The organism is Paenibacillus sp. FSL H7-0703, assembly GCF_038003485.1.
Taxonomy (GTDB): Bacteria; Bacillota; Bacilli; order Paenibacillales; family Paenibacillaceae; genus Paenibacillus; species Paenibacillus polymyxa_B.
This window is the reverse complement of the sequence record NZ_JBBOPF010000001.1, coordinates 1,844,460-1,959,802: the sequence shown is the minus strand read 5'-3', so window position 1 is coordinate 1,959,802 and position 115,343 is coordinate 1,844,460. Positions and strand designations below refer to the sequence as shown.

The following is a 115,343-nucleotide window of genomic DNA, read 5'->3' as shown; positions in this document are numbered from 1 at the left end:
ACCAGCGGGTAGCTGAACTGGAGGCGCGTCAGGCTATGCCTGTACCGGCCTGGGCGAAGGAAGCGATGGCTGCCGCTGTTGCAGTTAATCCGGCAAGCCCGATTGTGGATGCGAAACTGCCAAGCAGTTACGATTTTTATCGCTTACTGGTCGTACTGAACCGTCTGGATGTGTTTAAAAAAAATAAATGACCTTTTGCAAATCATATGCCCGGAAAGGATTATTTTCATGTGAACCAAGCCATACACCTGAAACGTAAATTGACAGGCGGTTCAAAGGCAACCGCCTGCACTTATTGTAAAGTAATGTTCTTCATGATTTCTACATAAGCTGAACTCGAACGCTTTAAAAGTGTGAATCATTGGGTGAAAATGCAGCATGTCTACCAGCCCGATCGAGCTGTAAAGGCCCCTGTCTGTTTGTTTATTTCAGAACATACCTGGGAATTAGGATATAAAGGATGGGAATTGTATTGTAAGGGGGAAATGTTCACGCATAAAGTGCCTGGCGACCATTTCTCTATCGTAAAAGGAGCCCAAGCCGTGTCTGTAGGTTTGTAATATTAATTGACATGATGTATAAAAACATATGGTAATGTATGAAAAACCCCCTTGTCTGCTTCCAGATTTTATAGTAAAGTATCCAATAATCAACTTTGTTTGAGCATAATATTCACTGTTTGTGAGTATATATCACACTTTCACCACGACCTGACATACTCCTCTTTCTATTTATTACATCACATCTATTCATTACCCTATATCATCTCTTACACCACTAGATTATGAACACTTCTGTCCTACTACACCTATTTGATGAACTCGGAATTTGGGACCACAGCTTGAGGACAAGCTTGTCATGTCAATCTAAAGGAATTGGCATTCATCCGGTATCAACGAATTAACAATATATAAGGTGTGAAAGGGGTTTGCTGCATGAGCAAAAAGTATGCGAAACACAAAATCTGGACCGTTCTGCTGGTGCTTGCGCTAGGAGCTGTTTTGGCGCTTTCCGGTTGTGGGGGATCAGGTGAAGGAGCAAAGCCAGAGGCAGGGAAAACACCAAGCGGAGCAGGAGAGGGCGTGCAGGACACGCTCATTTATGGACGCGGCGGAGATTCCGTGGCGCTAGATCCTGCCATTGTGACTGAAAGCGAGTCGCTAAAAATCGGATTGCAAGTGTTCGACACACTGCTGGAATATAAGGAAAATACAACGGAGATCCAACCGGGGCTTGCAGAGAGCTGGGAAGTATCACCGGATGGACTGGTCTATACGTTCAAGCTGCGTCAGGGTGTGAAATTCCATGACGGAAGTGACTTTAACGCAGAAGCGGTTGTGTTTAACTTTGACCGCTGGGCTGATCCGAAAAGTCCATACAAATTTGAAGGTGACTCGTTTGACTATTATGATTCTATGTTCGGTCCTGAAGGAAGTAGGGTGATTAAGGAGGTTAAAGCGGTAGATGCGAACAGTGTCCAATTTACACTAAACAAGCCGCAGGCGCCGTTTTTACAAAATATCGCTATGCCATCCTTTAGTATTTCAAGTCCCAAGGCTATTCAGGAGAAAAAGGCTGCTTTTAAGAGTAATCCGGTCGGCACGGGGCCTTTTGTATTTAAGGAATGGAAACGGAACGATACCATCACGCTGGAGAAAAATCCAAACTATTGGAAAGAGGGGCAGCCGAAGCTGGCTAAGATCATTGTTCGTTCCATACCCGACAATACCGCACGATTTAATGCTCTGCAAAACGGGGAAATTGATCTGATGGAGGATTTGAACCCGGATGATGCAAAGCAGTTAGACGGCAATAGCGAATTGGTGAAAATTGAACGTCCCTCCTTTAATGTGGCGTACATTGGCTTTAATTTAAAGAAAAAAACATTCAATAATCCCAAGGTGCGGCAGGCACTGAATCACGCAGTGAACAAGCAGGCTATTATTGATGCATTGTTTGCAGGGCAGGCTAAGCCTGCGGTCAATCCGATGCCACCTACGTTATGGGGGTACAACGATAGTATTCAGGACTACGCCTATGATCTGGATAAGGCTAAATCTTTGTTGGCGGAAGCGGGCTTTCCTAACGGGCTTCCCGAGCCTTTAACCTTCTATGCAATGCCGGTATCTCGTCCTTATATGCCTGATGGCAAAAAGGTGGCAGAGGCTATTCAAGCTGACTTTGAAAAAATAGGCGTCAAAGTAAACATTCAATCCCCGGAATGGGCTACGTATCTGGATGATGTTAAGGCGGGGAAAAAGGATGATCTGTACATGCTGGGTTGGAACGGGGACAATGGCGACCCGGATAATTTCCTTTACACATTGCTGGACAAGGATACGATCCCAGGCAATAACCGTAGTTTTTATGTGAATGAGGAACTCCACAAAATATTGGTGAAGGCGCAGGTTGAGGTCGATCAGGACAAGCGTGCGGAACTGTATAAACAAGCACAAGTGATTATTAAACAGGATGCCCCGTGGATTCCATTGGTTCATAGCACCCCGCTGATGGCAGGTAAAGCGAACCTCAAGGGTTTTGTACCTTCTCCGGCAGGTATGGAAGCGTACGGAAATATTTATTTTGAATAGCCCAAACGCAAGTAGGCGGTGAATCTGATATGAACTCATATATTGTGAAAAGACTGGCTATATTGATTCCTGTATTACTGGGCATGACGCTCATCGTTTTTTCCATTATTCATGCCATTCCGGGAGATCCCGCGGAAACCATACTGGGAGATAAGGCTACGGAACAGTCCAAGCAGGCGCTACGTGAGCAATTGGGGCTGAATAAGCCGTGGTTACAGCAATATGGGACCTATTTAGGTGAGTTGGCACAAGGGGACTTGGGCGATTCCATTCGCACCAAGCAGCCGATTGCCCGGGAAATGGTCCCTTATCTGGCGGCTACGCTGGAGTTGACAGTAGCAAGCATGTTTTTTGCCGTTGTAGTCGGAATGAATGCCGGCATCGTGAGTGCCTGGAAGCGAAATTCCTGGTTTGACTATGTCAGCATGGTCATTGCACTGGTCGGAGTATCGATGCCGATTTTTTGGCTGGGCTTGATGGAGCAGTGGATCTTTGCAAATAAACTGCATTGGCTTCCTTCTATCGGACGCATGAATTCCCGTGATCCGGTGGAAGCTGTGACACATTTAGCCGTGATTGATGCGTTCATAGGTGGGCGTATGGATCAGGTGTGGACCGTCATCAAGCATTTGATCCTGCCCAGTATCGCACTTGGAACGATTCCAATGGCGGTCATTGCGCGCATTACTCGTTCCAGCATGCTGGAGGTTATGGATGCGGACTATATCCGTACGGCTCGGGCGAAGGGGCTGGCATCTTTTCAAGTTGTGTACAAACATGCGCTTAAAAATGCTGCGATCCCTGTACTTACTGTCATCGGTCTTCAGACTGGATCACTACTGGGAGGCGCGGTACTGACAGAAACCATTTTTGCCTGGCCTGGCATCGGACGGTACATTTTTGAAGCGATCAGCTCGCGTGACTATCCGGTTATTCAAAGCGGAATTCTGATCATAGCGTTCCTGTTCGTCATCATTAATCTGATTGTCGATTTGCTGTACGCGGTGCTCGACCGGCGTATCCGTTATCAGTAATCAAGTCGTCAATTGTTCAAGGGGGAGCTTGTCCGATGTCACAATTTTCAATGGAACCCAACAACATACCGACGACACGCAGCACATTGGTGCATTTGCCTGTCGTGACTGGCCCTTGGAGAGACGCATGGAGGGCTTTCCGTCACAATAAAATGGCGTTCGTCGGCCTGAGCATTATTATCTTCTTTGTCATCATTGCTTTGATCGCGTCGTGGATTGCTCCTTTTGACTATAAAGAGCAAAACTTGGTAAGCCGTTTGCAGCCTCCTTCTGCGGAGCATTGGTTCGGTACGGATGATCTCGGTCGAGATTTACTGACTCGCACGCTGTATGGAGCCAGAATCTCGTTGTGGGTCGGTTTCTTGTCTGTTATTGGTTCAATGATTGTAGGAACAGCCTTAGGTTTAATCGCAGGATTTTACGGAAAATGGGCAGATATGGCCATTTCGCGACTATTCGACATTTTACTGGCATTTCCGGGGATTTTGCTGGCCATTGCTATTGTGGCCATTTTAGGGCCTTCATTGGAAAATGCGTTGTACGCCATTGCCATTGTCAATGTGCCAACGTATGGGCGGTTAGTTCGCTCTAAGGTGCTGAGTGTCAAAACGGAGGAGTATATCACTTCTGCCAGAGCGCTTGGAGCCAATAATACACGAATCATCCTCCGTTATATTTTGCCTAACAGCCTGACACCGATCATCGTACAGGGAACGTTGGGGATCGGAACGGCCATCATTGAAGCGGCAGCGCTTGGATTTCTGGGCTTGGGTGCACAACCTCCTGAGCCAGAGTGGGGTAAAATGTTGTCCGATTCGCGGCAATATATCCAGAACGCGCCGTGGACAGTTATTTTTCCGGGGGTATCTATCATGCTGACCGTATTGGGCTTTAACCTAATGGGGGACGGCCTGCGGGATGTGCTTGACCCGAGGGCGAAGCGTTAGAGCAAAAGTGGTGAGGTATATAAAGTTGAGTAAAAGGTGTTCTCTGGCCTGAAGCAAATGGCTGGGGACCACCTTTTTTATATGACATTTTTTGTATTGGAATAGAAAGCACCATCCGACCGCGTAGTGGCGCTAAAAGTAACTTTTACAGCTGAAAGTCATGTGAGCTTTCCTGAGGCGCGAAAAAAATGTATAATCACTCCAATTGAGTACGTAGGGAGTGGGCTTTATGACATGGCAGGACAAGAGAGAGCATCGGCAATTTGCGGAACAGACACGAAGCGACGCTTCACGGGCCGCATATGAACGGGACTACTCCCGTTTGATCCATTCACCGACTTTCCGGCGGTTGCAGGGTAAATCACAGGTGTTTGGCGCAGGCACGGGCGATTATTACCGCACACGACTGACGCATTCTTTGGAGGTAGCGCAAATTGCGCGTGAAGCATCACGAAGCTTGCTGCGCCGCCATCCCGAAGTAGAGCTGGAACAGGCAGATAACGCAGGACTGATCATTGACCCTGAGGTGGTAGAATGTGCTTCCATTGCACATGACTTTGGGCATCCACCGTTCGGACACAAGGGAGAAGAGGTGCTGGACGGGATTTTGGATCAACTGATTGAAACAAAGGTAGAAAAGATATCCTCCGCCGGAGGCTTCACACCGGAGTCCAAGCGTGGACAGGAGGCCTATGCGCGTGAGCGACAAATTTATGAGCATTTTGAAGGGAACGCGCACAATTTCCGACTGATTATGTTTTTGGAGAAGCGTGAGAACGTGGATGGTTTGAATTTGTCGGACGCTGTGTTACTGGGGATCAACAAATACCCATACCCGGGGATTCTGAACAAAAAAGGGTTGTACCTGCATGAGTGGGAATACATACGTTCTATCCGCGAGGATTGGGGTATCCCTGATGGTAAAAAGACGCTAGAAGCCCAGCTTATGGACCTGTGCGACGATATCGCTTATTCTGCGCATGATCTGGAGGATGGGATTAAAGCTGGGAAAATCGAGGTGCACGAGCATTTCTTGTATGATCCGTATTTAATTCGTCTGATTACGGAGAAAATCACCACGTTGGAGGATAGCTTCTGGCAAGGCTGGCAACTGGCTCAGATTGAGCAGAAGGTAGCGGCTGTGCTGAGCGAATTTTTGAAGGTGTGGAATGGCAAGATGCCGATGTGTGAACACGATTATTCCCGTACCCGCCGTGAAGTGAAGGCATACTGGGTCAGCCTGTTTGTCAGCAGCTTGGGTGTAATTGATGATGGAAATTGGAAAAAGGTGACCTTCGTACGGGATGGAAGCGAAGATTTGGATATGCTGCGCACTGTAAGTGTGTTGAAAAGCTTTGCTTGGGTTACGATGATCCGCGATCTGCGCGTACAGCGACTGCAAAAACGGAGTGAGTGGATGCTCAGACGGCTGTGGCTGGCTTTTCTGGACCCAGAAACGTCCAAATCTATTATTCCAAGCGACTGGCTCCAGCGCTATGAGCGCGACCAAGCCAAGGCGAAACCGATCTGGACATGGGAGCATATGGTCATAGACTATATTGCAGGCATGACCGATGCTTTTGCTGAAAAAATCTATAATGAGTTATACGGCCTGAAGGTGGGTTCCATTTATGATCTGGACTGACCTTTAATTTACCCCTATATAGTAGAAGGAACTGGTTTGTAATGGATAGCAGGAGGGAGGAATGTGCCTATGCAATCTCGGCCTTTATCTATAAAAAGGTTGAATCTCGGTGTGCTCGATATGGTACCGTTGCTGCCCGGTAACCGCCCGGAGCAGGCGGTTCGACGAGCTGGTGAACTAGCGAGACAGGCAGAAGCATGGGGATATACACGCTACTGGACCTCGGAGCACCATGATATGGAGGGGCTGGCTTCCTCCAGCCCGGAAGTGCTACTGTCTCATATCGGGGCGGTGACGAAGACAATCAAACTGGGTGCGGGTGCTATTTTGCTTCCGCATTATAGTCCAGTCAAGGTCGCGGAATGGTTTCATCTGCTGGCCGCTCTATATCCTGGCAGAGTGGAATTGGGCCTGGGGAGAGCACCTGGTGGGGGACCTCATGCTTCGATGGCACTGAGCGGTAATTTTCTTCAACATGTGGCGGAGCTGCCACAGACGATGGAAGCTCTATTGGCTTTGCTGGAAGGTACTTACGAATATGAACAGGTGCCTGTGTTTGCCCGGCCGATGCCTGAACAGCCGCCAGCAGTGTGGATGCTAGGTACAAACCGAAAAAGTGCCGAATATGCCGCCCAGTATTCAACAGGCTATGTATTCGGTCAGTTTATGAGTGAACAGCAAACGGAAGAAATGCTAAGCATTTACCGCTCCAGCTTTCAGCCATCCAACCGGATGGACAAGCCACGTACCATGGTGGCTGTAGGAGCAGTATGTGCCTTGACGAATGAACTGGCGCAGCAATGGGCTGCTCAGATTTCATTGGGCGACCCGGCAATGCGAGCCAGCTGGCTAGTGGGAACGCCGTCGGATATTGCCGAACGGTTACGCGGCTTGCAGATTAAATATGATAATGATGAGTTTCTGTTGGTCACACCGATTCCCGATTATGAGCAGCGGCTTCACTCCTACCGTCTAATAGCGGAGGCTGTAAATTCTAGCCTTGATTCCAAATGAAAAGAGATATGACATGAATAAACAGAAAACGAATATCGAAGAAATGAAACCAAGCTACATATATACCTATGCGTGTCATGAAACAGAGCGTGAGTTGTGTCTTATGGAATTGAAATGCTTGTTCGGTCAGCCGCCCGTACAGGATTCCATCCTGTTGTCCCATCGGCGGCTGGAGCCGGGTACCAGCCCGTTTATTCATCTTCGGCTGGATGTAATGACAGATGCGGGAACACTGGAAGAGCTATGCGAAGCAGCCTCTATGTTACAACTTGAGGAAGGAAAGACTTTCAAGGTGTTGTGCCTTAAAGAAGGTGACCATGAGGCCGACTACGACGAGCGGCGCGGGATCGAACGGCGAATTGGTGCACGCATTCATGGCCAGGCGCAAATGAAGACACCGGATATCACCCTTGGTGTTATTCGGATAGGAGAACGGTGGCTACTGGGCACGTGTCAGTATAGCGACAGATCGTGGCAGGAGCGTCGTCAGAAGCCGCAAAATTATTCTACTGGACTACCCGTTCTGGTAGCTAGGGCACTTGTGAATTTGGCAGCAACTGATCTAACAGCCGCAAAGGGAGAGTCAGGCTCATTGAAACTGCTAGACCCGTGTTGTGGTATGGGCAATGTAATGATTGAGGCATTGAACATGGGGAAGGATATTCGCGGTTGTGACATCAACCCGTTGGCGGTGCGTGGGGCACGAGTGAATTTGCGTCATTTTGGATATGAAGAAGATCTAGTGAAGCTCGGGGATATGAATATGCTCGAAGGCACATACGATGCGGCCATATTGGATATGCCCTATAACCTGTGCTCCGTGCTCCCGGCTGATGAACAAAAGAAGATGCTGCGCAGTCTGAGACGCTTGGCCGCGCGGGCAGTGGTCGTGAGCACGGAGCCGATGGAAACATTGTTATCCGAGTCAGGCTGGACCCTTACGGAGCAATGCCGCATACATAAGACAGGTATGAGTCGGGAAATCTGGATCTGTAAGTAGTGTATTAATACTGAGTTTTGTAGTTAACCAAATTCAGCGGTAACTCCTGATCAGCGGCATAGGCATTCAAATTAGTAAGAAAAATATCCACCGCCCGTTCGGCATATCGGTCCGTATCGCCTGCAATATGCGGTGTGATCAAGACATGGTCCAGACTCCATAGCGGATGTGAAGCAGGTAGCGGTTCTTCCTCGAATACATCCAGTCCGGCAAAGGCAATATGCTTTTGTTCCAAAGAGCGTACAAGCGCATCCGTATGAACAGTGCCACCGCGACCTACATTAATGAAGAAGGCACCCTTACGCATAGCTGCAAATGCTTTTTCGTCAAAGAAGTGATGGGTTTCCTCGGTGAATGGCAATATATTTACCACGATATCCGCTGCTCCCAATGCTTCGTGTAGTTGTTCGTTAGTATACATGTGCTCTACATGGGGAGCTTCCTTGCCAGAACGGCGGACTCCGATCACCCGCATGCCAAAGGCTTCTGCAAGCCGCGCTGTTTCACGGCCAATTTCGCCAACGCCTGTAATCAACAGCGTTTTGCCACGTAATTCCGTCAGTTGGCCTTTCGGTGGCTGCCATGTTTTCTGACGTTGCAAGAGAGCTGCTTGCTGTAAATAACGTGTATGCGATAGCAGCATTCCAAAGACCTGCTCTGTAATTGGAATTGCATGCACACCACTTGTATTCGTTAGTAAAATGTTACGCTTCTCCAATTCGGTAAGCGGGAGCTTATCAATCCCAGCCGACCAGGTTTGTATCCACTTCAGTTTGCTGTCTGGGTGTAACGCCTCTTCGGCAATATGCTTTGACCAGCCTAGAATAACCTCGGCCTCCCGAATTTGTTTAGACTCCAATTCCTGAGCTTTGCCAATAATCAACTCGTAGCCCGGAGCCGTTGCACGAACTTGTTTTTTTTGCTCTTCCGTAAGTTGATGTAAGCTTAAAATGTTTCCCATAGTTCATAGCCTCCTCGATTTTCGATTCCTTGGAGTTTCCAATATATTCTGGCGAACCATCCTTTCAAGGATAACAGATTGCCGAAAAAATTGCATAAGGAGGGTAAAAACGAGCTCGCAGTGTCACTATATATAACAACAAATGGCTTTACCCTGATCAGGGACAATCCAAACAGCTACTTTTTGAGATATCCACAAATATCTATTAGGAAAGGAGGTATAGGTTGATGAAAAATGAATCGCAAAGACTTTTTACAGCTATTGCTCTCCCGAATGAGCATAAGAAGAAGCTACATTATTGGGTGGAGCAGGATTTAAAAGACCTGACTTTCCGCAAATGGAGTGATTTCAGAGATTACCACGTGACACTTCAGTTTTTGGGTGCTGTGGAGACCTCGGTTATACCGAAACTTGAGCAGGTTTTAGTTCAAGCTGCAGCTGAGCATGACCCGTTCACACTCGGCATTGGAGAAGCAGGTTTTTTTGGCCGTGAAGAATTTCCGCGTGTACTGTGGAGGGGAGTGACCGGGCAGCGTGATTCACTGGATCAACTGTACCAGTCCATAGTCCAGGCTACCGAACCGCTGGGTTTTAAACCCGAGGAACGACCTTATCGACCTCATATCACCCTAGCACGTTCGTACACAGGAGAACAGCCTATTCCACCGTCTATTTGGCAGCCAAATGACCGATGCAGCGAGCCATGGGAAGTGGGAGAATTTGTTTTATATGCAACCCGAATGGGTCAAAAACCAATGTACCAAATAATTCAAACATTCCCATTAATGAGGTGAAAGCCTTGATCTATCAGCGAATTTAGTGATATAGTGTTTCAGCGTTATTCAAAAAGCGCATTTTAGGTTACATATCTGAGGAATGTGCTTATAGTTAACGGGAGGAACATTATGGAAATCGTTAAAGAACATCGTTGGTTTGCACCTCTATTGAGTGTGCTGCTTGTTTGTATATTGGGGATAGGCCTCTACGCTGAGGTTCAGCAAACACAGAAAAATCATAAAAATACACCTATGCAATCTCTGAGCTGGTCAGGGAACTCTTCGTCTCCTACATATGGCGACAGGATGGGGACCCATAACGGGTCAAACAGGACAAGCCCCATCTTTGTCGCTACTCATGGGCAGTCAAGCTGGAAAGAAATCATGCCGACTCCGTTACCCGCTTCCCAGATGAAGCAGGCGGAACAAGCTCGGAATAACGTTGCTACAGGCAAGAAAAAGCCTGAGGTCCAGCATAGCAAGTCCGCAATCCTAACCCCTCCTACAACCATCTACTTTACGAAGACAAAAATGCTCACGCAGGATGACAAGGCGTTGTCTACCTGGAGCTATCCTGTCTCCGCTAAAGAACTGCTCCTGCTGCAAAAAATAGTGATGGCAGAAGCAGAAGGCGAACCGTACGAAGGCAAAGTGGCAGTTGCCAACGTTGTCTTAAACCGGCTGCGGTCAGCCCCATTTCCCGATACGATTCAGGCAGTGATTTATCAAAAAGCGCAATTTAGTCCGGTCGCGAACGGGCGTCTTCGTCGTGTTCAGCCCAACCAGGACAGCATCCGTGCGGTTACTGCTGCTTTGAACGGCCATAAAGCCGTGCCTGATAACACCTGTTTTTTCCTGTCGCTTACGTTGGCCCAGGACCTTACGGTTCATCATTCGCGTACGAAGGTGAAAACTATCGGTCATCATACTTTCTACAAATAACAGCCCTTTCTAAACAATAGGGTTCAGCTTTGTGAACGAATTTTAGGGTACAGGTGAAGCCAGTATGCAAAAGAGGTATAATAGGTAAAGGAAAGTAACCAAAATAATGAAAGTGACAAAGGAGGCGTAGATGATATGAAAATCACATATTATGGACATTCAGTTGTACTGGTAGAGGCAGAGGGGAAACGGATTATTATTGATCCTTTTTTGACGGGAAATCCTAAAGCAACCGTACAGGCGGAGGATATTCAGGTGGATGCCGTGTTGTTGACACACGGTCATGCCGATCATTTTGGAGATGCTGTTGAAATTGCCAAGCGCAATGATTGTCCAGTAATCGCGGTCGCGGAACTGGCCGAATATTGTTCATCCTTGGGGGCCAAAGCTCATGGTATGAATCTGGGTGGAGGTCACCACTTTGACGGTTTCCATGTGAAATTCACGCTTGCATTCCACAGCTCATCTTTGACGGTGGACGGGCAAACCATTTACATGGGAGAGCCGGCAGGGATCTTATTGACCATGGGAGGCCAAACCTTTTTCCATGCAGGGGATACTGGCCTGTTTGGCGATATGCGTCTCATTGGCGAAACTAACTCCATCGATGCTGCGGTATTGCCTATCGGAGATGGTTATACGATGGGACCGGAGGATGCACTGCTGGCAGCAAAGTGGCTGCGTGCAAGCCGCGTAATACCGGTGCATTACAATACGTTCCCGGGTATTGAGCAGGACGGAGACGGCTTCTGTGATCGTCTGCACAAAGAAGGTATTGAAGGGAAAGCATTGAAGCCCGGCGAAAGTCTCGAATTTTAATACGGATATCTAATTTACGGGAATATACTTGATGGTCTATAAACTCATCAAATCTCCTTTGTCAGCCTTTTCTGTTCCTTAGAGGAATAGGAAAGGCTGTTTTTTAAAAGTGAATATTTATACATAAAAATGAGATATTTTTGCATTGATACGTTGAAGCTGTAATGTAAAAGATTTATTATCACAATCATAAAAACTTTGAATTGCTAACATGATAGGTCAATGATAAAATGATAGAACTAATTAGATTCATCAGTGGAATCGACGTATTTTTCAAGTCAAGCCATTGCATAATTATTGAAAAACATACGCATTCGGCGGACCGTACCGCCTTGAATACGTCACATGTTTTGTCCCCCATTCCTCGTAGTTGTTCTTTGAGTTACCTCTTGTCGCCACTGTCTTCTATTCGGCCGCCTGTATTTCAGGCCAGCATGACTTTATAACAGAAAGGTTGCGTTCCATGAGACAGACAGGTTTACCACCCAAACAGGGACTATATGATCCCCAATTCGAAAAAGACGCCTGCGGCATGGGCTTTGTTGCCCACATCAAGGGAAAACCATCGCACGATATTGTAAGTCAGGCTTTGACCATGCTCGTGAATATGGAGCATCGGGGCGGTCAGGGAAGTGAACCAAACTCCGGTGACGGAGCAGGGATTATGATTCAGGTCCCTCATCTGTTTTTTCAAGAGGAAGCGGAGCGATTGGGCTTTAAATTGCCAAAGGCCGGACATTATGGCGTGGGTATGCTTTTTGTATCCAATGATCCAAAAGTTCGTGAAGTGCATGAGCAGAAGCTAAGAGATATCATCGTGGACGAAGGTCAAAATTGTTTGGGTTTTCGCGATGTTCCAACTTATGACGAAATGCTGGGTAAATCGGCAAAAGCAGCTAAACCAGGCGTGCGTCAGGTATTCATCGGTCGCAGTAGCGATTTGAAGGAAGAGCTGGACTTCGAACGGAAACTGTATGTCATTCGCAAACGTGCAGAGCTTGCTATTCGCTATAACCAAGAGGATGAGAACGGTGAGTCGTTCTATATTCCAAGTTTGTCATGTCGCAAGGTTGTATACAAAGGAATGCTCACAACCGAGCAGGTAGGCAAATTTTATCTGGATTTGCAGGATGAGCGGGTGACATCGGCGATCGCGCTGGTCCATTCCCGTTTTAGCACGAATACGTTCCCGAGCTGGGACCGTGCGCATCCTTATCGTTTTATGATTCACAACGGCGAAATTAATACTATGCGCGGCAACGTGAACTGGATGCATGCTCGCCAGGCGCAGTTTGAAAGCGAAGCGTTTGGCGGAGATATCAAGAAGGTAAAACCAGTCATTAACCCAGATGGCTCAGATACAGCCATGTTTGATAATACGCTGGAGTTTCTGTATCTGAGCGGACGATCCCTTCCTCATGTAGCCATGATGATGGTGCCGGAGCCTTGGAATAAGCATGAAACCATGGACCCGAAGAAGCGGGCATTTTATGAATATCACAGCACCATGATGGAGCCGTGGGACGGACCTGCTGCGATGGCGTTTACAGATGGTATCCAAATCGGGGCGATTCTCGACCGTAACGGTCTGCGTCCTGCACGTTACTATGTGACCAAGGACGATCTGATCGCACTGTCTTCAGAGGCGGGCGTATTGGATATTGCTCCTGAAAATGTGCTCTATAAGGATCGTCTCCGTCCGGGTCGTATGCTGCTGGTTGATACTCAAGAAGGCCGTATCGTTTCTGACGAAGAGTTAAAGGAACGTATTGCTTCCGAGGAACCTTATCAGCAATGGCTGGATGAGCACTTGGTTGATCTGGATGAGCTGCCGGAAGCACTGGAACAGCCGGAGCCTAAACATGAAAATGTAAATCAGCTTCAGCTCGCTTTTGGATATACGTTTGAAGAACTGCGCAAAATTCTAGAGCCGATGGCACTTACAGGTGCAGAACCGATTGGCTCAATGGGGTACGATGCACCATTGGCGGTGCTGTCTGACCGTCCGCAACGTTTGTACAATTACTTTAAACAAATGTTTGCCCAAGTCACGAACCCACCGATTGACGCCATTCGTGAGGAGATTGTAACGTCAACCGCAACTACGATTGGGCCAGAGCGCAATTTACTGCATCCAGAACCGGAAAGCTGTCGTCAGATTCGTTTGGATTCGCCGGTGCTGTCGAATGAGGAGTTTGCTAAAATTCGCCACGTACACCGTCCTGGCTTCAAATCGATGACAATTCCGATCTTCTTTGAAGCGAAGGAAGGCGCTGAGGGCTTACGCAAGGCGCTGGAAGGATTGTTTGAGGCGGCTGACCGTGTCATTGACAAAGGTCATAACATCCTGATTTTGTCCGACCGTGGAGTGGATGCGGAAAATGCGGCCATTCCGGCGTTGCTAGCTGTTTCCAGCCTGCATCACCATCTGATTAAGCAGGGTACACGCACACGTGTGAGCATTTTGCTGGAGTCCGGGGAGCCAAGGGATATTCACCATTATGCGGTGCTGCTTGGCTACGGTGTGAGCGCGGTTAATCCGTATCTGGCTTTTGAAACGCTGGATGTCATGATTCAGCAGGGCTTGTTGCGCGGCATCTCGCACGAAAAGGCAGTTAAAAATTATATTAAAGCGGCAACGAAGGGTGTCGTTAAAATATTGTCCAAAATGGGTATTTCCACGATTCAGTCGTACCGTGGAGCACAAATTTTTGAGGCTGTAGGTCTGAAGCAGGATTTTGTTGACCGTTATTTCACCTGGACACCTTCCCGCATTGGCGGTATTGGTCTGGAGGAAGTGACTACGGAAGCGCTGGTTCATCATAACCGTGCTTTCACTGACAAGGACGGCAACGACAAAGTGCTGGATTCGGGCGGCGACTATCAATGGCGTAACGATGGGGAAGAGCATTTGTTTAACCCGCAAACGGTGCATTTGCTCCAGCAGTCGGTACGCTCGGGAGACTACGAGCTTTACAAGAAGTACGCCAAGCTGGTACAGGGTGAATCTGAACAGTATTTGACGATTCGCTCCATGCTTCAATTGAAGCCTGCTGGTGAGCCTGTGCCGCTGGATGAAGTGGAATCCGCTGCATCCATTATGCGTCGCTTCAAGACAGGAGCCATGTCCTTTGGTTCGATCAGTCAGGAAGCGCATGAAGATATGGCGATTGCGATGAATCGGATCGGGGGCAAGAGCAATACGGGTGAAGGTGGGGAGAACCCAGCACGTTTCATACCGGATGCCAATGGCGATTCTCGCCGCAGTTCGATTAAGCAGGTAGCGTCGGGCCGATTCGGTGTAACATCGAATTACTTGGTGAATGCCGACGAAATTCAGATCAAAATGGCGCAAGGCGCTAAGCCGGGCGAAGGTGGACAACTGCCAGGACGGAAGGTATACCCTTGGGTCGCTGAGGTACGTGGTTCTACGCCAGGAGTAGGTTTGATTTCACCACCGCCGCATCACGATATTTATTCTATCGAGGATTTGGCAGAGCTCATCTATGATCTCAAAAACGCCAATCCGCGTGCTGACATTAACGTGAAACTGGTGTCAGAAGTAGGCGTAGGCACGATTGCTACAGGGGTAGCAAAAGGCCGTGCTGACATTATTCTGGTCAGCGGTTACGACGGTGGTACAGGCGCTTCCCCGCAAGGCTCCATCCGCCATGCGGGTATGCCCTGGGAGCTGGGCCTGGCGGAGACGCATCAGACGCTGATGCTAAACAACCTGCGCGACCGCGTAGTATTGGAGACAGACGGCAAGATGCTGTCTGGCCGCGATTTGGTAGTAGCTGCCCTGTTGGGCGCGGAAGAATACGGCTTCTCTACAGCGCCGCTCGTAGCGTTGGGCTGTATTATGATGCGGGTATGCCAAATGGATACATGTCCGGTTGGTGTGGCTACGCAGAATCCGGAGCTACGCAAAAATTATATGGGCGATCCTGCCCATGTGGTGAATTTTATGCGTTTCATCGCAGAAGATGTCCGTGAAATTATGGCGGAATTGGGCTTCCGTACGATTCAGGAAATGATTGGACGTACGGATTGTCTGGATACCGTGAACGCCGATTCGCACTGGAAGAAGAAGGGCGTAGACCTGAGCTTGCTGTTGCATGTTCCTGAGTTGGAAGAAGGTAGTGTACGTTACCGCGTACAACGCCAAAATCACGGTCTGGAAGAAACACTCGACATGCAACAGCTCGTACCGATGGCTGCGGAAGCGCTGGAGAACGGAACGCCTGTTGAGGGTACCTTACCTATTACAAACGTGAATCGGGCGGTAGGAACGATTCTGGGCAGCGAGGTCACCCGTAAGTATGGAGCGGCGGGTCTGCCTGAGGATACGATTCGCTTTAACTTTATTGGATCGGCAGGTCAGAGCTTCGGGGCATTTATTCCGAAAGGCATCACGCTGAGCGTGGAAGGCGATAGCAATGACTATGTCGGTAAAGGGCTATCTGGCGGTAAGGTTATTGTGAAAAAGTCTCACAAAGCGACCTTTAAGGCAGAAGAAAACATTATTATCGGAAATACAGCCTTGTATGGAGCGACCAGCGGTGAAGCTTACATTAGCGGAATCGCAGGCGAGCGCTTTGCCGTTCGGAACTCCGGCGCACGTATTGTAGTTGAGGGCGTTGGTGATCATGGTTGCGAATATATGACGGGCGGACGTGTAGCTGTATTGGGTGGAACCGGACGGAATTTTGGAGCCGGAATGTCCGGTGGTATTGCCTATGTCTATGACCCTGAGGGGACGTTCCTGAGCCGTTGTAATCTGGAAATGGTGTTGCTGGAAGGTGTGGAAGATCCTGCAGAAGCAGCGGATTTGCGCGGCTTGATTCAACGCCATGTCACTTACACGGGTAGTGAAGCGGGACAACGTATTTTGGATGATTGGCAGACTGCGATTCAGCAGTTTGTACGAGTGATTCCAAAGGATTACAAGCGTATGGTTGAACAGATCCAAAAAGAAGAGGCAACTGGTTTGAGCGGAGATGAAGCTCTGTTGGCAGCATTTGAAGCCAATATGCGTGAATTGGCGCGTGCCGGGGGTTAAAATGTAGACTACCAAATTTACTAAAAAAGGACTCGCTGAATACCGCTGTTATAATCACGGTGGTACCAGCAAGTCTTTTTTAGGTTACTAAAATGTGATTTATTTCCTTGACAAACGTCATAAATTCTGACATTACCCCCAAAATGTTTTCCTGAAACGGTAAATATGTTATAAAAAGTACCAAATTTTTTGGAATGTAACCGTTTACGTAAGAGTTTATGTCTTGTTATTTATTTTTGGATTGGTTATGATTTTTTTAGAGTACACAAACAAACCTAATATGCCCATCGTCCCTTCAAAACACAGAATAGGGTGACAGGATGAAGTTGAAGAAGTCAGCAGAAGACAAAATGATTTTTTTATACCGTTATGTATCACTATCTTTAACGTCACTTGTTTTTCTGTTCGAATCATCGAGATTAATCGTGTGGCAGAAGCTATTACTGATTGGCTTTCTATTTTTATCCGTTACAGCATTTACTTGGATTTACCGCAAGTACAGACTTCATGATATGGTATTGAAATGCAGCATTGCGCTTGAAACCGCAGGGATCATCTTGTTGTTATTACCGACCGGAGGAATGGATAGCCCGTTCAAATGGTATGTGATTACCCCCATGTTGGTGGCTTGTGCTCATCTATCTATGAGGTACAGTTGGACGCTCCTCCTTTCTTATATCGGCTTGGTGCTTACAATTTGTTATATCTTTTTTACACCAGGTCAATATTTTTTGTGGGATCTTATATTGCAGAACATCAATTTGTTTCTGGTACTGATCGTAACTATGATGGCAATGCAGGTTATCGGCGTCATGAAGGACGAACTGAGGGTGGCTAAAGAGCAAGCCAATGAGACGATGGATCATATCAAGTCGATTTACCACATCATGGAGACGACCAGCCACAATGAGGCCTTAAATCTCGGTCAGGTCATCTCGGACTATACGGTCAAGCTAACAAAGCAGAGCCGTGCATTTTTCTGGCTGGATAGTCAGGAGGAGGATGCACCGGAAAGTAGCCAGACAGGCTGGACGGTAGAGGAGGAGGAACAGCTATTCGAGGAGCTGGGGAATTATCGGGAGGAATTCAGGGAAGAGCGTGAACCATTTTTCAGACATCTGCCAGAATGGGGCGATTTCCTCATGATTACAGTACCGATGACGACCCGTTTTGTAGCGACGATTGGCCTCAAGCTGGGCCCGGATCAAAGTCTGACAGGAAGACGCTGGCTCGTGCAACAACTGATATTCTTGGCTGAGCTGAGCGCTGTGTTCTTGGAGCGCTATGAGCTGGAGCGTATTGAAAATCAGCTGATTGTGACGAATGAGCAGAACCGGATTGCAAATGAAATGCATGACAATGTTTCTCAAAGTCTTTTTGGTATTGTGTACGCGACGCATTCTCTCCGGCAAACTTGGTGTCATCAGCCAAAGGAGCAGGTGGAGGAGCAAATTGATCTAATTCAGCAATCTGCCAACCAAGCGGTTAGAGAGCTGAAAGGGGCGATTCATAGTTTAAGTTCGAAAAAAAGCGGAGGCTCAACTTGGTTAGGGACGGTGAAAAGTCATCTGCATACACTCTCCAAGCTGAACCATGTACAAATTGATTTTGACATTCATGGTGATCATTATTCACTTCCGTATTTGTACCAAAAGGCTTTGTTCCGCATCATTTCCGAAGCGGCGGGGAACGCAATCCGTCATGGATTGGCCAAGCGAATTGATGTGAAGTTAAAATTGACGCCCCAAGTGATTAGACTGTCTATTCATGACGACGGAGTAGGGTTTGAGACGGCGAGAATGGTAGCAGGAGGTGAGGCGGTCAGTGCAGGCGGGGGCCTGGGCATGATGAATATGGAATATTTAGCTCAATCGATGGGAGGCGAATTTGATATTTCAAGTCGAATCGGAGAGGGAACACAGATCCGATTGTCCATTCCGGTAAATGCTTATGAATGAGGATTTTGCAAAATCCTCGAATAAAATGTGTGAACATTCTGCAATACAAAATCTGCGGTAACAATCGGATACATAGGGATTATGCAAATCCTGAACTGTAGACAGGAGGCCGAATCATGAAAATTGTCATTGTCGATGATCATCCTTTAGTACGGAAAGGACTCGCTGCGGTTATATCCATGCAGCCCAATGTTCAGTTTGCGGGAGAGGCCCAGAATCAACAGGAAGCACTTGTGGTGATCGAGGAAACAGATCCGGATCTGGTGCTGCTGGATTTGAAACTAGCTGATGAATCGGGGCTGGATATTATCAAGATAGCGCGCGGACGCGGTTTCAGAAGCAAATTTATTTTGCTGACTTCTTCCGCAACACGTGAAGATTTTCTAAAAGCAGAGGAAGCTTCCGTGGACGGTTATGTGCTTAAGGAAGCATTGCCTGAGGAACTAATTTACGCGATTCATCTTGTCAACAAAGGACGCAAATATTATGATCCGGCTATTCTCGAAAACAAGCTGCGTGAAGATGCGGGCAATCTGACCGACGACCTGACGCCCAAGGAAAAGGAAGTGCTGGTCGAGCTGGGACAAGGAGCTTGCAATCGTGAAATTGCATCCCGGTTATTTATCAGTGAGTTCACAGTCAAAAAGCATGTCAGTCAGATCTTGGCCAAGCTGCGGCTAGCGGATCGTACGCAGGCAGCATTGTATGCCAATGCCATCGGTCTGGCGAAGTACGAGCCAACAATGATGCGCTGACTCTATAAGCTGCGCTGCACTTTCATATGCGAGTAGAAAGAAAAGCCTCAAAATCACCAAGCTTTGTGATTTTGAGGCTTTTTTCGATTTCTTTTTCCATAATCGACAAAGCATGGTACAAAAGTATACCATGCCGTATCCGAAAGTATACATTCCCCTCCCCCCGTAGTGAGGGAGAAAGTGCCATTCGGTTCCATGTCGTTCACACAACGGATTGTTACAATTAGATCATACTTAAAATAAGAAGAGAAAATGTATAGGAGGGAGGATTTTTGTGGAGAAAACCATTTTGGATTATCTAGTCCTGATCAAAAGAAGATTGTGGCTGATCGCAATTTTTGTCATTCTCTCATGTGTAACAACATACTTTGTGAGCGACAATGTTGTGAAGCCAGTCTATTCCGCTTCAAGCCAACTGCTGGTTAATCATATTTCCGCCAAGCAGGGGAGTAACAATCTGAACGACGTCAACACAAGTCTTAATTTGGTGGAAAGCTACAAGCAAATTCTCACTTCACCTAAAATTATGGACGCTGTTGTAGCGGCTCATCCCGAGTTCGGTTTGACGCAGCAGAAGTTGGCAGAGAAGCTGCAGATTAAATCCTCGGATAAAAGTCAGGTTATCGGTTTGACGTTTGAGGCAGGGAGCTATCCACAGGCCGCAGCGGTTGTAAACGCGGTAACCCAGAAATTCGTACAGACAGTTCCGGGATTGATGGAATTGAATAATGTGAAAATTTTAAATGAAGCGGACCCTCAGGCCAATCCTGACCCGATTAATGGGAACCCGCTCATGAATATTGCGATTAGTTTTCTCGTATCGCTGATGATTGCATTGGGCACGATTGTGTTCCTGGAAAGCATTAACGGTACGTTGCGCTCGGAGAAAGAAGCGGACGCGGACATCGGTATTCCGGTAATTGCATCGATTCCAGTCATTCGCAAGAAGGACGTCGATGGAGCAGCCGGAAATTCCAAAGAACGGGTAGGGGAGCGTAAATATGCTGCGATTGAATGACATGTTGATTACAGAAAGTAATCCATCATCGTATATCTCGGAATCATTTCGATCCCTCCGTACATACATCCGGCAACAGGTGATTGGGCAAAAGGACCGTGGCACGGTTCTATTGTTGACCTCGCCGGAAAGCGGAGCGGGTAAAACAACACTGCTCGCCAACATCGGAGTTTCCTTTGCGCAAGAAGGCAAGAAGGTAGCTCTGGTGGATTGCAATCTGCATAAACCAGCGCTGCACGAGATATTCGGAATGGAGAATACCGGAGGTCTATCGGCTTATTTGCGCGGCGGGGCTTCTTCCAAGTCTATCGTTAGGCATGGTGGGCTGGAGCTATCGGTTGTTCCCGGTGGAGACACCCTGTACAACGCAGCAGATCTGCTCGGTAGCGAACGTATGGCTGAGCTGCTGGAAGAGCTCAAACGTGAATATGACATCATCCTGCTCGATTCGGCTCCGGCGCTGAATTATACGGATGCTCGCCTGATTGCAGGCTTGACGGATGGTGTGATTCTCGTTGCTAGACATGGTCGTACCAAACGGGAAGATCTACGCAAAACAAAGCAACTCATGGAGCAGGCCAGTGCGACGCTGGTTGGAATTGTGATGAATCAGGTGAAGTAAGCAACACCAAAATTCGATGAAGCAAGGAGAATGAGTGCGATGACGAAAAGAGTGAAAAAGGCCATTATTCCAGCAGCAGGGTTAGGTACGCGCTTCCTCCCTGCCACAAAAGCGATGCCTAAGGAAATGCTTCCAATTATCAATAAGCCTACGATTCAATATATCGTGGAAGAAGCGATTGCTTCTGGTATTGAGGACATTATTATCGTTACGGGTAAAGGCAAACGTGCCATTGAGGACCACTTTGACAACGCATTTGAGCTGGAATCTAAACTGCTCGAGGACGGTAAGCTGAAGCTTCTGGAGGAAGTGCAGCGTTCTTCGGGAGTGGAAATTCACTACATTCGCCAAAAAGAACCCAAAGGTCTTGGACATGCGGTATGGTGCGCAAGACGCTTTATCGGGGACGAGCCGTTTGGTGTGCTGCTGGGCGATGATATCGTAACAGGTCAGAAGCCTTGCCTGCGCCAGCTGATGGATCAGTATGAGGAAACTCAAAATTCGGTTATCGGTGTGCAGCGGGTACCGCAGGAATTTACGAACCGGTACGGCATCATTGAACCGGATCAGCAGGACGGACGCTTGTACCGAGTGAATAATTTTATAGAAAAACCGGCTCCAGGCACAGCGCCATCCGATTTGGCTATTATGGGTCGCTACGTGTTCTCACCGAAAATTTTCAAGTATCTTGATCTTCAAGAAAAAGGAGCTGGCGGCGAAATTCAGTTGACGGATGCGATCCAAAAGCTGAATCAGAGTGAGCGTGTGTACGCCTATGATTTTGAAGGCACACGTTATGACGTAGGTGAACGTCTTGGATATATTCTAACCACACTTGAATTTGCACTTGCCAGCGATGATTTGAAGTATCCGGTTATGGAGGCCATGAATGAATGGTTGAAAAAGACCGAGAAAGCAACCACGGCAGGTTGAGAGGGGGTACGTCAGCATGAGCATGGAAAATTTACCGGAGGACGGCGAGGCTGTCATGTCAGGTAAAGCGTTTTACATGCCATACGGAAATACACAAATTCAGGATAAAACGTCCTACCTGGTCACAAAACGCCTCCTTGATATGCTGCTGTCGTTCGTGGGCTTGATCGTCTTGCTTCCGCTTTTTGTAGTGGTAGGCGTTTTGATTAAGCTCGAAGACCCAAAGGGAAGCGTGTTTTTCAAGCAAACTCGGGTGGGCAAGAATGAGAAGTTATTCGATATGTATAAATTCCGTTCAATGGTGTCCAATGCTGAGGAACTGAAAAAGGACTTGATGGAGCTGAATGAAGTGAGCGGCGCCATGTTCAAAATTAAAAACGATCCTCGGATCACGAAAATTGGCAGTTTTCTGCGCAAGACGAGTATTGATGAGATTCCGCAGCTGTGGAACGTGTTGGTCGGCGACATGACTTTAGTCGGTCCGCGTCCGCCGTTGCCCAGCGAGGTCGAGCAATATTCCGATTATGATAAGCAACGCCTGATTGTAACACCGGGATGTACGGGTTACTGGCAGGTGAGCGCACGTAACAGTGTAGGCTTCGAAGAAATGGTGCAAATGGATTTGAAGTATATTCATGTTCGCAATACGTGGCTCGATTTGAAAATCATCATGAAAACAGGCGTTAAAATGCTGTTCTCCAAGGATGCTTACTGATGGATGCATTCAAGCGATGTCCCGCAGTGTCCGTCGTTATTTGCACCTATAACCGGGCGGACCTGCTGGAGAAAACGTTAATGTCCCTGCTGGAGCTGGAAGACCTAGCACTGGCTGAGATCATTGTGGTCGATAACCGATCCACCGATCATACAGCAGCGACGATCAAAAGGTTCACCGTCGCCCATGGTCAGAATATCCATCTCCGATATCATTATGAGCGCGAACAAGGACTGTCTGCTGCTCGTAATGCAGGCATTACGTTATCAAGAGCGGAAGTCATTGCTTTTCTCGATGATGATGCAATTCCGTGTGTTACATGGTTGCAAACGATTATGTCAGCATTCGGGAACAATCCTGAGCTGACGGCTATGGGTGGGAAAATTAACCCTATGTTTGAGACGGAACGACCGGGTTGGCTGACAGGCCCGCTTGAACTGCCTTACACGATTATTGATCTGGGCAAAGCCGTTCGTGAATATCCGTCGGGACTGAATCCATTTGGAGCGAATATGGCGATGCGCAAAACGGCTTTTGCCGCCGTTATGTTCCCGCTTCATCTAGGCAGAAAGGGAGATATCCTTCTATCAGGTGAAGAATCGTGGGTATTCGAGCAAATCCGTAAAAATGGTGGAACGATTATGTATCATCCACACATGTCTGTGGAACATTTTGTGCCGGCTTCACGGTTAACGAAAGAATGGATCATGAACCGCTACTATTGTCAGGGCATGTCTAACGCTGCTCAGGCCGTAGGTCTGCGCGGCAACGCGATGCTGATGGCGAAGACAGCAGCCAAAGTGTTATACATCACTGTGGATTCCCTGCTGGCGCGTAGTGAGGGCAGGAAGCTGTTGAACCGATGCAGGCTTGAAAGTATCCGTGGGACGCTGGATACACTGCGCAACCGGAAAAGCGAGTCAGCTGCGGGGTGAAAGATGGAACATGAGTAACTATCCTTGGACTACTAGAATAAACACCATACAGCATGTTTTTATTTTTCTACTGGGCGCTCTTGCTGTAGGAATTGCGGCTACCTATCAGCCGGTGGTCAGTATTGCGGCGGTATGTTTACTGCTCTTGCTGGCTGTTTCCATACATCATCCAGAGCGCATCAGCTACGCTGTTTTGCTAAGTACAGCAGTCTCAGTCGATTCTCTGTATCAGGGTGGCGTGTTCGGTATTGAGATTTTGTCATTGTACAAATTGGGCATTTTGGCTCTGCTGGTGCCGTGTATGCTCGTGTATGGCATACGTCTCAAGTTCAGCTATCCGGTCTGGGCATTGGTGATCATGCTGGGGATCACATTTGGATTTTCAGCATGGCTGCCTTTGTTAACGACCTCGATTGCCGTCAAGGCGTTCGTCGGTTTATCACTCCCTTTCTTTTTTTTACTGATCCAGTGGAAAAAGGATGTGGCAGAAAAGCATATCCGATTGATCAGTTTGTTGCCCATTATTAGTGTGGTCATTGGACTGGGTTTGCAGGTTCTAGGGCTGCATTCGTTTACGGATGTAGAATTTACGGGCGCAGTCAGAGTACAAGGAGCGAATATACCGCCGCATCTGGCAATGCTCTCCTTTCTCGGAATTGCTGTCTCTCTAATTGAGGTCAAGCGTAAACCCAAGCAAGCCGCTTTTTATTACACTGTGTTGGCACTGAACTTTCTGATTCTGATCGCCACCGGTACACGTGGACCGATTCTGGCATTGTTATTAATGTTTGCTGTGTATCTGTTTGATATTGCCCGTCAGTACCTCAAGGGGAAAGTCAATTATTTGCTACCGCTGGCCGGATCGTTTTTGGTTGCTCTGGGGGCGGTGGCCCTGCAATGGAACAATTTAAAAAAACGCTCCTTCGAACGGGAGACCGATACAGGCATTGACCTGTCGGGACGCTCGGAGGCATGGGAATATTTTTTGAACAGAGTACATGATTACCCTTGGTCAGGGAGAGGTCTTGGCGCGGTAACGGTCGCGAACGATGGGACATTATTCAATGGCTTTGTTGTACCGCATAACGAGTATATACGCTTTTATTTTGACACGGGATATATCGGTTGCGGGCTATTAATGCTTTCATTGCTGATCGTGTTCGCTCTCATTTACCGGTCGCTTGCCAAGTCTATCAAACCTTATTTTGCAAGCTTAATTGCAGGCTTTCTGATCTACTCGTTTTCAGATAATACGTTGTCGACGGTTCAGATGATTATTCCATTTTGCTGGTATTTGAACGCGTTATACCAGACATCTACTCAAACCGATTTTCGCAAAGAGAAGTGATACGATGAGCAGAGTGAACATGTTCGATGTCAACTTTGATAATTACGATTTTAATGATCTACTCGAATTTATAGATACTTCTATTGAACATCAGCGTCATTCCTACATTTTGACCTGTAATGTCGATCATGTGATCAAGCTTCGCAAGGATGATGAATTCCGCAAGGTGTATTCGGATGCCGGAGCTGTAGTGGCCGATGGGATGCCTATCATATGGGCGTCCAAGTTACTGAAAAAACCCCTCAAACAAAAGGTGTCCGGGTCAGATTTGTTCACTCGGCTGGGAGAGGCTTTTGAGGATCGAGGCTATCGTTTATTTTTTCTGGGTGCAGCTGACGGTATTCCTGAGAAGGCTATGCTCAATCTCCAGGAATCTTATCCGAACATGAATGTGGTGGGCTGTTACTCTCCTTCTTATGGCTTTGAGAAAAACGAGGAGGAGAATAGGCACATTATCCAACTGCTTCAAGAGGCTCGCCCGGACATCGTTTTTGTAGGTGTAGGTGCACCTAAACAGGAAAAATGGATCTACAGATATTATGAGACTTACCGTGCTCCGATTTCGATTGGGGTGGGAGCGACCTTTGATTTCCTGTCGGGAAATGTGAAAAGAGCACCGGAGCTGATGCAGAAGACGGGATTTGAATGGTTCTGGAGGTTGTCTCAGGAGCCTAAACGATTGTGGAAAAGATATTTGATTGAGGATTCCCAATTTCTCGTTCTGCTGTTTAAGGAGATGTTCAAGCGGAAGCGGATGAAGGGAGGTCAGGGGTGAGAAACATGAGTCGGTTGGCAGATCAGCAGATTTCCGTTTGGCTAGGAAATCGGCGTGGAATCAGCATGATCGGCATGGGATTGCTGGCTTGTATACTGCCACTCGCCATCGGATTTGTCAGCGCCAAGATGAATCCCACCATGAGCCAGCAGGGAGCCATATTGCTGGCGCTCGTTTTTCCGGCCTTCCTGCTGGCGATCCTGCAATCGCGGCTACTGATTCCTTACACACTGGCAGTTTGGGCAGTAGGCCCGGAAATCCGCCGCATTGCGGATTGGATGGAGGGAACATATCACTCGGTTTCCTTGTTGAGCGTGGCACCGCTGCTGGTAAGCAGTATGTTGATTATTCCTGTGTTGCGAGGCATTCATCAGGCGGAAAAACCCTTGACCCGAATTGCTGTATTTTTCGGCATAGAATTGGCCTACGGAAGTGTGGTCGGGTTATTCAAAAATGGTATTGTTTTTGCTTATGATTTAGCCAATTATGTGGTTCCTTTGATCCTGTTGCCTTATCTTGCGATTAAGCCCATGAAGGCGAAGGAGCTTGACCGACTGCTGTATTCATATGCCAACATTGCTGTTCTTGTGGCAATTTACGGCATTATCCAGTACTTGACGGTGCCTCCGTGGGATGCATTTTGGATGAATCATGTAGAAATGAATTCCATTGGTGTTCCAGAACCACTTCAAATCAGAGTATTTTCTTCCATGAACTCGCCCGGTCCCTGCGCTATTTTCCTGGCGATGGCACTTGTACCCATGCTAATGGAAAAACGTTGGCGTGGCACTTTGGGATGGATCGGAATCCTGCTGACGGTCGTTTGTCTCTTAATCACGCTGGTACGTTCAGCCTGGCTAATTGCCTTCGTCATGTTACTGGCTTACATTCTCAGTTCATCTTCCAAGGGAAAGTGGAAAACCTTGTTTCAACTAGCTATAGTTGGCCTTCTTCTCTACATCATTGTTCCAAAACTTCCAGGGGCAGAAGGTTTGGTGGCTCGCATGCAGACGCTGACGGATATTCAGCAGGATCATTCGTACAATGAACGTTTGGATTTACTGCATACGATGCTTCCGGCGATTGCTGGCAATCCGGTCGGGCAGGGGATCGGGAGTGTAGGAATCGGAACCAAGCTTGATAACGGCGGCGATCTCGGCGAACTTGGGATTATGGATAATGGATATATCGCCATTTTCCTCACCTTCGGTATTTTCGGGGCATTCTTTTTCTTCGGTGGTCTGTTCGTTATCATCAAGCGCCTTCTCGCTCGTATTGCCGAACGAGATGCCAGTCAGCCTTATATCAGACTGGCGTTGGCTACGTGGGCCGGAGCTGTAGCCAGTCTCATATCAGATAATGGTTTCCCCGGTATGCGCGGCTATCTGATCTGGATGATGATCGGAATAGGACTATGGGCAAAAGATGTCATCGCGGAAAGAAGGTAAAGGCTGTGCAAAACTTACAAGCATTATCCGCACCTGTCCGGACACTATGGTCCACAGTGATTCGGTTTGCCAAAAGCAAGGATAACAGCTCTGCAGCAGTAAAAACGATGATATTCAGTATGCTGATTCTCGTCGTGAATATGCTGACTGGTGTGCTAACGGCACGATTCCTGGGTCCTACTGGACGCGGGGAACAGACAGCGATGGTGAACTGGTCCCAATTTCTCGCCTTCTGCATGAGCTTCGGTGTCCCGTCTGCATTGATTTACAATGCAAAAAGGAAACCGGAGGAAACGGGCAAGCTGTATGGTCTGGCCTTGCTGCTGGCTACCATGTTCGGGGGCTTGGCGACACTCGTCGGAGTTTTTCTAATTCCTTATTGGCTGCGCTCTTTTTCTTCATCGGTCATACTTTTCGCGCAGTGCTCCATGATGATGTGTCCGCTCATAGCGATTTCACAGATCAATAATGCATTGCTTCAAGTTCGCTCGGAATATAAGCAGTACAATTTATTCCGGTATCTGGTACCGCTGAGTACACTGCTGGGTCTGGCGATTCTGATCCTAACCGGAAATATGAATCCGTACACCTCGGCATTGGCCTATCTACTGCCAGGCTTGCCGATTTATATCGGTGTCACGATACGAATGATTCGGCTGTACAAACCAAAGGTAAAGAACAGCTGGACGCAATTTAAAAATCTCTTTACCTACGGTATGGGTTCATACGGAAATGATCTCATGGGGCAGGTTTCCACTTATATTGATCAGATTTTGATTGCGGGTCTGCTCAGACCCGCTGATCTCGGTTTATATGCAGTAGCGGTCAGCTTGGCCAGGATGGTGAATGTATTTTCTACCTCGATCATTGTCGTGCTGTTTCCCAAAGCCTCCGGTCTGAATAAGGAAGAGGCGGTGGCCATAACATTTCGGGCATTTCGAGTGACATCAACGGCAACCTTTCTGGCTGCGGTGATGCTGATGCTGATTGCTCCGTTCGTATTTACATTGTTATATGGTCAAGAGTTTAAACAAGCACTCACGGTATTCCGGTTCTTGGTGCTTGAGGTTGCTATCAGTGGAGGGACCATGGTGCTGGCACAACAATTTATGGCGTTGGGTAAGCCCAAACTGGTTACCATTCTACAGGGTGTCGGATTGGCGCTCGTCATTCCATTGCTGTCCATACTCGTGCCGAGATATGGATTGACGGGTGCAGGGATAGCAATGCTGTCTTCGGGGATTCTACGGTTCATTTTCATTTTATGTAATGTTAAATTCGTTCTAAAAATGAAGATTCCAAGACTGCTTATTTCCAAACAAGATTTTCAATGGCTCCGATCAACGATGTCGCACTACATCCGGAAAAAGCCAGTTAACGGTTAGATAAAGAAGGAGGCACCCGCTAATGAACCACATGTCTAGCGTTCCCGCGGACAACCGGATATCCGTAGTTATTATCGCTCAGGATGATGGCACTCGAATCACAGCCGCCATTAAATCCTGCAAGCCCTTTGCGGACGATATCGTCGTCATTGACGGAGGGAGCAAGGACAATACGATTCAGGTAGCTGAATCCTTGGGCTGTCGGGTGTTTTCTAACCCGTGGCCTGGTTATGCCAAGCAGCGCATGTTTGGTGTTGAAAGAGCGGAATTTGATTGGATATTCCTGATTGATACGGACGAAGTAGTGGATGCAGAGTTGCTTGGAGACTTGTTGAAAGTAAAGGAAACGCTCCACGATCCGGCCAAAGCATATTCCGTATTCCGGATTGGAGATTTTCTTGGCAAATGGATGAACAAAGGTGAATACCTGGTTCGTTTGTACAATCGGCGTATTTATGGCATTACGAATAGTCTTGTTCATGAAATGCCGGATGTAGCCTCTTCCCAGATTGTCAATCTGGAGGGCGTGTTATGGCACTACGGCTTCCGCAGCATCAGTGATCATATGACCCGTTTTAACAAATATACAGATCTGGAAGCAGAGACGGCATTTAACAAAGGAAGATCCTTTCGGATTACCAGACTGTTGTGGCGGCCTCCTGCCCGCTTTGTGCAGAAGTATTTTGTCCAAGGCTTATACCGCAAGGGATTGGCGGGTTTTGCCGTAGCAGTATTCTGGGTGATGTATGAGTTTCTCGTCTGCTTCAAGCATTATGAGCTAACCAAGCGGAGAAAAAAGATAGAAATCGTGGATGACGGACATACCGAGCAGAAAGGAGAAACCAGCTATGTCGTACAATAACGGATTTCGTATTGCGGCAACGGGGCTGAGCTGGCCGTCCTTGCAGCCAGGAGGCCTCAACACATATTTTAAATCGATCTGTGAGCAGCTTACGTTAGAGCGCAATACGTTGGATGCTCTAATCTGTAGTGACGAGCAGCCGCAAGCGCCCGACCGTATTCGGATTCATACGATTGGCAGCAAGCAGCAATCCATCTGGAAGCGCCGGGAGCTAATGCAAAAATATGCAGCAGAGCTGTTCGACAAGCAACCGATGGATATATTGTATTCCCATTTTGCTCCCTATAGTGTCGGGCCAGCGCTGGAGGCGAAAAAAAGAGGAATCCCGGTAGTTACCACCTTTCACGGACCGTGGACGGAGGAAATGAAGATTGAAGGACAGGGCATCAAGCATTTTCTAAAAACGACGTTGGCTAAATCCATTGAAATGAAGGCCTACGGTCTGTCGGATAAATTTATAGTGCTAAGCGAGACTTTTCGGGATATTTTGCATGAGCACTATAAGGTTCCACTCAGCAAAATTCATATTATTCCTGGTGCTGCGAATGTAGAAAGGTTCCACCCGGCAGAGGATCAAGAAGCGGTGCGGAAGCACCTGAATTTGCCGCAAAATGCGACGATTGTGCTAACCGTTCGTCGTCTTGTTAATCGAATGGGACTACTACAGCTACTGGAAGCATGGCGACGAGTAACCGAGCGTCATCCTGATCATGTGTTGCTGATTGGAGGGAAGGGCCCCTTGATGGAGGAATTGGCTTCCAAGGTGGCGGAATACAATCTTCATAACCATGTAAGGCTGCTCGGTTATGTGTCGGATGAGGAGCTTCCACTGTACCACCAAGCATCGAATTTGTTCGTTGTACCCACACAGGCACTGGAAGGTTTCGGTCTGATCACAGTGGAGGCGATGGCCTCGGGACTGCCGGTGCTGGCGACTCCTGTGGGTGGCAACAAGGAGATTTTAAGAGGATTCCGTCCCGAGCTTTTGTTCAAGGGAACGGATAGTGAAGCCATTGCTGAAGGGTTGCTACGTGTGCTGGATCATCGTGAACTTCTACCGAATGCAAGGGAATGCCGGGACCATGTCCTGAGCAGATATACATGGGGACATGTAGCGGAGCAGGTGGAAGAGGTGTTCCGACAGGTCCTTGATAGAAAGGCGGCGGCGAAATGATGAGAGTAGCTTATATTGACCATACGGCAAGATGGAGCGGCGGCGAAGTCGCTTTGTACAACATACTGACGAATATCGGGGAACATATCGACCCGCTCGTTATTTTGGCAGAGGAGGGCGATTTGGCAGATCGGCTTCGGCAGCGTGATATTGATGTGCGCATCGTTCCATTGGACGATTCGATTCGCAATCGGGGACGGAATGCCGTGAATCTAGGTGCGCCTGCAGCAGCTTTTCGTTTGCTGGCTTACGGTAGAAAACTTGCGCCCTTGCTGCGTGAGGAAAAGGTCGTGTGCGTTCACACGAACTCGCTCAAGTCTGCACTGTATGGTACAGTAGCCGCCAAATCGGCGAAGCTGCCCTTGATCTGGCATATCCGTGACCACATCGGTCCGCCGTATCTGAAGCCGATTGTGGCCAAAGGGATTCGGCTGATGTCCCGCTTTTTGCCCAACGGAGTGATTGCTAATTCCAAGTCCACGCTGAGTGCGTTGGAGTTACCCCCGGACAAAAAGACGCTTGTCGTTTATTCCGCTTTTGCCAAAGCAATTACAGCACGTGACACGGCTTCACATTTACGTGGTGATGACTCGTTTAACGTCGTATTGGTCGGCAGATTGGCGGAATGGAAGGGACAGCATATTTTACTGGAAGCAGCACGCTCCTTTTTACCGGATCAGCGCGTGAAATTCTGGCTGGCTGGAGATGCGTTGTTCGGAGAAGAGGAATACAAGCAACGATTAGAGTCCACGATGCGCGAATACGGATTGGCTAACGTCAATCTACTGGGACACGTCGATGACATTCAAGGCCTGATGCAGCGTTGTGATTTGCTGATTCATACCTCTATTACACCAGAACCATTCGGTCAGGTCATTATTGAAGGCATGGCTGCGGGTCTCCCCGTGATTGCTTCCAATGAGGGGGGACCCAAGGAAACGGTGGTACCCCATGAAACCGGGCTGCTTATTGAACCGGGTGATCCGGCTAAGCTGGAAGAAGCCATCCGCTGGATGTTGGAGCATCCACAAGAACGTCAGCAGATGGGTGAGAGAGGGATGGAACGGGTCAAGAAGCATTTTGTCATCGAGAACACAGTTAAGGATATAGTTCATTACTATAAGGGTTTGTTGGCAGGAGTCTGACCGACATTCGCGTTAAAGGATGATTCAGATGAAAATAGCGATAGCACACGATTACTTAATCCAAATGGGCGGAGCGGAAAGGGTAGTAGAGGTATTCCACGATATGTATCCGGATGCTCCTATCTTCACAACGGTGTTCAGCGACGACCGCCTGTCGCGTAACTTGAAGGATGCGGATATTAGAGCCACTTGGCTACAAAAAGTCCCAGGAGTGAAGGACAACTTCAAAGGAGTGCTGCCGCTGTATCCCATTGCTATCCGTGATTTTGATTTTAGGGATTTCGACATTGTTTTAAGCTCCAGCAGTGCATTTATGAAAAGCATCCAGGTACCCAAACATACGTTTCACATTTGTTATTGTCACACACCGATGCGGTTTGCCTGGGATTACGATACATATATGGCCCGGCAGTCCAAATCCAACCTGCTCAAAAACATGCTCAAGCTGTACATGAACCGGTTGAAAACATGGGATGCCAAAACTTCTCGCAACGTAGACCAGTTTGTCGCCAACTCTTCGGTTGTAAAACGAAGAATTTTGCACTATTACCAAAGGGATTCGGATGTGATTTTCCCACCTATTAATACATCCCGTTTTAAACGCGCTACAAACATCGGTGACTATTACCTGATCGTATCCCGATTGGTGTCCTACAAGCGCATTGATCTCGCGATCGAAGCATTCAAACGTAACGGTCTCAAGCTGCGCATTGTGGGTGAAGGACCGGACCGTAAACGACTCGAAGGTATGGCTGCCCCGAACATTGAGTTCCTCGGCAGGCTTGAGGATGAAGAGGTTAACAAGCTGATGGCAGAATGCCGAGCGCTCGTTTTTCCGGGTGAAGAGGACTTCGGTATTACGCCTTTGGAGGCGAATGCGGCTGGACGGCCTGTCATAGCTTTTCAGGGTGGGGGAGCGCTGGATACGATTGTTCCTCATGTGAACGGCGTATTTTTCCGCAAGCATCAAGTAGAGGATGTGCTGGAGGCCGTCGAAAAGGTTGAGCAACATGCGTGGAATGTGGACGATATCATTACCCATGCGCGCAAATTTGATGAAGAAAACTTCAAGGATCAATTAAAAAAGTATGTAGAACAAGCCTATGTGAACTTTCTAAAAGGAGGATGAACGGAATGAAGCTGGCTGTAATCGGTACTGGATACGTTGGGCTCGTCTCGGGTGTATGTTTTGCGCAAAAAGGTAATGAGGTGATTTGTGTCGATCTGGAGCAGCACAAAATCGACATGTTGAACCGGGCAGAATCTCCGATTTATGAACCGGGTATTGAGGAATTGATCGCGTTGAATCTGGAAGCGGGTCGGTTGGAGTTCACCTCGGATTTGGCCGATGCGGTACGCCGCTCGGATATCGTAATTTTGGCGGTAGGTACACCTTCTCTGGCTAACGGTGAGGCGAATTTGTCGTACATTGAACAGGCGGCCGCTGATGTTGGGAAAGCCATGAACGGGTATAAGATTATTATGACCAAGAGTACTGTACCTGTCGGAACGAACGAAAAAATTAAGGACGTGTTGGCTCGTCACACGAGTTTGTCTTTCGATATCGTCTCCGCGCCGGAGTTCCTGAGAGAAGGCTCAGCCATCAATGATACGCTTTATCCGGATCGCATCATTATTGGTTTGGACAATACAGGATTGCGTGAAACCATGGTCACTCTGCATCAGGTGTTCACGGATAAAATCTATGTGACGGATATCCGTAGTGCTGAAATGATCAAATACGCGTCCAATGCGTTTCTGGCAACTAAAATTTCGTTCATTAACGAAATCGCTAATATTTGCGAAAAGGTTGGCGCCGATGTCACCTGTGTGGCTGACGGTATGGGTATGGACAAACGGATTGGCTCCTCTTTCCTACAAGCAGGGATCGGGTATGGTGGCTCTTGCTTTCCAAAAGACACAAATGCGCTTATCCAAATTGCAGGTAATGTAGACTATGAATTTAAGTTATTGAAATCGGTGGTCGAGGTGAATACCGACCAGCGCTTTATGATTGTATCCAAGCTGCGCGAATCGCTGGGTCAACTGAACGGTGTGTCCATTGGCATTTGGGGCCTCGCCTTCAAGCCAAATACAGATGACATCCGCGAAGCTCCAGCACTGGAAATCGTAGAAACGCTCATTCAGGCAGGCGCTATTGTCAAACTGTATGATCCCATTGCGATGGATAAATTCAAGGAGCGCGTGGATCACCCGAATATTATGTGGTGCTCATCCCCACAGCAAGCCGCTGAAGGTAGCGACGCTGTGTGCCTGTTGACCGATTGGGAAGAGTTCAAAAAAGTCGATCTCGTACAACTGGCCTCCATTTTGCGCAAGCCGGTTCTCATTGACGGTCGTAACGTATTCGCTGAGGAACAGATCCAAGGCTCCGGGCTGGAATACTACTCCGTGGGTCGTCCGCGGATGAGTGGGTGGAATCGGGATAAAGTGGAAGTTTAAAAGTGACAGATTAAAAAGTGACTGTGGCGGTGTTGGAGGCGCTGAAGGCGCTGCGCGTGCAGATTGTTCTTCCGATTGCTGTTACCCCCGGATTTTCTGGATTATATAAAACATTCAAAGGTTAAAATCCGGGGATAAAGGCAAACGCTGACGCTTCTTCAGAACAATTCTGCCCGCTCCGCTGCTTTTAGCCGTGGAGTCACAATTTTTAAACTCCCACCTTATGGGAGGAGTAGAAGGGCAGATCAGAAGGAGCGGCGCGGTTGATGCCGCTCCTTCCGATCAAAGCTCCATGCGGCTGTACCGCGGCGCCGCTCCTGTGAAGCAAGGCAGGTAAACGCCAAGCGTGAGATTTTACAGGCTGACCGGACTTAATAATGTCCGGTCGTGCCTTTTGCAATAAACGGTATGATCGGCATGATGCATTTTTGAGTAGCGCAGGGATGGATTTGAATCTGGAGAAGCGGAGCGTTCGCCTTTGACGTGGTATTCTTACATTTAAATGTCTTATACAATCCAAAGAATCCCACGGCAACAGCGATCATAAGATTAAATTCATACCGTAGCGGGTAGTCAACTCATCATCAGAACGATCATCCAACCAATATAGAGAGGAAGTGGAGAGTTATGAAGCTCGTACTTTTGTCTGGTGGTTCCGGTAAAAGATTATGGCCTTTGTCCAACGATTCCCGTTCCAAACAATTTTTGAAGGTACTGGAGAGCCCGGAGGGGATTTCGGAATCCATGGTACAGCGGGTATGGAGACAATTGGGAGACAATGGATTATCAGAATCCTCGTTTATTGCGACAGGGAGAGCACAGGTCGAAATGATCCAGAGTCAGGTCGGGCCGAATACGCGCATCATTGTTGAGCCGGAACGCAGAGACACCTTTCCTGCGATTGCGCTGACAGCGACTTATCTATATTCCATTGCTGGTGTATCCCCTGATGAAATTATAGCTATATTGCCTGTAGATCCTTATGTTGAGGATGCTTTCTTCGCTTCCGTAGCCCAGCTGGAACATACACTCCAGGAGAGTGAAGGCAAGCTTGCTTTAATCGGGGTTGTCCCTTCCTATCCTTCAGAGAAATATGGTTACATTATTCCGAAAAACGATGCCACCCAAGGTAGCACTGGCTACCGCGAAGTGAGCCATTTTCAAGAGAAACCCGACCGGGAGCAGGCGGAGCGTCTGATTGAACGCAATGCTCTATGGAACTGCGGGGTTTTTGCATTCAAATTAAGTTATTTGCTGGATATCTTGGCATCCAAGGGTTTGCCGCTGAATTATGAAGAAATGCAAAAGCAATACGCATCTCTGGAAAAAATCAGCTTTGACTATGAAGTAGTCGAGAAGGAAAAGGATATCGTAGTTCTTCCGTATGATGGTTTTTGGAAGGATTTGGGTACCTGGAATACACTCACAGAAGAAATGTCTAATCAACAAGTGGGCAGAGGTGTAGTAACGGAGGATTGCGTCAATACGAGTCTTATTAACGAGTTAGACATTCCTGTGGCGATCATTGGAACGAATGATCTGATTGTAGCCGCTAGCCCGGATGGTATTCTTGTGACCAATAAGGCTGAAAGTCCTCGCATTAAGGAAGTGCTCAAGGCTCATGATCAGCGTCCAATGTATGAAGAACGTCGTTGGGGGCAGTATCGGGTTGTCGATTATGTCAAGTATGACGAGGGTAACGAGGTATTGACCAAACGAATCCGCGTACGGAAAGGCAAAAATATCAGCTATCAGCTTCATTTCAAACGGAGTGAAATTTGGACCATTATTAGCGGTGAAGCGGAAATTATTTTGAATGAGAAGCTGCACAAAGTAAAAGCTGGTGATGTCGTGCGTATTCCTGAAGGAACGAAGCATAGCATTTTGGCTGTGACCGATGTGGATTTTATTGAGGTGCAGACTGGTTCTGAATTGGTTGAAGAGGATATTGTCCGCTTTTGTATGGATTGGAATGAAATTTCCCGTCACCAATTTATCTCATAATTGTTTTCGTAAAAACGAAAAAAAGACGAATCTATGAAAATTCATAGCTCAAACTGTCGAAATTGGGCGAAAACCTGTAAATTCATGAACATGACCTATTAAATTTTGGTAAAAGAAAGTCGATACTTAGGGTAAGAAGGAATCCAAACTCCTTCCAACGATAAACGCAGCCCTGTCGAAAGGCAGGTACGCAAAGCTAAAGGGCCTTCCGTAGGGATGGCAGCCTGGCTACCGAAAGGAAGAGCAAAAAGTGAGATTCAATTTTATTCCTCTGTATCGACTGATACGTCATGCACTCCCCGTAGTTATGCTTTTTTCTTTGTTGCCCGTCGGTTTTGGTGAATCTCTGTCTGTGGCGAATGCCGCTGCATTACAACCTGTTAATTCGGACGCTTCTACTCAGGCCCGTGAACTATACAGCTATTTACTCAGCATCTCGGGGAAAAAAATAATCACCGGTCAGCATGATTATTTGGAGAGTCCGGATGAATTAAGTAACAAGGTCCAAAAAATCAGTCAGGCGTATGTGGGTGTGCACGGCTATGAGATGGGAGCCATCTCAGGTCAATCTGCCGCTTCGGAAGCAGCACAACGTAAAAATGTTGTCGATAGCGCGATCCGCTGGAGCAGATCCGGAGGCATTGTGACGATGACTTTTCATGAAGCGCTGCCGGGTAGACCACTGACTTGGGCCAATGTGCAGGCGAAAGTAAGTCAGACGGAGTTCAATAAATACGTGACGCCAGGCACTGCGCAGTATAACCTCCTCATTGCCGATCTGGATAAGGTCGCTGTATCGCTAAAGCAGCTTCGTGATGCGGGTGTTCCGGTTTTATGGAGACCTTATCACGAAATGAATGGTGACTGGTTCTGGTGGGGAAACAAAAATAATTTCAATCAGCTATGGAATATCATGTATGACCGTTTTGTAAACACACATCAACTAGACAATCTGCTGTGGGTATGGAGCCCGAATGCTCCTAATTCGTATACCTTCCCGTATACCCCTAAATATCCGGGGGATGACAAAGTAGACATTTTGGCTGTAGACATTTACAACAATGATTTTGAACAAAGTCATTATGAAGGTCTGCTCGGGTTGGCAGGGGATAAGCCGATTGCCATTGGGGAACACGGTGAGATGCCCAGCTCCGAGGTATTACAGGCTCAGCCCAAATGGGTGTATTCCATGACTTGGGGAAAGATGCTGACCGAGAATAACACAACGGATCAAATTCAGGATTATATGAATGATTCGAGGAGCTTGACGCGAGATGATGTGAAAAATGGATTGGCAGCAGTTCAACAACCCGGGACAGATGTACCAACCCTACCGGACGAGGGGCAAAGCGAGCCTATCCCGGCTCCTCCTTCTGTTCCGGATATGGTTTATGCGAACGGGCTGCGGGGTGAATATTTTAACAACATGAATCTGGATGGTAGTGCTGCTTTGACCCGTACAGATAGCAAGCTGGACTATAACTGGCGTGCTGCCACAGCTGATGCAAGGGTGAACGCTGATCGGTTCTCCGTTCGCTGGACAGGTAAAATGAAGCCACAATATAGTGAGACCTATACGTTTACAACGATATCTGATGATGGAATCCGGGTATGGGTAGACGGCAAGCTGATTATTGATAGCTGGTTTAAGCAAAGCTGGACAGAGCGCAAGGGCAGTATCACCTTGCAAGCAGGTAAAATGGTAGATTTAAAAGTTGAATACTATGATGAATATGGTGACGCAATGGCACGTCTGATGTGGGAAAGTCAGCATGAAGCGAAAGCGGTGATTCCCGGTAACGCTTTGTTTCTTCCTTAATAGATTCTCTTTCCCGGTCAAAAATTTTGAGGAGAGAGGGTGGATCATATGATGAAAAAATGGTTGACCCACAGGTATACGCCAGTATTATCCGGGCTGCTGGGGGTCGTAGCTATAGCGCTGATCGCTTGGTTGATTTACACGCCTTCAAGGAGCGTAGAACTGCCGACGGATAAAGTAGCGGCAGCCAGTCCAGTATGGAAGCTGGGACAGAGGGATGATTCTTCAGCGGAATTTAGAGGAGTGATTGGTAGAGACAATATCAACATTCCTACAGCCTCTGCTTCTACCGAATCGTCGGCTAAAGGAATATCGTCCGCAACGTCCATAGCAGAGAATACAGCGGCCCCGGTATTGCTCAGCAGTGGAGATATTCCTCCCGGCTTGAATGCGTCCACGAATCCTGAACTGTCGCTCCAGTATAAGCTGGATCAAGTTCCTCCCAATGGAGTGATATTCCGTGTACGGATTTTGGATGCGGGCAAAGCTGTTCCGCAAATGGCTGTATTTTCAAATTATCAGCTGTCCGGTATCATTCAAATCGCTGGGGTTTCCGGTACGGGCAGTGCATATAATTACAAAAGCAACTACGAGTTGTATATCCCCAAAGAGCAATTGCAAAGCGGTGTTAACGTACTCAAGCTAAAGACAGCGCGCTGCCTATACTGCTCCTCTGCAGAAGATAAAAATGTGTGGTGGACCTGGGATGACTTGAGCTTGGAGACGTTAGCTTCACCTGCGACCGAACCGGTACACGGTAAATATATACTGACCGGAACAAATGTGAACAATAAAGAATTTTATTATGATCAGGGTGCAGTTAAGCATTTACCATACGTTCTCAAGTGGCTGGGCATTGCTTATAGTGGCAACGTCATGAGGGTCACCTGTGCCAGTAATGTGGGCAAGGCATGTACAGACGTGGATGATTACTATCAAACGTTAAAGCAGTATAATATGCAATCGTCTGCTTTGTATTTATATACAGGTGATATTAAGCTGCAAAAAGATGGTTCTCTGCCAGAGACGGCCAAGCAAAAGTTGCGCGATTATGTAAAAAAATACGGTTCTTATCTTCAATATTATGAAGTAGATAACGAACCTGGATTATTTAATCGCTCCAAGGCGGTAAACCTGGCTGTGGCCAAGTGGTTGAATACAGAAGGCAAGCAATTGGCACCGCATCTCAAAACCGTAGCACCGGGCTGGGCCTACTGGCCAACGTACTCTACCAAGGCGTGCAAAAATCAAACTAGTGGTACGCAAAAATGCGGTGACCCAGATGGATGGGAACGGGACCCGGCGCAACGTAAACAGCTGGAGGAAGTCACCGACCTGACCAATGGACACGCCTATGGTGAATCGTATAATGAAGAGGGCGGGGGCAGCTTCGTCCAAAATTTGAAAACCTTCGGCGGTTCGAGCAATGGACTGGCGAAAAAGATGCTGAACACAGAGTTCGGTACCAATGATACGCATCGAGACAATCCAGATTACGGGGCTAGTCAGCCACAAGCAGCCGCATTCGACCGGATTATGCGTTCGCAAATCGGGTTTGCCGATATGTTTATCCAGCACGCTGCTTTTTATAAGGATTATACGCTGTTTAAAACAGGCTTCGATCTGCAAAGTCATAACCCGGCCAACACAGAAATTTATCCGTTCGGGCAAGGACAGGACACCCGCGTTAAGATCATGAGACGCTTGAGCTTAGCCTATGCCACCCATGGAAAACCTCTGACTTATACAGTGCTGAATCCAGAGGATACCAAGGATAAGATGGTGTATGTTCGTGCGGTGGATACGTCCAAGCTTAAACCGCTGGCAGGTAGCGGCGCTACCTCAGACAAATTGCTGGTGAATCTAGTGAATTTCGAAGCTACCCCGCAGACCGTTCGTGTACGGGTAACGATGCCGAAAGCCGGTTTGTACACGGGTGAACGTTTTGGAGCGGGTTCTACTTACAGTCAGGCACAGCGTTCCATATCAGGGCTCAAGGCTTCTCCTGCCCTTGATTTTGAAGAAAAGCTGGGTCCTGGCGAAGCGGTACAATATATTTTGGAATTAAAAAATACAGATCAGACCGCAGCCTCAGCCCCAACAGGGGTGAAGGCTGCCTCTGTTCAGGATGGGGCGGTAAAGATTAATTGGCTTCAGGCAGAAGGCGTATCTTCCTATGATGTGCTGCGTGCTGACGGGACTGACGGGGCCTATCAGGTGATTGCCTCGCAAGTAGCGGGAAACACGTATACAGACCGCACAGTAAAAGCTGGAGGCCACTATGTCTACAAAGTCCGGGCGACCGGAGGCACTCAGGTTTCCCAGGCAGCCGAGGTCGCTTAATAACAGATCGGAATGTATATAGGACCTGAGTTAACGAATACCTAACATCATTTCGAAATAAAACAAAAAAGAACCTATCAGGAGAAAATAGGACCTGACAGGTTCTTTTTTGTTGGAAAATCGTTCTGATTTGCCAATACTTTACGTATAATGAAGAAAAAAATAAGAAAATCCTTTTATATTCTCGTCATAAGACGACAACATTGCAGGTATGTATTCATATATAATAGTTTTGTTCATGACTATACATACATGGTTTTGTGGGAAATCTCTTTCCGATGACCAAGAATAATAAAGCGAGGTTAATGCTGAATGAACAAGGAGACAGAATTAGGGGTGAACAACCCTCTTTTTCAAAACAACGTACGGAAAGTAGACAAAGCCGCTATCGACTTGGACATCCGGGACATTTTGCTCCAATGTGGGTTCACGATGCCAGAATGGCTAGAAAGCGACGCTGATGGAACCACATACCGGAAGGACAAGCGCGTGTAAATTCCAACGGTTGGTCTTACTTGAGCGAGACGTGAAGCAATCGGCCGCTTTCTTTATTCCATCATTCGTTCCATTCGGACAAATGCAATAAAACGTTTGGCTTCTTCCTCAGACAAGGTGCGTCCGTCAATGGTCAGGTTGAAACGTTGCAGAATATCCTCGTCGGACAGTTCAAGCTGGTCCACAAATTCCCTCACATCTGAATCCAATATTGCCGCCGGATGGCTCGTACGTCCCACCAAGTAGTCAATCGTTACCCCGAAAATATCAGCGAGCTTGGTCAGGATCTCAAAATCTGGCTTGCGCCTATTTTTTTCATAGTGAGAAAGAGCTGCCCGCGTAATTCCGAGGGATTGCGCTAGTTCCTCTTGTTTTAATCCCTTATGTTCTCGTAATTCAGCGATGCGGGTGCCATAATTCATCTGTTTTTCCTCCTGAAGGCAAGGTTAAGAAAGGTAAAAAAGCAATTTTACGCTTGACAAGATACGTTTTGTATCATAAATTAGTTATGTAAGTTACATAACGTATCTTTATTTCATAGTTTTCACTTATATCTTCGTTTATATACCCTAAGAGGCCACCGATTATTGAGCATTTTGTGCTTATTCGCTGGCTAGACCTTCTATGCGCTATTATACAACATTTTACTATAGATTAGAGGGTCATGCATCGTTCTTTTCCCCGTTATGCAGAGGATCAGTACAAGCGTTATTGCATCGAAAACAAGTCAATCAGGGAGGACTGGTCTTGTGCAGTTGAAAGAGTACATCCGTTTGATCCGTAAAAGAATGTGGTTGATTGGTAGCATCGTACTGCTGGTATGTACAGTAGTGGGCATAAAAAATGTATATTTTACCCCGCAGATTTATGAAGCTACCGCAAAGCTCATTATCAACCAGACGCCACGACCGGATCGTGCAGGTGTCGTTGATTACAGTGTAGTTCAAACGAATATAGCCTTAACGAACTCATATAAGCAAATTATGATCTCCTCGGCGATTATGGATCAGGTGGTCGCCAGCTTCCCCGACCTTAAGGTCACTCCGTCAGCTTTGGCGCAAAAATTAAGAGTGAACACCGCAGGTGATTCACAGGTCATGGATGTAACAATCCGCGATTTATCGTATACAAAGGCTGTGAAAACCGTCAATGCGGTAGCCAAAGTATTCAAACGGCAAATTCCCTCTATCATGAAAATGGACAATGTCACCATCCTAAGCGAAGCCAGTCTGAATGATCCAGCAGTTCCCGTGAACAGTAATCCCGCTATACAGATATTTATTGCTTTTGTCACCTCTTTATTGTTGGGAATCGGCTTGGCATTTTTGCTGGAGGTACTGGATGATACATTTAAGAATGAAGAGGATATTGAAAAAGAACTCGGTCTGCCTACCTTATCCCTGATTACGAAAATGAAAAAAGAAGATAAACGCTCTGACAGCTCGACTACAACTCCTAAACAGGTAGGTGAAGGGCAATATGCCGCGATTAATCAATAATCAGCTCGTTACATCCCTACATGCTCAGTCTTCCGTTTCGGAGGAGTACCGCATGCTTCGCACTAACATCCAGTTTTCTTCTATAGACGAGCCGATTGAGGTTATGATGGTGGCGTCCGCTCAGGCGGGTGAAGGCAGAACGGTCACGATTAGCAATTTGGCTGTAACCTATGCGCAAGAGGGGAAAAAGGTGCTGATTATGGATATGGATCTGCGTCGTTCCTCTTTGCACCATATGTTTGGTTTGCGTAACCATACAGGGCTGACACGGGTGCTTGCCAATCAACAGGCATGGCAGGATGTGGTTCAGGAAACCGGGATTGACCATCTGCATGCAATTACAGCCGGGCCGAACCCGCCCAATCCGTCCGAGATGCTCAGTTCCCGTAGAATGAATGCTCTGCTGGTTGAGCTAAAAGAACATTATGACGTGATCTTAATGGATACGCCGCCGTTGCTGTCCTTTCCGGATGGCTTAATTATAAGCGCTATGTGTGACGGAGTTATTCTGGTGGTGCAGGCAGGGAAGGTCAAAAAGGATGTCGTCAAGAAAGCAAAAGCAAATTTGGAAAGAGTAAAGGCTCGCATTCTGGGTGTCGTACTTAATAATGTGAAGCGTTCGAATACCCGCGCCGAGCGGGGTATGGAGGAACGCAATCTGACATGAATGAAAAGGAGGAAAATGAGAGTATATAAAATTCTTTTAACAATGTATAAATAATAATTATCAATAAGGAGCGAGGTGATGAGACGTGTCTTCTTCCCGCTCGAACGAGGCCGAAGTGCTGGGCGCGTCAGTGGATGTATATTCGGTCGCTCATGGGCTTGAACGGCGGCAAGGATGGAACGTATACCCGTTCGTGAAGCGAAGCATGGATATTATATTGTCTTTCATTGGAATCATCGTGCTATGCCCGGTATTTCTGCTTGTCATTCTGCTGATTAAGCTGGAGGACCCAAAAGGCAGTGCGTTATTTTATCAAGTACGTATTGGGAAAAATGAGCGTCCGTTTCGCATGATCAAATTTCGTTCCATGGTGTCTGATGCCGAGGCGAGATTGTCTGCATTGCTGGTGGAAAATGAAATTGAGGGTGCGATGTTCAAAATGCGGGACGATCCCCGAATTACCCGTGTGGGTCGCTTTCTTCGCAGAACGAGCATCGACGAGCTGCCACAACTGTTCAATGTACTGCGTGGGCAGATGAGTCTGGTAGGACCCAGACCCCCGTTGCCAAGAGAAGTCCATAATTACACAGTGAGGGATAAGCTGCGTCTGACGGTTACACCAGGCTGCACCGGTCTATGGCAGATCAGCGGTCGTAATCATCTAAGCTTTAACCAGATGGTAGAACTGGATTTGGAGTACATATCCAGACGCAGTTTCCGCACAGATATGATCATTATGCTGAAAACATTTCGTGTGCTGCTAGGCTCCAAGGATGCGTATTAAAGTCTTTCATTTTCACGAAGAAAGTAGGGGATAAGTATGGATCTTCATTCCAACATATATGTAGCAGGGCATAACGGGCTGGTGGGTTCCGCTATTGTCCGAGCGCTTCAGAATACGGGTTACCGTCATATTATTACTCGCACAAGCCGTGAGCTGGATCTACGCAATAAAGAGGCAGTAGATCATTTTTTTGAAACAGAGCCTGTGGATTATGTATTTCTGGCAGCGGCCAAGGTTGGTGGGATTTTGGCGAATAACGAATATCCGGCTGATTTTATCCGTGACAATCTGCTTATACAAACGAATGTGATTGATGCGGCGTACCGGGCGAATGTAGGCAAGCTGTTATTCCTCGGCTCTACCTGTATCTATCCTAAATTTGCTCCGCAGCCGTTGCGAGAAGAATATCTGCTTACGGGTGAACTGGAGCCTACTAATGAGGCCTATGCGATTGCTAAAATTGCCGGGATTAAAATGTGTCAGTCTTACAACCGTCAGTATGGAACTCGGTTTATTTCTGTGATGCCGACGAATTTATACGGTCCGGGCGACAATTTTGATCTCCAGACCTCTCATGTGCTACCTGCGCTCATCCGCAAGTTTCATGAAGCCAAGCTGAATCAATCTCCGACTGTAGAAGTATGGGGATCTGGTACGCCGCGCCGAGAATTTCTTCATTCTGATGATCTGGCTGAAGCCTGTCTGTTCCTGATGAACAATTATGAGGGAAATGAAATTGTAAATATCGGCGTAGGTGAGGATATCTCCATTCGTGAGCTGGCTGAACGAGTGAAGAATGTAGTTGGCTATGAGGGAGAAATTACCTTTAACACCTCCGCTCCTGATGGAACGCCGCGTAAGTTGGTAGATGTATCCCGAATTTCCGGGCTGGGCTGGTCGGCGCGTATTTCACTAGAAGAGGGATTAAGGTCTGTGTATCAGGCATTTCAAGGCCTGGATCTGGTTGAACAATAAAAAAACGGTGGGGGAATTGGAATGAAAAAAGCGCTGATCACAGGGATTACCGGACAAGACGGGTCCTATCTGGCTGAGTTGCTGCTGTCCAAGGATTATGAGGTGTACGGGGTGCGCAGACGAACCAGCACACCGAACTTTGAAAATGTAGCGCATATCCAGAATGACATCCATTGGCTTTCCGGTGATATGACCGATCTGGCTTCATTGATCGAAGCCGTCCGTCAGTCCGACCCAGATGAGGTCTACAACTTGGCTGCTCAATCCTTTGTAGCGGCCTCGTGGCCGCAGCCGTTGGCTACAGGGCAGATTACAGCGCTATCTGTCACCAATATGCTGGAGGCGGTTCGAATTGCCAAACCGGAAGCGCGCTTTTATCAGGCGTCAAGCAGCGAGATGTTCGGTAAGGTGCTGGAGACACCCCAGACAGAAACGACTCCGTTTTACCCACGTAGTCCCTACGGTGTAGCCAAAGTGTACGGCCATTGGATTACAGTGAACTATCGCGAAAGCTTTGATATGTTTGCTTGCTCTGGCATTCTGTTCAATCACGAATCGCCACGCCGAGGACTGGAATTTGTAACGCGTAAGGTGTCGGATGCGGTAGCTCGTATCAAGCTAGGGTTGCAGCAGGAGCTGCGCATGGGAAATTTGGATTCACTGCGAGACTGGGGTTTTGCAGGCGATTATGTAAAGGCGATGTGGCTGATGCTTCAGCAGGATCAACCAGATGATTACGTCATTTCCACAGGAGAAATGCATTCTGTACGTGAATTGCTGCAAATTGCCTTTTCCCATGTAGGTTTAAATTATGAGGATTACGTCGTGATCGATCCTCAATTTGTCCGTCCGGCAGAGGTAGATTTATTGCTCGGCGATTGTGCCAAGGCGAAAGAAAAGCTGGGTTGGCGATTGGAAGTAGGCTTCGAGCAGCTCATTCATATGATGGTGGATACAGACTTGGAGCGGGTAAAAAGGCAGGCTGCAGTTGAAGCTTCTGTCGTCGTGTAAGAGATGGAGAGGCCACCCGCCTGGGCGGGGGGTCTCTTCGCTGTACATGATTGCAGCTGTATTGACAGAACAGCAGGTTATAAGGCTGTGCGCAAGGTCATTTTTTAAGATGGAGTAAAACCTATGACATTAGTCAAAAAACGCGCCAAACCGCGCAGAAGTTTGCTGGTGAATACATCCTGGCTGTTCGGTGACAAAATGATTCGCATGGTGTTTGGCCTGGCAGTCAGCATCATCATGGCGAGAGTGTTGGGACCAGAGGAACTGGGAAAGTGGAATTATGCGGAATCCTTTTTCGGCATGTTTCTGATTTTCACGACCCTTGGCTTTGATTCTATATTAGTACGCGATCTTGTCAAAGACCCCAAGGATGAGCATGAGCTATTGGGGACGGCGGTTCTGCTGAAATTGGTAGGTACTCTGATAGCCATTGTACTGTCCTATTCCTTCATTTCACTGCTCAGACCGGAAGATAGTTCAGTGCGATTGATCAATCTGATCCTGGCTACGGCCTCGATATTTCAATTGTTTGATATCATCGACTACTGGTTTCGTGCGCAGATGCTGTCCAAATACACGGTCGTTGCTAAGAATACTGCCTTTGTTCTCGGCTCCACCATCAAAATCATTCTGTTGTTGTCCGGTGTTCCGATATGGTTGGTGGCGTTGTGTGCTCATGGAGAGTTTCTGTTGGGAAGCCTGCTGCTGCTGTATTTCTTCCATAAGGAAGGACGACGTGTGAACCGATGGACGTTCCGCTTAACCACAGCTCGGCGAATCATGAATCACAGTTGGCCGCTTATATTGTCATCCTCCGCTGTATATGTACAGGCACGGATCGATCAAGTCATTATCGGTGAACTGCTGGGGAATGCTGCGGTCGGGCAATACTCCGTTGCACTCCGACTCATCGAAGTGCTGGGCTTCATTCCGGTCGTTCTGACGACGGCTTATGCTCCGGTGGTGACGCGTTCCAAGCAGAAAGGAAGCGACGAATACAGACAGACATTGTCCAAGGTGTATCGGCTGATGTTTATATGCTTTCTTGTGACCTCGGTACCTTTATTTTTTCTATCCCAATGGGTAGTGGTTGTGCTGTATGGGAGAGAATTTACCGAAGCAGGTTCGCTGTTGTCTCTGTTTGCAATTCGTCTGTTTTTCACCAACTTCAGTGTTGCTAAAAGCTTGTTTATTACCAATGAAAATTTGTTTAGATACACGCTGCTGACCTCGGTGGTAGGGGCGATTACGAATATCGCTTTCAATTACGCGCTAATCCCTTTGCTTGGTGTCCGAGGGTCGTTAGTGGCGACGATCTTGTCCTTTACGATATCTGTATTTCTATTAGATTTGCTGTTTAAGGAAGTTAAATCTAATTTGGGTTGGATGATGAAGTCCATCCTGACCTTTTGGCGTGTTCAAATTACAGTACCGAAAGTTGGAGAGAACAATCATGATACCCATTAAACCGTTTGTTCGGCATGAGGAACAGTGCCCGCATTGTGGAGGTAAGGTACGTGGTGGAGAGGTGCTGTGGCAGGGAATCCATGTATGTGTCAGTACTGCGTGTGAGGGGTGCGGACGCGAATATCTCGAGGACATGAGGGTCGGTCATGCCACGTATTCACCTTATCGTGTAGAAATGCCTGACTATATTCTGACCGGTGATGCGAAGTCGAGAAAATGGCTCGGAGAGCCTTTGCGGCAATCGTTGATGAATCCTTCCTATGACTTAGCAGTCGGCATGACCGTGCATAAAATGAAAGCTTCTACACGTGTAATCATCGTCAACACTATGGATTATTTGTATGGTCATGCGTTGCTCAAGCTGCTCAATGTGCAACGCGAATACGAGCAATCCCCGGACCTGGGAATTATCGTCATTGTGCAAAAGTCGCTGGAGTGGATGGTGCCAGCATATGTGTCTGAAATTTGGACGGTTGATGTGCCATTCAGCAGGGCACGTAACTTTTATCCTGTACTACATCATCGGATGATTGAGGAACTGATGCGTTTTGATGAGGTGTATGTCAGCCCGGCATATTCACATCCCAATCAGTTTGATATTGAGCAGTTTACAGGTGTCTCCCGCTATGACGAGGGGCGTGAGTCGGAGCCGCGCATTACCTTCGTATGGAGGGAAGATCGCTTGTGGAGCGGCAGCCATCATATCGCAAGAGCGGTACAGAAATTTCCGCAGCTCAAACGTGGGCTAAAACCTCTAATTTATCATCAGCGCAGTAAAATCATACGGCTGTTCCGCAGGCTAAAAGAAAGCTTCCCAGATCATCGTTTTACAGTCGCTGGACTTGGGCGTACCGGGAGCTTCCCGGCATGGATTTCTGATGAGCGTGTCACACGCTTCGACCGAGAAAGTGAGCTGCGGGTCTGCGAGGTATACGCAGCCAGCCAATTAGTAATCGGTATCCACGGCTCTAATATGCTGCTGCCGTCTGCGCATGCCAGCATGACCATTGATTTGATGCCCAAGGACCGATGGGGGAATTACGCTCAGGATATTTTATTTCACGAAACGGATCATCGGCTTACAGCCTACAAATACCGCTTTGTGCCGATGGAATCGAGTGTGACTCTAGTGGCAGATATGGCAGCTGCCCAGCTCAAAGGAGCAGATCATTTTAATATGCAGATGACGGAGGAAAGGCAGCGTGAACATTCAAGTTGGAGGGGAAAGGCCGCTTCGGGGCGGATTTGATCCTGGAGCAACTATTGTGGATGGAAGGCCGCTTCGGGACGGATTTGATCTTCCGATCGCTGTTGACGTGGGATTCCTTTGTTTGAATAAAGCCCTACAGAGGGCGGAATCCCTCGTCAAAGGCGACCGCTTCGCTTCTCCAGATTCAAACCCTTACCCTCCGCTACCTACCGCCGCCAAAAAGAATTTCCCCCAGCCTATTGGGTGGGGGAGGTAAGAGCCGTCTAGCGATAGCTTCGCCCTATCGCCGCGAACTTCTCGCTGGGCATGCATGCCGGCGAAATTAATGCTCTGTACCGTTCTCTGTCAGGGTGACAGCGTTTGGTAAATAGCAATCTTTTAGCAGGCGACAATCTAGCCATCGTTAAGGTCTTGTGTCAGCCCAGTGGTAGTAGCTCTATGCTGTTCAATCATTTATCGCTAATGTGATCGGTATACAAGGTAGCGCGAAGTCAACGCCTGCGTGCATTCGCTCGCGTATCCGCGCAGCGGGGGCACTTCATGCCCAGCATTCCCTTTTTTAAATGGGGTGACTTTATGGACCCGGCGGTCAGTAGCGGAGCGGTCCATTTGAATCTGAAGAAGCGCTAGCGTTCGCCTTTGCAGTGGGATTCTTACCGAGGAATGTTTTATATATCCAGGAATCCCACTGCAACAGCGATCGGAAGATCAAATGGAACGCGCAGCGGTCTCTAAACCCCACCGCCATAACTCACCCAATATGAAATGGCAGGAGCCCTGATGATGATTCAAAAAATATTGTATCTCCGCAATTTTGCCAGCAAAGTGAACGGGGACTCATACAATTTACAGGAAGTCGGTTTGGGCAAAGCACTCGTTCGAAAAGGCTATGATTGCGATATTGTTTACTACAACGATCGTAAAGAAACCCATCTGGAACAGGTCTACCGTCACGAAGGATGCACCTTGCGTATTATCTGGCTCCACGGGTTTAAGTTCTTAAGCAACAGCATCTACAGAGATGTTCTCAAAGATTCTTTTCTGGATGCTTATGGTCTGGTCATTACTACAGAATACAACCAGATCATGACCTATCTGCTTTCCCGCAAATGTCCTGATAAGCTGGCGTTGTATCACGGCCCATACCGAGATAACACGCACGCGCTGATCCGCAAACTGTACGATATTATGCTGCTGCCGAAGGTAGCAAAATCTCTACGCCGTACCTATGTCAAATCCGATCTCGCCAAGCGCTATTTGGAGAATAAAGGTTTTGACAACGTGGTTACGATTGGAGTCGGACTGGATCGCAGTAAAGTAGAGAGAGCATTCGATAGTGACACCAGTAACAACAGTGAAGACATAAGCGGAGACCGTGAGGAAAACCGTGAGGTCGCGAATGAGCTGCGTCGAATCGGTGATCGTCCGGTGCTACTGTATGTTGGTGTACTGGAGGAACGGAGAAATATACATTTTATGCTGACTACGTTCAAAAGGGTACTCCAAAAGCATCCTAGCTGCCTTTTGTTAATGGTCGGGGATGGACGGAAGACGGACACAGACCGCTATTGGACATATGCTCATGAACTGGGAATAACGGACAGTATTATACATTTTTCAAGAGTGGAGCAACGTCATCTGTGGCAGGTTTACGGAGCGGCGGATGTGATGCTGTTTCCGACCCAATACGATATTTTTGGTATGGTGCTGCTGGAAAGCATGCTGTTTCGCGTCCCGATTATCTCTTCGGTAAACGGGGGCTCGGTTACCTTGATTGAGGACGGGGTAAGCGGAGTGATGCTGAGAAGCTTTTCAGAAGAGGAATGGTCTGGTCGAATAGGCGATTTGCTGGATAATGCTGAGCTGAGACGAAGTATGGCGGAGAAGGCCTTCCTTACGGTCGAGCGTATGTCGTGGGATCGCATTGCGGATGAGATAGTAAGCCATCAAGGGATCAAGCCCAGAAGTTCTAACCACGCTATGCAATCAACGCAGGAAAGAGGGGCAGCCACGTGAGCCAACAGGTCAGCAGACAGATGAACCCTCCTGTAAGCAAGGTGCTGATCATCCATAACTTTTATCAGCAAGCCGGGGGGGAAGACAAGGTTGTCGAGCAAGAATCAGCTATGCTGCGTTCCAGAGGAATAGAGACAGAGCATTACTATGTGCACAACGACAGCATTCAAAGCAGAGGGCTAGCGAACATGGCAAAGCTGGCGGTAGAGGCGGCATGGTCCCTGCCGGAATTCAAAAGAATCAAGAAGCTGCTTTTACAGGTGAAGCCAGATGTGGTACATGTGCATAATTTTTTCCCGGTTATATCCCCTTCGGTCTATCATGCTTGTGAACGGCTGGGGATTCCGGTTGTCCAGACACTGCACAATTACAGGCTGATTTGTCCGGCGGCAACCTTTATGCGAGGGAATAAGGTTTGTGAAAAATGCCTGCACGGCACGCTGCTGCATTCCATCCGTCATGGATGCTATCGAGGTTCACAGCTTCAGACGATTCCGGTAGCGGCGATGATTAAGTTCAACGATCTGATCGGCACATGGCAGCACAAGGTAAGTCGCTATATTGCGCTGACAGAGTTTGCACGGGACAAATTTGCCGAAAGCGGTATTCCGCTGGATCGTATCGCGGTAAAGCCGAATTTTGTCCATCATAAAACAGTGAAAACCCAGTATGACCCGAATGATCGTTATTTATTGTTCGTGGGACGGATTTCAGCTGAAAAAGGGGTTCGCAATCTGTTGCAAGCTTGGTCACAGTTGGAAGATCGGGGGGGATTGAGACTGGTCATCATTGGGGATGGTCCGGAAAAGGCTGAATTGACCGCTGCTTATCCGCAGGAAGACGTTCGGTTTCTCGGTAAGCAGGATGGAGACACGGTACTGGATTGCATGAGCCGAGCCATGTATGTCATGGTGCCTTCCATTTGGTATGAAGGATTTCCCATGACCATTGTAGAGTCTTTTTCTGTTGGAACTCCGGTATTATGCAGCCGGCTCGGTGCACTGGAGGAAGTCGTGGAGGACGGGGTGACGGGTTTCCATTTTCAACATGATGATTTGGAAAATATAAAGACTGTGATTCGCTGTGCAGTAGCCTATGAAAACTATGCAGCTATGAGACAGAAGGTGTCGGAAAACTACGCTGCACGCTATACGGAAGAAGTGAATGTGAAGCAGCTGATGGCGATATATAGCGAGGCGATGGAGGAGCGTGATTATGAAGCAGCTGCCCCAATATAGAGTCGGAAGGATTGCGGATGCAGATATTGCAGCACTTACGTTTCAGGAGACGGTACACATGCTGGAACAATGGGCAGTCGGACGAAAGGACGGCTATGTTTGTATTTGCAACACGCATTCCATTGTCACAGCCGGGAATCATTCCGAGTTCCACGAAGCGCTCACTCAAGCCGATTTGTGTACTCCGGACGGTATGCCGTTGGTATGGGCGCTCAAGCTGTACGGATTTGAGCGTCAGGATCGGGTAGATGGTCCCAGTCTGATGCTCAAGTTGTGCGAACGTGCGCCACAGACGAAGGTAAGTATATATTTTTACGGCAGTACGCCGGATACGCTGGATAGCTTAAAAGAAAGAGTAGAACAGGATTACCCCGGAATCCGCATCGCGGGCAGCTTTTCGCCGCCATTTCGTGAGCTTCACCCAGATGAGGAGGAGCGGATCATTGATGAAATCAATGCGTCTGGCGCGCATATCATATTCGTCAGCTTAGGCTGCCCGAAGCAGGAAATATGGATGCATCGAAACAAAGACCGCATTCATGGCGTGATGATTGGAGTAGGGGCGGCCTTTGACTATATCACTGGAAAGGTTCGTAGACCGCCACTAGCGATACAAAAGCTGGGGCTGGAGTGGCTGTACCGTCTGATCTGTGAACCGAAGCGATTATGGAAGAGGTATGCCTATAACAATCCGATGTATGTATACCGTTTTCTAAAATCTTATCGGCAAAACAAACGGCTTACGCTTTATCATAATCGGCTTGCAGGAAGAGATATAGAGAAGTGAAGTCGGTAAAAGCAGGATGCAATGAGACAGCAAGTAAAAGGGGGAGTTGCTTTGAAGCTATGTGTAATTGGTGCAGGGTATGTCGGGCTGGTGTCGGGGGTCTGTTTTGCCGCACTCGGGAATACCGTCGTCTGTGTAGATCAGAATGAGGACAAAATTCATCAGCTGCGTGCAGGTGGGGTGCCGATTTATGAACCGGGACTAAAGGCTCTAATTAAAGATAATGTAGAACAAGGCCGACTAAGCTTTACAACAGATACGGCTGCTTCGGTGGAGGCAGCCGAAATTGTTATTTTGGCGGTCGGCACGCCTTCACTGCCAGGCGGAGAAGCGAACCTGTCCTATATTGAAGAAGCCGCCTGCGAGGTGGCAGACGCCATGAATGGCTACAAAGTAATTGTCACCAAAAGCACGGTGCCTGTCGGAACGAACGAACGTATTCAAAATTGGATTGCGAGCCGCACAAACTATTCGTTTGGTGTGGCTTCGGTTCCTGAATTTTTACGCGAAGGCTCAGCAGTCATAGACACCCTACAGCCAGATCGAATCATCATCGGAGCTTCCGATCCGCATGTGTCCGCTGTGCTGACTACACTGCACGAGCCGTTGACGACAAATATCGTAACCACGGATATCCGTTCGGCGGAGATGATCAAGTACGCGTCGAATGCTTTTTTGGCGACCAAAATTTCGTTTATTAATGAGATTGCAAATATTTGCGAAAAGGTGGGCGCAGACGTTACACGCGTGGCACACGGTATGGGACTGGATCAGCGGATCGGTTCCTCCTTTTTGTCTGCTGGTATCGGCTATGGGGGTTCCTGTTTTCCCAAGGATACACAAGCTCTGATCCAAATTGCAGGTAACGTGGACTATGAATTCAAGCTGCTGAAATCTGTGGTGGAAGTGAATCAGGGGCAACGTTTTAACGTGATTCGTAAACTGAAAGAGGCGCTGGGTGATCTGGAGGGAGCTACGATTGGTATATGGGGACTGGCCTTTAAACCGAATACAGATGACGTAAGAGATGCCCCGGCGCTGGATATCATGCAGTCGCTGCTGGAGGCAGGGGCGCAAATTCGTGCGTATGACCCGATCGCTACGGCTAACTTCCGCAGACTGCTGGACAGCTCGGAAGTAACGTGGGCAGATAGCGCACGAGAAGCGGCAGAGGGATGTGACGCACTGTGTCTATTGACGGAATGGGAAGAGTTTGGTGATATCGGGTTGGGTGAGCTGAATGAGCTTATGAAGTATCCAATTATGATTGACGGACGCAATGTGTACAGCGAAGAGCAAATCAGACAATCCGCCTTTGCATACTATTCTGTCGGCAGGCCACAGATGAACAATCTGGATGTAGATCGTCATCCGTCTGTAGTGAATCCGTAAAGGGGAGGCTGCGTATGAAACGATGGCTGAAGGTGACATTGGGGGCTGTGGCGTTATTGGTCGTAGGGGCTACTGCCTACACCGCTTATGTGTATCATTCCTTTAAAACAGCGGCGAATGCGATGTATCATCCGCGCAGCATCGTGCACCCTGGGGCGGTTTCTACCCTTGCAACGGGCGGAGCAGGGCGATCTGTAGGTACAGACACTGGATCAAGTACACCCAATCCGGCAGCCATCTCCCAGTTCAAGCCGTTCACCGTGCTGGTGCTGGGCGTAGATCGGCGGCCTCACGATCCAGGACGATCGGATACGATGATCGTTTTGTCTGTTAACCCTGCCGAAGGCTCTATGTTGATGTTCAACATTCCGCGTGATACGCGAACAGAGTTGATCGGCAAGGGGCGTGAGGACAAAATCAATCACGCTTTTGCTTTTGGGGGCGTGGATATGTCGATTCGTACGGTTGAGCATTTTTTGAACCATCCGATAGATTACTATGTACAGATGAACATGGAAGGGTTTGCGAAAATGGTGGACCTTATGGGGGGAGTGGAGGTTCATAATCCACTTGATTTTCAATATGAGGGCCATCATTTTGCGCAGGGTAATTTGAACTTGAACGGGGCTGAGGCGTTGGCCTACGCTCGTATGCGATTCGATGATCCACGTGGGGATCTCGGAAGAAATGCCCGTCAGCGGGAGCTACTCAAGCAAATTCTGGCCCAGTCCATCAGCAAGGAAGGGCTGTTGAGGGTAAAGCCGATATTGGAAGCAGCGGGGGAGCAGATTCGCACAGACATTACCTTTGACGATATGACCACTTTCCTGACCCGGATCGGTCCGTCCCTCAAGCAGACGGATACCGTTGAACTGAAGGGACATGGGCGTAAAATTAACGGTGTATATTATTACATTGTGGAGGAGCAGGAACGCCAGCGTCTCCATGGAGTGCTGGAGAAGCACATGCTTACCACGGCCATATCGCCTTAGGTAAGCCTTATGTAGACGGGTGCCCTATTTGGGAGGTCACCCGTTATTTTCTTCTAAAGACTTCTAAACAAGGCTTGTCCCACATACATCTGTAGAGAATTCGGTATAGTCGAACAGAGGGAGGGGCAGTGTGTGCTGTTTAGAAGGAGAGCGGCTTCGGCGTTCGTCCGTAAGCTATTATATTTTGCCATCATATGTGGATTGTTATGGCTGCTGTGGCTGGGTCTGCGTGGGGTGATGTCTACAGGCGAGGGCGATCAAGCGGTAGAAGCACTGAACGAGTTCTACACTATGGAGCAATCGGGAAATTTCGGAGGATCATGGGAGTTTTTTCATTCGCAAATGAAAAAGAAATTCGAGAAATCTACGTATGTACAGCAGCGTGCGCACGTTTTTATGCAGGATATGGGGACGGATACGTTTACGTTTGAACTGGGGGAGCCGCAGGCTGAATATGACATTCGTACCGATCCGAATGGAGAAGAGTTAGGGAAAGTTTACCGTATTACAGTCACTCAGCATTACAAGACCCGATTCGGTAATTTTGATATCGTACAGCCTTGTTATGTGACGCAGGAAGATGAGAAGTGGCGGGTGCTTTGGATATACAAGGACAAGGAATAGAGGTTGCGTGGTGTTTCTAAAAGGTTAAATATGGTACAATACTTCCAAAACCGGAAATGTACAGTAAAATGGATCACAGCTTCACTCCGGATGGAAGGAGTTTCATAGCATGCAGCAAGCGACAGGACAGGTTCCCGTCATACGTATGGAGGGTGTGAGTAAAATCATTTCCTCAAAAGCGATCGTGGATGATCTGACGCTGGAGGTTCCGGCGGGGCAGGTATTTGGTTTCCTTGGACCCAATGGTGCGGGAAAAACGACCACCATCCGTATGATGGTTGGCCTGATTTCGATCAGCAAGGGCGATATTCATATTTGTGGAGACAGCATTAATACCGATTTTGAGAAGGCCGTTTCCCATGTCGGCGCGATTGTTGAGAACCCGGAGATGTACAAGTTTTTGACAGGCTATCAAAATTTGCAGCATTTTGCGCGAATGTCTCCTGGGGTGACCCAAGAGCGCGTGGATGAAGCGATTCGTTTGGTGGGACTCGGAAACCGAATTCATGATAAAGTAAAAACCTACTCGCTCGGGATGCGGCAGCGACTTGGGGTAGCTCAGGCGATTTTGCATCGACCGAAGCTGCTCGTGCTGGACGAGCCGACCAACGGCTTGGACCCGCAGGGTATTCGAGAACTGCGGGATTATTTGCGTCAATTGACCCGTACGGAAGGAATTACCGTGTTCGTATCAAGCCATTTGTTGTCTGAGATGGAGCTGATGTGCGACCGTGTAGCCATTATTCAGAGCGGACGGCTGGTTGATATCAAGCAGCTGAAGAATACAGGGGAGGAAGTGCAGACGGCAGAAATTGCTTTTGAGGTAAATGATGCCGAGCAAGCTTATGCGCTTGCTGGAGCAGGGCGCGTCGAAGGCAATCAACTGCTGCTTCACTTGGAGCGGGAACAGATCGCAGAGATGAACAGCCTGCTGGCTGCAAACGGAGTTAAAGTATATGCGATTCGCCCGATTGCCCGTACGCTGGAAGATCAATTTTTGGAAGTGACGGGAGGCGGGTTCATTGGCTGATTTTTTCAAGTTGGTACATAACGAAAATCTGAAAATTTACCTGCGTGTGCGCACATGGATTATGCTGGGTCTGCTGGCGGTCATCACTGCTGCGATTCCGATGCTGATTTCCCTGGTATCTGATCAGGTCAGTGTGTGGGATGGGATTGCGTTGACGACGTTGTTTACATTTTTCCTCAATACGACGTTTACGGTCATTGTAGCCGCTGATTCGGTGGCTGGTGAATTTACTTGGGGAACGATTAAGCTGCTGCTCATCCGACCTTGGACTCGAAGCAAAATATTGTTGTCCAAGTATATATCCGTGATTTTGTTCAGTTTGCTCGGAACGATCATTTTGATCTTGATGGTTACGCTGTCCTCATGGCTGATGTTATCCAAGGATGCACCAGCGGGTTCTGTTCCGCTGTTCAGTGATCCGATATCTTATGTAACGCTGAACTTCTTGTATAGCTATATCGCCTTATTCGTGACGATGGCCTTTGCATTTATGCTATCCGCAGTTTTCCGTTCCAGTGCCTTGGCGATTGGGCTGTCGCTGTTCATGATGTTCACCAAAACAGTCTATAACTCTATTGGCTTGTTCAGCACAGATCGTTTTGAATGGACCAAATACGTACTATTTACGCATATGGATCTGAAAAAATATCTAGATATGCCGCCGGGTACGGTAAGTTCCAGTCTAACCTTTTCGCTCACCGTGCTGGCCGCCTATTATGTGATTTTTATCGCCATTGCCTGGGTGGTTTTCGTAAAACGGGATGTTTCGACCTAAATGGAAGTGCCATAGAGTAACACAAAAGGACGTTCAAATGCCTAGCATTTGGACGTCCTTTTGTTATTTCAGGATGTTGCAAAATCCTCATTTAAGACTATTTTATCCTGTATCTATGTCATTTTTTACTACACATTCTGCGTGAAGGGGTATATTGTAAACTATTTTCAGCAACAATCAATCAATAGGGTCATTTTGCGTTTAAAGAGGTAGAGAGAAACAGAACAGAGGGGGGCCGCATGATATGCTGCAAAATAATCGTTTTTTTCGTCTGACTACTGGTATTGTCATGCTATTACTCATCATTTACTTGGGCACCAAAGTAAGCTTTATATTCAGTCCTCTCGTATCTTTGGTCAGCTTGCTGGTTGTACCGTTGATGCTATCTTTTTTCCTCTATTATTTATTGAGGCCGATTGTAGATGTAATGGAACGTAGAAAAATCAAACGATCTATCTCCATCTTGCTGATTTATTTGGTCATTGGAGTGTTATTGTTTGTTTTCTCATGGGGTGTGTGGCCTACGCTACGTGATCAGGTAACCAATTTATTTGAAAATGCGCCGAAGCTCATTAAAAGTCTGGTTGATCAATTGAGCCAATGGCGGCATAATCAATCCTTGAGACAAGTGCTGCCTCCGGGTGAAGACCCGCTGTCACAACTGTCAGATACGTTGAACGAAGCTTTTTCGACACTGTCTGATTATTCGGTAAAGCTGGTATCGTTCGTGTCCTACTTTTTTATCGTATTGGCTACTTTTCCTATATTGCTCTATTACATGCTGAAGGAAGGGAACAAGTTTGGCCCTAAAATGCTAAACTTCTTTCCTAAAAAATATCACAAAGACGCGTTGGAGGTCATGGAAGATATCGATAGCGCGCTCAGCAGCTTTATCGTCAGTCGGGTGCTGATCAATATCGCGTTGGGTGTGATGATGTTCCTTGGATTTTTAATTATTGGTTTGCCTTATGCCTTGCTGCTCGCCGTTATTTCGATTTTTCTTAATTTTATTCCCTATGTGGGGGCAGTGGCTGCTTCTATACCTGTAGTTATTATTGGATTTCTCGAATCACCTTCGATGGCGCTCTGGTCGCTGGTCGTGGTGATTGCTGCACAGCAAATTCAGGATAATTGGCTGTCACCTATAGTTTTTGGCAAGCAGCTGGATATTCATCCATTGACTGTCGTTATTTTACTGTTGGTTGGTGGCGACCTGCTCGGGATTCTGGGTATCATTTTGGTGATTCCATTGTATATGTGCGGAAAAATTGTCATACGTAAGGTGTACCAATTATTTTTGGAACGCAGAGTGGAGGATATTATGGAATGAATGGAGTATATACTGATTTTACCCTGCTTCGGATTGCAGATCGGCTTGGCTGTCCTCCCTGTTTTTGCTGAAACTAGATTGGGTTTCGTCGTTTGACTCATCCGTAGAAATTGACAACTCTACATCCTTTGTTCGGTTCATTTGACTTGTGCCGTCCAGTACACCGCCTTCAGATATGACCAATACAGCGGTCGCCGTATTTCCGTACAGTTCACCTGTCGGCGTAATGGTCAGTCGTCCTTCTGTAGTAATGCTGCCGAACACCTTACCGGCAAGAATGACGTCTTGTGCGATGATGTCCGAACGTACCACAGCAGATTCTCCAATGACGACAGTACGAGTGCTGCGGATATCGCCCTGAAAATGACCGTCAATCCGAATATTGGCCTCTGCCTCAACTGAACCTTCAAAGCTGGTGCCATTAGCGAGCAGTGTATCCATAGCTGGGGCGGAGAGCTTTTTTTTGGATTCCTTGAACATGATGGTTTTCCCCCAATCTTTTATTGTAAGGATTTTGAAAAGTCCTCATTGTACATACAGTAATGGATCGACAGGTTGGTTATGCTTGACGATCTGAAAATGAAGATGAGGTCCCGTGCTTCTCCCGGTACTTCCTAACAGACCGATGGTCTGTCCTTTGTGGACACGATCTCCCGGAGCCACCTGCATGCCGCTCAGGTGCATATACCAGCTCTGGAGTCCGTCAGGATGCTGGATGATGATGCACTTGCCGCGGGCTCCGCTTGAAGCAGCCTCCAAGACGGTGCCTGCTCCTGCTGCATAGACAGGATCACCGGTTTGTCCGGCAATGTCCACGCCTGAATGAAAGGCAGATCTACCCGTAAAAGGGTCGCTGCGATAGCCGAAACTGGAGGTCATTCGCCGTGAACCTACAGGCCAAACGGAGGGATTCCCTTGTTCGGCAAGAGCCAGCCTACGGGTCTGGAGTAGCTGTGCGGCTTGTTTGCGCTCCAGATTCTGCTGTACGGCATTTGCTTGCTGAATAGAGCGGGGAACCGTACGTTCCACCGTGTCCAACAGAGATTCGATCTCCTGAAAATCATCCATTGCCTGGCGAGTTAGGAGGGCAGTATTTTCATGCACTGCGATCAGTTCACCTCCAATATGGCCGGAAGCATCCCAGGAGAGCGGCGTCATGGTCTTTTTATGGTTACTTGTGGCAGATGAGTTTCCATGTTTACGAATGAATTGCTGCATTTGTTGTTCCAGCTCTGTTACGCGCTGAAGGCGTTCACGAATATTGGTGGCTTGATTCGTCAGCTCCATGACTTCCTGCCGTAGTCGCCCAATGGCTGCATCCTTGTCCGCTACCGTGACCTCCATCTGCAAACTCTGGACAGCAAGATTCGTTTCCATTTGGGAGATAATATGGGAAGAACGGATTTGCAGCCCGATCACGAGTGTAGAGATAGAGGCGATCACAAGAGTCGGGACGAGAATGACAGCGGCAGTAGAGCATTGTAGCTGCTTGGGCGGTTGCTGTGCATCCCGAATAACAAGCAGGGTCATCCGGCGATTTAGGCTTCCTTTTTTCATAATCGCTCCTTTCCGGACATCGCTCCTATAGTGCTTGGTTACTATCTATTCAGCTTAAGAGGCAAACATGTCAAAAAAATTGGAGCTTAGTATAAAACGTAGATGAGGATTTTGCAAAATCCTAAGATATATAAGGAGGCTTAGACATGCTGTGGTTGCTGTTGGTTTTAATTGTTTTTATTTTTCAGACCGGGACGATCCTGCTCTTTGAATTTCGCAAGCCGTCCAAAGCGGTAGCCTGGCTCTTTATTTTGTTTTGCTTCCCGCTCATTGGCTTTGTCGTGTACTACTTTGTTGCACAGGATTATCAGAAGCGCAAAATGGTTCGAAAAGGGGGATCGCAGCTGTTTCGTGAATTTCGCAAGCGTCTGTGGGCGCAATCCAAAGTGATTGAACATGTGGAGCAAATGCATAATCCTCATTTCAAGCATCAGGAGCGTCTGTTTAACCAGTTAATTCGTATGTCGGAAAACCCGTTGACTGGATGTAATCGCACACGTGTGCTGACGAACGGTGAAGAAACCTTCGAGGCTATGCTGACAGCGATGGAAAATGCGCAACATCATATCCATGTGGAGTTTTACATATTTCGGGCTGACGAAATCGGAAGAAAGTTTCAAGAGGTCATGATCCGCAAGGCACGTGAGGGAGTAAAGGTACGATTCGTTGTGGACGGTGTAGGAAGCTACCATTTGCCCTATTCCTTTATTCGTACCTGTAGTGAGGCGGGAGTAGAATTTCATTATTTTCTACCCCCGTTTTTCGCCACGCTGGACCGCCGGATTAACTATCGCAATCACAGGAAAATCGTGGTGGTGGACGGCATGATCGGATTTGTAGGAGGGATTAATGTAGGCGACGATTATCTCGGAAAATACCCCAAAGTGGGATTTTGGAGGGATACACACTTGCAGATTGAAGGAGATAGCGTCTATTTTCTGCAAAATGCATTTCTTAGCGACTGGAAGCTGGCCTCAGGGGAGAGATTGATGGATGTGAATTTATTTCCTCCACATACCTGCACCGGGGATGAGGAAGTACAGATTTTGAGCAGCGGTCCCGATCAGGTTTGGGATACGATTCAGGAAATGTGTTTTGGAGCGCTCACAGTTGCCAAAAAGCGGATTTGGATTACGACGCCGTATTTTATTCCCGATCTGGGGATTTATGAGGCGCTCAAGCTGGCAGCAGTCAGTGGCGTAGATGTGAAGATTATTATTCCCTACCAATCCGATTCGAAGCTGGTTCATCTGGCGTCTTTATCCTATGTGCAAGAATTGCTGGAGGCAGGGGTGGAGTTCTACCAATATCGAAAAGGATTTATTCACGCCAAAGTGGTGATTGTTGATGATTTACTCGGTTCGGTCGGGACCGCCAATATGGACATGCGCAGCTTTTTCTATAATTTTGAGTTGACCGCTATAGTTTTTGCTAATTCAGCGCTGGAACGGCTTTCGGCAGATTTTGTAGAGGACATTTCCAACTCCTCACGCATAGATTTGAACGTGTTCCGCAGACGGCCTCGATCTCAGAAAATAGCTGAAATTCTAACTCGCATGCTCTCTCCACTCCTTTAAAGGCGGTTTTCGCCGTTTTTATCGATATAATCCCTCTTTATTGTGATTTATGTGCTCTTTGCTAACTTTTTTGCGCAAAATCGCAGTTTTATGGTATACTATTCATATAACACAAGCGCGGTAAAGGAGAGGGGACTGCGGATAGCAGCCCCTTTTTCGGTCCAATATACCATACTGTAACGGGGGGATTTATATATGAGTGTAGTGAGCAAGGAAGTCCAAAATCTGTCTGAGATCACAGATGTGACCGGAGAGTTGACCAAGATCAGCAAAATTCCAGCTAATCCGAAGAACAAAGTAAAACGCCTGTTTCAGCGTGCAGCCATGATTGTGGTTGGTGCAGCTCTGATGGCAGTGGGATTGGAAATATTTCTGGTTCCTAACGGCGTTATTGACGGAGGCGTTACAGGTATTTCCATCATGGCCTCCAAGATTACTGGCTATCCGCTCGGTATTTTCCTGACCCTGTTGAACCTTCCATTTTTACTTATCGGCTACAAACAAATCGGTAAAACCTTCGCTTTATCCACATTATTCGGTATCGTCGTTATGTCCATCGGAACCGCGTTACTTCACAATGTAAGTGCATTGACTCCTGGCGAACCGCTGCTCGGCGCTATTTTTGGGGGCGTCATTCTCGGTGTTGGGGTGGGTCTTGTGATTCGGTCCGGCGGCTCGCTGGATGGGACAGAGATCGTAGCTATTCTCGTCAGTGAAAAAACTCCTTTTTCGGTCGGTGAGATCGTACTGTTCGTTAATATCTTCATTCTGGGAAGTGCAGGTTTTGTGTTCGGTTGGCCGAATGCCCTGTATTCCATGATTGCTTATTATATCGCCATGAAAATGATTGATATTACGATTGAAGGTCTGGATCAGTCCAAATCGGTCTGGATTATTAGTGAAAAATACCGTGATATCGGGGATGCCCTGACAGACCGTCTTGGACGGGGCGTCACTTATCTGGAAGGTGAAGGCGGCTTTACGGGCGAAAGCAAGAAAGTGATTTTCGTCGTCATTACCCGACTGGAGGAAGCGAAGCTGAAGAGCATCGTTGAAGATTGGGACCCACACGCTTTCGTGGCGATCGGTAACATTCACGATGTGAAGGGCGGACGTTTTAAGAAAAAAGGAATACACTAGCGCAAGGGGACAATTTCTCAGCCTAATGGCTGCGGGGTTCGTCCCCTTTTTTGTTCTTCCAAGCATGGATCAGGTTCGGTGTGCCTTGGTGCGCATATGCTTGAGGACGTCTTCTACGGGCTGGGGAGGAACCTTGTCGATCAAGTCGCCTACCTGGTTTAGTCGTTCCTCAATATTCAGCAAATGGTAGTCAAGTGGTGATACATCTTGCCGTACCTCTTCCCAGGTTAGCGGAGTAGAGACCGTAGCGCCGGGGCGTGCCCGCGGGGTATAAGGAGCGGCCAGAGTTTTCCCCTGATAATGCTGCAAATAATCAAAATAGATGGCTGTTCCACGATCCTTCTTTAACCGTTCGAGTGTGAACAGATGCGGGTGCTTTTCTGTCACAAACTGTCCGACTAATAGCCCGATGCTGCGAAGTTCGTCGAAGGTTATGCCTGTACGGATCGGAACGATAATTTGTACACCTGTGGCCCCGGATGTTTTGGGGACGGAATCCAAACCAAGCGAAGCCAGTACTTCACCGACAATAGAGGCGGCCTCCATAATACGTGGCTCCACCTCTCTGGATGGATCAAGGTCTATCATCCATTCACAGGGCAGCTTGCTTCCCGCTTCATGCAGAGAGGGGTGGAATTCCAACGCAGCTTGATTACCAAGCCAGAGAAGCTGTGGCAATTTGCCGAGCACGATATATTCAATACCATCATGCAGAGCGGTTTCAATATAGTCTGGCCGAGGACGTGGGGCATTTTTCTGATAAAAAAAATCACCATGAATCCCATGTGGCCAGCGGATGACGGTCAGCAGACGATGATGACAATATTTGAGCAGGAAGGGAGCCAATACCGCGAGCTTGCGAAGATATAGCGCCTTAGTCACGCCTGCTTCAGGCCACAGCAGTTTATCTGGGTTTGTGATAGGAATTTCCTGACCTTCAATGGTAATTGTACCTTTAACAGCTTGTCCCATAGTGCTATCCTCCTTTGGCTAATATGCAGCAAAATCTTTATTTACAGGCTGATTGTTGAGCTTATAGATCTACATATGGTTTAACATGAACGTGAAGTGCTGAATTTATCCATCAAAGGGATTGACAAGATACAATATGTATCATAAATTTATAATAAAAAATACGATATGTATCTATTAAAGTGTCTTGAGCAGAGGTAGAGGAGGAGTTTGCTTGATTGAAAAGCAAGGCGGAGGGCTGGTATTCCTGTTAAGTGTCCCTCGGAGTGGAAGCTCGCTGCTTACCGCCATTTTGCAAAACCATTCCCGCCTATTTGCCACGCAGGAAATGTGGTTTCTGCTCAGTTTATATGATCTTCCTCAGTCACATGCACGGCCATATGGAGGAACAGGGATAATTCGGCAATTTTTCGAAGGTATGGTCCCCCCCGACGTATTGGAGCAGGCCTCCCGTTCGTATGCACTTGAAATATATAATGGTCTGCTTCAAGGAACAACAGCAGATATGCTTATCGACAAATCCCCGCGTTACTATACGGTGCTGGAATTTATAGACCGTTTATTCCCAGATGCCCGCAGGCTGTGGCTTATCCGGAATCCTTTGGCCATTGTGGCCTCATTCAAAAAGGTTAATCAGCTACGGAATGGACGTTTTCAACTGCTGGAAGAACTGGGGAGCCCGCATTTTAATATGAAAATGACGGATATTACGGTTGGTTTATTCCGTTATGCTCATTATTTTGCTACACCTCATCCACTTGCATACCCGCTTAGGTATGAACAGCTCGTATCCAATCCAACGATGGAGATCGAGAAGCTGTGCGGTTTTCTGGGGATCAAGTATGAGCCGGGGATGGAAAAGTACGGAGACTTTGTGGATACGCCCAAATCCAGTCTTTTTTATAGTATGGGAGCGGGCGATCCCTTCGTAGGAGAGCATGAGCAGGCGCATCAGGATTCGGTACATAGCTGGCAACATTTGTTGAGTAAAACGGAAATTGAGCTGTATTGCAGAAGCATTGGGTCCCGCATGTTTAGGCAGCTTGGTTACGCGGAAGCGCTGGAGCAGGCTGAACAGATGACTGGAGTCCGCTTTGAAGATGAGCCGGATATAGAGCTGCTGAGTCGACGTACACAACAATTCCTCCAGCAAAGCGGCTTTGAATGGAAGGCGGCTTATCGGATGCTGGAAGAACAGGATGCAGATAACAGAGAACTCGTGATAAATGCAACCCGTCATGCAGCATCTCAAGATCCGGCAAGGATGCATGTGGACCAGATCGTGAACGATCGGCGGATTCAATCACTGGAAAACAGGTTGGCACATAGCTATGAGGAGCGGAACCGTCTTATCGCTCAGCTCCAAAGCTATCAACGCCCACATCAAGGTCTCCGATATCGCAGCCTCTTTGCCCGTAAGCTCGGGCGCTTGGCGTCTGTAGTGTTATCAAGTATAGGAAAAGAAAAAGGGGGAAGAACGTGAGTGCGATTGCCGGAATCTATAGCTTTGGGCATGAGTCCGTATGCACCGAAGAAGGCGGGAAAATGATGCAAGCTCTGCGAAAATATCCCGCTGACCGCGTATGCGCTTGGTGTGAAGGCTCTATTTTTTTGGGCTGTCATGCCCAGCATGTGACCCCGGAATCTGTTCATGAGCGTCTTCCCTTCTATGATGAGCTAAGAGATTTGGCAATCACGGCGGATGCAATTATTGACAATCGTTCCGAGCTGTTTGAACGGCTGGGAGTTGAGCAGGAACGGCGGCAAGATATGACGGACAGCGAGCTGATTTTGCTGGCATATGACAAATGGAGAGTGGATGCAGCCGCTTATCTGATAGGTGATTTTGCCTTTGTCATTTGGGATGCCAAGGAACATCGATTATATGGTGCTCGAGATATGACAGGCAATCGTACGTTGTACATCTACCAGCATGACCGAGGATTCGCGTTTAGCACGGTAGTCGCTCCGCTTTTGGCCCTGTCCTCTCTGCGAAAAGAATTGTATGAGCCATGGCTGGCCGAATTTTTGTCCATCCGCGCCATGCAGGAATCCGTCGATATCGGAACGACCGCATACAAGCATATCAACCAGCTTCCTCCTGCACATTGGTTCACTATGGAGGAGGGAAAGCGTACCCTTCATAAATATGCATGTCTGGATGAGGTAGAGCCACTGCGGCTCAAAACAGGGGGCGAGTACATAGAAGCTTTCCGCGAGGTGTTCACACAAGCGGTCACTGCCCGACTACGGACGCATCGCGCTGTAGGGGCTGCCTTAAGCGGAGGGCTGGATTCTGGAGCGGTTGCCAGCTTTGCCGCGCCATCGCTGCACTTGCAACAAAAGCCGCTGCATGCCTACAGCTATGTGCCTGTTCAAGATTTTACAGACTGGACACCGCCTACATTGCTGGCGAACGAACGAAGCTATATTCAGTCTACGGCTCGCTATGTGGGCAACATTCACGAGAATTATATGGATTTTGAGGGGAAAAGTCCGTTTTCAGAAATTGATATTTGGCTGGAACTCATGGAAGCACCCTACAAATATTTTGAAAACTCCTTCTGGATCAGAGGTTTTTACGAAAAAGCACAGGAGCACAATGTCGGTGTACTGTTGACCGGGGCACGAGGCAACTTTACCGTATCGTGGGGCCCTGCACTAGACTATTATGCCCGGCAGTTTCGTCGTTTGCACTGGTTGCAATCCTTTCAGGGATTGTGGCGGTACAGCAAGCTTACGGGCAGGCGCATGTCACATCTACTCCCCGTAATGTTGAAAAAAGCGACTTCACTTGAATCTCATTCATGGTTGCGGCGTAGCAATCGAAGTCCTGTTCCTTCCCTGATTCACCCGGAGTTTGCCAAACGGATGCATGTAGAAGATATTCCTGTATTGAGCGGAACAGGTTGGATAAAAAATGCCGATCAGACGAGAAAAGAGAAGTTCTCAAATTTGGCGATTGCCAACAAAAATGGTGTGGTTGCGACCAAACTTTCACTACGTTATGGCCTATGGGAACGTGATCCGACCGGGGACAGCCGGGTAATTCGTTTTTGCTTATCGGTGCCTTTTGAACAGTATGTGCAAAACGGTCGGGACCGTGCCCTCATTCGTAAAGCCATGCGTGATCATCTACCTGATGATGTTCGGTTGAACCAACGGGTACGCGGCGTGCAGCCTGCCGATTGGCTACATCGTATGCTTCCTTGCTGGGATACGTTTATGGGGGAGCTTCAACTGATGTGTCATGATTTACGAGCGGCTGAATATCTCAATATTGAGTTAATAAAGACGGCTATGGCGAAACTTCGCCATCCCCGCCCTGAACAGGCGTCTGATCCAAATATACGACTACTAATGCATAGCCTGATCGTGTACCGTTTTCTCTGTGGATTGAACTGATTCAGATTGATCCGGGCGGACAGTTCGTCATTCGTTGGAGGGGAGGTGATGAAATGAGTAAAAAAGAATGGCAGGAACCGACGATAGAGGTGTTGGATATTAGCCAGACCATGGCGGGGAAAGGCTGGAGACAGATTGATTGGGTGTCCGACCACGATGCCGATATTTATAATCCAAGCTAATAGATGGTTATACATGCAGCCGATGTTGGACTGGAAGCCAGACAGCTCGGCCGATAACGATTGAATGAACGAAAATAGCATAATCCATTGGACTCGTATTCAATACAGAGCCGTCTTTATTTCTTTCGGGTTAGAGGTTTTGCCCAAGAAATAAAGACGGGATTTTTAAGGACAGAGGAGTGAGTCCTACCGTGCATGACAGGAGTGCAAATGTTAGTTGGACGAAATATACAGCCTTTGGACTCAGGATTGCCAGTGAACTGAATCTGCCTGAACTGCTCCTGGCAGCACCGGAAGCAGTAGAGGATGTAGTCATTCGACAGGCTGATTTGACTGCATGGAGTGGTCAGCTGGAACAGGCCAATTTTGTGATGCTGGATGAACGATTTATGTTCCAAATACCAGGCACGGCCATTTATGCCGTCAGGGAAGGCAAGGAAATCGAGGTAAGCATATTCTCCGGGGCCGATCCTGACACCGTGCGGCTATTTGTGCTGGGTACGTGCATGGGTGTTCTGCTGATGCAAAGACGAATATTACCTATTCACGGAAGTGCGGTCGTCATTGGGGGGAGGGCATACGCATTTGTGGGTGAATCGGGTACGGGGAAATCGACACTGGCGGCTACTTTTAGGCAGGCAGGTTATCAGATGGTTAGTGATGACGTGATTGCTGTAGAAGCTACGGCTTCCTCAGCCATCGTGTATCCAGCTTATCCGCAGCAAAAGTTGGGATTGGATAGCTTGCTCCAACTGGAGGCTTTACGGGAGAACAAGCATGCACGCACAATAAATCACATACGGTCCCTAACGGATGGCAATTCTGTAATGCCACATTACAGAGATCTGCGTATGCTTGCAGGTGAGCTGAATAAATATGCCGTACCCGCCGTAGATGAATTTTTTAACGATCCGCTGCCCTTAGGAGGCGTATTTGAGCTAGTGGCAGATTCACCAATCCGTGCGTTGATGCGCGAAGGGGAGTTAGTGGCAGTTACGGAACAGCCCTTGAACGTTCTGGAGTGCTTGCATACATTACTACAACATACATATCGTAGGGTGATTATTCCGCGAATGGGTTTGAGTGAATGGTCTTTTGATACAGCGGCTAGGATGGCTCGTAAAGTAGAGGGTTGGCGGCTGCTGAGGGATAGTTCCGTCTTTACTGCGTCCGAGGTTGTACAACGGGTACTTGATATCATTCGTAAGGAGGAAAAGAGTTATGGCAGCCACTAATCCAGCTAAAGACCATTATCGCGTCATTTACGGTGAAGAGGTCTACGTCAGTGATATGGACGGGGAAAAAGTGATGATGAGTATTAACACTGGTAAATATTACAACTTAGGCTTCACAGGAGGACGAATCTGGGAACTGGCAGAATCCGGTCCTTCACTTGGCGATATCGTAACAATCCTGACGAACGAATATGAGGTGGACGAGGAACAGTGCAGACAGCAGGTACATACCTTTGTGGCTGAGTTGGAGCGGGAAGGACTGTTAAAGCTTCTACGGGAGTCGGTATAATATGCGGATACAACGGCTTCTTCTCCTGTCTCCAGAGGTCAGGAGATTGTTGCCGGAAGCTTGGCTGGAGCTGGGATGGGCGAGGCTACGCCAGCGTCGTTCTTTTGGGGACTACTCTAGGATTTGGGGCATATGTATGGAAGAAACTCCATGGCAGTGTGATGTCGGGCAGGAGAAGTCCATTCAGCAGATTTCACACGCTGTGGAGCTGGCAAGCCGTTATACTCCTTGGCGCAGTAGTTGTCTTGTACAAGCCGCTGCGGCAATGACATTGCTGGGACGTAGAAAACTGGACTGCACGCTGTATCTGGGCACAGCCAAAAATGCCGCTGGCCGCTTGGCCGCACATGCATGGGTACGTAGCGGACCGATTTATGTCACGGGGAAACGGGAGATGGAAGCATTTACGGTGGTGGGGATATTCGGGAGACGTGCTGTGACGGATACAAATACAAAGATGGCAGATAAAGGTAGTTCTTTGCTTTAATGCGATGAGACAAGAAGGAGAAGAATGCATGCCCACCAAGTCTGTTTTGGAACTTGCGAATTGGAATGAGGATCAGGAATTAACGTTGTTACTCTCTCTATTGGGGAAAGACGTTTCTCATTGGCAGGATAAGACTGCTGCTACCCAGCTGCGTGAGATGGATTGGATCCGCTTTTTACGTCTGACCGAGCACCATCGAGTGGTACCTACGGTGTATCTCCAACTGAAAACATTGAATCATCCATGCATTCCCGCAGAATTGTTGCGAGACCTTCAGGCGCAATATCATCGAAACACGCTTCGCATGCTCCATCTTCAAGCAGAAGCCGGGCGTCTGACCAGGCTGCTCATAGCTCATGGAATTCGTGTGCTTATGTTAAAGGGTCCTGCTCTGGCGCAGCAATTGTACGGGGATGTTTCTCTGCGTACCTCCAAGGACATCGATTTACTCATTGCCCCTGACGATATGGATGAGGCTGAGCATTGGATGAAGGAAGCCGGATATGCGCCCAAGAGCGGAGAAGTGCGTGTCCTTGGCAGTTGGAAATGGAAGGACCATCATGCATCCTACCTCCATCCGCAAAAACGGGTAGAGATAGAGTTGCATTGGCGTCTTCACCCGGATGGGGGTGGGGAACCCTCTTTTGACGAGCTGTGGAGCTGTCGGCAAATGGGTAAAGCTACAGGAGCCAGTCGGATGGTACCGTTGGCACCTGCCGACAACAGGACTGCGATGACGTCCTGTATGTATACGCTTGGCAGCGAGCATCAATTTCTGTACTTGAGTGCGCATGGTGCGCGTCACGGCTGGTTCAGGCTGCGCTGGCTGGTTGACATCGACAGGCTTGCGGTATGTGCTGTCGATTGGGAGGCGCTACTGCCGATGATGCGCCGCTACGGGGGCCTGCCTGCTGGCGGGCAGGCCTGGGCGCTCGCCGCTGCGTTGTTGGGTACGCCGATACCAGAGCTGATGCGTCCGGTATCGGCTACCCGGCAGGCGCACAGACTCGCGCTGAGCGCGCTGGCCTTCATGCAGGCCAGCGTTCCCGCACCATACCCGATTGCCCACGGGTCGGGTACAGATAGGCTTGCTCCATCAGAGCTGTTGCACAGCAGAGCTTTGGCGGAGCAAGCGGAGGCCGCCCCTCCGGATGGCGGTCCTTCATTGTGCGGTAGCTCTGGCGAAGCAGCCATGCGTACCACCCGTGGCGTTACTAGCATCACGGAAGATGCCAATAACGACGATCATAGCCCGATGAGCACCGCTAGCAGTTGTGCCCCCATTACTCCAGCTGTCGCCTCCAGCCAAGTCATGACCAGAAATAAGGCGGCTGCCCATCAGCCGGTCAGCCGCACTTACTTGCTTTCCTTAAAAGAGCCAAGACACAGACTAAGGTACCTCATCAGCCGTTTGTTTCCTTCTACGGGGGATTCGGCCGTTTTTCCACTGCCTCGCCAGCTGCATTTTTTGTATATCCCTTTACGTCCATTTCTTTGGCTGAAGCGGCGATTTTCAAAGCACTGACTCGATAGAGGATTTTGTAAAAATCCAATAAGCGGCTTTCAATGAACAATATATAGATCGAAATGGTCTAGTTCGTCTATATATTGCACTTTGGAGCGACTGGAATCGAATTTTGCAAAATCCTGGATAAGGAGTGTGCATTATGGTTCACCTGCGAATATATATGACAAAGCTGTATAGCGTGAACGGAGGTGCGTTATTTCTCAATATTGGATGTATGATCATTGTTAGCCTACTGGAGGGTTTTGGCATTTATATGCTTGTTCCTATGCTGGCGGCCATCGGCGTATTTGTCGGTCATTCAGGGATGCCATTTCTGTCTGATGGATTGGATCATTTTTTGGCGTTCATTCCTAAAAGGTGGCTGTTGCCGGGGATGTTGATGGTTTTTGTAGTGCTGCTTACAGGGCAGGCTTTGCTTCAGCGTTACCAGTCCATCCTGAATTCGCGGATTCAGCAGCGTTTTATGCGTTCTCTTCGAATAGACGTGTACACTTCCTTTATGAAGGCGCAGTGGGCCTTTTATTTGCGTCAGCGTAAATCTGATTTTAGCCATGTGATGACGACCGAGCTGGCGCGTGTCAGTCAGGGAACGAATTTGCTTCTTCAACTGACTACAGCCGTCATGTTTACGCTGATCCAGATTGCGCTGGCTTTTTGGTTATCCCCCTCTTTAACCGGACTGGTATTTCTGAGTGGATTGGGGCTGTTTGTCGTGTTCCGCCGCTCCATTCGAAATGCCAAACAATTAGGTGATCGTACGACTGAGCTGTCGCAGGTTTATTTTGCTGGAATTACGGATCACATGAACGGCATGAAAGATATTAAAAGCAATCTGTTGGAAGCGGCGAATATCCATTGGTTTCGCTCCCTGACACAACGAATGGAGGATAATACGACCCAATTTGTCCGGCAAAATGCGTCCACACAGTTTTTTCATCGTACAGCGGCAGCTGTTTTTGTCGCTTGTGTCATATTTATATCGTTGCAGTGGCTGCATGTTACATCTGAAAAACTGATTGTGTTGATTCTTATATTTTCCCGCTTATGGCCCCGATTTGCTCTTATTCAAGCGAGTCTGGAATACATCATGTCTATGATCTCCGCTTTTGAAAGTGTCACCAAGGTGCAACAGGAGTGCGAAGCTTTCTCCGATCCATCGGTATTCAATCTATCATCTGCAGCTGTACGGCAACCCCTGTCCCTTCGTCATGGAATTGAATGCAGCCATCTGGGTTATCGCTACGATGGTGCAGCAGAGCCTGCGCTGCATCGTATCAATTTGTTCATACCCGCCCGGGGAATGACAGCCATTGTAGGGAAATCGGGAGCAGGTAAAAGTACAATGGTCGATGTCCTGATGGGTTTTTTACGTCCAACTGGGGGGCAGATTACAATAGACGGGCTTGTTCTGGACGACGAATTGTTGCCCCAGTGGCGGCAGTCGTTTGGCTACGTGTCACAAGACCCATTTTTATTTCATGCGACTGTCCGCGAAAATTTGATGCTGGCAGATAAGGATGCTAGTGAGCAGCAACTATGGGAGGCGTTACATTTTGCAGCCGCAGACAGCTTTGTATCCAGACTGCCCGAAGGGCTGGACACGGTCATTGGAGATCGCGGGATTCGTCTGTCTGGAGGAGAACGTCAACGGCTAGTATTAGCACGGGCTGTCTTGCATCATCCTCCGGTACTTATACTAGATGAAGCGACAAGTGCGCTGGATGGTGAGCATGAAGCCGCAATTCAGGCAGCACTGGAACGGATGAAAGGTCAAATGACGTTGATCGTCATCGCTCACCGCCTGTCAACCATCAGACATGCAGATCAAATTGTCGTACTGGATCAAGGCGAGGTCATACAGCAGGGGAGCTACCGCCAACTGGAACAAGAGGAGCGGGGGGCGTTCAGTCAGCTACTATCGTATCAAAGCAGTCTCACCGCCACCCCTTAGTCAGACTTTTCTGTAACTCAGCTTAAGTTTCTTTACGTTTGGCAGTGCTTCTTTTCTTTTTGACTGGAGTCGGAGAGATGTTCTCGCCTGCAACAGCCTGCTGTGCTGTTGGGGCTGCTGGTTTACGCGCAGGGCGTTTTTTCGCAGCAGGGCCGGGATCGGTAACGACAGGTTGCACTGCTTCGATGCTGGCCTGAAGGGCGGCCATTAAATCTACTACGTTGGTCTGAGGCTGTGTTGGGGCGATTCGCACCTCTTCACCAGCCACTTTATGCTGAATGAGATCCAGCAGACGCTCGCGGTACTGATCCGTATACTTCGCTGCATCAAAAGGTGTAGATAGCTGCTCGATCAGCATTTTTGCCATGGTCAGCTCCTTCTCTTTAACCTCCTCCTGCCTTGGTAAGTTAGGAACTTGAGCAATGGGGCGAATTTCATCGGGGTAAAACATCGTCTCCACAGCCAAACATTCATCCAACACCCGAATAGCCGCCAGGCTGCTTTTAGAGCGGATGGAGATTTGGGCAATCCCGATTTTCCCGGTATCCTTCATCGCATTCATGAGCAGCTTATACGCATTGGAGCCAGCTTGATCCGGGGATAAATAATACGTTTTCTGAAAGTAAATCGGATCAATTTCCTGCAAATCCACAAAATCCAAAATGACAATATTTTTATCCGCTTGTCCGCTAACTTGCTCCAGTTCCTCCTTGTCGAACATGACAAATTTTCCTTTTTCATATTCGTAGCCTTTTCCAATTTCCTCCCATTCGACCTCCTTGTCACAAACGGGACACTTTCGTACATAGCTAAGTGGGCTTCCACATTCCTTGTGAATATAACGCATGGAAATGTCCTTATCCTCCGTAGCTGAAAACATTTTAACGGGCACATGAACCAGCCCGAAGCTGATCGCGCCTTTCCAGACCGTATGCATACCGCCAGTCCCCCTTTTCTTAAATCCGCATTTTGCATCCTTCGTTTCCGGTCAACCCGTGATATGAGCAATATGATTTTTCACTTAGTATGCTTCGTACAAGTGATTGTATGAGGTGCAAATGAAGGCTGCAAATTACTTCCGTTTGCGCATGATTACAGCAATTTTGGTGCATAGTAAGGCATATCCTATTCAAAAGGAGGTACACAATTTATGTCCGAAAAATCCTATCCTCGGCAAATCAGGCATCGTGTGGGCCAAAGCCATATCGCCTTTCGGGGACCCGCCGGAGGCGAACAGGATGCATTGCCGCCCGAGTTTGCCCTTTCCCATGGAATCCAGCCGCCTTTTCCCGTAGCTGTGGCTCATGTGGATTTGGAGGCTGTAGTTTCAACCTCTCCTTCTCACAGCTTTCCATCATTAGACGTTGAACGGATTATAGATGAAGACTAGTGACCTATATTTCTGAAAGAATGCACACAACAACAATCAGGAGGGGAAGAATAGCATGAACGTGGACCGAGCAAAAGCCATTTATGATTCATCCGAAAATATTGCCGTACAATTGGATGGTAAACCGATCTGGATTGAGCATGTAGACGAAGCGAACGGTATGGCAACGGTACAGATAGGTAGCAGACCCGGCAATACCCAAACCGTCCGTGTGGATCGTTTAGAAGAACAATAGAAGAGGGGCACCAAACAGATTTTTCCCCATAGTATGGGGTATAGCTTTAGAAAGATTTTGGACAGCTGTGGGCTTTTATCGTAGAATGCTGCTTGAATGGTCCCGCTCCAACCCTAAAAGGCTCGCAATTGCTCAATGAGCAATTAGCGAACCTTATTTGTAATAATGAATGCAGTCGAGGGGACAAGTTAAACGCCAGACAAGTTAATTTGAAGGTGCAGCTGGTTCCTTTCTATGAACTTTAAACTGCTATGGCCCTCAAATGTGGTGAAACTATCAGTTTAGCCTCTGTTGCTAATTGAACGTCTTCCACCGTCAAACCCGGAGCAATTTCTTTCAGCATCAGCCCTTTACCCGGAATAACATCGATGACAGCCTTTTCGGTTACTATGGTCTTTACAACATTTACAGCAGTCAAGGGCAGCTTGCATTGTTCCAGTATTTTCGGCGCCCCATTTTTGTTCACATGCTCCATGGCTACAATCACTCTCTTGGCTCCAACTACCAAATCCATGGCTCCTCCCATACCTGGCACCTTTTTCCCAGGGATCATCCAGCTTGCAAGGTTGCCTTTCTCGTCGACCTCCAGGGCGCCCAGCACGGTGATATCCACATGCCCTCCGCGGATGATGGAAAATGAAAGTGCACTGTCAAAAAAGCATGCTCCTTCCATGGTTGTAACGTAGTTTCCGCCTGAATCGATACAATCGAGCCTTTCTTTTCCCTGAGCCGCTTTGGGGCCTACACCGAGGATTCCGTTCTCAGCCTGCAGCATAATATGAATGTCATCGGGGATATAGTCCACTACCATTGTAGGCAATCCGACACCAAGGTTGACAACTTCACCACTTTTGAATTCCTGGGCTATTCTTCGAGCAATGAATTCTCTGTTATTCATGCGTTTTCACCCACCTTTACAATTGCGTCGACAAATATTCCGGGAACGTTGACATGATTGGGGTCAATTTCACCCGTCTTTACGTATTCGTCTACCTGAGCAACTACATACTCTGCCGCTGTAGCCATAACCATATTGAAGTTACGTGAAGAGCCGTTGATGACAAGATTACCTGCTTCATCAGCCTTATGGGCTCTGATTAGCGCCACATCCGCTTTGAGCGGGAGTTCGAGCAAATATTCCCTTTCATCAATTTCTATTTTCTTTTTTCCTTCCTCTACAACGGTGCCTACACCTACAGGTGTTAAAACCCCGCCCAAACCGGCTCCTCCTGCGCGTATTTTTTCAGCGAGCGTGCCTTGCGGGAAGAGTTGGACCTCAGCTTCTTTCGTCATCAGGAGCCTTCCCGTTTCCGGATTGGAGCCGATATAGGATGCAAAAATTCGCTTTACTCTGCCACTTTTTACAAGCTTATAGATAGATAATTCCGGTGTGCCTGTGTCATTGGAAACAATCGTAAGATTGCTGGCGGGATTGGTGTCGACAAGCGCACGAACCAGCTCCTCCGGAAAGCCTCCTGCCAGAAAACCTCCGACCATCACCGTGTCTCCGTCTTTGACCTTCTTAACTGCTTCTTCAGCGGAGATTACTTTGTTATTCATGGTTCCTTCTCCTTATATATATTTTTTAGGAAAGCAAACTTTATTGAAGATAATCGTAGAGGACTCTTCCATATGGAAGCGTTAAATCAGCAATAAAATGTTTCCCGCCAATATAAGATTTAACCGGCAAATCTGCCACAGGAGCGTTGACATGGGGGATCAGGCTTAACCTGGCAGGCCCTGACCAGGCTCCTTTTACAGTAATGTTCTCAAGATTATACGCTACTAACTGAGCGATTTTGGGGGTACCGTCAACATCAGGAATTAACTTTAAATTAACTTGCGTTTTTGCGATAGCTTTTGCCGTTTCCTTTTCATCAAGAATGTTATATTTGAAAGGCATAGTTCCCGTGGCCACCAGGACGTTGTTATAATGCAATGTACCCGTCAGCGTCTCCGTCTCCTCAACGATCAAGCGAGGCTTTGCCCATTTTTTTGGAAATCCCCAGACTTCACGTCCCCCCAGAATAGCAGGCGCGTTATCCAAATACATTTGGGCAACAAAATTGCAGGGTTCTCCATGAAAAGTACACGGAATGACAATACCACTTTCCTCATAGCATCCTAAACCGGAAGAATCGGGCATCTTGATCCATTCATAGGAGACCGTATTGCTTCCATCCGGCTCAAGAGGTTCTGGGACCGCCTGTCTTATCGCAGCGGGATCAGTCTCGTAGGTAATGATAAAAAATTCCCGGTTGATGAAGCGGTATGGTGGGCGCCCGTAGCTGCCGCTAGCCGCAGGCATAGATTGGAGTGAAAGTACATCTTTTTGATTCATAGCGATCTCCCTTCCTTTTAAGAGATAGTTCTAAAAGTCATCCTGAACACGCACTTTAAATGAGCGCATTTTCAACCAGCATCGCTATTCCCATTCCTGTTCCGATGCATAACGAGGCGATACCGTAGCGTGAAGATCTTCGCACCATTTCGTGAACCAACGTAGTCAATATCCTAGCACCGCTGGCACCGACAGGATGCCCGATCGCGATTGCGCCGCCATTGACATTCACTTTGTCCAGACTGACCCCTAGCTCTTTCACTACCGCTAATGCTTGTGAGGCAAATGCTTCATTAATTTCAAAAAGATCAATGGTATCGATGGATATACCTTGCTGCTTAAGAAGTGTCGAAATGGCTTTCACTGGCCCCATTCCCATATATGCAGGGTCAACGCCAACAAGTGAATAACCTTTGATATATGCCAATGGCTTTAATGCATGTTCCTTGCATTTGTCTTCCGATACTACAAGCACGGCGGCCGCGCCATCATTGATTCCTGAAGCATTTCCGGCGGTAACCGTCCCGTTCTCCTTAAACGCAGGTTTTAATTGAGAAAGTTTTTCTTGCGTTGTATTTCCTCTTATGTGTTCGTCCTCTGTGAAAGAAATAGTTTCTTTTTTGGTTTTGATCATGACCGGAACAATTTGCTCTTCAAAAAGCTTTTTGTTTTTTGCTTCTACGGCTTTTAGCTGGCTTTGATAGGCAAATTCGTCCTGTTCAAGTCTTGAAATTCCATATTTCTCGGCAACATTTTCTGCGGTAATTCCCATATGGTAATGGTTGATCGGGCACGTAAGGCCGTCGGCCACTAGGGAGTCTACCAACTCACCGTTGCCAAGTTTGTAGCCGTTTCTTGCATTCCTTAGCAGGTAAGGGGCATTCGACATGCTCTCCATCCCTCCGGCCAAGACGACGTTGCCTTGTTCAGCCAAGATTGAATTGTAAGCTAAAGCAACGGCATGAAGTCCTGAACCGCAAACTGTATTTATCGTTGTTTCGGGTACATCAATAGGGATACCGGCTTTTAATGCCGCCTGTCTGGCAGGATTTTGTCCATTGCCCGCCTGAAGAACATTTCCCAAATAAATCTGATCAATCAAAGAAGGCTCTAATTTACTTTGCTGAAGGCATGCTGTCATCACAGTTGCTCCCAGTTCGGAAGCGCTTAGAGGCGCAAGGGTTTTGTTAAAAGAGCCGACCGCTGTTCTCAACGGGCTTACTAAAGCTACTTTTTTCATTAAAAACTCACATTCCTTTCGCTGTGTTCAAGACACAATACATCCATGATTGCACTTCAATTCGTAATTTCCGTTTTTAACCTACGAGACGCAGCGACGCAAGATACATTTGCATGCGGGCATATCATGGTGCCTAAGACAGTGAGTGTGACGGTTCGATCGCCTTCTCTCATTGGAAATTAAAACCAGTTTCATCATAGTTCTAATGCAGATTTTGCTCAATGTCCAAATATTTACACATTTCTATGTACAGATGTTTATAGGGCCATATACTCCACAAAAATTAGGCCATTCTAATGTTTTCTGTTAATTTCTTAATTTTTCTGAAAATCATGATCATAAATTGAATTTTATGTTAAAAATGAAAATTTCAATCCATACGTGAAAAAGTTTTCTTCGCAAATATCATCTAACTCATCGCTGGGAAATAAAAAAAGCCTCCAGAATTTTCTGAAGACGGCTTTGCCTTTCAATATTCATGATCTTCGTCCTATTGTGCCAGCTTGCTTCTCGTTAAAGGTGTCACTCGAAAGGGCGGTTTTTCACATGAACTAAAAAAGAAGCCGACTTGCTTGAAAGCAATCGGCTTAGAACATAAAACTTCAACAACTCACGAAAAATGTACATCTTCCGTCGCGAGTAAACGCACAAAACGATTGCCAAGCATCCCATTATGATGAGCTACAATTTGTTCACTGCTCAGCACCTTGCTATCAAATGTACTATGTGCATCCAATACGAGTACGTTGTTCTGGTATCCCAGACTATAGGCGCTTCGGCAAGTCGTGTCGAGGCAAAACTCGGTCTGCATCCCCGCGATTACGAGTTGATCGGCCCCCAGTTCCTTCAGTACATGGCCCAATTCGGTTTGGTAGAAGCTGTCCCAGGATGATTTACGGACAATTCGTTCATGAGGAAGAGGACGCACTACGTCGGCGATGGCCCAGCCTACACTGTTTTCTCGGAAATCCTCATCCGTTTCATCGGTATGCTGTATAAAAATCACCGGTGTACCTGTAGCTCTGGCTTTGTCCAAAAGCTGCTGCAAATGCGCTACAACTTCCTGCTCACGATACAGCTTCTCATCATACATGAACATAGCCTGCTGAACATCAATCATGAGTAAAACGGTTTGCCCCATCGTTTCAATCCCTCCCTGTGTGTATCATCTAACTTACAATAGCATGTCTTCATGCCTTGCGGCGACATAAGGTGAACTATATAATAAAGAACAAGTTGGAACGGTCCGATTTGGACGAAAGGTGATTAAAATATATGACAATTTCGCAGGAGCAGTTTACGTTCCGTTCTGTCTCAGAGGCACAGACCGGGTCATTGGCAGGTTTTTTGGCAGCCAAAGCGGTTCCCGGAACGGTGATTGTGCTGGATGGAGATCTGGGAGCGGGCAAAACTGCTTTTTCCAAGGCTTTTGCCGGCCATTTAGGTGTGCCGGGCGTCGTAAATAGTCCAACCTTTACCCTCATTAAGGAGTACGAGGGCCGATTGCCTTTGTATCATATGGATGTGTACCGGATTTCCCAGGACGAGGCGGAGGATCTCGGGCTGGACGAATATTTTTACGGGACAGGAGTATGTCTGGTGGAATGGGGTAGTATTATACCGGATATATTGCCGGAGCAGCGGCTTCACATGTATATAGAAACAACGGATGTGGGGGAGCGCTTGATTCACCTGACCGGGTACGGCGAGCCTTATGAACAATGGTGCCGCAGTTTGCGGGAGAATGGAGTTTGAACCATGCAAAGAGAGCATACAGATGTGAATGTAAAGCCGCGTGAGCGGTTTTTGACGTTAGATACAGCGACGACCGTGATGGCGGCCGCTCTGATGAACGGAAGAGAATTGCTGGGAGAAAGCAACGTCTATGGCGAACGTAATCACTCCGTGCATGTGATTACCGAGCTGGAACGACTGCTGAATGAAGAAGGGCTGACACGAGATGATGTAGATGGTATTGCAGTTGGTGTTGGACCGGGGTCTTATACCGGTATCCGGATTGCGGTGACCGCAGCCAAAACACTCGCTTGGGCCTGGGGTATCCCGGTGACGTCCATATCCACTTTGCATGCTTTGGCGTGGGGTGGTTGGAATCGCGGCATCGAGATGAAGGGACAAGAAGATAAAAATGAGTCTGTGAATAACGGTTCGTCCGGAGCGCAGGCAGCGGACTGGATTGTGCCTGTGCTGGATGCGCGCCGTGGTCAGGTTTACACGGGGCTGTTCGCCGTGAATACAGTTGACGACGTCGAGAGTCCGCAACGGCTGGAGCCAGATGCAATTCGCTTAATGACTGCTTGGACCGATGACCTGCTGCAACGGCTGGAGGCTTTGCCCTCTGAAGAGCGTCCTCCGGTCATTTGGCTAGTCGGTGAAACGGCGGTTCACGCCGAAACAGCCGAGCGCCTGCGTGCTTGGAGCGAGCTACGTATCGTACCTTATGAGCTGGAGGGAAGATGGGTTGGCCGCCTTGGGGCGGATAAGCTGCTTCGTCAAGAACATGACGAGCTACATACGCTGGTTCCTAATTATACCCAGCTGGCGGAGGCGGAAGCCAATCTGCTTCGTCAGCGCTGAAGAGAGCGGTGAACAACATGGCAAAGAACATACAGCGGGAAGAGAAACTTGAGTTTCGCTTGATGCAACTGGATGATATTCCCGATGTGCTGGAGATTGAGCATGAAGCGTTCACGCTGCCGTGGACGGAGGAAGCATTCCGCAATGAGCTGACGATGAATCATTTCGCTAAATATATGATTATGGAACTAGACGGACGAGCCATTGGTTACGCAGGCATGTGGACGATTATGGATGAGGCCCATATTACGAATATTGCGATTCGTGAGGCTTATCGCGGACGCAAGCTTGGGGACAAGCTGTTGGATGAGTTGATGCAGACCGCCTCTTATTTAGGGATGGAACGTATGACGCTGGAGGTGCGGGTAACGAACCGGATCGCTCAGGGCTTGTATGAGAAAAAAGGCTTTAAGCCCGCAGGTGTGCGCAAAGGCTATTATTCGGATAATAACGAGGATGCCGTGATCATGTGGGCGGATCTTCCCGCGCATGGGGCATCCGGTGAACAGGAAGGAAGCGTGCAGAAGCAATGACGCAAGAGGAAAAAGCAGGTACAGGCTCCGCCTCCGGCGAGCCTTGCTATATACTGGCAGTGGAAACGAGTTGTGATGAGACGGCTGTTTCCGTCGTGAAAAATGGCACAGAGGTGCTCTCAAATTTGATTTCCAGTCAGATTGAAACACACAAAGCCTTTGGTGGTGTTGTGCCAGAGGTGGCTTCACGCAAACATGTGGAGAGCATCACCTACATGCTGGACGAGGCCATGCAAACATCGGGAATTACCCCTCGTGAGATTTCGGCGGTTGCCGTGACACAAGGACCAGGACTGGTTGGCGCATTGTTGGTTGGAATTGTCGCTGCCAAGAGTGCTGCCTTGGCGTTCGGCAAGCCATTAATCGGGACGCATCATATCGCGGGACATATTTATGCCAATCAGCTGGAGCATGATATCGTATATCCGTGTATTGCTCTCGTTGTGTCAGGAGGACATACAGAGTTGGTGCTGATGGAGTCCGAAGGTCATTTTCAACTCATTGGTCGTACAAGAGATGATGCGGTTGGGGAAGCCTACGACAAAGTAGCGAGAGCGATTGGGTTTCCATATCCGGGTGGCCCGCATGTGGATCGTGTGGCTCATGAATCGGAGGAAGTGGTTACTTTGCCGCGTGCATGGCTGGAGCCGGATTCTTATGATTTTAGCTTTAGCGGTTTGAAATCTGCGGTGCTGAATGTAATTAACCAGACGAAAATGCGTGGAGAAACCGTTCATGTGGGAGCGATCGCAAGAGGCTTTCAAGAGTCGGTCGTCGAGGTGCTGGTGGAAAAGGCGATTCGTGCCATGCGTGAATACGGTGCGAAGCAGCTCCTGCTTTGTGGCGGTGTGGCTGCTAATCGCGGACTGCGTACAGCATTGCGGGAGCGCTGTGAGCGCGAAGGAATCGAGCTGCTTGTACCATCGATGAAATATTGCACAGATAATGCAGCGATGATCGGCGCTGCGGCCTACGCCAAATGGAAGCGCGGGGAATTTACCTCATTGGATATGAAGGCTGATCCAGGGCTGTCTCTAGAAGAATGGTCTGTCCAAACTTAATTGAAGAAGAATGAGCAAGACACGGCACAGTTGAGTCGTGTCTTTTTTGTTCCGCTCCATAACGATCAAAAAAATATAAATTCAAGAGGATAAAATACAGGAGTTTGAGCAAATGAATGGCAGCATCTCATTCACTCGCATCATTCGTCACAATTGTTCACGATTTTTCATGATCCATCAAAAAAATCCGGAATTTTGATATTGCCCGAATAATGATGTGATTTGTCAAGTTGTGAACAAAGTTATCCACATATACCGCTTCGAATGTGGATAACCGATCCCGAAGCAAGCAGGCTAAGACTTTTTGGAGATAGCAAGTTGGGGGATATGTAACACCTTTAGTTCTTGTGAAATCTGTGGATAATGTGGATAAAAGGGTGGATAAATTTGGTTTTCATTTGAAAATGGCTTTTTATCAATAAAAAAATGGCCCGAATGGCCATTTTTCAATCTTATTCATACACATAAGCTGTGGATAATCTTGTGTACAAAAATATAGAAGAGGAAAATGTGAAATTTTTAAGGCTAAGATTTTATGCAGTAGTTTTTATTCTTCTAACAGCTCTTCCCAAGAGGTATAGGTTTCAGTCAATTCCTGTTTATGGGTGTCGAGTTGTGCCTGAATATTCTGAAGCGCTGTGTAATCCTGATAAATCTCAGGCAGGGTCATTTGTTCCTCCAGCCCTAAAATTTGTTCTTCCAGCGTTTTGATCTGGTTTTCCAATGCCTCCAGCTTGCGTTGACGGCTACGTTCCTCGCTTTTGGCTTGTTTGTCTGCCGCATAGGTGGCGGCGCGTGATTTGGATGTGGTCTCGTCTGTCACGGATGCAGAGGTAGCCGATGTTTTGCCGCGTGTGGCCTGATTTGCCTCCAGAGCTTCCTGCGCAATTTCCTCTAACTCCTGCTTTTTGGCTACATAGTCATCATAATTCCCCAGGAAATGTTCTATCCCCCCAGGATGAAGCTCGATGACACGTTCCGCCATTTTGTTCAGGAAATAACGGTCATGGGAAATGAACAACAGCGTACCGTCATAGTCCATCAAAGCCGCTTCCAGCACTTCCTTGCTAAACAGATCCAGATGGTTGGTAGGCTCATCTAGAATTAACACGTTGGCTTCGCGCAGCATGAGCTTGGCCAGAGATACACGGGCTTTTTCCCCTCCGCTTAATGCAGCTACCTTTTTAAGTACATCGTCACCGCTAAACAGGAAATTACCCAGCACTGTACGAATACGTGCTTCTTCCATATGAGGGTACTCGCTCCACAACTCCTCCAGTACGGTATTGGCGGGGTTCAGGTTCGTCTGCTCCTGGTCATACAGGCCGATTTTGATTTTCGTGCCCCAGTGGATGGAGCCAGCAGCAGGTTTAAGTGATCCGGTCAGACATTTGAGCAACGTCGATTTTCCGATCCCGTTTGGACCAATCAGTGCCACGGTATCACCACGTTTTAAGTCGAACGATGCGTGCTGGAATAAAGGCTTTTTACCTTCATATCCCACAGAGAGGTCACGTACCTCCAGTACTTCCTTACCTGACATATGGGCTGTTTCAAAGGAAAAATGAGCCTTTTTCAAGTCTCCCATGGGCCGATCCATACGCTCCATTTTATCTAACTGCTTGCGCCGACTTTGAGCGCGTTTGGTCGTGGAAGCCCGCACGATATTACGTTGTACGAATGCTTCTAAACGGGCAATTTCTCCTTGCTGCTTTTCGTAATGCTTCAGATTCGTTTCGTACTCGGCAGCCTTCAGCTCCATGTAGCGGCTGTAGTTGCCTGTATATCGAGTAGAACGATGGCGTTCAATTTCAATAATCGTCGTTACCAGTCGGTCCAAGAAATAACGGTCATGTGATACAACCAGCAGAGAACCGGAGTAGCCGCGCAAATAATCCTCCAACCAGGTCAGTGTTTGAATATCCAGATAGTTGGTAGGCTCATCGAGCATAAGGACATCTGGTGCGAGCAGTAGGATGCGCGCTAGCGCAAGCCGAGTTTTCTGTCCTCCGCTCAGAGTAGCTACGGGCGTCTCAGGTGCAAATGAACCAAAGCCCATACCGTGCAGCACGCTGCGAATACGGGTCTCCATTTCATAACCACCGTGATCCTTGAACCAGTCTGAACGACGTGCATAGCGTTCCAGCAGATCTGCGTAGCGTTTTTCGTTTTGAGCATTGGCCAGGTCAGCGATGTCCTGTTCCATTTGCCGCAGTTCCCGTTCCGCTTCAATCAGGGGAGTGAACACCAGCATCATTTCACCCCAGATAGAACGGTCAGAATTCAAGCCGCTGTTTTGCGCCAAATAACCGATGCTGGTCTCCTTCGCCTTGAAAATTTGTCCACTGTCATAGGATATTTCACCAGCAATGATTTTGAGCAGGGTCGATTTGCCTGCACCGTTCACACCTACCAGTCCAATACGTTCACGTTCCAATATTTGAAGGTTAATCCCGTCCAGAACGGGCTCAATTCCATAGGATTTAGTAATTCCGGTTACTTGCAATAGCATAGCGTATCGTTCCTCCATTACATTTTGCACAGTTCTACCTGCTTTCTTCGCAGGTACCTTCCTTCCAGTTTACATGAAATTACCCACTATTGCACTGCTTTCACCCCGTAAACCCTTGAGCCGCGTGTAGTCAATTTGTATAAACAATGATAAACTTAAACGAGAAGTGAAAAAGAATGAAAAAAACTTGCAACGTACAGCACTTACTGACAAATGGGACAATAGTAACGTTTTAAAGATTATCGACGATTGTGCGGGAGGGCGGATGTGATGGATGTCTGTAATGTGAAGAACGCGCTGCGTTTGCAGCAACGGGAAGCGCGTGACTCCATGGACCCGCTGACAAGGCAGAAGGCATCGGCTGTGGCCTGTCGGCATGCAATCGAGGCATGGGAGCAGCTTAGAATAGACAGAAACGGAGATAAGCTAACCTTATTTAGTTATCTCTCTTTTGGCAGCGAGATTTCGACGACTCCCCTCATTGAGCATTGCTGGTCACAGGGAGATCGTGTCCTGGCCCCAAGAGTGGACCCGGTAACTCGAACTATGGAGCTGAGGGAGATGGATCAGTACGGAGATATTGTACCCGGCATCTGGAACATCCCTGAGCCTGCTTTGACATGCAAGGAATGGTCGCCTGAAATGTGGACGGGAATTGACTGGGTTGTTGTACCCGGCTTGGCCTTCGATCGTCGTGGGGGCAGGATCGGCTACGGCGGAGGCTATTATGACCGCTTTACCGTACAGGTAGAGGCAGAGAAGCATAACAACAGCCATGTAGGTCCGCTTTATGTCTCGCTGCTGTTGCCGGGACAATTGCTGACACAGGTGCCCATGGAGCCAAGGGATTTGCGAGTGGACGTGCTGTTTACTCTGGATGGACGCTTAGATTGTGATTATTGACAAATGATGAATGAAGTAAAGTTGGGTATGTGAAAGGAGCTGTGAGGGAGTCGTGGATTCCTTTACTCATTTTAACGAACAGGGACGGGCTCGGATGGTAGATATTTCGGGTAAAACGTCTACGATTCGTACAGCAGTTGCCGTGACTCAGATTACGATGAATCCGGCTACATTGACGGCTGTAAAAGAAGGAAGAATCGGCAAGGGGGATGTTCTTGCTGTGGCCCAGGTCGCAGGGATTCAAGGCGCGAAAAAAACGTCAGACTGGATACCGATGTGTCATCCACTGGCCCTGACAGGCGTGAACATTACTTTTTCCGATAATGGACATGATGTGCTTCATATTGAAGTTGAAGTGAAGACCGAAGGTAAGACAGGTGTAGAAATGGAAGCTTTGACAGCGGCTTCAGCCGCAGCGTTAACCGTGTATGATATGTGCAAGGCGCTGCAAAAAGATATGATCATCGGCCCTACTATGCTGCAATCCAAAACAGGTGGCAAGCATGGGGATTTTCAAAGGGAGGACCACCGGGAACCTTGACATAGACAACATTGTCGCCGAGAGGGTACTGTGATGTGATGGAGGATGCAGCGTGGCTGTTTCTGATTTTCAGAAGAGAAAGTATTCTTTCATGATAGGAGAAGGGTGATCTTATGGTGTGGAAAACGGCGATCCTAACAGCCAGTGATAAAGGGGCAAGGGGAGAGCGTGAGGATACAAGCGCACAGGTCATCCGGGAACTCATCGAAGAAGAACTGGGCGGAGAGATTGTGGAATACCGGATCGTTCCCGATGAACCGGATGAAATTATTGCGGCTTTAATCGAAATGACCGATTATTTTCATGCAGACCTGGTACTAACTACGGGTGGAACCGAGCTGGCGATCCGTGATGTGACACCGGAGGCGACTAGGCGGGTTGTGGAACGGGAAGTGCCAGGCATGGCGGAAGCCATGAGAATGATCGTGATGCAGAAAAATCCAGCGGCTATGCTATTCCGTGGAATCGTAGGAATACGCGGACGTACACTGATCGTCAATTTGCCAGGAACGCCCAAAGGTGTGCATGAAAATTTGGCAGCGATAATGGACCAACTTCCAGAAGCGCTGCTTATGGTGACAGGCCAGTTCCGGTAGAAGGCAGCACATCGTGTGTGGTATGATACCTATAAGAATTTATAAGGCCGTATACGGACAAAGATTGTTATTTTGTCCGTCAACATAAGGAGGATTACTACACATGCCCAATATTGGAGCACCGGGTTATATTTTGTTAATTATTCTGGCGCTGCTGCTATTTGGTCCGAACAAGCTGCCTGAGTTGGGTCGAGCTGTAGGGCGTACATTCCGTGAGTTTAAAAACGGGGCACGCGATATTTTATCAGAAGATGAACGGACTGAGCGTAAAGACAGCAAAGATAGTGTGGTCAAAGCATCACAAACGACGTCTTCAGAAGTTCAACCTCAGCCTGAGGATAAACGCTTGTCATAGATTTAGTGATCGATTCTTGATCTTGTACAATAAACAAAAGCCTCTTCTTCAGTGAAGGGCTTTATTTTTTAGGAGGCGCTGCTGCGTTCCGTTCAGAAAGGAGGAGTGGACTTGACCCCACCAGAGCATGAAATGCCGCTAATGGAACATCTGGGAGAGCTTCGCCGCAGAATTATCTATGTGCTAATTGTATTTGTATTGGCACTGGCTGGTGGTCTGTTCGCGGCGGGTTCTGTCTATGACTGGCTTATTCGCTCCGGTTCGGCGCAAGCTTTTCAGTTAAACGCGTTTTCCTTTTGGGACGGGATCGGTATCTACATGAAGATCGCCATGATCATCGGGATTGCGGTGGCGCTACCGTTTGCTTGCTACCAACTGTGGAAGTTTGTCAGCCCGGGCTTAAGACCACAAGAACGAAGTGCGACTTTGCGGTATGTGCCTTATGTGCTGCTTTTGTTCATCATTGGGACAGCTTTTGCTTATTTCATTATTTTCCCGATGGCGATTCAATTTACATCGTCGGTCACCAAAAGTATGGGATTACAGGAAACGTACGGGATCGCACAATATTTCACCTTTATGTTTAATATTGTACTACCTGTAGCGCTACTGTTTGAGCTCCCCCTGCTTATCATGTTTCTGACGGGGATTCATGTTTTAACACCAATGCGGCTTCGCAAGTGGCGGAAGATTTCGTATTTTCTGCTTGTGTTCGTTGCGGTTGTCATTACCCCGCCGGACTTTATTTCCGATTTTTTGGTGGCGATTCCGTTGCTGGTGCTATATGAAGTGAGCGTGTATTTGTCTTCGGTCGTGTACCGCAAGCAGCTGCGTGCACAGGAGGAACGTGAGGCCCAATTGCGTGTAGCTTCAGAATAATAAGGAAGGACCTGAATGGCTCAGTAAACAATTTATTCGGGTCCGCGCTACATGTCACTTGCAGATGATGAATGGCATTTGTATATCATGACTATTGATAGAGCATAACAAGCAGCAGCTTAGCTGCCTTAAAAATAACCATTAGCCTTGAGTTAACGGTTATTTTTCAGATAGATGGATATAATCGGGAAGGGCTGTCCATAAAAATTCCCATAAAAAATACATTAGGGACTTGAAATTCAATCCCAAGTTGAGTATCATAAAGTTGGTTGTTAGCACTGACGACTGTCGAGTGCTAATACATACAACATAACAACCAAATTACAGGATAAAACACTTAATAAGGAGGCTATTTTTTCATGATCAAACCTTTGGGTGAACGCGTATTGGTGGAAGCAATTGAGCAAGAGACAACGACTTCCTTCGGGATCGTACTTCCTGACTCTGCCAAGGAAAAGCCGCAAGAAGGCAAAATTATCGCGGTTGGCGCAGGCGCATTGAAAGACGGTGCCCGTATTCCTCTGGAAGTAAAAGAAGGCGACCGTGTCATTTTCTCTAAATACGCTGGAACGGAAATCAAATATGAAGGTAAAGAATATTTGATTATGAAAGAAAGCGATATCCACGCGATCATCGGTTAACCGGAACCCGGACAAGACCTGAATATAGGAATTGAAACAAATCATTCATAATCCATAGGGAGGTTTATCACAAATGGCTAAAGATATTAAATTCAGTGAAGACGCTCGTCGCTCTATGTTGCGCGGGGTTGACGCATTGGCTAATGCTGTTAAAGTAACACTCGGACCGAAAGGCCGTAACGTTGTACTGGAGAAAAAATTCGGTAGCCCGCTCATCACCAATGACGGTGTAACGATTGCAAAAGAAATCGAGCTGGAAGACGCGTTCGAAAACATGGGCGCTCAACTGGTTAAAGAAGTAGCAACCAAAACGAACGATGTAGCTGGTGATGGTACGACTACTGCTACTGTCTTGGCTCAAGCCCTCATCACAGAAGGCCTGAAAAACGTAACTGCTGGCGCAAGCCCAATCGGTATCCGTAAAGGGATCGACAAAGCGGTTAAAGCAGCTGTTGCTGAACTGCAAGCCATCTCCAAACCAATCGAAAGCAAACAATCCATTGCTCAAGTAGCCGGTATTTCCGCTGCTGATGACGAAGTAGGCGAACTGATCGCTGAAGCTATGGAAAAAGTGGGCAAAGACGGTGTAATCACTGTTGAAGAATCCCGCGGTTTTGCAACAGAGCTGGAAGTGGTTGAAGGTATGCAATTTGACCGTGGCTACATTTCCCCGTACATGATTACAGATACGGACAAAATGGAAGCTGTACTGGACAATCCGTATATACTGATCACAGACAAAAAAATCACAAACACTCAAGAAATCCTGCCATTGCTTGAAAAAATCGTACAACAAGGCAAGCCACTCGTTCTGATCGCTGAAGACATCGAAGGCGAAGCACTGGCTATGCTCGTTGTTAACAAACTGCGTGGTACATTCAACGCTGTAGCTGTTAAAGCTCCAGGCTTTGGTGACCGTCGTAAAGCAATGCTGCAAGATATCGCTGCCCTGACAGGCGGTCAAGTGATTACAGAAGAACTGGGTCTGGACCTGAAAACAGCTTCCGTAGACCAACTGGGTACAGCACGTCAAGTGCGTATCACTAAAGAAAATACGATTGTGGTTGACGGTGCTGGAAACAAAGCCGACATCGACGCTCGTGTTAGCCAAATCCGTACGCAACTGGAAGAAACCACTTCCGAGTTCGACAAAGAGAAACTGCAAGAGCGTCTGGCTAAATTGTCCGGCGGCGTAGCAGTCATCAAAGTCGGTGCGGCAACTGAAACAGAATTGAAAGAACGCAAACTGCGCATCGAAGATGCCCTGAACGCAACCCGTGCTGCGGTTGAAGAAGGTATCGTATCCGGTGGTGGTGTAGCGCTCCTGAACGTATACAAAGCAGTTGCAGCTGTTGAACTGCAAGGCGACGAGCAAACAGGCGTGAACATCGTGCTGCGCGCTCTGGAAGCTCCAATCCGCACCATTGCTGCTAACGCAGGTGAAGAAGGCTCTGTAATCGTTGAGCGTCTGAAACGCGAAGAAGTTGGCGTAGGCTTTAATGCAGCTACCGGCGACTGGGTAAACATGATCGAAGCTGGTATCGTGGACCCTGCGAAAGTAACTCGTTATGCATTGCAAAACGCTGCTTCCGTAGCAGCAATGTTCCTGACTACCGAAGCGGTTATCGCTGACAAGCCAGAACCAGAAAAGGCTGCAATGCCTGACATGGGCGGCATGGGTGGTATGGGCGGAATGATGTAATAAAGGGTATCAAAACCCTGTAATACCGCTATTTAAAAGGCTCCCGAAAGGGAGCCTTTCTTCGTTAAATCACGAAAAAATCACATTTCTTGCAAAGGGAGATGGTCTTTCGTGAAATTGAAGTTCAATATATCTGTAAAGTGAATTCTTATTTTCTCATTAGCATCCTTTTTCATATGTTGAATACATAGCCGAAACAGCAGATACCATGGAAGGTGAGAAACTTTCAAAGCTGTTAAACGTTATGATAGCTGCTAATCAATATAATTTGGATGTTGATGATGTACTTTTAAGGTTTAAAAAAGAGATTGATGCCTTTACTCAACTCCCGACATCTACTGATATGTACAGCCAACAAGTAGTACCCGACTACATTGCATGGTTTGGTTACGAAATGGCCTACTATTATTTAAACAGAGAAAGGTACAGTGATGGTTTTAAACAATTGTTATTTGCAATGGTAAAGTCACATATAATTAATAATGAGACTTACTTTATAAATTGTATTGGCCTGTTTATGCGTTTCCAAGTCTATGCGACTCCTGAAATCAAAACAGAGTTCTCCAATCTAATTGAAAAGGTGTGGATAGGTAATGTTGAGAAAAATGGGACTGTTAATTGTTGTGAGTAGCTTTTTGGTTTTTATAACCGTACCTGGTATCCAGATTCTTGTACAGGTTGGAGGTTCTTAATCGTCATTAAAAAGCTCTGCTAACCTTATGGTCGGCAGAGCTTTCTTCAGTGTAGGAATTACCACACGATTTACCCGAATATCTATTTCTGAAGTGATCAGCATGAAGCATACATATAAAGTGTTAAAATCGGATTTAGAACTATTTGCTGCTGCATTAAGCCAGGCAAGAGTATATATGGTTCAGCCGTTGAACGAGGGTTTGATAGATATTGTGGATTACAGTGGAGAATATTACACCGGAGTCGGTTAAGATTAACGGAACCTTTTTCATGAGGAATCAGTTTGAATTTAGAGTAGATGTAAAGGGCTCAACTGGGTAACTGGTATGAATCCACTTTTTAAATGTTCGTTGATAACTACAACAAAAGAAACAATGGTAGCCTAGGACGGGAAAATAAACCCTAGACTATCGCTATTTCATTGAACTAACGTTTCCCGTTAGTTCAATCAATTCTGTTGCCATCGTATATGCTGGTGGCGAACCAGGTCTTCTACATTACTATATCGTCTTTCGTAAGTTTTTGGTACAGGGCTATCTTCTCGTTGGCAAGGGAAATCATGCACTCAAGTTCCTGCCGCTTGGATTCCAGTTCCACCAGATGCTTTTCAAGAATTTCTATCCGTATGTGTAAGGCAGGAGTAAAATTAGCAACTTCTTCCCCTTTTTGAATTTTATCCAGTACACATCCGTCACGAGTAAATTCCGTAATCTCCTCAAGCGACAATCCCAATTTTTTTAATCTAATTAAACATTGTATATATGAAACCTCACTTTCGGTATAAATGCGTGTCCTTCCATTTCTTCGATTTGGTTCCTGTAGCACTCCAATTTTTTCATAATAGCGAATCGTATAAGGAGTTAGCCCCGTTCTTTCTGATACTTGACTTATAGTAAGCATTGTTTTTTTTATGTCACTCCTTTTTTCTAAACCAAAATTTAAAACTATTATACATCTTTAAGTCAACTCGAAGTCGATATTTGCACCTCTAACTTCATTTCAAAAATTTGTGCTTGATTTCTAGTTGACTCTAACTTGTAAGCTAAAGTTGCTAATTGATATACATGAAACATAAAAAAACTAAAGATAAAAGGAAATGGTATCAAACTTATTTTGATGGAGGCATAAACAATGAACAACAAATATTTCACGATTCAACAAGCAGCGGAAGGTATCTGGGGTGCTATTTCGGTACCTGGTAGTGGTTCGCTGGGGAATGCGGCAATTATTGACATTGGGGATTTGACCGTTGTTGTGGACACAACCAACCTACCGCATTCTGGTGCTTTGTTACGTCAAACCGCAGAACAATTAACGAATAAACCAATTAAATATGTGATCAATACTCATTTCCATGGAGATCATGTCAACGGCAATCAGGAATTCATGGAAAGTGATTTTATATCTACCGTTTGGACAAGAGATTTGCTATCTGAAATGGGTAAAGTGAATATTGATCTAATGCAACAAAACATTCAGAAGTTAATAAATAGCCTACATCAAGTACGTTCACAAGAAAAAAATCCGCACATGTTAACCGAAATCGGCTATGATCTTTCCGTGCAGAGAGCCCTGTATGATGCTATCCCTTCCCTTCGTAGGGTGATACCCACGATAACTTTTGACGATAAACTAGTTATAAAAGGAGCAAAACGTACTGTCGAAGTTTTATCCTACGGAGGCGGCCATTCTTTAAGCGATGCCGTTATTTACGTGCCTGAAGAACGAACCTTGATTGCTGGTGATTTAATAACCAACAAGACGATTCCGGTCATGCCATACGGTAATCCATACGCTTGGATACGCATCCTTAGACGCATTCAAAGAGATCTGAAGGTAGATACTGTCATTCCCGGGCATGGAGATGTGTCCACTCCAGATAAAATCCTAGATGTCATTCGCTTTTTAGAAAAAACGATCGCTTATGTGTCTGAAGCTGCGACGAGCGGAAAACCAGAGTCTTACTGGTTAAATGAAGGTGTATTAAATGGCTATGAAGATTGGCATCTAGCTCAGTATTTCAGATGGAATTTTCGCTGGCTCTTCAATACAATGCTTGTTCAAAATAATAGATGAGACACAACTAGCACTCCCTTTAACTCCACCAGATTCACAAGGCCAGTTCTGAATGTCAACCCGGCAGCACGTTTGGGTATTTTCAAACGTAATTGGCAGTCTGCTTGTTAGGTTAACCTGCCACGTTAGCTTAACATCGCCGTTTAGTCTACAACTTTTCAGCAGGTTGCCGTAATATGTTAGATCTGGAGATAAAGACGCGGAGGTGTACAGAAAGCATAAAAGTTAGTTGCTTGCTTTTGAGCAAAATAACTATATTATGGGGCCGGATAAGTCTACACTACAAGATATCGTCATTCTGGAGAGTTGGGAGCGGGATAGAGCATACCTATGCCGCCAAGAGAAGGTGAAATATTTTAGAAAATTAAATTCTTAGAAATATCATTGCTACTTTGTATACCCCATTATACAATTGTAAGGAAGTTGTTGATTAGAATGAATTATGTGGGGGGCAAAAAACCTTATGCATCAAGGGCTTCTATGATTAGACGCCCTGTTTAACCACATAGCGTAAAACAAAAGGCTGATTATGGACACTCTCATAATCAGCCTTTTATAATGATCCAAAATGCAGTGATATATATAGATTTACGCATGATCTATAAGACCTTTTCGTTTATTACGCCTTGAATGAAAGCGTTGACATGATTTTCAACTCGCTATATACTTAGCTTAATTAAATGAATAGCACTAGGATTGTTACTGTTACGCAGGCAAAACCTAAGGAACAAAATGTTAAGATCTAAGGATCTTATGTATTTTGTTATACTTAGGTTTTTTTGTTTATAGAGAAAGGAAGGTTAAATACAAGTGGTTTCGGCACTTTGCTGAAGCCATTTTCTTCTATTTATGAGTTCACATCTGAGAGGAGCGACAAACTTGGAATACAAATATGAGCTGGTCCAGGCAGACAATCATTTTCCGTTAAAAATTATAGTTCATTCCTCCAATGAACCAGCGTACATACCTGGGCATTGGCACGACAGCATCGAAATATCCTATGTGCTTTCAGGAAAAATCGATAATATCTATATTGATGGCGCGAGTTATAGCTCCAAAGAAGGAGATATTGTGCTCATCAATTCGAATGCTATTCATTCCTTCTCTGTGGCTAAGGGACAAGGAAGAGAGGCTATAACCGTTCTGATTCCTTCTGAATTTATTAGAGAAAATGTTAACGGCAGTAACCCCATTTCATTTGACTGTATATCCATTTTCGAAACTAACGAGCAGAGATTACAGCATTTTGCGGAGTTGCGTGATTTGTTAAACACCTTATTTGTGGCTTATCTCAACCAGTATAATGACTCTTTAGCACATATCCATTTAACATCGCTATCTTATAAACTGGTGTATCTGTTATTAATGCATTTTAAAATGGATCATGAATCTATCCGTGGCTTTAACTCCGATAAATATTTGGAGCGGCTGACGTTGATAACCGATTATATCAAAAAGAATTACGATCAAAGTTTATCCTTGGATTCGATAGCTCAGGTTTTTGGGTTGTCTCCCGAATATTTGTCCCGTTTTTTTGTGAAGCATGTAGGGATGACCCTATTTCAATATATCAATGCCATCCGTCTGGAGAGATCTTTTCGAGTTCTCATGAATACGGATCATTCCATCATACAAATTGCGCTGGAGCATGGATTTCCGAACGAGAAGTCTTTTGCCAGGGTATTTAAAAAGGTTTATCAGGCAACACCGCATCAATATCGAAAAGAGAACAAGAGGTATTCTGGAGCAAGGAGTCAGTAATTGACCTAAATTAGGCTAATAAAAGACCGGATACAAATAAAAAAATCATTAAAATAAATAATGTAAGCGTTTTATTAATGGACCGGGAGGTAAGACATCATGTTTAAACGGTTTCAAAAGGCTGCTAAAACAACTATGTTATTCACTTTAGCTATCGGTACGACCCTTGCTTTCAATTCCGCTGCATGGGCCAAGGATGTAAAGATACAGCCCACCTCGTACCGGACGGTTGCGGAGGTTAAGGATTGGGGGGCAGCCATTACGAAGATCATTGTTAACCTGGGTAAGCCAGTACCTAAAGATGCGATAACAAAGGATACATTTAAGGTGCATGTGGGAAGAAGCGACGGCCGATTGGTAAATCCCTTTATTGAGAGTGGCAACCGGAAAGTCACCCAGGCCTATGTATCGGACAAAAGTGGCAACCCTGTAAATAAAACCGGAAGCTACGTTGTATTAGAAATGGAAGTCGGCCCAGCCTTAACACTAAGCTCAGCTATTCATTATGATGCGGCAGGTTCCGGGTTTAACGCATGGAATGATAACAAATACACAATCACGCAGCAAAAAGCTATTAAAACCACATTAGGAACGATTTCCGGCTTGAAAATTGATACTTCCGCAGGTCAGATACGGAAGCTAGTTGATCAATTTGCAACCGGCAAAGCTACTTTTGACGGGATTACTTTAACCTATGCGGACTATGCACCGTCAAAAGACAAAGTGAAAAATCCCTTGGTGATCTGGCTGCATGGTATGGGTGAGGGAGGTACAGATCCGACGATTCCGATTTCCGGAAATAATGCAGCGAATTTTGCATCTAAAGATATTCAATCCTATTTTGAAGGGGCTTATGTGCTGGCACCTCAGACTCCAACCTACTGGATGGATGGTTTTACAGGCTTCGGAGACGGCACCTCCAAATACGAGCAAGCATTGATGTCCTTAATTAAGGAGTACGTGGCCAAGAACAAAGACATTGATACAGATCGAATCTACATTGGCGGAGACTCCAACGGCGGTTACATGACTATGCTGATGATCCGTGATTATAAAGACTATTTTGCAGCCGCTGTGGTGGCCTGTGAAGCCTTGAAGGACAGCCTTATAACCGATGAACAGATTAACGAAATGAAGGACCTTCCGATCTGGTTTGTGGCTGCCAAAACCGACACCGTAGTACCGCCGAACGATTATACGGTTCCGACCTACAACCGTTTAGTGAATGCTGGAGCAAAGGATGTTCATATGTCGTTATTTGATAACGTAGTAGATACCTCTGGTTTGTACAAAAAGAGCGACCAAACACCGTATGAATACAATGGCCACTGGTCTTGGATTTACGTCTATAACAACGAAGTATCGAAGGTGATTAACGGAAAGAAAATAACGATGATGCAATGGCTAGCCTCCAAAACGTTGGACTGAAAGGTATACAAAAAAGGATCGTTAACATTTCTGCAACGATCCCTATTGGCATGTCTTAAAATAAATAAAAAGCCCGTTAATAGACGATGATTCAACATCTATTTTAAGGGGACACTTCGTTAGTCCCATTAGCTGCTTTGCTAAACTAATCTCCTTATTGGCTGATGCTTATAGCTTATATTGAACGGAATGAACGACCTTTTTCAATTATGCCTGCTCCTGTTATCTGCCACGTTTATTTAAGAGGGGGAGCTGCCATTGGATCAAGACCACTTGCCGCCCAAGCCAGGGCTTGATTCTGATCTAGTTGGTTCAACCGTTCCATATCGTTATCAGAAATTTCAAAGTCAAATAAATTTAAATTTTCACGAATACGTTCGGGTTTACTGCTTTTTGTTAATACAGCGTAGCCGTGCTGTAACCCCCATCTTAATAGTACTCTGGCTTCCGACACCTCAAGTTTCGTAGCAACTTCTTTAATGATCTGTTGGCCTTCTTTTTTGATTTCAGCGAGCACTTCTCCTCCCTGGCCTTCTTCAACCCGCCAGGTTGAAAGAGGAGCCAGCGAGCTATAGGCAATCGGTGCGATCGCATTTTCCTTCATGTATCTGGTGAGCTCGACTTGGGCAGAGATAGGATGAAATTCAATTTGATTTGCTTCAGGCTTGGCCAGACCTGCATCCAAAATTTCTTTAATTGTCGCAATATTGTAATTTGATACTCCAATATGCTTAGCCAGTCCTAATTTTTTCAGTTCAACAAAAGCATTCCACTGTTCCAGTCTAAGTTCGGAGAGTGGGGCATGTATAAGGTAAAGATCTACATAGTCAAGCTGGAGCTGTTTAAGCTGATTCTTTAACGTCTCAATGGTCTGACTGTAGTTTTTAACGGTCTGACTGTAGTTTTTAACGGGTGCAGGGAAAAGTTTAGTCGTGACAAAAAGCTCATCCCTTGAAACTCCAGCCGCTTTAATACCTCGGCCAGTGCCTTCTTCATTATTGTAAGCCTCAGAAGAATCAATGTGTCTGAATCCAGCTTTAAGCGCTTCTGTAACACTGTATTCCGCTTGATCATCCGATAATTGGAAGGTACCAAACCCTACGAGAGGCATACCTATTTCATTGCGAGTCGATTCTGTTAGTTTCATTTTATGAGTCTCCTTTAATTTATTATGATGATTCCTATAGTTGTTATTACGCTCTTTAGAAAAAAGCTCAATTATGCGTTACTTTTTGCATATATGCACCTCCTTATGTGAATCCATTTAAACTCATGTTAAAAGCATACTACCTTCGAGCAACACGAAGTCAACTGTATTAGAAAACTTCTATATATTTTATTTTATGAAGTTTAAGTATGCTTTAAGGAAAATTTCTATAAACTTGAAAGTATCGATTAAACACTTACTTAAGTTGATTCTAAAAATCAAAAGCTTTGATATGTATTACCTTACAACCTTCGTGTGACACGAAGTCAACAAAAAATATTATTTTTTAGGGGTTTTTATTTTCTGAAACTCAGTGTATGATTTAATTAAGAGTCTCGTGTAACACGAAGGTAGGTTTTATAACCTCTTCTGAGGATCGATAAGGGAGGATTTTATGTATACTGTAAAAGTGGTTGCCGAAATGCTTGATTTGACCGAACACACGGTTCGTTTCTATACAGATAAAGGCCTCGTTCCTGATTTACAACGTGATAAAAATAATAATCGGGTGTTTGATGAGCAGGCGATAAATTGGCTTAGAGGTGCGAAGTACTTAAAAAAATGCGGAATGTCAATGGAGGATATAAAAAAATATGTTGATTTAAGCTTAAAGGGTGAGTCTACTATTGAAGATCGTTATGAAATCATCCGGAAGCAAAAAGAAGTAGTTTTAGCACAATTGGAAGAAGCAAAAATAATGGCCGAATACATTACTAACAAAGAAAAACATTACTGTGATATTGTCAAACAGGTCATTCCGGATAATACTAACCCGTCAAAATGGCAAAGTGATATGGAATGCGATTTAACATCTGCAACTCAAAATGGAACTTGCCCAACAGCAGTAATTCAAGTTGAGAGGGCTGTTGAAGTTATTTAACAAACCCTAACAAGTTAAAAGAAATTACTACAATAGCAGCAGTCATAGACTTTATTTTGCTCAACCTATGCTGCCGCTGTTTTAATTTTAACACTGCATTTAAAGCTTATTTCAGTGAATCTCCTGTGGGTCTTGGAACAGCGGCGAACTACGACTTGATAAATAAGTCTTAGACCGCCGCTGCTGTTATTGATACGTTAGCACAATTAAGCAATGAGAAAGAAGACTGATCGGTAATTAGAACACAAGGCTATTAAGAAAAAAGGTGAAACGTAGTTCACCTTTTTGCCGCTTAAGTTTACAGTCCATTGTTGGAGATCAGACTTTTATACCAGAAGAAGCTTTCCTTCCTTTTTCGCTCTAAAGTGCCACGGTATACCCCATGATTTCAAATCCATCCAACAAAGCCTCATGCATTTATTCAATATGATAACGCAAGTATTCAATGCGATACTGATCGCTGATTGTACATTTTCCTCAACTTTATCGTAAGCACTCGGTCCATTCTCTATACATCCGTAAAGAACAGATTAAATTGATTATTTTTTATGAGCAGCCAATTGTATTACTGGTTGCTGCTGCATTTTTTTCCAGTCAAAGATCTCCGTCATTGTTCAATCGGCTTTAAGCTTGGCTTTCACACTGTCGATAACAGTACGCCAGATAGCAGGGTCTGTAGTAATATTCTCTTTAAAATTGCCAAACACAATTTTTTGCTGTTCTGCAAAATCTGATGCATCACTTGCAGGTAGTTGCTTGCGTACTTCTGTGGCAAGCTCTTGTACTTCTGGTGAGCGAGGTCCCCAAACGTCCTGCATTCCACCTGATTCGGTAATAAAGATGAAGATTGGAATGGCTCGGGAGGTCCCATTAGTCAAGTATTGATCCATTTCATCCGGTTTAAGAACCGTAGTTCAATATTGCTATGTTCTGCAATTTTTTGTACGATTGGCACGTTTAAGGCGGCATCTCCGCACCAGTCAGCAGTTAGTACAACTCCTCTCAAATTCCGCTTAGCAACTTCATTCCATATAATAAGATCTTCTGGCGTAAACACTAGCTCTTCATATACCCGGTTTACTACCTCACGATTTACTTTCATAGCCTCCACATATTCCTTATAGGTCATGCCTTACTCCTTGAAGGCTGAACTAACATACAACTAACGTTTCCCGTTAGCTTAATGAGGTCATCAATCTAATATAATTTTTCTTCCTAAAAGGTATACCTATATAAATAAAATGGGTATTTAAACCACGATTCAAGTGAATATGGCTAATCTAAGCAAATGAAAATAGCAATATGATGTAATAGGCTTCTTGAATTATCAGTTCCTTATTGGGTTTTCGCAAAATCCTCATGTATAAAACTCCGTCAACAAATAATTGACGGAGTTTTATTGCTCTCTTTTACTTATTCACTTCAATGAGCCCATCCGGTTTTTCCCGATTAGAGAGCAATTCGGATACCGTGACGAAGGTAAACCCTTTCTTCTTGAGCTCCGGTAAAATGATTTTCAGGGCTTCGACGGTTTGTGTACTTTGATGTACATAATCGTGCATCAGGACAATGTCGCCGTTACGGGCGTTGCGAAGGACCTTATTAGCGATACGATGTACACCAGGTTTTCGCCAATCTAAGGTATCCTGATGCCAGGACCATAAAATAATTTTCAACCCCTTTTCCTTAGAAAGCTTGACGAGCGAATCGGTGTAGGAGCCGCCGGGGGGTCTAAAAAGATGGGTTCCTGCACCAGTTGCTTGAACGATGCTCGCTTGGCCTTGATCCAATTCTGACAGAGCTTTGTTACGGGAAATATACTGAAAAGATGAATGATAAAAGGTATGATTGCCCACTTCATGCCCTTCTGCTCGTTCTCGTTTCACAATATCAGGAAGCTTTTCTACACGGCTGCCGACGACAAAAAAGGTTGCTTTAGCATTGTACTCTTTAAGTAAATCCAAAATGGCAGGCGTATTGCTTTCGTCCGGTCCGTCATCGAATGTGAGAGCGATAAGCTTACGATGGGTAGGAACTTCCCACACAATGTCGCCCCGTTCTTCGTAATAGGCCCTTCCCTTTGTAGGAGTGGGGGAGGCGTATGATGAGGCTTGTGCATTGGTAGATGGAGTGGGACAAGAGCTGATACACAGTAAAGAAACAGCAATTCCAGCGCACAGCAAACGGTTATATTTCATAAGGCTTCTTCTCCGTTCTAACGTATTCTCACATTAGCTTGCCAAGAAGAAGCGTATACCATTCCTCGTTTCTGAAATTCATCCATTCCAATCACTTAAAATTAGATCTAATTGCTTCTTCAGCAATGCGCAGCTTACGGAGTTAGGCAAATAATAGTGGTAGCTTGCTTGTTGATAACATCCTGTACCCATGTTAAGTTGTACATATCCATCCTTGGTTTCACTGTGCAGTTGAGGTAGGTCATTGTCCAGTTCGTGAGAGTCTTAATCTGACGAAAAATGAAGAGGTCGACGGGACAAGCCGCAAAAGCTGATCTGAGGTCAAGGAGCTGCGACTCGTTCCTGAACTTCGAACAGGAGATGAGACGGGATGCAAACAAATGAAAACGAGCTGCGAGCTATTAGTCTGACGTTAGAAGCGGGCGAACACATCCGATCATGTATGGGGTGTACGTATGATTTGCAACAGAGCTCCCAGAAGATATCGCATCATGGAACGCTGGCAGTGACGTCCCAACGAATCATCTTTTATTCCTGCACTATGGATACTCCTTGGGTCAAGTTCATCAATTATCACCATATTTCACTGGCTAAGCTGGATAAGGATTTGTCAGATTCTAGGGGGAACATCACGCTGATCAATCAGGGTGTGAACGAGGTGTTCACCCACCTGCCGAATGGAGATTGTATAGAAAGGTTTGTAGCTGTACTAGAGCAAGAAGCAGGTATCTCTTGTGAGAACTAATAATTATGGAAAACAAATAACTAAAACCTCCAACTTCGTAATGTGCCAAGAGTAGGCTACTTACAGAATTTGGAGGTTTTTTGTCTTTTAATTAGAGAGGTATATGGAACGAGCGTCAGCTCAACAGAGTTATAACCAATAAATTATATAACACCAACGGCAGAATGATATTGTTGTAGGCATAGGAGCGATCAGGGGTGGTGGTGCCTGAGAAGGGTGAGTGATATTGCTGAGGGACTCTTAAATACAAATGATCCGCATCGATGTGTACAATCGTCCCTTCATATACTTGATGATCCATCGTTTGTACCCTAACCGTGTGATTCATGTAGGGGCTTAATTGATAATGCAAATGATCGCGGATATTTTTGAGTTCCGCCTGTAATTCCGGTCTAGCTTGATATAAAGTTTGTGGACTGACAGTGTTGTATGGCATTCGCCTCTAACCTCCATACCATGTAATGATGCATTATATGCAGGAGTCTACGTCCTTGTGCTTATACCTATAGAGAGTTGCTTTTACAAAAAGAAAAAACATTAACATTTTACTCCAGCCCACTTGACGTTCCCTTTACATCAAAACGATACACTTACTGAGGTTGGTTTGAAAAGAAAGGGGCGTTCCGTTTTGGGTGAGCTTAACAAATCTATGGGACTGGGGACGAGGAGTCAGCAACAGACTTCGTCTAAAGCCCGCATACGCACGGGTTCGCTAAAAATTCAAAGACTGCGCGAAAACGCGCTAGCGTATACCTTTTTGGCTCCATCGCTAATTTTGTTTGCTGTATTTATGTTTTACCCGATGATCAAGTCCGTATATCTCAGCTTGCATTCTACAGATCCCGCAGGAAACGTTGCAGCTTATGTAGGGTTAGATAATTTTACTACACTTTTCAGCTCGGGACTGTTTCTACAAGGAATTAAGGTCACACTCCTGTTTGCACTGTTAACAGTACCAGTAGGTATTTTATTGGCGCTGGTACTCGCTGCACTTACACACAGTAAATTGCGGGGAATGCGTATCTTCCAGTTTGCCTTTTCGCTGCCGATGGTGTTGTCGGTCGGTTCATCTGCGGTCATTTGGAAATTTCTTTTTCATCCGACACTGGGGATGTTCAACTATGTGCTTTCCCTGCTACATATTAATCCGGTTCCGTGGCTGACCAGCCCGGATTGGGCGCTGTTCTCAGTAGCCATGATGACCATCTGGATGAATCTTGGCTTCAATTACATTATCTTATCGAGCGGACTTCAAGGGATTCCAGATGACATGTATGAAAGTGCCAAAATGGACGGAGCTGGCCCGCTCGTCACGTTCTGGCGTATCTCCCTGCCACTGTTATCACCGACGATCTTTTTTGTAACAGTAGTCTCCATCATTGGAGCCTTCCAGTCTTTTGCTCAAATTAACATTTTGACCAAAGGCGGTCCGGTGAACAGTACGAATGTATTCGTGTATTCCATCTATCAGGAAGCTTTCGTTAATTTTCGGTTTGGAACGGGGAGCGCGCAGGCCATTGTCTTGTTTGCCGTCATTCTGCTGCTCACGATGATTCAGTTCAAATGGGTGGAAAGAAAGGTGCATTACCAATGAAACGACACCTGAATTCAACATTGCTGTATGTACTGCTTACGATTGCAGCTGCTCTCATTTTGTATCCGGTTATATATACGTTTTTTATGGCAGTCATGTCGCCGGAGGAAGCAAGCGCTTATCCACCAAGCTTTCTTCCACATTCTTTTCATATGGCGAATTTCACTGAAGTGTTTGAAATTGTTCCGATTGCAGCCTTTATTGGAAATACATTTCTCATTTCGGGTCTGACGATGATTGGGCAGTTGATTACAGCGAGCTTGGCGGCCTACGCCTTTGCCAAAATGGAATTCAAGGGAAAAAACTTCATTTTCAGCATGTTTGTAGCGACGATGATGATCCCTTGGGAAGTGACCATTATTCCAAACTACCTGACGGTACGAAGCTGGAACTGGCTTGATACATATCAAGGATTGACGGTTCCTTTTCTGGCGACGGCATTCGGAACATTCCTGTTAAGGCAATTTTTTCTCCAGCTTCCCAAGGAACTGTTTGAGGCGGCTCGTATGGATGGGTGCGGACATATCCGTTACTTTGTGTTCCATGTGCTTCCATTATCGCGCCCTGCGCTTGGAACATTGGCTGTGTATTCGTTCCTGAATATGTACAATTCGTACCTCTGGCCTTTACTGATCACCAATAGTGAAAATATGCGTACGGTACAGATCGGAATATCCATGCTCGAATTTCAGGAATCGACTTCATGGAATTTGGTATTTGCGGGTACGGCCCTTGTCATTTTACCGTCTCTGCTCCTGCTGATCTTTGGACTAAAGCAGTTGGTACGTGGAATGGCAGCGGGCGCGCTTAAAGGCTGATCACATATTTCAAATGAAAAGCAACACCTGCGCAAGCAGCCCATATACAGAGCTTCAACACACAAGAATATCGCAAGAGAATGCCAATTCAAGATCATTTAATCAAAGGGAGAGAAGAGAGATTATGAGATTTTTTCGTCTGAAAAGTACATTGACCCTGCTTATTCTGACTGCCATGGTGGTTGCAGCAGGTTGTAGCAATAATACTGCTGCAGAGAAGCCGAGTAATGGTAGTGATGGGGCAGCAGCGACTTCTCCAGTGAAGCTGACTTGGTGGCATTCGATGTCCGGTAACGGTGAAAAAGCAATCAAGCAGATCGCAGCTGACTTTAACGCCAGTCATAAGGACATTCAGGTAGAGCCAGTATATCAAGGCAAATATGATGATAGCTTGAACAAGCTGAAGGCGTCGCTTGGTTCCAACAGCGGACCGGACATTATTCAAGTATACGAAATCGGTAGTAAATTCATGATCGACTCCAAAATGATTACACCTGTACAACAATTTATTGATGCAGACAAGTTCGATCTGTCGCAGTTAGAGCCAAATATAACACGTTACTACACGATTGATGGTAAATTAAACGCTATGCCGTTCAATACGTCAAACCCGATACTATACTATAACAAGGATGCATTCAAAGCCGCAGGACTTGACCCAGCTAATCCTCCGAAAACGTATGCTGAGTTCGAAAAGGCCGCAAAAGCCTTGAGCAAGGATGGTAAATCCGGTGCCTCCATTGCCATCTACGGCTGGTTTATGGAGCAACTGTTTGCCAATCAGAACGCGGATTATGTGAATAATGGAAATGGTCGTGACCAAGCGGCAACGGAATCCATGCTGAATTCGGATGCCGGTGTAAAAACGCTGACGTGGTGGAAGAAAATGATCGATGAAAAGGTTGTATCCAATCTGGGACGTAACTCGGACGATACGGCAAAGGCTTTTTCCGCAGGACAAATTGCGATGACGCTGGATTCCACCGCTTCGCTGCGTAATATTGTGGAGCAGGTTGGCGATAAATTTGAAGTAGGCACAGGATTCCTGCCAAGAGCCAATGAAGCTAAAGAAGGCGGCGTGGTTGTAGGCGGCGCGAGTTTGTACATTATGAACAACAAGCCTGAAGCCCAACAGAAGGCAGCGTGGGAGTTCATTAAATTCGTCGCTTCCCCAGCTGTACAGGCACAATGGAGTGTAAATACCGGGTACTTCCCGATCACGAAAGCAGCCTATGACGAGAAGGTACTCAAAGACAATATGGTAAAATATCCGCAATTCCAGACGGCGGTTGACCAATTGCACGCATCGGCACAATCCACCGCTACACAGGGCGCAGTGATGGGCGTATTCCCAGAAGCGCGCCAAATCGTCGAAGGTGCAATCGAGGCCGTTCTGAGTGGCCAGCAACAGCCAAAACAGGCATTGGATCAAGCTGCACAAGAAATAACAGGCAAAATTGCGCAATACAATCAAACGGTGAAAAAATAGTCGGCCTTCCCTTAAAATCGGTTGATAATCTGTAGAATGGCCCCCTTATCATCCGATTTTATGACATAGCGGATCGAATGAGTGACCCCCTCACTTATTCGATCCGTTTTTGCATTTTTATTTTTTTAGAATAATCGTTTAGACGAAATGTCTAAAATGAATTATTTTCATTTTTCCTATTGCTGGGTAACTAAAGATGGGCTTATAATAAATACATAATTTTTGTACTGGACGGTCAGTTCAAAAAAAGGAGGAAGCATGAAACAGCAAACGAAGGAAATTATTTTTAACGGCGCACTTAAAGCTTTTTCCGAACGAGGATTTAACGAAACAAACATGGAAGAAATTGCTAAGGTTTGTGGCATAGCCAAAGGAACCCTGTACTACAATTTTAAAAACAAGCAAGAATTGTACATTTACATTTTGAAGATGGGGATGGAGCGATTTGTGCAGGATATCCATGAAGCGATGGCTCAGGTTCCTATGGATCAGGTAGAATTGAGGGTTCGCAAGCTGATCCAAGTACATATTGAGTTCATTGGGAGAGAGCCGGATTTTTGCCGTTTACTGGTTAGCAAGGGATGGGTCTCACAGGAACAGCATTTTAATATTAGGCAGGTGCTGGCAGACTATTTTGATTTTATGGAGGCGGAGATCGATTCCGGTAAGTTATATGGGAAAATTTCAAGTAAGCTGGATGCCAAAACAACAGCCAATTGCTTATTTGGGATTTACATTTTCGCTCCGATGCGGTCCATGGTTTGGGGCGAAACGATGAATCTGCAAGAGGTTCGAGAAAGTATTGAAGTATTTGTGTGTAATGCATTGGGCATGCAACATTAATAGACAGATGGAGTGATGAAAACATGAAAGCTAAAAAATATACGATTTACGTCGTACTTATTATTTTAATCGCGGTAGGAATTTATGCCTTGACTGCTTTCCCACGGGGTGGGAGCAGCTTGTCTGCGGATCAGTCTTCTTCCATACCTACGGCTTATGTGGAGTCGGATACCCTCAATGCCAGCTTTAAAATGGCAGGACGGATTGATCAGATGCTCGTCAAAGAAGGCGATCAGGTTAAAAAGGGGCAGGTGTTAGCCCATCTGGAAAGTCGCGAGTTGGAAGATAAGGTGAAGCAGGCACAGGCGGCGTTGCTGGCAGCTAAGAGTAATGTATCCAAAGCAAAAGCCAGTGTGTTGCAGGCTCAAGCAGGCGTAGGCCAGGCACAGGCTACTGTAAGCGCCGCTCAGGCCAAGAAGAGCCAAGGTACGACATCGGTCAGTGTGACCGCTGAGGCATCCTCCAGCCAGATCGAACAGGCCAAAGCGGCTGCGAACGCCGCCAAGGCAAAACTGGATGCGCTCAAGAGCGGGGCAAGACCGCAGGAGCTTGAGCAATTGCAAGTATCTGTGAAGATAGCCAAGGAAACGCTGGATCTGACCGTTAAAAATCTGGAGCGTGCCAAAAAGCTTCAAGAAGCCGGAGCAGCAACCCAGGCATCTTTGGATCAAGCGACATTGGAACATCAACAGGCAGTGGCCAAGTATAATGCAGAGTCGCAAAAATTGGATATGGCACGGGAGGGAAGCCGCAAGGAGGAAATTACGGCGGCTGAAGCTCAATACCGTCAAGCGTTGGCTGCGGTGAAGGAAGCACAGGCAGGAGCGGGCAAAGTTGCTGTGCAACAGGAAGATGTCAAAGCTGCTCAGGCTTCAGTAGAACAAGCGCAATCTGCTGTGAAGGCGGCGCAATCTACAGTTGAGCAGGCTCAATCTGCGGTTGCAGGAGCCAATGCTCAGGTAGCCCAAGCGGAAGCCGCGCTTCAAGAGGCTCAGACCTATTTGAGCTACACGACGCTATATGCGGCCGAAGATGGAATCGTAAAATCCAAGTCGCTTAGCTTAGGTGAAATGGCTAGCGCAGGATTCCCGGTCTATACTATTGAAACTTCGACACAACGTTGGGCTAAATTCTATGTACCTGAAACGTCTCTGAATGGCCTTCAAGCAGGGGATACTGTCCAAATTAAATTGCTGTCTGGCGGTAAGGAGCTGAAGGGTAAAGTCATTCTGTTAGAATCGGCTGCTGACTTTGCCATTCAAAAACCGAGCCAAAGCTCCGGTGACAAGGATGTCCGTTCCTTCGGTGTTAAAGTAGCATTGCCGGACCTTGCTGCTTCGGTTCCAACAGGCTCCACGGTCCTGTTTACAGGCAAAGGGGCGCAGTAATATGCAGGATTCACAGGAAAGACTTCGTATCCGCGATGTGTTTCGCGAGGAATGGCTGAGCATCTTCCGGGACCGCCGCTTTATGGCTATTCTGCTGATTACGCCGATTGTGTATACGATACTATTCGGCTTCCTATATTCACATCAGCGGATTATCGAGATGCCTGTCACAGTGTACGATGGAGATAATTCACAGCTCAGTCGCCAGATCATTCAGGCGTTCGATTCGACCGACTCATTTGCCGTTACACGGCAAGCGACCAATCAGGAAGATGCTGTCCGTCAGGTAGAGACCGGGGAAGCTAAGGTCGGAATCGTCATTCCCGACAACTTTACGACTCGGCTTAAGCATGGGGAGAATCCACCCGTGCTCACGCTAATTGACGGCAGTAATATGATGTATTCCAATAGTGCCAGTCGGATTGCGAATCAGGTCATTAGCAGCGTGAGCGCTGGAGTATCGGTCAATTCTATGAAACAAAAGGGAATGAACGCCGATCAGGCCGCGTCGACGCTGACTACCATCCCGTTCCGATCCAGAGTGCTATTTAACCCGGTATATGATTATAAGCTTTTCATGCCACTAGGGGTTATCTCTGCGGCTCTCCAGCAGTGTTTGCTGCTTGGTATCGCGTTGTCCTGCACGCGTGATAAGGAAGCAGGGACTTGGGGAAGATTTGGTGCATGGAGAAATACCCCTTGGCGTTTGGCTATTGCCAAACTGGCACCGTATTATGCAGCGGGAGCTTTCAATGTGCTGACTGTATTCAGTATCAGTGCTTTATGCTTTGATATTCCGTTTAGGGGACAGGTACTGCCGTTAATTTTGGTGTCGCTGGTCTTTAACTTTGCCTTGTGCGGATTAGGCTTCCTGTTCAGTCTCTTTTCCAAGACCAGAGTGGATGCGACCCAAACGCTGATGCTGATTGCTGTTCCTTCCTTTATGCTGTCAGGCTATACGTGGCCATTGGAAGCAATGCCCGGCTTCTTGCGGGGGCTTGCTGAAATATTGCCACTGACGTATTACCTGGATGCTGTACGGAACATCACGCTCAAAGGACTGGATATCACCTACATCTTCAAAGATATGATTGCTCTAGGCGTCATTGGTTGTGTGAGTCTGCTGGTGTCCTTTGTGATCTATCCGTTATTCTTTAGACAGCACCAGACGGCAGGGCAGCATGCCGATGTGCCCGCTCAAGAAGGATTCACGCTAAAAGGCTGAGAGCAACTTTAAATATGGATATCATAAAAAGGCAGATCAGGGTTTACCCCTGATCTGCCTTTTGCTTATTCGTATGGTTTAAAAGCGGAAAAAATATTATTGCGGCGCTTTAAGATCCTCGATGGAATCAATCGGTACATAGGATGGAACGACAAGCCCGGACATAACGCCAGTCATGCTGGTTCCGATGTCATCCACCTTATCCTTGTATTGAGCCCAATAATCAGCATGCGTCAATGGAAGCCAAGCGGCAGCAGTAGCATCTACACTTCCGCCGGCCACGCCAGTCCACATCGGGCCGATTTCCACTTGCAGGGCTGTTACTTTATAGCCCAATTTTTGTTCCAATACATATTTCAATACGTTCGTACTGGCAATTTCAGAATCCCAAGCAGCGTAGCTCAGCTTCAAAGGATCACCGTTGACGGGCTGTAGGCCCTTGATCCATGCCTGTACCTTGTCAGGATGTTTATCAGCCCAGTTCTTGGCAGCCTGCTGTGGGGCAATACCGTCCTGAATCGCGATCATCACTTCACCCATATCTTCAGCAGTCCACTTAAAGCGGCTTAGAAATTCATAAGCCACAGGAGCATCCTGCTTCAAACCTTTGCGGGCGATTGTATGAATTTCTTCCTTATCACCATACGCTTTTTTAGGATCTTTCAAGTATTTCAAATCATATTTGTTAAACATCCAGTGAGGAGTCCAACCTGTTACGACGATAGGCTGCTTGGCTTTGATAGCTTTATCCAGTGTAGCAGTCATAGCAGCTCCAGAGCTTTCAAGCAGCTTCCAGTCGGATAAGCCATAGTCATTAATAGCTTTAGCGGTCAGCTTCATCAGTCCGGCGCCAGGATCGGTACCGACAATGCGGTAACCGACCTCTTTGCCAAAGTCCTCGGTTGTGGCGGAAGCCGGAGCCGCTTCGGCTCCGTTATCCTGCAAATCAGTAATCGATTTAACATCCATGTAAGCTGGAACGACCAATCCGGTTTTAACACCGCTCATATTAGCCCCAAGATCGTCGAGCTTATCCTTGTATTTAGCCCAGTAATCCGCATGTGTTAACGGCAGCCATGCAGCCGGTGAAGCATCTACATCACCACTAGCGACACCCGTCCACATAGGACCTGCTTCCACTTGAAGTGCGGTTACTTTGTAACCCAGTTTGTTCTCCAAAATATAACTTAGCAAATTCGTACTGGCAATTTCGGAATCCCAAGCGACATAACTCAGCTTGAACGTGTCGCCATTGACAGGTTGCAGTCCTTTAGTCCATTCCTGAACCTTGTCGGCATGTTTCTCCGCCCAATCCTGGGCAGCTTGTTCAGGACTGGTTCCAGCTTGAATGGTAACCATCATTTCACCCATATCTTCCGGTGTCCATTTGAAACGTTTTAGAAACTCATAAGCGATAGGAGCATCCTGCTGCAAGCCTTTACGGGCAATCGTATGAATCCCCTCGGCTTCACCATAAGACTTCTTAGGGTCTTCCAAATATTTGAGATCATACTTGTTGAACATCCAGTGAGGAGTCCAACCTGTAATAATGATCGGTTTTTTCGCTTTAATGGCTTTGTCCAGTGTGGCCGTCATAGCTGCACCGGAACCTTCAACCAGTCTCCAATCAGACAAATTGTAGTCTTGAATTGCTTTGGCAGTCGATTTCATAATGCCTGCCCCGGCATCAATACCGATAATTTTGTAACCGACTTCTTCGCCAACCGGGTTGGCAGCAGCGTTACCTTTGCCAGATGCGGAATGATCCGTACCAACAAAATATTGGGATGCACCAGCGATCAAAATGACAGCTGTAACTGCAGAAGTAATCCATACTTTTTGCTTGCTGGATACGCGGCTTTTGCCTTTTTGCGTAGGTTTAAACAGGTTTTGCGTAAAACGGTCAAGCACAATAGCCAGAACGACAACAGCTAAGCCGGCTTCAAAACCTTTACCGATTTGCAGCTGTGTCACAGCACGGTATACAACAGCACCGATGCCTTCTGCACCGATCATGGAAGCAATAACAACCATGGACAGTGACAGCATAATCGTCTGGTTAATACCAGCCATTAAGGTAGGCAATGCCAGTGGAAGCTGAACTTTGAACAGCTTTTGCGCAGAGGTTGAACCGAAAGCATCTGAGGCTTCGATCAGCTCACCTGATACTTGCATAATCCCCAAGTTAGTCATGCGAATGGTTGGGGGGATAGCAAAGATAACAGATGCGATAACACCAGGTACAACACCCAGGCTGAAAAAGGTAACCGCTGGGAGCAAGTACACGAACGCAGGCATCGTCTGCATAAAATCAAGTAAAGGCGTGATAATGCGGGATGCGGATTTACTGTATGCACACCAGATCCCGATAGGAATCCCGATAACAATGGATACGAGCGCAGACGTGATGACCAGTCCGAGCGTATTCATTGTTTCACTCCAATAGCCGAGATTATCAATCAGCAGGAAGCCGATGACAGTAAATAGCGTAAGCTGAACTCGCCCGATCATAAAGGCGATAATCCCGATGATCACGATGAACACCAGAGGGTGCGGAAGCATGAACAGACCTGAGAAAAAGCCTACTACAGCTTCTATAATAGAAGAAATAACATTAAACAATCCAGCCAGATGAATACCCATCCAGTCGACAATGGATTGAATCCACTCAGCGATTGGCAGTTTCGGTATCATGGGCATTCACCTCCTTTGTAGTGGTAACATCTCCACCAAGTGCGCCGAGCAATGCTCCACGGACGATAACGCCCAGTAGCTTCTGCTTATCATCGACTACAGCCAGCGGCACCTTGGACGAGCTTGTAATTTCAAACAAATCATTAATGACAGTCTCGGCAGCAACCTGCGGTCCGTCAGTAATCAAAATATCTTCAATCTTCAAATTATTGCGCAGTGCATGAACAGCATCCTCGGCGTTAATAACACCCAGTAGCTTTTTAGTACGGTCAATGACGAACAAATTGGATATCCCACGCTCCCGCATCAATTCCAGAGCCACACGTGGACCACGATCCATGGTGATGGTTTCTGGACGAAGCATGACATGAGCAGCCGTCAATACCTTGGACAGATCCACATCCTCGACGAAGCGGGCTACATAAGAGTTAGCCGGTTGGATCATAATTTCTTCCGGTGTACCGATTTGTACGACCGCACCGTCTCGCATCAATGCAATCCGGTCACCAATCCGCAACGCTTCATCCAGATCATGGGTGATAAACACAATTGTTTTCTTCATTTTATCTTGAAGCTCCAACAGCTCATCCTGCATGTCACGGCGAATGAGAGGATCCAATGCACTGAACGCTTCATCCATCAGGAGCACTTCAGGGTCATTAGCCAGCGCCCGTGCCAGGCCGACACGCTGCTGCATACCGCCACTCAATTCATCGGGCATTTTATCGCCCCAGTTTTTAAGACCAACCAGTTCCAGCGCTTGTTGCGCCTTTTCCTGACGCTGTACTTTTTCTACCTTTTGAATTTCAAGACCATATTCTACATTTTCTAATACAGTCCGATGTGGGAACAGGGCGAATTTTTGAAAAACCATGCTGATGGTTTTACGACGAACTTCGCGAAGTTGTTCTTTGTTCATCTTACGGAGATCTTTGCCGTGGACCAGAATTTCACCGGAGGTAGGCTCAATCAAGCGATTTAGCATTCGCACCAAAGTGGACTTGCCACTGCCCGATAGCCCCATAATTACGAAAATTTCACCTTGCTTAATTTCCATGTTGGCCTTATTGACACCAACAGTAATCTGTTTTTCTTTGGCCAACTTTTCCTTGCCCCAGCCTTGCTCCAGGAGCGGAACACCTTGCTCTGCGTGAGGACCAAAGAGTTTGCTGACATTTTTGACTTCCAAAATCGTCATACATACACCTCTTCTTTCTATACTTTGCTTGGTATTAACCCCTTGTTGCATTAAGGATTGAGTATAAAAATCATAATTCTGAACATCCTGAACGGTTAATGACAAAATTAATTGTAACAGAAGCATTGCTTACATTTCAAACAAAAAAACTGTTCATAAAGTACGTACAGAAAAAACTGTACAAAGTTTCCTCTGATATGCTCCTTCGTTCTTTAGAATGCTCAAACATTCGGAACTTTACAACCGATAGTGCTTTTTTTAAAATAGACAATGAAATATAACCATAAGAAAAAGATTTATGTATATCCATAATTTTAAAAGTTTACTATCATTAGCAATTTTGCGAATTATGATTTTGAACGATCCATGCTGTTGTAATATAGACAGAAGCTTTGTTTTTGAAACATTTCATTTATTATTGAAAGATTTCATACATTGCGTCAAAGCTAATCTTTTACGGGTAAATCGTTCATACTAGGTTGTGCAAAATGCTCTAAAATTAGGAGGTTGCAAGCATGAGCTTGTACCAGTTAGGTGATGAGCAGCAGGCTTCGCTGCAAAAAATTCGCAAACGTGTTATAGAAGCTATAGGTAAAAACATGGACCTGTATGGGATCACTTTGTCTGCGGGGCATTTATACGGTTTGCTTTTCTTTGCGGATAAACCGATGACGCTGGACGAGATGGGCCGTGAAATGGAAATGAGCAAAACGAGCATGAGTACAGGAGTTCGAACATTATTGGATCTGAAAATGGTAAATAAGGTATGGAGCAAGGGCTCACGCAAAGACTTGTATGAAGTCGAATATGACTGGCATCAAACCTTCACTGATTTCTTCGCTATTAAATGGAGAAAAGCGGTAGAAACAAATTTACTGGTGTTGCGCAAAGCCATTGATGAGCTGGACAGATTAATGAATCAGGGTGAAGAGTACGAGGAATTTAAGGCGATTCTTCAGCAAGATCGTATGAAAATGAAGCAGGCCGTCGCTTATTACAAGTGGCTAGACCGACTAATTGACTCTATGGAAAGCGAAGAAATTTACAAGCTGATTCCCAAAGAAGAAGTTCGGGATTAATCGCTATTTCCCTATCTTGTTTATAAAAATGCCGGAGCGCAAAAGTGCTTCCGGTATTTTTTGGTTTGGCCGTGTGCAAAGGGTATAATAGAGATATGTAAAGATTGATATTATACCGTTGTGTTGAAGATACGAAATAAAGGAGGCTTCATGATGGAGAGTATTACAGTACATACTCGTTTAGGTCAATTACGTGGGGAAACGGGGAATGGATATCATGTATGGAAAGGTATCCCATATGCACAGCCTCCTGTTGGAAAACTACGTTTTCACGCGCCCCAGCCTTTGGAGTCTTGGGAGGGTGTACGGGCTGCGACGAGTTTTGGGCCAATCTGTCCGCAACCTATGCCATCCGCTGAAAGTATGACTGGAAATCTGGTGGAACCGCCTGAGCAGTCAGAGGATTGCTTATACCTGAACATTTGGACACCTGCTTCGAAGGCTCCTGAGAAGGGACGTCCGGTGATGGTGTGGATTCATGGCGGTGCCTTTGTCACGGGGTCCGGGATTATACCTTTATATGACGGGGAACGCATGGCGAAGAATGGCGATGTTGTGGTTGTTACGATCAATTATCGATTGGGGCCGTTAGGATTTTTGCATCTGACCCCAAAGGGAGATGGCCTGACCTCTAATGCGGGACTGCTGGATCAGATTGCTGCGCTGGAATGGGTTAGGGATCACATCTCTGCCTTTGGCGGTAACCCGGACGAAGTAACGGTGTTCGGTGAATCGGCAGGCGCGATGAGTATTGCCGCTTTATTGGCGATGCCAGCCGCTGAGGGACTGTTCCAGCGTGCGATTTTGCAGAGCGGTGCGTCGCAGGTATTGCCAACTTCACAGGCCGAACAAGTGACGGCTGTGTATCTGCAGCAGCTGGGTGTGGACACTCAGCATCCAGAACGGTTGTTTACGCTGACGACAGATGCGCTGATGCTAGCCATGGCGAAGACGCATGAAGTCATCGGACCAGGGATGGCGATGATCTATCAACCTGTTGTGGACGGTGTGACTTTGCCAGATGTCCCCCTGTCTGCAATCGCGCAAGGTTCAGCAAAGCAGGTTTCCGTTTTGATTGGAACGAACTTGCATGAGGGGGCCTATTTCATCCGAAAAGAATCCCATCTAATGAACAAGTCAACAGCGAGTCAGGCATTGGAAATGATGACGGGCATGTCAGACATCGGCGACCTGATAGAACCATTCCCTGTTACGATTGAGGGACAGGCACAAATGTTGACAGATCTATTTTTTTGGCGTCCTGCATTGGCTCTTGCTGTTGCGCAGTCGGCGCATGCGCCTGTATGGATGTATCGTTTTGAATGGACATTACCGGGGCATCCTACCTTTGGACAAGCGGTTCACGGTGCTGAAATTGCGTTTGTTTTCGATAAT

Annotated in this window: 101 protein-coding genes, 3 pseudogenes and 1 riboswitch (2 of these 105 cut by a window edge); of the genes and pseudogenes, 85 read left to right on the top strand and 19 right to left on the bottom strand. The window is 46.9% G+C overall.

Annotated features, from left to right (window positions below; all coding sequences use genetic code 11):
- The 7 genes from MHB46_RS08385 to MHB46_RS08355 form a co-directional block, all read left to right on the top strand.
- Positions 1 to 191: the end of a glycoside hydrolase family 25 protein gene (locus MHB46_RS08385; protein WP_341162063.1), read on the top strand. It extends 775 nt beyond the left edge of the window; only the last 191 of its 966 coding nucleotides appear in the window; the start codon falls outside the window, past its left edge; it ends in the stop codon at positions 189 to 191.
- A gap of 744 nt (positions 192 to 935) precedes the next feature.
- The gene (locus MHB46_RS08380; protein ID WP_322173317.1) at positions 936 to 2,591 is read left to right on the top strand and encodes an ABC transporter substrate-binding protein; all 1,656 of its coding nucleotides are present in this window, start codon (positions 936 to 938) and stop codon (positions 2,589 to 2,591) included.
- 29 nt (positions 2,592 to 2,620) lie between these two features.
- Positions 2,621 to 3,625, top strand: coding sequence for an ABC transporter permease (locus MHB46_RS08375; protein ID WP_069291317.1), 1,005 nt, complete (start codon positions 2,621 to 2,623; stop codon positions 3,623 to 3,625).
- Positions 3,626 to 3,660: 35 nt separating this feature from the next.
- Complete coding sequence (gene nikC, locus MHB46_RS08370; RefSeq protein ID WP_341162062.1) at positions 3,661 to 4,572, top strand: nickel transporter permease; 912 nt, start codon at positions 3,661 to 3,663, stop codon at positions 4,570 to 4,572.
- A 229-nt stretch (positions 4,573 to 4,801) separates the two neighbouring features.
- A complete protein-coding gene (locus tag MHB46_RS08365; protein WP_061830290.1) occupies positions 4,802 to 6,217 on the top strand; it encodes a deoxyguanosinetriphosphate triphosphohydrolase family protein in 1,416 nt (471 codons plus the stop codon).
- A 69-nt stretch (positions 6,218 to 6,286) separates the two neighbouring features.
- Entirely contained in the window at positions 6,287 to 7,231 is a 945-nt protein-coding gene (locus MHB46_RS08360; RefSeq protein ID WP_341163704.1) for an MsnO8 family LLM class oxidoreductase, read from the top strand.
- A 13-nt stretch (positions 7,232 to 7,244) separates the two neighbouring features.
- Positions 7,245 to 8,231 carry a methyltransferase domain-containing protein gene (locus MHB46_RS08355; RefSeq protein WP_341162061.1) on the top strand — a complete coding sequence of 329 codons (987 nt, stop codon included), beginning with the start codon at positions 7,245 to 7,247 and terminating at the stop codon, positions 8,229 to 8,231.
- Positions 8,232 to 8,235: 4 nt separating this feature from the next.
- Here MHB46_RS08355 and MHB46_RS08350 read toward each other — a convergent pair whose 3' ends face one another.
- On the bottom strand, positions 8,236 to 9,192 hold the full coding sequence (locus MHB46_RS08350; RefSeq protein ID WP_341162060.1) for a D-2-hydroxyacid dehydrogenase: 957 nt from the start codon (positions 9,190 to 9,192) through the stop codon (positions 8,236 to 8,238).
- Positions 9,193 to 9,419: 227 nt separating this feature from the next.
- Here MHB46_RS08350 and thpR point away from each other — a divergent pair, with 227 nt between their 5' ends.
- The 24 genes from thpR (at position 9,420) to MHB46_RS08230 (ending at position 40,988) form a co-directional block, all read left to right on the top strand.
- Positions 9,420 to 9,986, top strand: a complete 567-nt coding sequence (gene thpR, locus MHB46_RS08345; RefSeq protein WP_341162059.1) for an RNA 2',3'-cyclic phosphodiesterase — start codon at positions 9,420 to 9,422, stop codon at positions 9,984 to 9,986.
- Positions 9,987 to 10,097: 111 nt separating this feature from the next.
- Positions 10,098 to 10,910 carry a cell wall hydrolase gene (locus tag MHB46_RS08340; protein WP_341162058.1) on the top strand — a complete coding sequence of 271 codons (813 nt, stop codon included), beginning with the start codon at positions 10,098 to 10,100 and terminating at the stop codon, positions 10,908 to 10,910.
- Positions 10,911 to 11,045: 135 nt separating this feature from the next.
- Positions 11,046 to 11,729 (top strand): metal-dependent hydrolase, encoded by a 684-nt coding sequence (locus tag MHB46_RS08335; RefSeq protein ID WP_029516186.1) that lies wholly within the window; start codon positions 11,046 to 11,048, stop codon positions 11,727 to 11,729.
- Positions 11,730 to 12,192: 463 nt separating this feature from the next.
- Positions 12,193 to 16,791: a glutamate synthase large subunit gene (gene gltB / locus MHB46_RS08330; protein WP_341162057.1), complete on the top strand. Its 4,599-nt coding sequence runs from the start codon at positions 12,193 to 12,195 to the stop codon at positions 16,789 to 16,791.
- Between the two features lie 320 nt (positions 16,792 to 17,111).
- Positions 17,112 to 18,749, top strand: coding sequence for a sensor histidine kinase (locus MHB46_RS08325; protein WP_341162056.1), 1,638 nt, complete (start codon positions 17,112 to 17,114; stop codon positions 18,747 to 18,749).
- A gap of 116 nt (positions 18,750 to 18,865) precedes the next feature.
- Positions 18,866 to 19,504, top strand: coding sequence for a response regulator (locus tag MHB46_RS08320; RefSeq protein WP_069291324.1), 639 nt, complete (start codon positions 18,866 to 18,868; stop codon positions 19,502 to 19,504).
- Positions 19,505 to 19,778: 274 nt separating this feature from the next.
- The gene (locus tag MHB46_RS08315; RefSeq protein WP_023987416.1) at positions 19,779 to 20,522 is read left to right on the top strand and encodes a YveK family protein; all 744 of its coding nucleotides are present in this window, start codon (positions 19,779 to 19,781) and stop codon (positions 20,520 to 20,522) included.
- Entirely contained in the window at positions 20,506 to 21,144 is a 639-nt protein-coding gene (locus tag MHB46_RS08310; protein ID WP_013309150.1) for a CpsD/CapB family tyrosine-protein kinase, read from the top strand. The genes MHB46_RS08315 and MHB46_RS08310 overlap by 17 nt, the downstream gene beginning before the upstream one ends.
- 39 nt (positions 21,145 to 21,183) lie before the next feature.
- Entirely contained in the window at positions 21,184 to 22,077 is an 894-nt protein-coding gene (gene galU / locus MHB46_RS08305; protein WP_013309151.1) for a UTP--glucose-1-phosphate uridylyltransferase GalU, read from the top strand.
- Positions 22,078 to 22,093: 16 nt separating this feature from the next.
- Positions 22,094 to 22,792, top strand: a complete 699-nt coding sequence (locus tag MHB46_RS08300; RefSeq protein ID WP_013309152.1) for a sugar transferase — start codon at positions 22,094 to 22,096, stop codon at positions 22,790 to 22,792.
- Positions 22,792 to 23,727 (top strand): glycosyltransferase, encoded by a 936-nt coding sequence (locus MHB46_RS08295; protein ID WP_341162055.1) that lies wholly within the window; start codon positions 22,792 to 22,794, stop codon positions 23,725 to 23,727. Before MHB46_RS08300 ends, MHB46_RS08295 begins: the two co-directional genes overlap by 1 nt.
- A 10-nt stretch (positions 23,728 to 23,737) precedes the next feature.
- The gene (locus tag MHB46_RS08290) at positions 23,738 to 25,075 is read left to right on the top strand and encodes an O-antigen ligase family protein (protein WP_071639860.1); all 1,338 of its coding nucleotides are present in this window, start codon (positions 23,738 to 23,740) and stop codon (positions 25,073 to 25,075) included.
- Positions 25,076 to 25,079: 4 nt separating this feature from the next.
- A complete protein-coding gene (locus MHB46_RS08285; protein ID WP_028543109.1) occupies positions 25,080 to 25,850 on the top strand; it encodes a WecB/TagA/CpsF family glycosyltransferase in 771 nt (256 codons plus the stop codon).
- A 5-nt stretch (positions 25,851 to 25,855) separates the two neighbouring features.
- On the top strand, positions 25,856 to 27,298 hold the full coding sequence (locus MHB46_RS08280) for an O-antigen ligase family protein (protein WP_341162054.1): 1,443 nt from the start codon (positions 25,856 to 25,858) through the stop codon (positions 27,296 to 27,298).
- A gap of 5 nt (positions 27,299 to 27,303) precedes the next feature.
- The gene (locus tag MHB46_RS08275; protein WP_069291326.1) at positions 27,304 to 28,683 is read left to right on the top strand and encodes a lipopolysaccharide biosynthesis protein; all 1,380 of its coding nucleotides are present in this window, start codon (positions 27,304 to 27,306) and stop codon (positions 28,681 to 28,683) included.
- A 22-nt stretch (positions 28,684 to 28,705) separates the two neighbouring features.
- Positions 28,706 to 29,545, top strand: a complete 840-nt coding sequence (locus MHB46_RS08270) for a glycosyltransferase family 2 protein (protein WP_341162053.1) — start codon at positions 28,706 to 28,708, stop codon at positions 29,543 to 29,545.
- Positions 29,532 to 30,719 carry a glycosyltransferase family 4 protein gene (locus MHB46_RS08265; RefSeq protein WP_341162052.1) on the top strand — a complete coding sequence of 396 codons (1,188 nt, stop codon included), beginning with the start codon at positions 29,532 to 29,534 and terminating at the stop codon, positions 30,717 to 30,719. The genes MHB46_RS08270 and MHB46_RS08265 overlap by 14 nt, the downstream gene beginning before the upstream one ends.
- Positions 30,716 to 31,864, top strand: coding sequence for a glycosyltransferase family 4 protein (locus MHB46_RS08260; protein ID WP_341162051.1), 1,149 nt, complete (start codon positions 30,716 to 30,718; stop codon positions 31,862 to 31,864). Before MHB46_RS08265 ends, MHB46_RS08260 begins: the two co-directional genes overlap by 4 nt.
- A gap of 28 nt (positions 31,865 to 31,892) precedes the next feature.
- Complete coding sequence (locus MHB46_RS08255) at positions 31,893 to 32,993, top strand: glycosyltransferase (RefSeq protein WP_103048925.1); 1,101 nt, start codon at positions 31,893 to 31,895, stop codon at positions 32,991 to 32,993.
- Between the two features lie 5 nt (positions 32,994 to 32,998).
- Positions 32,999 to 34,327: a UDP-glucose dehydrogenase family protein gene (locus MHB46_RS08250; protein ID WP_061830275.1), complete on the top strand. Its 1,329-nt coding sequence runs from the start codon at positions 32,999 to 33,001 to the stop codon at positions 34,325 to 34,327.
- 627 nt (positions 34,328 to 34,954) lie between these two features.
- The gene (locus tag MHB46_RS08245; RefSeq protein ID WP_013309163.1) at positions 34,955 to 36,331 is read left to right on the top strand and encodes a sugar phosphate nucleotidyltransferase; all 1,377 of its coding nucleotides are present in this window, start codon (positions 34,955 to 34,957) and stop codon (positions 36,329 to 36,331) included.
- 155 nt (positions 36,332 to 36,486) lie between these two features.
- A riboswitch (cyclic di-GMP riboswitch) is annotated at positions 36,487 to 36,567 on the top strand.
- A gap of 14 nt (positions 36,568 to 36,581) precedes the next feature.
- The gene (locus MHB46_RS08240; protein ID WP_341162050.1) at positions 36,582 to 38,150 is read left to right on the top strand and encodes a glycosyl hydrolase; all 1,569 of its coding nucleotides are present in this window, start codon (positions 36,582 to 36,584) and stop codon (positions 38,148 to 38,150) included.
- 48 nt (positions 38,151 to 38,198) lie between these two features.
- Complete coding sequence (locus MHB46_RS08235; protein WP_341162049.1) at positions 38,199 to 40,493, top strand: hypothetical protein; 2,295 nt, start codon at positions 38,199 to 38,201, stop codon at positions 40,491 to 40,493.
- A gap of 312 nt (positions 40,494 to 40,805) precedes the next feature.
- Positions 40,806 to 40,988: a hypothetical protein gene (locus MHB46_RS08230; RefSeq protein ID WP_341162048.1), complete on the top strand. Its 183-nt coding sequence runs from the start codon at positions 40,806 to 40,808 to the stop codon at positions 40,986 to 40,988.
- A 53-nt stretch (positions 40,989 to 41,041) separates the two neighbouring features.
- Here MHB46_RS08230 and MHB46_RS08225 read toward each other — a convergent pair whose 3' ends face one another.
- Entirely contained in the window at positions 41,042 to 41,410 is a 369-nt protein-coding gene (locus tag MHB46_RS08225) for a helix-turn-helix domain-containing protein (protein ID WP_025720479.1), read from the bottom strand.
- A gap of 327 nt (positions 41,411 to 41,737) precedes the next feature.
- Between MHB46_RS08225 and MHB46_RS08220 the strand changes: the two genes are divergently transcribed.
- From MHB46_RS08220 to MHB46_RS08145, 16 genes are all read left to right on the top strand, one after another.
- Positions 41,738 to 42,487, top strand: a complete 750-nt coding sequence (locus MHB46_RS08220) for a YveK family protein (protein ID WP_039269541.1) — start codon at positions 41,738 to 41,740, stop codon at positions 42,485 to 42,487.
- A complete protein-coding gene (locus tag MHB46_RS08215; RefSeq protein ID WP_061830270.1) occupies positions 42,468 to 43,154 on the top strand; it encodes a CpsD/CapB family tyrosine-protein kinase in 687 nt (228 codons plus the stop codon). Before MHB46_RS08220 ends, MHB46_RS08215 begins: the two co-directional genes overlap by 20 nt.
- Positions 43,155 to 43,239: 85 nt before the next feature.
- Positions 43,240 to 43,938 carry a sugar transferase gene (locus tag MHB46_RS08210; protein WP_039269544.1) on the top strand — a complete coding sequence of 233 codons (699 nt, stop codon included), beginning with the start codon at positions 43,240 to 43,242 and terminating at the stop codon, positions 43,936 to 43,938.
- Positions 43,939 to 43,974: 36 nt separating this feature from the next.
- Complete coding sequence (gene fcl / locus MHB46_RS08205) at positions 43,975 to 44,913, top strand: GDP-L-fucose synthase (protein WP_341162047.1); 939 nt, start codon at positions 43,975 to 43,977, stop codon at positions 44,911 to 44,913.
- A gap of 21 nt (positions 44,914 to 44,934) precedes the next feature.
- Positions 44,935 to 45,924 carry a GDP-mannose 4,6-dehydratase gene (gmd, locus tag MHB46_RS08200; RefSeq protein ID WP_013309172.1) on the top strand — a complete coding sequence of 330 codons (990 nt, stop codon included), beginning with the start codon at positions 44,935 to 44,937 and terminating at the stop codon, positions 45,922 to 45,924.
- Positions 45,925 to 46,047: 123 nt separating this feature from the next.
- Positions 46,048 to 47,391: a flippase gene (locus tag MHB46_RS08195; RefSeq protein ID WP_341162046.1), complete on the top strand. Its 1,344-nt coding sequence runs from the start codon at positions 46,048 to 46,050 to the stop codon at positions 47,389 to 47,391.
- Entirely contained in the window at positions 47,378 to 48,640 is a 1,263-nt protein-coding gene (locus MHB46_RS08190) for a hypothetical protein (RefSeq protein WP_341162045.1), read from the top strand. Before MHB46_RS08195 ends, MHB46_RS08190 begins: the two co-directional genes overlap by 14 nt.
- A 744-nt stretch (positions 48,641 to 49,384) precedes the next feature.
- Positions 49,385 to 50,617, top strand: coding sequence for a glycosyltransferase family 4 protein (locus MHB46_RS08185; protein WP_341163703.1), 1,233 nt, complete (start codon positions 49,385 to 49,387; stop codon positions 50,615 to 50,617).
- On the top strand, positions 50,614 to 51,855 hold the full coding sequence (locus tag MHB46_RS08180) for a glycosyltransferase family 4 protein (protein WP_341162044.1): 1,242 nt from the start codon (positions 50,614 to 50,616) through the stop codon (positions 51,853 to 51,855). Before MHB46_RS08185 ends, MHB46_RS08180 begins: the two co-directional genes overlap by 4 nt.
- Positions 51,833 to 52,642 carry a WecB/TagA/CpsF family glycosyltransferase gene (locus MHB46_RS08175; RefSeq protein ID WP_341162043.1) on the top strand — a complete coding sequence of 270 codons (810 nt, stop codon included), beginning with the start codon at positions 51,833 to 51,835 and terminating at the stop codon, positions 52,640 to 52,642. The genes MHB46_RS08180 and MHB46_RS08175 overlap by 23 nt, the downstream gene beginning before the upstream one ends.
- A gap of 51 nt (positions 52,643 to 52,693) precedes the next feature.
- Positions 52,694 to 54,034 (top strand): UDP-glucose dehydrogenase family protein, encoded by a 1,341-nt coding sequence (locus MHB46_RS08170; protein ID WP_341163702.1) that lies wholly within the window; start codon positions 52,694 to 52,696, stop codon positions 54,032 to 54,034.
- A gap of 14 nt (positions 54,035 to 54,048) precedes the next feature.
- Complete coding sequence (locus MHB46_RS08165; RefSeq protein WP_341162042.1) at positions 54,049 to 55,026, top strand: LCP family glycopolymer transferase; 978 nt, start codon at positions 54,049 to 54,051, stop codon at positions 55,024 to 55,026.
- Between the two features lie 132 nt (positions 55,027 to 55,158).
- A complete protein-coding gene (locus tag MHB46_RS08160; RefSeq protein WP_061830260.1) occupies positions 55,159 to 55,650 on the top strand; it encodes a hypothetical protein in 492 nt (163 codons plus the stop codon).
- A 109-nt stretch (positions 55,651 to 55,759) separates the two neighbouring features.
- Complete coding sequence (locus tag MHB46_RS08155; RefSeq protein ID WP_061830259.1) at positions 55,760 to 56,680, top strand: ABC transporter ATP-binding protein; 921 nt, start codon at positions 55,760 to 55,762, stop codon at positions 56,678 to 56,680.
- Positions 56,673 to 57,455 carry an ABC transporter permease gene (locus tag MHB46_RS08150; RefSeq protein WP_165176441.1) on the top strand — a complete coding sequence of 261 codons (783 nt, stop codon included), beginning with the start codon at positions 56,673 to 56,675 and terminating at the stop codon, positions 57,453 to 57,455. Before MHB46_RS08155 ends, MHB46_RS08150 begins: the two co-directional genes overlap by 8 nt.
- Before the next feature lie 244 nt (positions 57,456 to 57,699).
- Positions 57,700 to 58,785: an AI-2E family transporter gene (locus tag MHB46_RS08145; protein ID WP_341162041.1), complete on the top strand. Its 1,086-nt coding sequence runs from the start codon at positions 57,700 to 57,702 to the stop codon at positions 58,783 to 58,785.
- An 18-nt stretch (positions 58,786 to 58,803) separates the two neighbouring features.
- Here the strand turns inward: MHB46_RS08145 and MHB46_RS08140 are convergent, their stop codons facing one another.
- Both MHB46_RS08140 and MHB46_RS08135 read right to left on the bottom strand, forming a co-directional pair.
- Positions 58,804 to 59,265 (bottom strand): bactofilin family protein, encoded by a 462-nt coding sequence (locus MHB46_RS08140; protein WP_341162040.1) that lies wholly within the window; start codon positions 59,263 to 59,265, stop codon positions 58,804 to 58,806.
- A 45-nt stretch (positions 59,266 to 59,310) separates the two neighbouring features.
- Entirely contained in the window at positions 59,311 to 60,342 is a 1,032-nt protein-coding gene (locus MHB46_RS08135) for a M23 family metallopeptidase (RefSeq protein ID WP_023987449.1), read from the bottom strand.
- 146 nt (positions 60,343 to 60,488) lie between these two features.
- Between MHB46_RS08135 and cls the strand changes: the two genes are divergently transcribed.
- Both cls and MHB46_RS08125 read left to right on the top strand, forming a co-directional pair.
- Positions 60,489 to 61,919 carry a cardiolipin synthase gene (cls, locus tag MHB46_RS08130; protein ID WP_341162039.1) on the top strand — a complete coding sequence of 477 codons (1,431 nt, stop codon included), beginning with the start codon at positions 60,489 to 60,491 and terminating at the stop codon, positions 61,917 to 61,919.
- Between the two features lie 195 nt (positions 61,920 to 62,114).
- A complete protein-coding gene (locus MHB46_RS08125; RefSeq protein ID WP_081276708.1) occupies positions 62,115 to 63,059 on the top strand; it encodes a YitT family protein in 945 nt (314 codons plus the stop codon).
- A 69-nt stretch (positions 63,060 to 63,128) separates the two neighbouring features.
- Here the strand turns inward: MHB46_RS08125 and ligD are convergent, their stop codons facing one another.
- Positions 63,129 to 64,031 carry a non-homologous end-joining DNA ligase gene (ligD, locus tag MHB46_RS08120; RefSeq protein ID WP_341162038.1) on the bottom strand — a complete coding sequence of 301 codons (903 nt, stop codon included), beginning with the start codon at positions 64,029 to 64,031 and terminating at the stop codon, positions 63,129 to 63,131.
- Positions 64,032 to 64,245: 214 nt separating this feature from the next.
- Here ligD and MHB46_RS08115 point away from each other — a divergent pair, with 214 nt between their 5' ends.
- The 8 genes from MHB46_RS08115 (at position 64,246) to MHB46_RS08080 (ending at position 73,108) form a co-directional block, all read left to right on the top strand.
- Complete coding sequence (locus tag MHB46_RS08115; RefSeq protein WP_341162037.1) at positions 64,246 to 65,514, top strand: sulfotransferase family protein; 1,269 nt, start codon at positions 64,246 to 64,248, stop codon at positions 65,512 to 65,514.
- On the top strand, positions 65,511 to 67,436 hold the full coding sequence (locus MHB46_RS08110) for an asparagine synthase-related protein (RefSeq protein ID WP_341162036.1): 1,926 nt from the start codon (positions 65,511 to 65,513) through the stop codon (positions 67,434 to 67,436). Before MHB46_RS08115 ends, MHB46_RS08110 begins: the two co-directional genes overlap by 4 nt.
- 53 nt (positions 67,437 to 67,489) lie before the next feature.
- Entirely contained in the window at positions 67,490 to 67,618 is a 129-nt protein-coding gene (locus MHB46_RS08105; RefSeq protein WP_134902123.1) for a paeninodin family lasso peptide, read from the top strand.
- Positions 67,619 to 67,809: 191 nt separating this feature from the next.
- The gene (locus MHB46_RS08100; protein WP_341162035.1) at positions 67,810 to 68,853 is read left to right on the top strand and encodes a serine kinase; all 1,044 of its coding nucleotides are present in this window, start codon (positions 67,810 to 67,812) and stop codon (positions 68,851 to 68,853) included.
- Complete coding sequence (locus MHB46_RS08095; RefSeq protein WP_165176423.1) at positions 68,840 to 69,142, top strand: lasso peptide biosynthesis PqqD family chaperone; 303 nt, start codon at positions 68,840 to 68,842, stop codon at positions 69,140 to 69,142. The genes MHB46_RS08100 and MHB46_RS08095 overlap by 14 nt, the downstream gene beginning before the upstream one ends.
- 1 nt (position 69,143) lies before the next feature.
- The gene (locus MHB46_RS08090; RefSeq protein WP_254350979.1) at positions 69,144 to 69,629 is read left to right on the top strand and encodes a lasso peptide biosynthesis B2 protein; all 486 of its coding nucleotides are present in this window, start codon (positions 69,144 to 69,146) and stop codon (positions 69,627 to 69,629) included.
- 28 nt (positions 69,630 to 69,657) lie between these two features.
- Entirely contained in the window at positions 69,658 to 71,154 is a 1,497-nt protein-coding gene (locus tag MHB46_RS08085) for a nucleotidyltransferase domain-containing protein (protein ID WP_341162034.1), read from the top strand.
- Between the two features lie 142 nt (positions 71,155 to 71,296).
- The gene (locus MHB46_RS08080) at positions 71,297 to 73,108 is read left to right on the top strand and encodes an ABC transporter ATP-binding protein (protein WP_341162033.1); all 1,812 of its coding nucleotides are present in this window, start codon (positions 71,297 to 71,299) and stop codon (positions 73,106 to 73,108) included.
- A 22-nt stretch (positions 73,109 to 73,130) separates the two neighbouring features.
- Here MHB46_RS08080 and ku read toward each other — a convergent pair whose 3' ends face one another.
- Positions 73,131 to 74,045, bottom strand: a complete 915-nt coding sequence (gene ku, locus MHB46_RS08075; protein ID WP_341162032.1) for a non-homologous end joining protein Ku — start codon at positions 74,043 to 74,045, stop codon at positions 73,131 to 73,133.
- Between the two features lie 213 nt (positions 74,046 to 74,258).
- On the opposite strand from ku, the gene MHB46_RS08070 reads away from it, so the two are divergent.
- Both MHB46_RS08070 and MHB46_RS08065 read left to right on the top strand, forming a co-directional pair.
- A complete protein-coding gene (locus MHB46_RS08070; protein ID WP_341162031.1) occupies positions 74,259 to 74,498 on the top strand; it encodes a hypothetical protein in 240 nt (79 codons plus the stop codon).
- A gap of 55 nt (positions 74,499 to 74,553) precedes the next feature.
- Complete coding sequence (locus tag MHB46_RS08065; protein WP_341162030.1) at positions 74,554 to 74,733, top strand: H-type small acid-soluble spore protein; 180 nt, start codon at positions 74,554 to 74,556, stop codon at positions 74,731 to 74,733.
- Positions 74,734 to 74,974: 241 nt separating this feature from the next.
- On the opposite strand, the gene MHB46_RS08060 is transcribed toward MHB46_RS08065, so the two are convergent.
- The 5 genes from MHB46_RS08060 to MHB46_RS08040 form a co-directional block, all read right to left on the bottom strand.
- Positions 74,975 to 75,631 (bottom strand): 3-oxoacid CoA-transferase subunit B, encoded by a 657-nt coding sequence (locus tag MHB46_RS08060; protein ID WP_341162029.1) that lies wholly within the window; start codon positions 75,629 to 75,631, stop codon positions 74,975 to 74,977.
- The gene (locus tag MHB46_RS08055; RefSeq protein WP_160789051.1) at positions 75,628 to 76,293 is read right to left on the bottom strand and encodes a CoA transferase subunit A; all 666 of its coding nucleotides are present in this window, start codon (positions 76,291 to 76,293) and stop codon (positions 75,628 to 75,630) included. Before MHB46_RS08055 ends, MHB46_RS08060 begins: the two co-directional genes overlap by 4 nt.
- A gap of 40 nt (positions 76,294 to 76,333) precedes the next feature.
- Positions 76,334 to 77,074 carry an acetoacetate decarboxylase gene (locus tag MHB46_RS08050; protein WP_341162028.1) on the bottom strand — a complete coding sequence of 247 codons (741 nt, stop codon included), beginning with the start codon at positions 77,072 to 77,074 and terminating at the stop codon, positions 76,334 to 76,336.
- A 55-nt stretch (positions 77,075 to 77,129) separates the two neighbouring features.
- Positions 77,130 to 78,314: an acetyl-CoA C-acetyltransferase gene (locus MHB46_RS08045; protein ID WP_341162027.1), complete on the bottom strand. Its 1,185-nt coding sequence runs from the start codon at positions 78,312 to 78,314 to the stop codon at positions 77,130 to 77,132.
- A gap of 610 nt (positions 78,315 to 78,924) precedes the next feature.
- Complete coding sequence (locus MHB46_RS08040; RefSeq protein ID WP_341162026.1) at positions 78,925 to 79,455, bottom strand: cysteine hydrolase family protein; 531 nt, start codon at positions 79,453 to 79,455, stop codon at positions 78,925 to 78,927.
- Positions 79,456 to 79,589: 134 nt separating this feature from the next.
- Here MHB46_RS08040 and tsaE point away from each other — a divergent pair, with 134 nt between their 5' ends.
- The 4 genes from tsaE to tsaD are packed head-to-tail and all read left to right on the top strand — an operon-like array spanning position 79,590 to position 82,503.
- Positions 79,590 to 80,069: a tRNA (adenosine(37)-N6)-threonylcarbamoyltransferase complex ATPase subunit type 1 TsaE gene (gene tsaE, locus MHB46_RS08035; RefSeq protein WP_341162025.1), complete on the top strand. Its 480-nt coding sequence runs from the start codon at positions 79,590 to 79,592 to the stop codon at positions 80,067 to 80,069.
- Positions 80,070 to 80,072: 3 nt separating this feature from the next.
- A complete protein-coding gene (tsaB, locus tag MHB46_RS08030; RefSeq protein WP_341162024.1) occupies positions 80,073 to 80,909 on the top strand; it encodes a tRNA (adenosine(37)-N6)-threonylcarbamoyltransferase complex dimerization subunit type 1 TsaB in 837 nt (278 codons plus the stop codon).
- A 17-nt stretch (positions 80,910 to 80,926) separates the two neighbouring features.
- Positions 80,927 to 81,442, top strand: coding sequence for a ribosomal protein S18-alanine N-acetyltransferase (gene rimI / locus MHB46_RS08025; RefSeq protein ID WP_039269584.1), 516 nt, complete (start codon positions 80,927 to 80,929; stop codon positions 81,440 to 81,442).
- Entirely contained in the window at positions 81,439 to 82,503 is a 1,065-nt protein-coding gene (tsaD, locus tag MHB46_RS08020) for a tRNA (adenosine(37)-N6)-threonylcarbamoyltransferase complex transferase subunit TsaD (protein WP_023987471.1), read from the top strand. Before rimI ends, tsaD begins: the two co-directional genes overlap by 4 nt.
- Positions 82,504 to 83,050: 547 nt before the next feature.
- Here tsaD and MHB46_RS08015 read toward each other — a convergent pair.
- Positions 83,051 to 85,015: an ABC-F family ATP-binding cassette domain-containing protein gene (locus tag MHB46_RS08015; RefSeq protein WP_039270134.1), complete on the bottom strand. Its 1,965-nt coding sequence runs from the start codon at positions 85,013 to 85,015 to the stop codon at positions 83,051 to 83,053.
- Positions 85,016 to 85,285: 270 nt separating this feature from the next.
- On the opposite strand from MHB46_RS08015, the gene MHB46_RS08010 reads away from it, so the two are divergent.
- The 9 genes and pseudogenes from MHB46_RS08010 (at position 85,286) to MHB46_RS07970 (ending at position 91,646) form a co-directional block, all read left to right on the top strand.
- A complete protein-coding gene (locus tag MHB46_RS08010) occupies positions 85,286 to 85,918 on the top strand; it encodes a 5-formyltetrahydrofolate cyclo-ligase (RefSeq protein WP_341163701.1) in 633 nt (210 codons plus the stop codon).
- 52 nt (positions 85,919 to 85,970) lie between these two features.
- Positions 85,971 to 86,459, top strand: coding sequence for a cyclic pyranopterin monophosphate synthase MoaC (gene moaC, locus MHB46_RS08005; RefSeq protein WP_013309211.1), 489 nt, complete (start codon positions 85,971 to 85,973; stop codon positions 86,457 to 86,459).
- Between the two features lie 113 nt (positions 86,460 to 86,572).
- The gene (locus MHB46_RS08000) at positions 86,573 to 87,055 is read left to right on the top strand and encodes a MogA/MoaB family molybdenum cofactor biosynthesis protein (protein ID WP_013309212.1); all 483 of its coding nucleotides are present in this window, start codon (positions 86,573 to 86,575) and stop codon (positions 87,053 to 87,055) included.
- Between the two features lie 103 nt (positions 87,056 to 87,158).
- Positions 87,159 to 87,410: a twin-arginine translocase TatA/TatE family subunit gene (locus MHB46_RS07995; protein ID WP_013309213.1), complete on the top strand. Its 252-nt coding sequence runs from the start codon at positions 87,159 to 87,161 to the stop codon at positions 87,408 to 87,410.
- 111 nt (positions 87,411 to 87,521) lie between these two features.
- Positions 87,522 to 88,289 carry a twin-arginine translocase subunit TatC gene (gene tatC / locus MHB46_RS07990; protein ID WP_341162023.1) on the top strand — a complete coding sequence of 256 codons (768 nt, stop codon included), beginning with the start codon at positions 87,522 to 87,524 and terminating at the stop codon, positions 88,287 to 88,289.
- A gap of 359 nt (positions 88,290 to 88,648) precedes the next feature.
- The gene (gene groES, locus MHB46_RS07985; protein ID WP_007429271.1) at positions 88,649 to 88,930 is read left to right on the top strand and encodes a co-chaperone GroES; all 282 of its coding nucleotides are present in this window, start codon (positions 88,649 to 88,651) and stop codon (positions 88,928 to 88,930) included.
- A gap of 73 nt (positions 88,931 to 89,003) precedes the next feature.
- On the top strand, positions 89,004 to 90,632 hold the full coding sequence (gene groL, locus MHB46_RS07980) for a chaperonin GroEL (protein ID WP_013369880.1): 1,629 nt from the start codon (positions 89,004 to 89,006) through the stop codon (positions 90,630 to 90,632).
- A gap of 175 nt (positions 90,633 to 90,807) precedes the next feature.
- A pseudogene (locus tag MHB46_RS07975) lies at positions 90,808 to 91,263 on the top strand (transcriptional regulator); the annotation flags it as partial.
- A gap of 163 nt (positions 91,264 to 91,426) precedes the next feature.
- Positions 91,427 to 91,646, top strand: a pseudogene (locus MHB46_RS07970) (hypothetical protein).
- A gap of 171 nt (positions 91,647 to 91,817) precedes the next feature.
- Here MHB46_RS07970 and MHB46_RS07965 read toward each other — a convergent pair.
- A complete protein-coding gene (locus MHB46_RS07965; RefSeq protein ID WP_023987566.1) occupies positions 91,818 to 92,225 on the bottom strand; it encodes a MerR family transcriptional regulator in 408 nt (135 codons plus the stop codon).
- Between the two features lie 231 nt (positions 92,226 to 92,456).
- Between MHB46_RS07965 and MHB46_RS07960 the strand changes: the two genes are divergently transcribed.
- The 3 genes from MHB46_RS07960 (at position 92,457) to MHB46_RS07950 (ending at position 96,590) form a co-directional block, all read left to right on the top strand.
- Positions 92,457 to 93,401 (top strand): MBL fold metallo-hydrolase, encoded by a 945-nt coding sequence (locus MHB46_RS07960; RefSeq protein WP_076294990.1) that lies wholly within the window; start codon positions 92,457 to 92,459, stop codon positions 93,399 to 93,401.
- 879 nt (positions 93,402 to 94,280) lie between these two features.
- Positions 94,281 to 95,162, top strand: a complete 882-nt coding sequence (locus MHB46_RS07955) for an AraC family transcriptional regulator (RefSeq protein ID WP_341162022.1) — start codon at positions 94,281 to 94,283, stop codon at positions 95,160 to 95,162.
- A 99-nt stretch (positions 95,163 to 95,261) separates the two neighbouring features.
- Positions 95,262 to 96,590 (top strand): prolyl oligopeptidase family serine peptidase, encoded by a 1,329-nt coding sequence (locus MHB46_RS07950; RefSeq protein ID WP_341162021.1) that lies wholly within the window; start codon positions 95,262 to 95,264, stop codon positions 96,588 to 96,590.
- Between the two features lie 235 nt (positions 96,591 to 96,825).
- On the opposite strand, the gene MHB46_RS07945 is transcribed toward MHB46_RS07950, so the two are convergent.
- The gene (locus tag MHB46_RS07945) at positions 96,826 to 97,737 is read right to left on the bottom strand and encodes an aldo/keto reductase (protein ID WP_341162020.1); all 912 of its coding nucleotides are present in this window, start codon (positions 97,735 to 97,737) and stop codon (positions 96,826 to 96,828) included.
- Positions 97,738 to 98,191: 454 nt separating this feature from the next.
- On the opposite strand from MHB46_RS07945, the gene MHB46_RS07940 reads away from it, so the two are divergent.
- On the top strand, positions 98,192 to 98,677 hold the full coding sequence (locus MHB46_RS07940; protein ID WP_250243764.1) for a MerR family transcriptional regulator: 486 nt from the start codon (positions 98,192 to 98,194) through the stop codon (positions 98,675 to 98,677).
- A gap of 614 nt (positions 98,678 to 99,291) precedes the next feature.
- On the opposite strand, the pseudogene MHB46_RS07930 reads toward MHB46_RS07940, so the two are convergent.
- Together MHB46_RS07930 and MHB46_RS07925 are read right to left on the bottom strand one after the other, a co-directional pair.
- Positions 99,292 to 99,779 (bottom strand): annotated as a pseudogene (locus MHB46_RS07930) (thioredoxin family protein).
- Positions 99,780 to 100,086: 307 nt separating this feature from the next.
- Positions 100,087 to 100,875: a polysaccharide deacetylase family protein gene (locus tag MHB46_RS07925; RefSeq protein ID WP_341162019.1), complete on the bottom strand. Its 789-nt coding sequence runs from the start codon at positions 100,873 to 100,875 to the stop codon at positions 100,087 to 100,089.
- A gap of 370 nt (positions 100,876 to 101,245) precedes the next feature.
- Between MHB46_RS07925 and MHB46_RS07920 the strand changes: the two genes are divergently transcribed.
- Entirely contained in the window at positions 101,246 to 101,620 is a 375-nt protein-coding gene (locus MHB46_RS07920; RefSeq protein ID WP_341162018.1) for a PH domain-containing protein, read from the top strand.
- Positions 101,621 to 101,735: 115 nt separating this feature from the next.
- On the opposite strand, the gene MHB46_RS07915 is transcribed toward MHB46_RS07920, so the two are convergent.
- Positions 101,736 to 102,056 (bottom strand): hypothetical protein, encoded by a 321-nt coding sequence (locus MHB46_RS07915; RefSeq protein WP_341162017.1) that lies wholly within the window; start codon positions 102,054 to 102,056, stop codon positions 101,736 to 101,738.
- A gap of 192 nt (positions 102,057 to 102,248) precedes the next feature.
- On the opposite strand from MHB46_RS07915, the gene MHB46_RS07910 reads away from it, so the two are divergent.
- The 6 genes from MHB46_RS07910 (at position 102,249) to MHB46_RS07885 (ending at position 108,977) form a co-directional block, all read left to right on the top strand.
- Complete coding sequence (locus tag MHB46_RS07910) at positions 102,249 to 103,214, top strand: carbohydrate ABC transporter permease (RefSeq protein WP_043882098.1); 966 nt, start codon at positions 102,249 to 102,251, stop codon at positions 103,212 to 103,214.
- Entirely contained in the window at positions 103,211 to 104,032 is an 822-nt protein-coding gene (locus MHB46_RS07905; protein ID WP_209949644.1) for a carbohydrate ABC transporter permease, read from the top strand. The genes MHB46_RS07910 and MHB46_RS07905 overlap by 4 nt, the downstream gene beginning before the upstream one ends.
- Positions 104,033 to 104,156: 124 nt before the next feature.
- Positions 104,157 to 105,521 carry an ABC transporter substrate-binding protein gene (locus tag MHB46_RS07900; RefSeq protein ID WP_250259016.1) on the top strand — a complete coding sequence of 455 codons (1,365 nt, stop codon included), beginning with the start codon at positions 104,157 to 104,159 and terminating at the stop codon, positions 105,519 to 105,521.
- Positions 105,522 to 105,779: 258 nt separating this feature from the next.
- Positions 105,780 to 106,364, top strand: coding sequence for a TetR/AcrR family transcriptional regulator (locus MHB46_RS07895; RefSeq protein WP_025721531.1), 585 nt, complete (start codon positions 105,780 to 105,782; stop codon positions 106,362 to 106,364).
- A gap of 23 nt (positions 106,365 to 106,387) precedes the next feature.
- A complete protein-coding gene (locus MHB46_RS07890; protein ID WP_235307717.1) occupies positions 106,388 to 107,752 on the top strand; it encodes an HlyD family secretion protein in 1,365 nt (454 codons plus the stop codon).
- Between the two features lies 1 nt (position 107,753).
- The gene (locus MHB46_RS07885; protein ID WP_209949638.1) at positions 107,754 to 108,977 is read left to right on the top strand and encodes an ABC transporter permease; all 1,224 of its coding nucleotides are present in this window, start codon (positions 107,754 to 107,756) and stop codon (positions 108,975 to 108,977) included.
- 96 nt (positions 108,978 to 109,073) lie between these two features.
- Here MHB46_RS07885 and MHB46_RS07880 read toward each other — a convergent pair whose 3' ends face one another.
- Entirely contained in the window at positions 109,074 to 111,671 is a 2,598-nt protein-coding gene (locus MHB46_RS07880) for a glycine betaine ABC transporter substrate-binding protein (RefSeq protein WP_341162016.1), read from the bottom strand.
- Positions 111,646 to 112,869, bottom strand: a complete 1,224-nt coding sequence (locus tag MHB46_RS07875) for a quaternary amine ABC transporter ATP-binding protein (protein ID WP_025722068.1) — start codon at positions 112,867 to 112,869, stop codon at positions 111,646 to 111,648. Before MHB46_RS07875 ends, MHB46_RS07880 begins: the two co-directional genes overlap by 26 nt.
- Before the next feature lie 515 nt (positions 112,870 to 113,384).
- On the opposite strand from MHB46_RS07875, the gene MHB46_RS07870 reads away from it, so the two are divergent.
- Both MHB46_RS07870 and MHB46_RS07865 read left to right on the top strand, forming a co-directional pair.
- Positions 113,385 to 113,948 (top strand): GbsR/MarR family transcriptional regulator, encoded by a 564-nt coding sequence (locus MHB46_RS07870; protein WP_028543060.1) that lies wholly within the window; start codon positions 113,385 to 113,387, stop codon positions 113,946 to 113,948.
- Positions 113,949 to 114,101: 153 nt separating this feature from the next.
- Positions 114,102 to 115,343: the 5' portion of a carboxylesterase/lipase family protein gene (locus MHB46_RS07865; RefSeq protein ID WP_341163700.1), read on the top strand. Its footprint extends 240 nt past the window's final position; only the first 1,242 of its 1,482 coding nucleotides appear in the window; its start codon is at positions 114,102 to 114,104; its stop codon lies off the right edge, out of view.

Excerpts from the sequence above, each read along its gene's own strand:
- MHB46_RS08040 (WP_341162026.1), bottom strand. The coding sequence starts at position 79,455 with ATGGGGCAAACCGTTTTACTCATGATTGATGTTCAGCAGGCTATGTTC.
- MHB46_RS08015 (WP_039270134.1), bottom strand. The coding sequence starts at position 85,015 with ATGCTATTGCAAGTAACCGGAATTACTAAATCCTATGGAATTGAGCCC.
- MHB46_RS08285 (WP_028543109.1), top strand. The coding sequence starts at position 25,080 with ATGAGCAGAGTGAACATGTTCGATGTCAACTTTGATAATTACGATTTT.
- MHB46_RS08000 (WP_013309212.1), top strand. The coding sequence starts at position 86,573 with ATGGTGTGGAAAACGGCGATCCTAACAGCCAGTGATAAAGGGGCAAGG.
- MHB46_RS08260 (WP_341162051.1), top strand. The coding sequence starts at position 30,716 with ATGATGAGAGTAGCTTATATTGACCATACGGCAAGATGGAGCGGCGGC.
- MHB46_RS08070 (WP_341162031.1), top strand. The coding sequence starts at position 74,259 with ATGTCCGAAAAATCCTATCCTCGGCAAATCAGGCATCGTGTGGGCCAA.
- rimI (WP_039269584.1), top strand. The coding sequence starts at position 80,927 with ATGGCAAAGAACATACAGCGGGAAGAGAAACTTGAGTTTCGCTTGATG.
- MHB46_RS08195 (WP_341162046.1), top strand. The coding sequence starts at position 46,048 with ATGACATTAGTCAAAAAACGCGCCAAACCGCGCAGAAGTTTGCTGGTG.
- MHB46_RS08365 (WP_061830290.1), top strand. The coding sequence starts at position 4,802 with ATGACATGGCAGGACAAGAGAGAGCATCGGCAATTTGCGGAACAGACA.
- MHB46_RS08335 (WP_029516186.1), top strand. The coding sequence starts at position 11,046 with ATGAAAATCACATATTATGGACATTCAGTTGTACTGGTAGAGGCAGAG.
- gmd (WP_013309172.1), top strand. The coding sequence starts at position 44,935 with ATGAAAAAAGCGCTGATCACAGGGATTACCGGACAAGACGGGTCCTAT.
- ligD (WP_341162038.1), bottom strand. The coding sequence starts at position 64,031 with ATGGGACAAGCTGTTAAAGGTACAATTACCATTGAAGGTCAGGAAATT.
- MHB46_RS08310 (WP_013309150.1), top strand. The coding sequence starts at position 20,506 with ATGCTGCGATTGAATGACATGTTGATTACAGAAAGTAATCCATCATCG.
- MHB46_RS08105 (WP_134902123.1), top strand. The coding sequence starts at position 67,490 with ATGAGTAAAAAAGAATGGCAGGAACCGACGATAGAGGTGTTGGATATT.
- MHB46_RS08295 (WP_341162055.1), top strand. The coding sequence starts at position 22,792 with ATGGATGCATTCAAGCGATGTCCCGCAGTGTCCGTCGTTATTTGCACC.
- MHB46_RS07890 (WP_235307717.1), top strand. The coding sequence starts at position 106,388 with ATGAAAGCTAAAAAATATACGATTTACGTCGTACTTATTATTTTAATC.
- MHB46_RS08350 (WP_341162060.1), bottom strand. The coding sequence starts at position 9,192 with ATGGGAAACATTTTAAGCTTACATCAACTTACGGAAGAGCAAAAAAAA.
- MHB46_RS07870 (WP_028543060.1), top strand. The coding sequence starts at position 113,385 with ATGAGCTTGTACCAGTTAGGTGATGAGCAGCAGGCTTCGCTGCAAAAA.
- thpR (WP_341162059.1), top strand. The coding sequence starts at position 9,420 with ATGAAAAATGAATCGCAAAGACTTTTTACAGCTATTGCTCTCCCGAAT.
- MHB46_RS08140 (WP_341162040.1), bottom strand. The coding sequence starts at position 59,265 with ATGTTCAAGGAATCCAAAAAAAAGCTCTCCGCCCCAGCTATGGATACA.
- MHB46_RS07945 (WP_341162020.1), bottom strand. The coding sequence starts at position 97,737 with ATGAAACTAACAGAATCGACTCGCAATGAAATAGGTATGCCTCTCGTA.
- MHB46_RS08360 (WP_341163704.1), top strand. The coding sequence starts at position 6,287 with ATGCAATCTCGGCCTTTATCTATAAAAAGGTTGAATCTCGGTGTGCTC.
- MHB46_RS08090 (WP_254350979.1), top strand. The coding sequence starts at position 69,144 with ATGCGGATACAACGGCTTCTTCTCCTGTCTCCAGAGGTCAGGAGATTG.
- groL (WP_013369880.1), top strand. The coding sequence starts at position 89,004 with ATGGCTAAAGATATTAAATTCAGTGAAGACGCTCGTCGCTCTATGTTG.
- tsaE (WP_341162025.1), top strand. The coding sequence starts at position 79,590 with ATGACAATTTCGCAGGAGCAGTTTACGTTCCGTTCTGTCTCAGAGGCA.
- MHB46_RS08230 (WP_341162048.1), top strand. The coding sequence starts at position 40,806 with ATGAACAAGGAGACAGAATTAGGGGTGAACAACCCTCTTTTTCAAAAC.
- MHB46_RS07885 (WP_209949638.1), top strand. The coding sequence starts at position 107,754 with ATGCAGGATTCACAGGAAAGACTTCGTATCCGCGATGTGTTTCGCGAG.
- MHB46_RS08185 (WP_341163703.1), top strand. The coding sequence starts at position 49,385 with ATGATTCAAAAAATATTGTATCTCCGCAATTTTGCCAGCAAAGTGAAC.
- MHB46_RS07960 (WP_076294990.1), top strand. The coding sequence starts at position 92,457 with ATGAACAACAAATATTTCACGATTCAACAAGCAGCGGAAGGTATCTGG.
- MHB46_RS07940 (WP_250243764.1), top strand. The coding sequence starts at position 98,192 with ATGTATACTGTAAAAGTGGTTGCCGAAATGCTTGATTTGACCGAACAC.
- MHB46_RS07925 (WP_341162019.1), bottom strand. The coding sequence starts at position 100,875 with ATGAAATATAACCGTTTGCTGTGCGCTGGAATTGCTGTTTCTTTACTG.
- groES (WP_007429271.1), top strand. The coding sequence starts at position 88,649 with ATGATCAAACCTTTGGGTGAACGCGTATTGGTGGAAGCAATTGAGCAA.
- MHB46_RS08045 (WP_341162027.1), bottom strand. The coding sequence starts at position 78,314 with ATGAAAAAAGTAGCTTTAGTAAGCCCGTTGAGAACAGCGGTCGGCTCT.
- tsaB (WP_341162024.1), top strand. The coding sequence starts at position 80,073 with ATGCAAAGAGAGCATACAGATGTGAATGTAAAGCCGCGTGAGCGGTTT.
- MHB46_RS08325 (WP_341162056.1), top strand. The coding sequence starts at position 17,112 with ATGAAGTTGAAGAAGTCAGCAGAAGACAAAATGATTTTTTTATACCGT.
- MHB46_RS08215 (WP_061830270.1), top strand. The coding sequence starts at position 42,468 with ATGCCGCGATTAATCAATAATCAGCTCGTTACATCCCTACATGCTCAG.
- MHB46_RS07875 (WP_025722068.1), bottom strand. The coding sequence starts at position 112,869 with ATGACGATTTTGGAAGTCAAAAATGTCAGCAAACTCTTTGGTCCTCAC.
- nikC (WP_341162062.1), top strand. The coding sequence starts at position 3,661 with ATGTCACAATTTTCAATGGAACCCAACAACATACCGACGACACGCAGC.
- MHB46_RS08165 (WP_341162042.1), top strand. The coding sequence starts at position 54,049 with ATGAAACGATGGCTGAAGGTGACATTGGGGGCTGTGGCGTTATTGGTC.
- cls (WP_341162039.1), top strand. The coding sequence starts at position 60,489 with ATGCTGTGGTTGCTGTTGGTTTTAATTGTTTTTATTTTTCAGACCGGG.
- MHB46_RS08250 (WP_061830275.1), top strand. The coding sequence starts at position 32,999 with ATGAAGCTGGCTGTAATCGGTACTGGATACGTTGGGCTCGTCTCGGGT.
- tsaD (WP_023987471.1), top strand. The coding sequence starts at position 81,439 with ATGACGCAAGAGGAAAAAGCAGGTACAGGCTCCGCCTCCGGCGAGCCT.
- MHB46_RS08245 (WP_013309163.1), top strand. The coding sequence starts at position 34,955 with ATGAAGCTCGTACTTTTGTCTGGTGGTTCCGGTAAAAGATTATGGCCT.
- MHB46_RS08355 (WP_341162061.1), top strand. The coding sequence starts at position 7,245 with ATGAATAAACAGAAAACGAATATCGAAGAAATGAAACCAAGCTACATA.
- MHB46_RS08155 (WP_061830259.1), top strand. The coding sequence starts at position 55,760 with ATGCAGCAAGCGACAGGACAGGTTCCCGTCATACGTATGGAGGGTGTG.
- galU (WP_013309151.1), top strand. The coding sequence starts at position 21,184 with ATGACGAAAAGAGTGAAAAAGGCCATTATTCCAGCAGCAGGGTTAGGT.
- MHB46_RS07895 (WP_025721531.1), top strand. The coding sequence starts at position 105,780 with ATGAAACAGCAAACGAAGGAAATTATTTTTAACGGCGCACTTAAAGCT.
- MHB46_RS07915 (WP_341162017.1), bottom strand. The coding sequence starts at position 102,056 with ATGCCATACAACACTGTCAGTCCACAAACTTTATATCAAGCTAGACCG.
- MHB46_RS08080 (WP_341162033.1), top strand. The coding sequence starts at position 71,297 with ATGGTTCACCTGCGAATATATATGACAAAGCTGTATAGCGTGAACGGA.
- MHB46_RS08065 (WP_341162030.1), top strand. The coding sequence starts at position 74,554 with ATGAACGTGGACCGAGCAAAAGCCATTTATGATTCATCCGAAAATATT.
- MHB46_RS08280 (WP_341162054.1), top strand. The coding sequence starts at position 25,856 with ATGAGTCGGTTGGCAGATCAGCAGATTTCCGTTTGGCTAGGAAATCGG.
- MHB46_RS08085 (WP_341162034.1), top strand. The coding sequence starts at position 69,658 with ATGCCCACCAAGTCTGTTTTGGAACTTGCGAATTGGAATGAGGATCAG.
- MHB46_RS07905 (WP_209949644.1), top strand. The coding sequence starts at position 103,211 with ATGAAACGACACCTGAATTCAACATTGCTGTATGTACTGCTTACGATT.
- MHB46_RS08380 (WP_322173317.1), top strand. The coding sequence starts at position 936 with ATGAGCAAAAAGTATGCGAAACACAAAATCTGGACCGTTCTGCTGGTG.
- MHB46_RS08320 (WP_069291324.1), top strand. The coding sequence starts at position 18,866 with ATGAAAATTGTCATTGTCGATGATCATCCTTTAGTACGGAAAGGACTC.
- MHB46_RS08050 (WP_341162028.1), bottom strand. The coding sequence starts at position 77,074 with ATGAATCAAAAAGATGTACTTTCACTCCAATCTATGCCTGCGGCTAGC.
- MHB46_RS08095 (WP_165176423.1), top strand. The coding sequence starts at position 68,840 with ATGGCAGCCACTAATCCAGCTAAAGACCATTATCGCGTCATTTACGGT.
- MHB46_RS07920 (WP_341162018.1), top strand. The coding sequence starts at position 101,246 with ATGCAAACAAATGAAAACGAGCTGCGAGCTATTAGTCTGACGTTAGAA.
- MHB46_RS08190 (WP_341162045.1), top strand. The coding sequence starts at position 47,378 with ATGATACCCATTAAACCGTTTGTTCGGCATGAGGAACAGTGCCCGCAT.
- MHB46_RS07900 (WP_250259016.1), top strand. The coding sequence starts at position 104,157 with ATGAGATTTTTTCGTCTGAAAAGTACATTGACCCTGCTTATTCTGACT.
- gltB (WP_341162057.1), top strand. The coding sequence starts at position 12,193 with ATGAGACAGACAGGTTTACCACCCAAACAGGGACTATATGATCCCCAA.
- MHB46_RS08060 (WP_341162029.1), bottom strand. The coding sequence starts at position 75,631 with ATGAATAACAGAGAATTCATTGCTCGAAGAATAGCCCAGGAATTCAAA.
- MHB46_RS08135 (WP_023987449.1), bottom strand. The coding sequence starts at position 60,342 with ATGAAAAAAGGAAGCCTAAATCGCCGGATGACCCTGCTTGTTATTCGG.
- MHB46_RS08145 (WP_341162041.1), top strand. The coding sequence starts at position 57,700 with ATGCTGCAAAATAATCGTTTTTTTCGTCTGACTACTGGTATTGTCATG.
- MHB46_RS08290 (WP_071639860.1), top strand. The coding sequence starts at position 23,738 with ATGAGTAACTATCCTTGGACTACTAGAATAAACACCATACAGCATGTT.
- MHB46_RS08375 (WP_069291317.1), top strand. The coding sequence starts at position 2,621 with ATGAACTCATATATTGTGAAAAGACTGGCTATATTGATTCCTGTATTA.
- fcl (WP_341162047.1), top strand. The coding sequence starts at position 43,975 with ATGGATCTTCATTCCAACATATATGTAGCAGGGCATAACGGGCTGGTG.
- MHB46_RS08175 (WP_341162043.1), top strand. The coding sequence starts at position 51,833 with ATGAAGCAGCTGCCCCAATATAGAGTCGGAAGGATTGCGGATGCAGAT.
- MHB46_RS08125 (WP_081276708.1), top strand. The coding sequence starts at position 62,115 with ATGAGTGTAGTGAGCAAGGAAGTCCAAAATCTGTCTGAGATCACAGAT.
- MHB46_RS08255 (WP_103048925.1), top strand. The coding sequence starts at position 31,893 with ATGAAAATAGCGATAGCACACGATTACTTAATCCAAATGGGCGGAGCG.
- MHB46_RS07880 (WP_341162016.1), bottom strand. The coding sequence starts at position 111,671 with ATGATACCGAAACTGCCAATCGCTGAGTGGATTCAATCCATTGTCGAC.
- MHB46_RS08340 (WP_341162058.1), top strand. The coding sequence starts at position 10,098 with ATGGAAATCGTTAAAGAACATCGTTGGTTTGCACCTCTATTGAGTGTG.
- MHB46_RS07995 (WP_013309213.1), top strand. The coding sequence starts at position 87,159 with ATGCCCAATATTGGAGCACCGGGTTATATTTTGTTAATTATTCTGGCG.
- MHB46_RS08010 (WP_341163701.1), top strand. The coding sequence starts at position 85,286 with ATGGATGTCTGTAATGTGAAGAACGCGCTGCGTTTGCAGCAACGGGAA.
- MHB46_RS08225 (WP_025720479.1), bottom strand. The coding sequence starts at position 41,410 with ATGAATTATGGCACCCGCATCGCTGAATTACGAGAACATAAGGGATTA.
- MHB46_RS08265 (WP_341162052.1), top strand. The coding sequence starts at position 29,532 with ATGTCGTACAATAACGGATTTCGTATTGCGGCAACGGGGCTGAGCTGG.
- MHB46_RS07950 (WP_341162021.1), top strand. The coding sequence starts at position 95,262 with ATGTTTAAACGGTTTCAAAAGGCTGCTAAAACAACTATGTTATTCACT.
- MHB46_RS08235 (WP_341162049.1), top strand. The coding sequence starts at position 38,199 with ATGATGAAAAAATGGTTGACCCACAGGTATACGCCAGTATTATCCGGG.
- MHB46_RS08300 (WP_013309152.1), top strand. The coding sequence starts at position 22,094 with ATGAGCATGGAAAATTTACCGGAGGACGGCGAGGCTGTCATGTCAGGT.
- MHB46_RS07965 (WP_023987566.1), bottom strand. The coding sequence starts at position 92,225 with ATGCTTACTATAAGTCAAGTATCAGAAAGAACGGGGCTAACTCCTTAT.
- ku (WP_341162032.1), bottom strand. The coding sequence starts at position 74,045 with ATGCATACGGTCTGGAAAGGCGCGATCAGCTTCGGGCTGGTTCATGTG.
- MHB46_RS08055 (WP_160789051.1), bottom strand. The coding sequence starts at position 76,293 with ATGAATAACAAAGTAATCTCCGCTGAAGAAGCAGTTAAGAAGGTCAAA.
- MHB46_RS08270 (WP_341162053.1), top strand. The coding sequence starts at position 28,706 with ATGAACCACATGTCTAGCGTTCCCGCGGACAACCGGATATCCGTAGTT.